The 115,343-nt window shown below is 47.6% G+C and carries 101 protein-coding genes and 2 pseudogenes (1 of these 103 running past the window's edge); 25 read left to right on the top strand and 78 right to left on the bottom strand.

Annotated features, from left to right (window positions below):
- Positions 1-95: 95 nt before the first annotated feature.
- From AC3WQ3_RS16485 to xylA, 8 genes and pseudogenes are all read right to left on the bottom strand, one after another.
- Entirely contained in the window at positions 96-2,477 is a 2,382-nt protein-coding gene (locus AC3WQ3_RS16485; protein ID WP_492472820.1) for a YcdB/YcdC domain-containing protein, read from the bottom strand.
- 222 nt (positions 2,478-2,699) lie between these two features.
- Positions 2,700-3,632 (bottom strand): alpha/beta hydrolase, encoded by a 933-nt coding sequence (locus AC3WQ3_RS16490; RefSeq protein WP_492472821.1) that lies wholly within the window; start codon positions 3,630-3,632, stop codon positions 2,700-2,702.
- 120 nt (positions 3,633-3,752) lie between these two features.
- A complete protein-coding gene (locus AC3WQ3_RS16495; RefSeq protein WP_336783956.1) occupies positions 3,753-4,385 on the bottom strand; it encodes a bifunctional 4-hydroxy-2-oxoglutarate aldolase/2-dehydro-3-deoxy-phosphogluconate aldolase in 633 nt (210 codons plus the stop codon).
- 196 nt (positions 4,386-4,581) lie between these two features.
- On the bottom strand, positions 4,582-5,652 hold the full coding sequence (locus tag AC3WQ3_RS16500) for a glycosyltransferase (RefSeq protein ID WP_354485966.1): 1,071 nt from the start codon (positions 5,650-5,652) through the stop codon (positions 4,582-4,584).
- 441 nt (positions 5,653-6,093) lie between these two features.
- Positions 6,094-6,498 (bottom strand): annotated as a pseudogene (locus tag AC3WQ3_RS16505) (glycosyltransferase family 2 protein); the annotation flags it as partial.
- 44 nt (positions 6,499-6,542) lie between these two features.
- The gene (locus AC3WQ3_RS16510; RefSeq protein ID WP_492472822.1) at positions 6,543-7,259 is read right to left on the bottom strand and encodes a glycosyltransferase; all 717 of its coding nucleotides are present in this window, start codon (positions 7,257-7,259) and stop codon (positions 6,543-6,545) included.
- A gap of 370 nt (positions 7,260-7,629) precedes the next feature.
- Positions 7,630-9,123: a xylulokinase gene (xylB, locus tag AC3WQ3_RS16515; RefSeq protein ID WP_492472823.1), complete on the bottom strand. Its 1,494-nt coding sequence runs from the start codon at positions 9,121-9,123 to the stop codon at positions 7,630-7,632.
- Positions 9,124-9,618: 495 nt separating this feature from the next.
- On the bottom strand, positions 9,619-10,935 hold the full coding sequence (gene xylA / locus AC3WQ3_RS16520; RefSeq protein ID WP_095292400.1) for a xylose isomerase: 1,317 nt from the start codon (positions 10,933-10,935) through the stop codon (positions 9,619-9,621).
- Positions 10,936-11,134: 199 nt separating this feature from the next.
- On the opposite strand from xylA, the gene AC3WQ3_RS16525 reads away from it, so the two are divergent.
- Both AC3WQ3_RS16525 and AC3WQ3_RS16530 read left to right on the top strand, forming a co-directional pair.
- On the top strand, positions 11,135-12,301 hold the full coding sequence (locus AC3WQ3_RS16525) for an ROK family protein (RefSeq protein WP_492472824.1): 1,167 nt from the start codon (positions 11,135-11,137) through the stop codon (positions 12,299-12,301).
- Positions 12,302-12,446: 145 nt separating this feature from the next.
- On the top strand, positions 12,447-12,644 hold the full coding sequence (locus tag AC3WQ3_RS16530) for a hypothetical protein (protein WP_053779005.1): 198 nt from the start codon (positions 12,447-12,449) through the stop codon (positions 12,642-12,644).
- 238 nt (positions 12,645-12,882) lie between these two features.
- Here AC3WQ3_RS16530 and AC3WQ3_RS16535 read toward each other — a convergent pair whose 3' ends face one another.
- Both AC3WQ3_RS16535 and trxB read right to left on the bottom strand, forming a co-directional pair.
- Positions 12,883-13,113, bottom strand: a complete 231-nt coding sequence (locus AC3WQ3_RS16535; RefSeq protein ID WP_095292396.1) for a glutaredoxin family protein — start codon at positions 13,111-13,113, stop codon at positions 12,883-12,885.
- A 67-nt stretch (positions 13,114-13,180) separates the two neighbouring features.
- Positions 13,181-14,122 (bottom strand): thioredoxin-disulfide reductase, encoded by a 942-nt coding sequence (trxB, locus tag AC3WQ3_RS16540; protein WP_095361760.1) that lies wholly within the window; start codon positions 14,120-14,122, stop codon positions 13,181-13,183.
- Positions 14,123-14,378: 256 nt separating this feature from the next.
- Between trxB and AC3WQ3_RS16545 the strand changes: the two genes are divergently transcribed.
- Positions 14,379-15,110, top strand: a complete 732-nt coding sequence (locus AC3WQ3_RS16545) for a ZIP family metal transporter (protein WP_127539829.1) — start codon at positions 14,379-14,381, stop codon at positions 15,108-15,110.
- A gap of 185 nt (positions 15,111-15,295) precedes the next feature.
- Here the strand turns inward: AC3WQ3_RS16545 and AC3WQ3_RS16550 are convergent, their stop codons facing one another.
- From AC3WQ3_RS16550 to AC3WQ3_RS16675, 26 genes are all read right to left on the bottom strand, one after another.
- Positions 15,296-17,245, bottom strand: coding sequence for a heavy metal translocating P-type ATPase (locus AC3WQ3_RS16550; RefSeq protein ID WP_492472825.1), 1,950 nt, complete (start codon positions 17,243-17,245; stop codon positions 15,296-15,298).
- Positions 17,246-17,545: 300 nt separating this feature from the next.
- The gene (locus tag AC3WQ3_RS16555) at positions 17,546-18,853 is read right to left on the bottom strand and encodes a homocysteine synthase (protein ID WP_239304911.1); all 1,308 of its coding nucleotides are present in this window, start codon (positions 18,851-18,853) and stop codon (positions 17,546-17,548) included.
- A 236-nt stretch (positions 18,854-19,089) separates the two neighbouring features.
- Entirely contained in the window at positions 19,090-19,935 is an 846-nt protein-coding gene (locus AC3WQ3_RS16560; protein ID WP_492472826.1) for a sugar phosphate isomerase/epimerase family protein, read from the bottom strand.
- A gap of 36 nt (positions 19,936-19,971) precedes the next feature.
- Positions 19,972-20,724, bottom strand: coding sequence for a 2-dehydro-3-deoxy-D-gluconate 5-dehydrogenase KduD (kduD, locus tag AC3WQ3_RS16565; RefSeq protein ID WP_492472827.1), 753 nt, complete (start codon positions 20,722-20,724; stop codon positions 19,972-19,974).
- A gap of 100 nt (positions 20,725-20,824) precedes the next feature.
- Positions 20,825-21,583 carry a DeoR/GlpR family DNA-binding transcription regulator gene (locus AC3WQ3_RS16570; protein ID WP_127539819.1) on the bottom strand — a complete coding sequence of 253 codons (759 nt, stop codon included), beginning with the start codon at positions 21,581-21,583 and terminating at the stop codon, positions 20,825-20,827.
- A 35-nt stretch (positions 21,584-21,618) separates the two neighbouring features.
- The gene (gene kduI / locus AC3WQ3_RS16575; protein WP_095361811.1) at positions 21,619-22,458 is read right to left on the bottom strand and encodes a 5-dehydro-4-deoxy-D-glucuronate isomerase; all 840 of its coding nucleotides are present in this window, start codon (positions 22,456-22,458) and stop codon (positions 21,619-21,621) included.
- 220 nt (positions 22,459-22,678) lie between these two features.
- Complete coding sequence (gene cyoD / locus AC3WQ3_RS16580; RefSeq protein ID WP_095292387.1) at positions 22,679-23,008, bottom strand: cytochrome o ubiquinol oxidase subunit IV; 330 nt, start codon at positions 23,006-23,008, stop codon at positions 22,679-22,681.
- Positions 23,009-23,623 (bottom strand): cytochrome o ubiquinol oxidase subunit III, encoded by a 615-nt coding sequence (gene cyoC / locus AC3WQ3_RS16585; protein ID WP_095292385.1) that lies wholly within the window; start codon positions 23,621-23,623, stop codon positions 23,009-23,011.
- Positions 23,623-25,593: a cbb3-type cytochrome c oxidase subunit I gene (locus tag AC3WQ3_RS16590; protein WP_095292384.1), complete on the bottom strand. Its 1,971-nt coding sequence runs from the start codon at positions 25,591-25,593 to the stop codon at positions 23,623-23,625. Before AC3WQ3_RS16590 ends, cyoC begins: the two co-directional genes overlap by 1 nt.
- A 21-nt stretch (positions 25,594-25,614) precedes the next feature.
- Positions 25,615-26,574, bottom strand: coding sequence for a ubiquinol oxidase subunit II (gene cyoA, locus AC3WQ3_RS16595; RefSeq protein WP_336783946.1), 960 nt, complete (start codon positions 26,572-26,574; stop codon positions 25,615-25,617).
- A gap of 318 nt (positions 26,575-26,892) precedes the next feature.
- On the bottom strand, positions 26,893-27,156 hold the full coding sequence (locus tag AC3WQ3_RS16600; RefSeq protein WP_095292381.1) for a hypothetical protein: 264 nt from the start codon (positions 27,154-27,156) through the stop codon (positions 26,893-26,895).
- Positions 27,157-27,479: 323 nt separating this feature from the next.
- A complete protein-coding gene (locus AC3WQ3_RS16605; protein WP_127539814.1) occupies positions 27,480-28,826 on the bottom strand; it encodes a GH1 family beta-glucosidase in 1,347 nt (448 codons plus the stop codon).
- A 19-nt stretch (positions 28,827-28,845) separates the two neighbouring features.
- Positions 28,846-31,224 (bottom strand): glycoside hydrolase family 95 protein, encoded by a 2,379-nt coding sequence (locus tag AC3WQ3_RS16610; protein WP_492472828.1) that lies wholly within the window; start codon positions 31,222-31,224, stop codon positions 28,846-28,848.
- 272 nt (positions 31,225-31,496) lie between these two features.
- The gene (locus AC3WQ3_RS16615) at positions 31,497-33,185 is read right to left on the bottom strand and encodes an ABC transporter substrate-binding protein (protein ID WP_336783995.1); all 1,689 of its coding nucleotides are present in this window, start codon (positions 33,183-33,185) and stop codon (positions 31,497-31,499) included.
- 348 nt (positions 33,186-33,533) lie between these two features.
- Complete coding sequence (locus tag AC3WQ3_RS16620; protein ID WP_110821703.1) at positions 33,534-35,228, bottom strand: ABC transporter substrate-binding protein; 1,695 nt, start codon at positions 35,226-35,228, stop codon at positions 33,534-33,536.
- Between the two features lie 381 nt (positions 35,229-35,609).
- Complete coding sequence (locus AC3WQ3_RS16625; RefSeq protein WP_492472829.1) at positions 35,610-37,298, bottom strand: ABC transporter substrate-binding protein; 1,689 nt, start codon at positions 37,296-37,298, stop codon at positions 35,610-35,612.
- Positions 37,299-37,484: 186 nt separating this feature from the next.
- Positions 37,485-38,387, bottom strand: a complete 903-nt coding sequence (locus AC3WQ3_RS16630; RefSeq protein ID WP_336783943.1) for a carbohydrate ABC transporter permease — start codon at positions 38,385-38,387, stop codon at positions 37,485-37,487.
- Positions 38,388-38,402: 15 nt separating this feature from the next.
- Entirely contained in the window at positions 38,403-39,386 is a 984-nt protein-coding gene (locus AC3WQ3_RS16635) for an ABC transporter permease (protein ID WP_336783942.1), read from the bottom strand.
- Between the two features lie 279 nt (positions 39,387-39,665).
- A complete protein-coding gene (locus AC3WQ3_RS16640) occupies positions 39,666-42,548 on the bottom strand; it encodes a glycoside hydrolase family 2 protein (protein ID WP_492472830.1) in 2,883 nt (960 codons plus the stop codon).
- A 190-nt stretch (positions 42,549-42,738) separates the two neighbouring features.
- The gene (locus AC3WQ3_RS16645) at positions 42,739-44,328 is read right to left on the bottom strand and encodes a response regulator (RefSeq protein ID WP_492472831.1); all 1,590 of its coding nucleotides are present in this window, start codon (positions 44,326-44,328) and stop codon (positions 42,739-42,741) included.
- A complete protein-coding gene (locus tag AC3WQ3_RS16650) occupies positions 44,321-46,111 on the bottom strand; it encodes a sensor histidine kinase (protein ID WP_492472832.1) in 1,791 nt (596 codons plus the stop codon). Before AC3WQ3_RS16650 ends, AC3WQ3_RS16645 begins: the two co-directional genes overlap by 8 nt.
- 305 nt (positions 46,112-46,416) lie before the next feature.
- Positions 46,417-46,839 carry an OsmC family protein gene (locus tag AC3WQ3_RS16655; protein ID WP_076311998.1) on the bottom strand — a complete coding sequence of 141 codons (423 nt, stop codon included), beginning with the start codon at positions 46,837-46,839 and terminating at the stop codon, positions 46,417-46,419.
- 200 nt (positions 46,840-47,039) lie between these two features.
- Positions 47,040-47,786: an amino acid ABC transporter ATP-binding protein gene (locus AC3WQ3_RS16660; protein ID WP_095292344.1), complete on the bottom strand. Its 747-nt coding sequence runs from the start codon at positions 47,784-47,786 to the stop codon at positions 47,040-47,042.
- Positions 47,787-47,802: 16 nt separating this feature from the next.
- The gene (locus AC3WQ3_RS16665) at positions 47,803-48,447 is read right to left on the bottom strand and encodes an amino acid ABC transporter permease (protein WP_095361733.1); all 645 of its coding nucleotides are present in this window, start codon (positions 48,445-48,447) and stop codon (positions 47,803-47,805) included.
- 30 nt (positions 48,448-48,477) lie between these two features.
- Positions 48,478-49,338, bottom strand: a complete 861-nt coding sequence (locus AC3WQ3_RS16670) for a substrate-binding periplasmic protein (protein WP_492472879.1) — start codon at positions 49,336-49,338, stop codon at positions 48,478-48,480.
- Positions 49,339-49,437: 99 nt separating this feature from the next.
- On the bottom strand, positions 49,438-50,070 hold the full coding sequence (locus tag AC3WQ3_RS16675; RefSeq protein ID WP_127539797.1) for a TetR/AcrR family transcriptional regulator: 633 nt from the start codon (positions 50,068-50,070) through the stop codon (positions 49,438-49,440).
- Between the two features lie 241 nt (positions 50,071-50,311).
- On the opposite strand from AC3WQ3_RS16675, the gene AC3WQ3_RS16680 reads away from it, so the two are divergent.
- Complete coding sequence (locus tag AC3WQ3_RS16680) at positions 50,312-51,100, top strand: undecaprenyl-diphosphate phosphatase (protein ID WP_236146845.1); 789 nt, start codon at positions 50,312-50,314, stop codon at positions 51,098-51,100.
- A gap of 71 nt (positions 51,101-51,171) precedes the next feature.
- Here AC3WQ3_RS16680 and AC3WQ3_RS16685 read toward each other — a convergent pair whose 3' ends face one another.
- From AC3WQ3_RS16685 to AC3WQ3_RS16705, 5 genes are all read right to left on the bottom strand, one after another.
- Positions 51,172-51,498: a thioredoxin family protein gene (locus tag AC3WQ3_RS16685; protein WP_095292336.1), complete on the bottom strand. Its 327-nt coding sequence runs from the start codon at positions 51,496-51,498 to the stop codon at positions 51,172-51,174.
- Positions 51,499-51,583: 85 nt separating this feature from the next.
- Positions 51,584-52,492: an aldo/keto reductase gene (locus AC3WQ3_RS16690; RefSeq protein WP_492472833.1), complete on the bottom strand. Its 909-nt coding sequence runs from the start codon at positions 52,490-52,492 to the stop codon at positions 51,584-51,586.
- Between the two features lie 149 nt (positions 52,493-52,641).
- Positions 52,642-52,809, bottom strand: a complete 168-nt coding sequence (locus AC3WQ3_RS16695) for a hypothetical protein (protein WP_153980001.1) — start codon at positions 52,807-52,809, stop codon at positions 52,642-52,644.
- Between the two features lie 210 nt (positions 52,810-53,019).
- Positions 53,020-53,763, bottom strand: a complete 744-nt coding sequence (gene gpmA / locus AC3WQ3_RS16700) for a 2,3-diphosphoglycerate-dependent phosphoglycerate mutase (RefSeq protein WP_154896686.1) — start codon at positions 53,761-53,763, stop codon at positions 53,020-53,022.
- Positions 53,764-53,832: 69 nt separating this feature from the next.
- On the bottom strand, positions 53,833-54,417 hold the full coding sequence (locus AC3WQ3_RS16705; RefSeq protein WP_336783937.1) for a DUF420 domain-containing protein: 585 nt from the start codon (positions 54,415-54,417) through the stop codon (positions 53,833-53,835).
- Positions 54,418-54,793: 376 nt separating this feature from the next.
- On the opposite strand from AC3WQ3_RS16705, the gene AC3WQ3_RS16710 reads away from it, so the two are divergent.
- Both AC3WQ3_RS16710 and AC3WQ3_RS16715 read left to right on the top strand, forming a co-directional pair.
- Positions 54,794-55,984, top strand: a complete 1,191-nt coding sequence (locus tag AC3WQ3_RS16710; protein ID WP_336783936.1) for a cation:proton antiporter — start codon at positions 54,794-54,796, stop codon at positions 55,982-55,984.
- A gap of 303 nt (positions 55,985-56,287) precedes the next feature.
- Positions 56,288-56,936 (top strand): annotated as a pseudogene (locus tag AC3WQ3_RS16715) (transcriptional regulator).
- Between the two features lie 301 nt (positions 56,937-57,237).
- On the opposite strand, the gene AC3WQ3_RS16720 reads toward AC3WQ3_RS16715, so the two are convergent.
- The 10 genes from AC3WQ3_RS16720 to AC3WQ3_RS16765 all read right to left on the bottom strand — a co-directional run bounded on the left by AC3WQ3_RS16720 (position 57,238) and on the right by AC3WQ3_RS16765 (position 66,290).
- Entirely contained in the window at positions 57,238-57,723 is a 486-nt protein-coding gene (locus AC3WQ3_RS16720; RefSeq protein ID WP_239304878.1) for a DedA family protein, read from the bottom strand.
- 14 nt (positions 57,724-57,737) lie between these two features.
- On the bottom strand, positions 57,738-58,283 hold the full coding sequence (gene pssA, locus AC3WQ3_RS16725) for a CDP-diacylglycerol--serine O-phosphatidyltransferase (protein WP_183526144.1): 546 nt from the start codon (positions 58,281-58,283) through the stop codon (positions 57,738-57,740).
- 21 nt (positions 58,284-58,304) lie between these two features.
- Positions 58,305-60,062, bottom strand: a complete 1,758-nt coding sequence (locus AC3WQ3_RS16730; RefSeq protein WP_154896683.1) for an ATP-binding protein — start codon at positions 60,060-60,062, stop codon at positions 58,305-58,307.
- A complete protein-coding gene (locus tag AC3WQ3_RS16735; protein WP_095361726.1) occupies positions 60,059-60,739 on the bottom strand; it encodes a response regulator transcription factor in 681 nt (226 codons plus the stop codon). The genes AC3WQ3_RS16730 and AC3WQ3_RS16735 overlap by 4 nt, the downstream gene beginning before the upstream one ends.
- A gap of 238 nt (positions 60,740-60,977) precedes the next feature.
- Entirely contained in the window at positions 60,978-61,790 is an 813-nt protein-coding gene (gene thiD / locus AC3WQ3_RS16740; protein ID WP_492472835.1) for a bifunctional hydroxymethylpyrimidine kinase/phosphomethylpyrimidine kinase, read from the bottom strand.
- A 105-nt stretch (positions 61,791-61,895) separates the two neighbouring features.
- The gene (locus AC3WQ3_RS16745; protein WP_336783935.1) at positions 61,896-62,594 is read right to left on the bottom strand and encodes an ABC transporter permease; all 699 of its coding nucleotides are present in this window, start codon (positions 62,592-62,594) and stop codon (positions 61,896-61,898) included.
- Positions 62,587-63,510 (bottom strand): ABC transporter ATP-binding protein, encoded by a 924-nt coding sequence (locus tag AC3WQ3_RS16750; protein WP_492472836.1) that lies wholly within the window; start codon positions 63,508-63,510, stop codon positions 62,587-62,589. Before AC3WQ3_RS16750 ends, AC3WQ3_RS16745 begins: the two co-directional genes overlap by 8 nt.
- Positions 63,511-63,634: 124 nt before the next feature.
- Positions 63,635-64,564: a sensor histidine kinase gene (locus tag AC3WQ3_RS16755; protein WP_492472880.1), complete on the bottom strand. Its 930-nt coding sequence runs from the start codon at positions 64,562-64,564 to the stop codon at positions 63,635-63,637.
- Positions 64,564-65,277 (bottom strand): response regulator transcription factor, encoded by a 714-nt coding sequence (locus AC3WQ3_RS16760; protein ID WP_492472881.1) that lies wholly within the window; start codon positions 65,275-65,277, stop codon positions 64,564-64,566. Before AC3WQ3_RS16760 ends, AC3WQ3_RS16755 begins: the two co-directional genes overlap by 1 nt.
- Positions 65,278-65,447: 170 nt before the next feature.
- Positions 65,448-66,290: a DegV family protein gene (locus AC3WQ3_RS16765; RefSeq protein WP_492472837.1), complete on the bottom strand. Its 843-nt coding sequence runs from the start codon at positions 66,288-66,290 to the stop codon at positions 65,448-65,450.
- 305 nt (positions 66,291-66,595) lie between these two features.
- Here AC3WQ3_RS16765 and AC3WQ3_RS16770 point away from each other — a divergent pair, with 305 nt between their 5' ends.
- From AC3WQ3_RS16770 to AC3WQ3_RS16785, 4 genes are all read left to right on the top strand, one after another.
- Positions 66,596-67,372, top strand: coding sequence for an ABC transporter permease (locus tag AC3WQ3_RS16770; protein ID WP_492472838.1), 777 nt, complete (start codon positions 66,596-66,598; stop codon positions 67,370-67,372).
- Positions 67,369-68,169 carry an ABC transporter permease gene (locus tag AC3WQ3_RS16775; protein WP_095361720.1) on the top strand — a complete coding sequence of 267 codons (801 nt, stop codon included), beginning with the start codon at positions 67,369-67,371 and terminating at the stop codon, positions 68,167-68,169. Before AC3WQ3_RS16770 ends, AC3WQ3_RS16775 begins: the two co-directional genes overlap by 4 nt.
- A 20-nt stretch (positions 68,170-68,189) precedes the next feature.
- Positions 68,190-69,158, top strand: a complete 969-nt coding sequence (locus AC3WQ3_RS16780) for an ABC transporter ATP-binding protein (protein ID WP_336783991.1) — start codon at positions 68,190-68,192, stop codon at positions 69,156-69,158.
- 94 nt (positions 69,159-69,252) lie between these two features.
- Positions 69,253-69,930: a succinylglutamate desuccinylase/aspartoacylase family protein gene (locus AC3WQ3_RS16785; RefSeq protein ID WP_492472839.1), complete on the top strand. Its 678-nt coding sequence runs from the start codon at positions 69,253-69,255 to the stop codon at positions 69,928-69,930.
- A gap of 49 nt (positions 69,931-69,979) precedes the next feature.
- Here the strand turns inward: AC3WQ3_RS16785 and AC3WQ3_RS16790 are convergent, their stop codons facing one another.
- From AC3WQ3_RS16790 to AC3WQ3_RS16810, 5 genes are all read right to left on the bottom strand, one after another.
- Positions 69,980-70,378, bottom strand: coding sequence for a MerR family transcriptional regulator (locus AC3WQ3_RS16790; protein WP_127539765.1), 399 nt, complete (start codon positions 70,376-70,378; stop codon positions 69,980-69,982).
- An 18-nt stretch (positions 70,379-70,396) separates the two neighbouring features.
- A complete protein-coding gene (locus AC3WQ3_RS16795) occupies positions 70,397-71,842 on the bottom strand; it encodes an alpha/beta hydrolase family protein (protein WP_492472840.1) in 1,446 nt (481 codons plus the stop codon).
- A gap of 230 nt (positions 71,843-72,072) precedes the next feature.
- Positions 72,073-72,534, bottom strand: a complete 462-nt coding sequence (locus tag AC3WQ3_RS16800; protein ID WP_492472841.1) for a FixH family protein — start codon at positions 72,532-72,534, stop codon at positions 72,073-72,075.
- Between the two features lie 17 nt (positions 72,535-72,551).
- Positions 72,552-73,004 carry a disulfide oxidoreductase gene (locus AC3WQ3_RS16805; protein ID WP_336783927.1) on the bottom strand — a complete coding sequence of 151 codons (453 nt, stop codon included), beginning with the start codon at positions 73,002-73,004 and terminating at the stop codon, positions 72,552-72,554.
- A 195-nt stretch (positions 73,005-73,199) separates the two neighbouring features.
- The gene (locus AC3WQ3_RS16810) at positions 73,200-74,840 is read right to left on the bottom strand and encodes a copper amine oxidase N-terminal domain-containing protein (RefSeq protein WP_492472842.1); all 1,641 of its coding nucleotides are present in this window, start codon (positions 74,838-74,840) and stop codon (positions 73,200-73,202) included.
- A 333-nt stretch (positions 74,841-75,173) separates the two neighbouring features.
- Here AC3WQ3_RS16810 and AC3WQ3_RS16815 point away from each other — a divergent pair, with 333 nt between their 5' ends.
- From AC3WQ3_RS16815 to AC3WQ3_RS16825, 3 genes are all read left to right on the top strand, one after another.
- A complete protein-coding gene (locus tag AC3WQ3_RS16815; RefSeq protein ID WP_492472843.1) occupies positions 75,174-75,380 on the top strand; it encodes a hypothetical protein in 207 nt (68 codons plus the stop codon).
- Between the two features lie 487 nt (positions 75,381-75,867).
- Complete coding sequence (locus AC3WQ3_RS16820; protein WP_492472844.1) at positions 75,868-76,974, top strand: stalk domain-containing protein; 1,107 nt, start codon at positions 75,868-75,870, stop codon at positions 76,972-76,974.
- Positions 76,975-77,168: 194 nt separating this feature from the next.
- Positions 77,169-77,444 (top strand): WXG100 family type VII secretion target, encoded by a 276-nt coding sequence (locus tag AC3WQ3_RS16825; protein WP_095292300.1) that lies wholly within the window; start codon positions 77,169-77,171, stop codon positions 77,442-77,444.
- 88 nt (positions 77,445-77,532) lie between these two features.
- On the opposite strand, the gene AC3WQ3_RS16830 is transcribed toward AC3WQ3_RS16825, so the two are convergent.
- From AC3WQ3_RS16830 to AC3WQ3_RS16870, 9 genes are all read right to left on the bottom strand, one after another.
- Entirely contained in the window at positions 77,533-77,799 is a 267-nt protein-coding gene (locus tag AC3WQ3_RS16830) for a DUF4176 domain-containing protein (RefSeq protein WP_127539752.1), read from the bottom strand.
- 17 nt (positions 77,800-77,816) lie between these two features.
- Complete coding sequence (locus AC3WQ3_RS16835) at positions 77,817-78,554, bottom strand: hypothetical protein (protein WP_492472846.1); 738 nt, start codon at positions 78,552-78,554, stop codon at positions 77,817-77,819.
- Positions 78,555-79,517 (bottom strand): hypothetical protein, encoded by a 963-nt coding sequence (locus AC3WQ3_RS16840; protein WP_246058541.1) that lies wholly within the window; start codon positions 79,515-79,517, stop codon positions 78,555-78,557.
- A 38-nt stretch (positions 79,518-79,555) separates the two neighbouring features.
- The gene (locus AC3WQ3_RS16845) at positions 79,556-80,383 is read right to left on the bottom strand and encodes a hypothetical protein (RefSeq protein ID WP_492472847.1); all 828 of its coding nucleotides are present in this window, start codon (positions 80,381-80,383) and stop codon (positions 79,556-79,558) included.
- A gap of 251 nt (positions 80,384-80,634) precedes the next feature.
- Positions 80,635-81,678 (bottom strand): hypothetical protein, encoded by a 1,044-nt coding sequence (locus AC3WQ3_RS16850; RefSeq protein ID WP_492472848.1) that lies wholly within the window; start codon positions 81,676-81,678, stop codon positions 80,635-80,637.
- Between the two features lie 48 nt (positions 81,679-81,726).
- Positions 81,727-83,424 carry a DUF6138 family protein gene (locus AC3WQ3_RS16855; RefSeq protein WP_492472849.1) on the bottom strand — a complete coding sequence of 566 codons (1,698 nt, stop codon included), beginning with the start codon at positions 83,422-83,424 and terminating at the stop codon, positions 81,727-81,729.
- 520 nt (positions 83,425-83,944) lie between these two features.
- The gene (locus AC3WQ3_RS16860) at positions 83,945-85,597 is read right to left on the bottom strand and encodes an extracellular solute-binding protein (RefSeq protein WP_492472850.1); all 1,653 of its coding nucleotides are present in this window, start codon (positions 85,595-85,597) and stop codon (positions 83,945-83,947) included.
- Between the two features lie 141 nt (positions 85,598-85,738).
- Entirely contained in the window at positions 85,739-87,331 is a 1,593-nt protein-coding gene (locus tag AC3WQ3_RS16865) for a response regulator transcription factor (RefSeq protein ID WP_492472851.1), read from the bottom strand.
- Positions 87,306-89,069 carry a sensor histidine kinase gene (locus AC3WQ3_RS16870; protein WP_492472852.1) on the bottom strand — a complete coding sequence of 588 codons (1,764 nt, stop codon included), beginning with the start codon at positions 89,067-89,069 and terminating at the stop codon, positions 87,306-87,308. The genes AC3WQ3_RS16865 and AC3WQ3_RS16870 overlap by 26 nt, the downstream gene beginning before the upstream one ends.
- 248 nt (positions 89,070-89,317) lie before the next feature.
- Here AC3WQ3_RS16870 and AC3WQ3_RS16875 point away from each other — a divergent pair, with 248 nt between their 5' ends.
- Together AC3WQ3_RS16875 and AC3WQ3_RS16880 are read left to right on the top strand one after the other, a co-directional pair.
- Positions 89,318-90,283 carry an ABC transporter permease gene (locus AC3WQ3_RS16875; RefSeq protein ID WP_095361708.1) on the top strand — a complete coding sequence of 322 codons (966 nt, stop codon included), beginning with the start codon at positions 89,318-89,320 and terminating at the stop codon, positions 90,281-90,283.
- Positions 90,284-90,317: 34 nt separating this feature from the next.
- Positions 90,318-91,196, top strand: a complete 879-nt coding sequence (locus tag AC3WQ3_RS16880; protein WP_095292286.1) for a carbohydrate ABC transporter permease — start codon at positions 90,318-90,320, stop codon at positions 91,194-91,196.
- A 26-nt stretch (positions 91,197-91,222) separates the two neighbouring features.
- Here the strand turns inward: AC3WQ3_RS16880 and AC3WQ3_RS16885 are convergent, their stop codons facing one another.
- Both AC3WQ3_RS16885 and AC3WQ3_RS16890 read right to left on the bottom strand, forming a co-directional pair.
- Positions 91,223-91,423 (bottom strand): aspartyl-phosphate phosphatase Spo0E family protein, encoded by a 201-nt coding sequence (locus AC3WQ3_RS16885; RefSeq protein ID WP_127539734.1) that lies wholly within the window; start codon positions 91,421-91,423, stop codon positions 91,223-91,225.
- 209 nt (positions 91,424-91,632) lie between these two features.
- Entirely contained in the window at positions 91,633-91,956 is a 324-nt protein-coding gene (locus AC3WQ3_RS16890; RefSeq protein ID WP_492472853.1) for an ArsR/SmtB family transcription factor, read from the bottom strand.
- A gap of 212 nt (positions 91,957-92,168) precedes the next feature.
- Here AC3WQ3_RS16890 and AC3WQ3_RS16895 point away from each other — a divergent pair, with 212 nt between their 5' ends.
- The gene (locus tag AC3WQ3_RS16895; RefSeq protein WP_127539730.1) at positions 92,169-93,548 is read left to right on the top strand and encodes an MFS transporter; all 1,380 of its coding nucleotides are present in this window, start codon (positions 92,169-92,171) and stop codon (positions 93,546-93,548) included.
- Between the two features lie 126 nt (positions 93,549-93,674).
- On the opposite strand, the gene AC3WQ3_RS16900 is transcribed toward AC3WQ3_RS16895, so the two are convergent.
- From AC3WQ3_RS16900 to AC3WQ3_RS16910, 3 genes are all read right to left on the bottom strand, one after another.
- A complete protein-coding gene (locus AC3WQ3_RS16900; RefSeq protein ID WP_095292280.1) occupies positions 93,675-94,124 on the bottom strand; it encodes a nuclear transport factor 2 family protein in 450 nt (149 codons plus the stop codon).
- 248 nt (positions 94,125-94,372) lie between these two features.
- Positions 94,373-94,777 carry an Rrf2 family transcriptional regulator gene (locus AC3WQ3_RS16905; RefSeq protein ID WP_127539726.1) on the bottom strand — a complete coding sequence of 135 codons (405 nt, stop codon included), beginning with the start codon at positions 94,775-94,777 and terminating at the stop codon, positions 94,373-94,375.
- A gap of 119 nt (positions 94,778-94,896) precedes the next feature.
- Positions 94,897-95,733, bottom strand: a complete 837-nt coding sequence (locus AC3WQ3_RS16910) for an AraC family transcriptional regulator (protein ID WP_492472854.1) — start codon at positions 95,731-95,733, stop codon at positions 94,897-94,899.
- Between the two features lie 118 nt (positions 95,734-95,851).
- On the opposite strand from AC3WQ3_RS16910, the gene AC3WQ3_RS16915 reads away from it, so the two are divergent.
- A complete protein-coding gene (locus AC3WQ3_RS16915) occupies positions 95,852-96,856 on the top strand; it encodes a Gfo/Idh/MocA family protein (RefSeq protein ID WP_492472855.1) in 1,005 nt (334 codons plus the stop codon).
- A gap of 18 nt (positions 96,857-96,874) precedes the next feature.
- Positions 96,875-97,822: an aldo/keto reductase gene (locus AC3WQ3_RS16920; RefSeq protein ID WP_154896661.1), complete on the top strand. Its 948-nt coding sequence runs from the start codon at positions 96,875-96,877 to the stop codon at positions 97,820-97,822.
- 188 nt (positions 97,823-98,010) lie between these two features.
- Here the strand turns inward: AC3WQ3_RS16920 and AC3WQ3_RS16925 are convergent, their stop codons facing one another.
- Positions 98,011-99,030 (bottom strand): Gfo/Idh/MocA family protein, encoded by a 1,020-nt coding sequence (locus AC3WQ3_RS16925; RefSeq protein WP_492472856.1) that lies wholly within the window; start codon positions 99,028-99,030, stop codon positions 98,011-98,013.
- Positions 99,031-99,095: 65 nt separating this feature from the next.
- Complete coding sequence (locus AC3WQ3_RS16930) at positions 99,096-99,872, bottom strand: sugar phosphate isomerase/epimerase family protein (protein WP_492472857.1); 777 nt, start codon at positions 99,870-99,872, stop codon at positions 99,096-99,098.
- A gap of 207 nt (positions 99,873-100,079) precedes the next feature.
- Between AC3WQ3_RS16930 and AC3WQ3_RS16935 the strand changes: the two genes are divergently transcribed.
- From AC3WQ3_RS16935 to AC3WQ3_RS16955, 5 genes are all read left to right on the top strand, one after another.
- Positions 100,080-100,898: an AraC family transcriptional regulator gene (locus tag AC3WQ3_RS16935; protein ID WP_095361747.1), complete on the top strand. Its 819-nt coding sequence runs from the start codon at positions 100,080-100,082 to the stop codon at positions 100,896-100,898.
- A 187-nt stretch (positions 100,899-101,085) separates the two neighbouring features.
- Positions 101,086-101,781, top strand: coding sequence for a response regulator transcription factor (locus AC3WQ3_RS16940; protein WP_492472858.1), 696 nt, complete (start codon positions 101,086-101,088; stop codon positions 101,779-101,781).
- A gap of 23 nt (positions 101,782-101,804) precedes the next feature.
- Positions 101,805-103,244, top strand: coding sequence for a sensor histidine kinase (locus AC3WQ3_RS16945; RefSeq protein ID WP_492472859.1), 1,440 nt, complete (start codon positions 101,805-101,807; stop codon positions 103,242-103,244).
- Positions 103,245-103,363: 119 nt separating this feature from the next.
- Positions 103,364-104,122 carry an ABC transporter ATP-binding protein gene (locus tag AC3WQ3_RS16950; protein WP_492472860.1) on the top strand — a complete coding sequence of 253 codons (759 nt, stop codon included), beginning with the start codon at positions 103,364-103,366 and terminating at the stop codon, positions 104,120-104,122.
- Positions 104,123-104,133: 11 nt separating this feature from the next.
- Entirely contained in the window at positions 104,134-106,527 is a 2,394-nt protein-coding gene (locus tag AC3WQ3_RS16955) for an ABC transporter permease (protein ID WP_492472861.1), read from the top strand.
- A gap of 89 nt (positions 106,528-106,616) precedes the next feature.
- Here AC3WQ3_RS16955 and AC3WQ3_RS16960 read toward each other — a convergent pair whose 3' ends face one another.
- The 6 genes from AC3WQ3_RS16960 to AC3WQ3_RS16985 form a co-directional block, all read right to left on the bottom strand.
- Positions 106,617-107,819: a Ger(x)C family spore germination protein gene (locus tag AC3WQ3_RS16960; protein ID WP_492472862.1), complete on the bottom strand. Its 1,203-nt coding sequence runs from the start codon at positions 107,817-107,819 to the stop codon at positions 106,617-106,619.
- Positions 107,816-108,916 carry a GerAB/ArcD/ProY family transporter gene (locus tag AC3WQ3_RS16965; RefSeq protein ID WP_336783908.1) on the bottom strand — a complete coding sequence of 367 codons (1,101 nt, stop codon included), beginning with the start codon at positions 108,914-108,916 and terminating at the stop codon, positions 107,816-107,818. Before AC3WQ3_RS16965 ends, AC3WQ3_RS16960 begins: the two co-directional genes overlap by 4 nt.
- A gap of 36 nt (positions 108,917-108,952) precedes the next feature.
- A complete protein-coding gene (locus AC3WQ3_RS16970; RefSeq protein WP_492472863.1) occupies positions 108,953-110,668 on the bottom strand; it encodes a spore germination protein in 1,716 nt (571 codons plus the stop codon).
- A 184-nt stretch (positions 110,669-110,852) separates the two neighbouring features.
- Positions 110,853-111,713 (bottom strand): methyl-accepting chemotaxis protein, encoded by an 861-nt coding sequence (locus AC3WQ3_RS16975; protein WP_419720068.1) that lies wholly within the window; start codon positions 111,711-111,713, stop codon positions 110,853-110,855.
- A gap of 389 nt (positions 111,714-112,102) precedes the next feature.
- Positions 112,103-112,660 (bottom strand): VOC family protein, encoded by a 558-nt coding sequence (locus tag AC3WQ3_RS16980; protein ID WP_492472864.1) that lies wholly within the window; start codon positions 112,658-112,660, stop codon positions 112,103-112,105.
- Positions 112,661-112,784: 124 nt separating this feature from the next.
- Entirely contained in the window at positions 112,785-113,618 is an 834-nt protein-coding gene (locus AC3WQ3_RS16985) for a MurR/RpiR family transcriptional regulator (protein ID WP_492472865.1), read from the bottom strand.
- A 201-nt stretch (positions 113,619-113,819) separates the two neighbouring features.
- On the opposite strand from AC3WQ3_RS16985, the gene AC3WQ3_RS16990 reads away from it, so the two are divergent.
- Together AC3WQ3_RS16990 and AC3WQ3_RS16995 are read left to right on the top strand one after the other, a co-directional pair.
- Positions 113,820-114,707 (top strand): DUF8171 family membrane protein, encoded by an 888-nt coding sequence (locus AC3WQ3_RS16990; RefSeq protein WP_492472866.1) that lies wholly within the window; start codon positions 113,820-113,822, stop codon positions 114,705-114,707.
- A protein-coding gene (locus tag AC3WQ3_RS16995) for an ABC transporter ATP-binding protein (RefSeq protein WP_492472867.1) crosses the window boundary here: on the top strand, positions 114,700-115,343 show its 5' end (the start). 1,219 nt of this gene lie beyond the right edge of the window; the window shows 644 of its 1,863 coding nt (coding positions 1-644); its start codon is at positions 114,700-114,702; its stop codon lies beyond the right edge, outside the window. The genes AC3WQ3_RS16990 and AC3WQ3_RS16995 overlap by 8 nt, the downstream gene beginning before the upstream one ends.

The following is a 115,343-nucleotide window of genomic DNA, read 5'->3' on the forward strand; positions in this document are numbered from 1 at the left end:
CTTCCGCAGAAGGTCTCCCTTGTCTTCAGCAAAATAACACATACCCGCTATATCCAGCCTATGACTTACCAGAGCGGGTTATGCAAGAATACCTCTTAATACAGACGACTGCCTGTCATAAATGAATCTGTCTTGCCCTGCAGCTTGGCCAATCGCTCCAGTACCTGTGACGCTTCCGCTACAGTCACTTTGCGTGCTGGCATGAAACGCCCTTCAATGGAAGGAAGCAATCCCAGCTTCATGCTAAGAGATACGGCACCTTTATTGGTAATCGAATTCGCATCTACAAGGTTCGGCAGATCCGATGGCATGGTGTAGAACCCAGCCAGCTTCTCGTAACGAAGTATACGGACAAGTAATACAGCCAGTTCTTCCCGAGTCATCTCATCCTGTGGATTCAGACTGACCTCTGGATCAGCGCCAGCGAGCCAGCGCTGGTCAATTAATGTACGCACTGCCTGATAGTAAGGGCTATCTGGGGTAATGTCCGCATACAGCTTGTCATCCCCGTTCACCGTGTAATAGATGTCAAGATTCGGATTAACAGCTCTCGCGAGATAATTAAACCAATCTCCTCGAGTAATCACCCGATCCGGGAAAACACGTCCCTGCTCGTCAGGAATCAGCACGCTATGCTGGGTCATATTAAGGATGGCCTCTTCAGCCACATGACCAGCAATATCACTAGGTTCAGCTTGAGCTGCCGTGCTGGAAGTGTTGTACATAGACGTCCATTCGCCTGTATTGGCATCAAGTACTTCATAGCTGCCGTAGATCGATTTATCATCCCGTGTAGGCATATACGCAAGATTGATCCCCGACGGAGTGACTTGGCCACTGCTCGTACCATGTCCACCGTAACGGGAATATGCCAGAACCAGCTTGAATTCTTCGAGATAGGCCGCTTTTGCCTCTTCGTAGCTGATCGCCGGCTCCTTGCTGGCAGGCAGCTGCTCAGGCGTTGCAGCAAGATTGGCGTAAAATTCGCTAATCGTCCCATCGTTCAGGACCTGCACCTGTACCTGATCATCCTTAACCGCGATTCCATTCAAGTAACGCTGAAAAATGAACGTACGGGCGTCCTCTACCTCAAGCACGCTGGACAGCTTGAACTGTTCCGTCGCATCCGGCACAAGTGCAATAACCGAATTAATCGCAAGTTTCTCGGCTTGTGTACGGGTTACGGACTTGCCTTCATTTTTCTCATCCGATTTCTCTTGTTCTGCATCCGGACTCATTCGCTGATACAGGCTATAGCTGTAAATTTGCCCGGTGGTGGCATCCACTTGTGCTGAAATGTCCCGCATGAACATATAGGACATATTCGCGTTTCGGTTGCTCCAGCTCAGACTCCAAACCTGATTGTTTGGACTCCAGTAGCTGCCTTTATTTAACTGGCTGTAATCCAGCTTGTATCCTTCCGGAATGTCAAAGCTCTTTTTCACCAGGCTCTCCGCCTGCTGGGCATTCATTCTCTGTCCTTTCGCTGGAACAAAAGCAGCCACACTGCCTTTCAGCGGTTTGTCCTGCTGTACGGTATTCTCGGTAATGACTTTTCCAGTCATAGCGTTGAACCGTTCCAACGTATTCGCCTCAAGTGGAACCATGCTGGAATCCTTCGGCGTATATCCAAGATAATACGGCTGACCTTGTTTTGAAGACAGGCGGTTTTTCGAAATGTAGGCAAGTTCTACATCGAACTGGTCTTCGAATTGCTGCCTTGCCTTCTCTGCAGACACAGCTGGTTTCGATGAAGGATATTGTGCCGCGGTCGTCAATCGTGAATATCCTATTACCAGGCCACTTTGATCCACACTTATGTAAACCGTCTCCGCATCAGATAACAAACCGTCATGCTTCAGTTGGTATGCAAATTGATATTCGGTTCTGCCAAACAACGATTGCTGTCCCGCCGTTTGGTACAGGTCTCCCAATGATGCGTATGCGCCTTCCTTCAAACCAGGGATGGCCTTGTACAAAAAGGCCACAGCCTGCTCTTCCACTTCATCCTTGGTCAGTTTGGCTTCTGATCCAGATAACTGCTTATCCAATAAATCAGATGGCAAATGTACACTCAGTACTTCCCCTGTCCCTGCATGTACAGATGCGCTGAACCCCATGGAATGATTCCCCTCGGTAATCTGAAACCCGATATCCCATGTTTTGTACTCCAGCGGAGGAAATTGGTTGTTCGGATCAAATTGCGACGAGGTGATGGTCGCTTTTTTCAACATCGGAAACAGTTTCAATATATTCTCACTGGCTTGCTTGGAGGAGATTTTAGCCCCCTCAGGCACGTCATTGCTAGTCACGTCTAGTTGTTCATTTTCCCCCGGTGCAGCTTCTGTTACCTGCTCTGCTTGCGCTGCTGACACGCTGCCTGCAAACCCTGGAGTCTGCGATGCCAGAAGCAATGCCGCCATGGCTGCTGAAGCAGCTCTGGCTGTCATCATTTTGAATCGAATCTGAAAACTCAAATCTGGACCTCTCCCTTCAATTTCATACATGGATGCATGCGAAATAACCCTGCATGAATATTGCCAGTCTATTCTATGATACCATAAGCTTCCTTTTTAATCGTCGTTTTCCCAACAATTTTACAGATGAGAATTTTTGCATAATAGTTGGAACAGACCAAAAAACGCCAACCTGGTTGGCGTTTTCACTGTTAACCCGATTGTCATGCAGGCTAACGGTTATTAAGATTTATTAGAGGTTATGTCCGAATTGTGCGGTTGAGCCTGAACCTGAATATGTTTTTTCAAGAACGGAATGACGGTCTCCCAGAAGGCAGGGTCTTCCTCTGAGCAGCTGTGTCCGCCGCTATTCACCCACAGGTGCTCTACAGGCGGATCAGCCTTGGACATGAAGTATTCCAGCTCACTTGGCGGGATAAAATTATCTCCCTTGGAATGCACCATAAGCATCGGCAGCTGCATGCCTTTACGCCGTTCATTGAGCAGCAGGACTGGATCGCGCTGGCGGTACGTTTTCAGTGATTCACCGAGCCTCCAGAACCATATTCGCGGAATCAACTGCGCCAGTGGGAACAACGGCAATCGCCGACGTTTCAGCTCCGAGCTGACGATTACTTCAAACTGGGATGGCATCGAATCCGTGATGACTGCCGACACCGGAATATGTTCCGTTACCGCCATGATCGTTCCCAGACCTCCAAGGGAATGGCCGAGCACACCGATGGCACCCGAATCGATCTCCGGCCGTGAGGTGGTGTAGCGTAGTGCAGAGAGCAGATCGTCACGGAACAGATAGGCAGACGCTGCTTTTACCGGATCACTGGCCCCATGACTCCGAACATCATACATGAAGAGAGCATATCCGGCTTCCCAGATGGGACGTGCGTAACGTAGCACACGTGATCGGTTAGAACCCCAGCCATGGGCGATAATGATTAACGGCCAAGGTTTGGGAACATGGGCGCCAGCCGGAATAAACCATCCATGAACCCGTCCTCCGCCACTCTCGAAGGTGACATCTTCGAATGGCATGGGCGGAGTAATCGTGATGGGGATCTTTTTGGGTGTCTGACTCTTCACCGCTGCCTTCCATAAGCCACCTGCCGTAACGGCAGCAACAGCAATAACTCCACCAATCATCGTTCTGGCTTTCACTGTGCATTTCTCCTCTCCGGCCTCTGTCATACACCTATTCTACACCAACACCATTAACGTTCTGTTAAATAGCTGCATCTTTTATATATACCCAGATATACATATTGTTGATTGAGTTTTTTACTTTTTGACTCTTGCTGCTTCCACAAATGCATGTGTACATGCTGCAATCTGTTCATGATTCCCTGTATCCAGTGCCTCTCTCGGCAAAAGTGCACTGCCAAGTCCTACAGCTGCTGCACCAGCAGCAAAGTAGTCTGTAATATTGTTTAGATTAGCTCCGCCCGTTGCAAGCAGCGGGATATGATTAAGTGGTGCCTTGATCTCTCGTAAATACGGCAATCCCAGACTCGCCATCGGAAATAACTTCACTACACGTGCGCCTGCTTCATAGGCAGCTACAATCTCGGTTGGTGTCATGGCTCCCGGCCAAATTTCCACCCCATGTTCTACAGCATATTCAATAACGGACAGATCGACATTGGGCGATACCAGAAATTGAGCACCTGCAGCAACGGCTTCCTTGGCCATCTGCACATTAAGAACCGTTCCTGCTCCCACATAAGCCTGTCCTTCATGCCGGGTCCGCCAGTCTCCGATAATCTCGTGTGCCCCAGGTGTATTAAGCGTTACTTCCATCAGACGGATTCCTCCGTCAGTCATGCCTTTTCCGGCTGTTATTGCTGCTTCCCGGCTAATGCCGCGAACAATGGCAACCAGCCTCGACTCCAGTAGTACTTCGGTCAAATTCATGCGAGCTTCCCCTTGCTTCATAGATTCGGCAGCCGAAGACAGTATTATTATCACCGCTTTTCCGTTAATTCATATTGTAAAACGAATTTATCCCTGATGAAATACACAACCCAAAAAACCTCTCTTATCAACATGGACGAATGTCTGTAAATAACACCCATTCAACCCATGACTATAAGAGAGGTATCAGCCTGAATCAAGCCTCTTCCAATACACTTTCCTTTTCCAGATCCTTGAAATATTGATCATTATACAGCATGCTGGGGTGTGTAGGATGATACGCCAGAGCAATATCATTGTGCTTCTTCGCCTTGGCACGATTGCCCAGCCGGTCATAACATACGCATAGCTGCAAGTGGGGCATCCATGTCCAGGCTGCTTCGTTCAGCACGACCATCGGATCGGCAGGACGAACAGCTTGGGTCGCCTGTTCATACCAGAATACCGCTTTGCGATAATCTCCTCGGTCCGCGAAATACCCCCCCAGGCGGCAGCAGATCTCTGCTCTCGGCAAATCATAAGCAAACGATCTCAGAAGCGCTGAAACTTCCTGTTCTGAGCGCCCCAATGCCGCTTCGCAATCTGCAATTTTTTGGCAGGCGGCAATCTGATCCTCTACCCAACCAAGACCCGTATTCAAAAACTTCCCGTAGTATGTAATCGCATCTTCATGCTGTCCATGGTCTTTCAGTTCATTACCGAAGTAATAGAGATCCCGGGGAGTAAAATGTTCTCCTGCTTCCTCACGCTTGCGGTAAATCCTCAGGTTGCGGTCAGTGTACTCCTTGTCTTTCTTATGGGTCACCGCAATATCGCTATGCAGCAAATTGCCGCCAACTTCCAGATATTCATGCACTGCACCAATCCAGCGGAAATTCCGATCCCGTCGCACCAGTCGATTCCTTCTCAAACTGTAGGCAACCTTCCCATCTGGAGTGAATGACAGATTATAGTCCATGGTAACGCTGTCTACCGAAGGATCAAGAGAGTGTTTCAAACCAATAAGCTTCTCGCGGTCATTCGGTTCAAACACATCATCAGCATCCAGCCAAAGTATATATTCCGTGGTTGCCTGATCAAAAGCAAAATTGCGTGCAGCTGCAAAATCATCGATCCATTCAAAATCAACGATTCGTTCTGTATATTTGGCCGCAATTTGACGTGTACGATCCGTTGATCCGGTATCCACGATGACGATCTCGTCGGCAATGCCCTTCACCGAATCCAGGCATCTGGCCAGGGAAGCCTCTTCATTTTTCACAATCATACACAGCGTAATACTGATTGCCTCTTCTCCTCGTCTGACCCTGCGATTATACGCAGCAGCACCGGGAAGTTCTGATAATCGATAGATATGATAGGCCGGAAGATGGGTATCCACGTATAAACGAAAACCAAGTGCTTGGGCTCGAATGCAAAAATGACGATCCTCACCCCAGAACGAGACATTCGGAATCTGGTCGAAGGAAACCCCACCTACCAGAGCATTCTTGCGAATAAGCGTACATGCACCAAGCCCACCAACTTCGTAACAGCCTGGCACTCGCAATTGGTTTAGAAAGGCATCGGTTTGCGTGTTCTCATCCAGATTTTCCTTACCCGCTTCGGATTTCCCGCCTTTTCGGTACAAGGCGTACTCATCCTGCAGCCATACCTGCGGCATTTCCCTTGTACCCGGCTGCCAGCGCGTCCAGAAAATATTCGATATAATATCCTTCTGCGTGGAGACAAGCTGTTCCAGCGTGCGGGGATGCAGCACAAGATCGGAATCAATCAGGAAAACAGCATCGTAATGCTGTTCGCGGGCGTATTGCAGGATACGGTTTTTCAATCCAGCTACCCGCCAAATCTGTTCGTCGCGCCAGTAATGACCTCCCTCATCCCTGCTGTATATCCCTTTTCCCTGAGCAGTTCCATCATCGTTATCTAATTCAAATACAGTTCCTTCATGCTGTGATGCAAAATCAAGAAGGATATTGGAAGACGCCTCCTCTTCATTATCGTCTATAAACAAATAGTCCGTCTCCACCGTCGTTCGCTCCAAGAAGCTCAGAGATTCCAAAAATTCACGGAGCACTGCTGCGGTTTGACGAACCGGACTGGCAATCAGCACCTTCTCCTTCGGTTTTACCTTATTCAAGTACAGGCCCCCCTTTCTTATTCCATCCAGGGCAGCAGCCTTGGATCTGTATCCAGAATGGATTCATACTGTTCTCTCCAGCCGTACCTTGCATCCGGATCCAGTGCCTGATAACGCTCGAATTTGCGGATGCGATCCTCCTCGCGAGCCCAGCCGTAATGCTTCACACGAGGCGTATGACACCCATAGGCAAAATGCTGGATCGTAAGAGGGAAACGTCCGCAGTGCTGCGGGGTTTCCTTCCACTCATAAGTCAATCCGGGACGATAACGGACAAGAAATGGACGGTAATATGCATGTGCCTGCCAATATTGATCCTCCCGGTAGTGCGTATTACTCCACATATCAAACAATCTGAAGTAGATCGCGTCCTCGCTACTTCCCAGGAGCTGATTGCGCTGCATGCCAAAGTCAGCCGTCAGAATCTCATCGGCATCCAGATTCAGAATCCATTCGGGTCCAGTAGCTATCGTTGCCTCCCATTGCTGCTTGCGCAGACTCACTTCATCGGCGAACCGGGACGCCCGATTTTCCACCATGACCAGGGGAATCCCTTCAAGCAGCTCTTTGCATAAGGCCACCGTATTATCGGTGCTCCCATCATCTATGATGACCGCACGATCAATCCAAGGCCGGTGCGTTTGCAGCGCCTGTCTAAGATATCGCTGTTCTTCATTGCGTACGATCATGGACAGCGTAATATGTCGTCTTTCGTCTCCCTCACGGTCATTCAAAGCTTCACCCCCGCGTCTGAAGCTGACTTTTATTTTCTCTCAAGGTTTTGCTATCCGATTGCAGCTAAGAAAGGTATATGGGACTGGATTGGAGCATATTTACAGGCTTAAGTATTTATCAGATAAACTTTCATCTTGACCCATCATCGGCCTCACTTTGACGTCTGGCTTGTTGGCTTATGCCCATCCTCTATATTCAATCTATGCATATCCGGGATGGGGTTATGTCTGAGAACTCCGCTCTCGGAACTCACCACTTACTGTGCTCTAGTGCTTTTAGTTCCTGTCTATATTCAACAAAAAAAGCACCCGCTTCCGCGAGTGCTTCGGTTAACCTTTGTTACATATATTGAATGATTCACGTTATGAATTAACGGTACTCTGCCAGACGATCATTCAAGCTGCGTGTCTGACCATATACTTCCTGATACAGTGCAAAGAGTCCATCATATACGGCTACCGTTTCCGGGTTCGGTACATAGGATTTGGCAGGACGAATGAACGCTGCCGCACAATCCTGCAGGGAAGGGAACCAGCCGCAGCCATATGCTGCAAGCATTGCCGCGCCCATTGCCGGGCCCTGCTCACTCTCAAGCTTCACAATCGTGGCGTCAAAGATATCCGCCTGCATTTGCAGCCAGGCTTCATTTTTGGCACCACCTCCGATGGAGATGACCTCATTGACCGTTTTGCCTGCACCACGCAGAATATCGATCGATTCCCGCAGGGAGAACGTAATTCCTTCCATGACTGCACGCCCAAAGTGCTCCAGCTTATGTCCGGCATCCATGCCAATAAAGCTGCCGCGAATGTTCGCATCTGGATGAGGTGTCCGCTCTCCGACGATATAAGGGGTGAACAGCAATCCGTTGCTGCCAGCCGGAATCTGATCAATTCCCTGCAAGAGCATATCAAACGATTTGTCCGCTGCAAACGTATCCTTAAACCAGGACAGACTGTATCCAGCTGCAAGCGTTACCCCCATAATATAGAAGGCATCCTTCTCCCCATGGTTAAAGAAGTGGACTTTGCCTTCGAAATCGAGGTCTTTGCGTTCTTCATAAGAAAGCACAACCCCGGACGTACCGATGCTGCACATCGTTTGTCCTTCACTCAGAATGCCTGCGCCGATTGCCCCGCACGCATTGTCGGCTCCACCTGCAAATACTTTGGTCGCAGCCGCAAGGCCCGTTTGATCTGCGATCTCTGGAAGCAATGTGCCCACTTCTTCAAACGATTCCACGAGACGCGGACAAAGTGAGATCGGCAGTTCAAAAGCTTCCGCAATCTCCTTGCTCCACTCCTTGCCAGCAACGTCCAGCAGCAATGTACCTGCTGCATCCGAATAATCCATGGCATAATCGCCAGTCAGGCGATATCGAACATAGTCCTTCGGCAGCAGGAACAAGGATGCTTGCTGCAGCAGCTCCGGCTCGTTCTCCTGTACCCACAGGATTTTCGGCAGCGTGAAGCCTTCAAGTGCACGGTTCCGGGCGATGCTTAATAGTTTATTGTCCAATACTTTCTCAATGCGGCGGCACTGAGCCGTAGTACGTGTATCGTTCCACAGAATGGCATTGCGCAGTGGTTTCCCCTCCGCATCTACCAGAACAAGTCCATGCATTTGCCCGGAGAAGCTAAGCCCCTCAATTTCAGAAGGCTGTACGCCGGATACTTCCAGCAATTTGCGCAGGGAGACAATAGTCTGTTCTACCCAATCTTCCGGATTCTGCTCACTGTAGCCAGCCTTCGGCTGGTGCAGCGGGTAAGCCTCGGATGCTTCAAATGCCACTTTTCCTTCACGGTTAACCAGCACCGTTTTGACTGCGCTGGTTCCCAGATCGACACCAATTACGTAACTCATGGGTATCCCTCGTTTCTTAACATGATTATATAAAAGAAGCTTTGTTAAGCATGAGGTCACTTCGTGATCAGAAAACCTTCCGATCGCCGTTACCCCCGGATTTCCTTCATTCCCTTTCAAGGGAGAAATCCGGGGATAAATGCGAACGCTTCGCTTCTTCAGGTCCTTTCTGCTCACTTCGTTCTGCATGCATTATCATGGAAAAACATTTATATCAAAACAGTAAAAAAGTACTCGTTCTTATAGCGGAAAGATTGATCCAGTGACCTTGATTAGTCATTGGTTATAAATGAAACGTCATCAATTGAGCATGTAGCAACTTCGTGATCCGAAAACCATTAAAATTCACTCCGTTTGGTATCAAAAAACCGCCCCCGCCTTCCCAGGGGAAAGTCGGGGACGGTCCGAATGTCATGCTGTTCAACGTCCATGGTACAAGCTCGTGCATATATGGACGGTGTCCCTAGCCAAGCTTATACAAGTTGATTCCAGTTATTAGTCAGCCAAGATGTATTGGTTGAGTTTTGCTCTCAGCAATTCTTGACGACCGGATTGGTTTTTGCGTGGGCTTTCGTTGTTCAGTGCGTATTCTGCAAGGGAAGCCAGAGTCGCTTTGCCTGCAACAACCTCAGCACCGATACCTTCTTTGAAGCTGCTGTAACGTTTTTCGATGAAGTCATCGAATACGCGGTCTTCGATCAGTTTTGCAGCTACTTTCAGACCTTTAGCATACGTATCCATACCTGCGATGTGAGCCAGGAACAGATCGTCTGCTTCGAAGGATCCACGGCGTACTTTGGCGTCAAAGTTTACACCACCACGGCCGATACCGCCGTTTTTCAATACTTCGTACATTGTCAATGTTGCATCGTACATATCCACTGGGAACTCATCCGTATCCCAACCGATCAGCATATCGCCTTGGTTGGCATCGAGGGAACCGAGCATGCCGTTTGTACGGGCAACACGGATTTCGTGATCGAATGTGTGACCAGCCAGAGTTGCATGGTTTGCTTCCAGGTTCAGCTTGAAGTGTTTGTCCAAACCGTATTTTTGCAGGAAGGCAATGGAAGTCGCTGCATCATAGTCATATTGGTGTTTCGTTGGCTCTTTCGGTTTAGGCTCGATCAGGAATTGTGCGTCAAAGCCAATTTCCTTCGCGTAGTCTACAGCCATGTGGAACATGCGGGCAATGTTGTCCTGCTCCAGCTGCATGTCTGTGTTCAGCAATGTGTCGTAACCTTCACGGCCGCCCCAGAATACATAGTTTTCAGCGCCCAGACGTTTACCCACTTCCAGACCTTTCTTGATTTGCGCTGCTGCATGTGCGTACACGTCAGCATTGCATGTGGAAGCTGCACCAAACATGAAGCGCGGGTTGGAGAACATGTTCGCCGTGTTCCAGAGCAGTTTTTTGCCGCTGGATTTCATGTGGTCTTCAATCAGGTCAACGATCGTATCGATGTTGCTGTAGAACTCACGCAGGCTGTTGCCTTCTGGTGCGATGTCCACATCGTGGAAACAGAAGAACGGGAGATTCATTTTTTCCAAAAATTCAAAAGCCGCTTCCACGCGTACTTTCGCGAGGTCCAGACCCGAGTATTTATCCCAAGAACGAACAGCTGTCTCTGCACCGAACGGGTCACTGCCGCCTGCAGTTAATGTATGCCAGTAAGCCATGCCGAAACGGAAGTGCTCTTCCATCGTTTTGCCGGCCACAACTTCTTCCGGATTATAATGTTTGAATGAAAAAGGATTGGTGGAGTCTTTGCCTTCAAATGCGATTTTATTAACGGATTCAAAATAGGCCATGTAAAATGCCTCCTCAATAGTTTTAAAGAAATCGTTTACACCGTTATCCTATCACATCGGTTTTACTTTGTCTATTGGTTAAACAAAGTAAAATAAAATTGTTTTTTCCGGGTTTGTTTACGCTATAATAGTCGAATAGCTTGAGAACGGGATGAATGATTGAACCCTTTTATATACAGAATAGGAGTGCCTGATTGTTATGAAAATTACTGGAGACCAGATGCTGGTCAAAAAAATAAACAAGTCCATCGTCCTCGATACGATTCGTCGTCATGCCCCTCTTTCCCGCGCAAGAGTATCCGAAGTTACGGGACTTAACAAAGCAACCGTGTCCAACCTTGTTGCCGATCTCATCAGCGATGAGCTTGTCCAGGAAATTGGTCCGGGTGAATCCAGCGGTGGCCGCAAGCCGCTCATGCTGCTGTTTCGAGGTACGGCTGGATATGCAGTTGGTCTGGAGCTGAGCGTAACTCACCTGAAGGGTGTGCTTACCGATCTGGAGGGCCATATCATAACGGAGTATGCCATCAAACTGGAACAGCATGATGTGCCTTCCGTATTGGAACAGCTGAAACGTGCAGCGGAACATCTGATGCAGTCGGCTCCCCCCTCCCCACATGGTGTAATTGGTATTGGCATTGGGGTACCTGGGATGGTAGATGAGGCTGGAATAGTGCTGTTTGCACCCAACCTGGGTTGGGAGAAGGTCGAGCTTCGCTCCATGCTGGAGGAGATGTTTGAGCTTCCTGTAACGATTGACAACGAGGCCAATGCAGGGGCTCATGGGGAATTGAATTTTGGCAGCGGCATTGGTGTACGTCATCTCATCTATATCAGTGCAGGGATGGGTATCGGATCGGGAATTATGGTAGACGGTGAATTGTACAAAGGTGCCTGGGGCTACGCCGGGGAGACAGGCCACATGTCAATCGAAGCCGAAGGCAGACCCTGCTCCTGTGGCAATCACGGCTGCTGGGAGCTATATGCTTCCGAAAAAGCCTATGAGCACCCCGACCATCAGCTTCATTTGCCGGCTCACACCACCCGCGAGCTCGTAGAATATGCACAGCAAGGTCATGAGGCAGTATTGAACTTATACGAGAACATCGGCCGCAAACTGGGCGTGGGCATCACGAATATCGTTAACAGCTTCAATCCCGAACGCATCATCATTGGCGGACCACTCTCGGAAGCAGGTCCATGGATTGAAACAGCTCTCAAACAAGTCGTCGAAGAACGTACACTGCCCTATCACCGTCGCAGTTTGCAAATCGAATGGGCAGCACTGGGCAGCCGTTCTACCCGTATTGGTGCCGCTTACTCAGCTATTTCCCAGTTTCTGGGTAAAATAAGAGTGTCGGTCTAATAACCGCTGAAAATTGACATCATTTCGCCCCATTTCCTCCCTTTTTGTTAAAGAAATCCAGAGTTATAATGAGAATATGTGATTTTTGTCATGGCGGGATGATTGCCGCTGTGTTAATTCCTATAACGAAACGGAGTGAAAACCCGTGACCTACGTGGATACTTCAGATATCTCGGCGCAAATGTTTGTCACCGTACTCCTGTTCTTGATCGTGCTTGCGCCGCTGTTCAGCCTCGGCATACTTCGATTGTTTCAGAGCAAAAAGAAGGCTGGGTTCATGTATATGCTGTCAGGCGTATTGGTGTATGTTGTTTTTCAGACGTTTATGAGCATCTTTTTTTAGATGAAATACCTGGTTTAAATGACGAAATCCCCTTTCGCAGTGTATCTTGAGTTCATGTTACCATGTGCTCCTGATCACTGACGCAAGGGGATTTTTCTTATCAAAAAATAACGTAATGCCAACAAAAGAAGCCCCAGTCCTATTCAGGACTAAGGCTCCCTTTATATTATATATTCAAACGGCTCGCGCGAACCGGAATAGCTTAATGTAGCTTGATTGAATCCCTGTACTGGGATAATTAAGCGTCCAGTGCTTTTGCGAATTGCGTTTTGTTCATACCCAGGATGCGGTGTTCACCAATAACAGTCAGAGGTACTGCACGTACGCCCATATCCCATACTTGTTGTGCAAACTCGTCACTTGTCTCGATATTGCGCTCTTCATAAGAAATTCCTTTATCAGCCAGGAACGTCTTCACCGCTTTGCAGTTCGGGCAGTTGGTCGATGTGTATACAATTACGTTTTCCATTATTCATTCACCTCATATAGTTTATATATAGTTATAACGTTAATTTACCCAATTTAAACGAGATACCTTACAGTGCGACTGCGCTATGCTCCAGGCTTTCGATGAATTTCTCTGCATCCATTGCAGCCATACATCCGCTGCCTGCCGCTGTAATCGCTTGTTTGTAGCGTGTATCTTGAACGTCTCCACAAGCGAATACGCCTGGAATGTTCGTTTCAGAAGTACCTGGTGTGGTCATAATATACCCATGTTCATCTGTTGTAATCTGTCCACCAAGGAACCCCGTGTTAGGTGTGTGACCGATCGCTACAAATACGCCGCTTGCCGGAAGAATTTCTTCTTCGCCCGTTGCGTTGTTCAACACTTTCAGTCCAGTTACCCCATGATCACCAGCAATGACTTCGATCGGCGTACGGTTCAGAGCCATTTCCACTTTTTCGTTGCTGCGTGCACGATCTTGCATGATTTTGGAACCGCGCAGCTCCTCACGACGGTGAACCAAAGTTACTTTGGAACCGAAACGGGACAGGAAGCTTGCTTCTTCCAGTGCAGAGTCGCCTCCACCGATAACGATGATTTCTTTGTTGCGGAAGAAGAATCCGTCACATGTTGCGCAAGTGCTGACACCGCGGCCCACGTTTGTTTCTTCTCCAGGAATACCAAGGTATTTAGCAGATGCACCAGTAGACAGGATTAAGGTTTCCGATACCAGTTCACCCATGCCCTCAACCTGAATTTTGAAAGGACGCTCACTCATATCGACGTTGTTTACCCAGCCTGTGCGGAATTCAGCGCCAAAACGTTCTGCTTGTTTACGCATGTTATCCATCAGTTCAGGACCCATAATGCCATCAGGGAAACCTGGGAAGTTCTCCACTTCCGTTGTTGTTGTCAGTTGGCCACCAGGTTGTGGTCCTTCGATAACCAGTGGGTTAAGGTTGGCACGAGCCAGATAGATTGCTGCTGTCAGCCCTGCTGGGCCTGTTCCGATAATAATGGATTTATACATGTATAGTTCCTCCCCCGAGTTCTGCAAAAAGGTTGGGCTCACTAGCATCAAAAGCAAATGCCCCTGCATACACTAGATCGATATAAGCCTAAATCATGTCCACAAGACCTGCCCGATATGACAATTGCCCTATGCAGAAATGGAATTCTAATTTATAATCATTCTAATCTGTTGTTCATTATGATCTCTTTTAACTACGGTGTCAATGCTCGGCAGCGATTATGAAGAAGTCTTCATCAGGAGGGAAAATGGAAGCATGAACGATGCACTCATTGGCAGCTTTATCTCAGCCATGTCTACCGGCCTTGGGGCCGTACCTATTCTATTTATGCGAAAAGTAACGCACCGTCTGCGTGATATCTTGCTTGCTTACGCAGCAGGTATTATGACCTCAGCCTCGGTGTACAATCTCATTCCCGAAGCGCTGGGGCAGTCGAACCTTTTCGTACTTGCTCTCGGTATTATGCTCGGCAGCATGGTTTTGCTGGTACTCGAAATGAAGATCCCTCATGTGGATCTGGAGAATCCGGAGAAGATGCCATTTAAAATTGAAGCCAAAGCCTTCATGATTATTGCAGCCATCACCATGCATAACCTGCCTGAAGGCTTATCTGTAGGTGTCAGTTATGCCAGTACCGATGCCAGTCTGGGCAATCTCATTGCCTTTTCGATCGGATTACAGAATGCTCCCGAAGGGTTTCTGGTCGCTCTCTTTCTCGTGAACCAGAACATCGGCCGATTCAAGGCACTTGGGATCGCTACCCTGACAGGAGCCGTCGAAATTATCACGGCCATGATTGGCTACACACTCAGCAGTCTCGTGGCAGGACTCGTGCCATATGGTCTTGCATTTGCAGCAGGTGCGATGATGTTCATCGTATACAAGGAGCTGATTCCTGAAAGTCACGGCGACGGCAATGCACGTGTGGCTACCGTTTCATTTTTGCTAGGACTCATTACGATGATTGGTTTGACTGAACTATTCTAAGCAAAACTTTTCCGAAGATCAACGTACATCCCAAAGAACCTGAGGACAGATCATTCTGCCCTGCAGGTTCTTTTTTTGGTCACAAATGAAGATTACATGAATTTACTGGGAGCCTCTGTAAGGTTAACTGAATACGTCCTATCCGGATGCGTAGAACGATTCCTACGGGTTTATTCTCCGAATCATCAGCGCAGCAGTCTTAGACCATTGAGTATAACCAGAATCGTGCTGCCCTCATGCCCAACAACCCCCAGCGGCAATGCAACACCTTGCAGAAAATTCCCCGCAATCAGTGCCAGAATAACCGTAATGGCAAAAAACATATTCTGCTTCACCGTCCGTTGTGCTCTTCGTGCCTGCTCAATTATCCAGGCAATTTCCTCAATATTATCATTCATGAGCACCACATCAGCAACCTCCAGCGCTGTCCCGCTCCCCGACATTCCCATACCCATGCCCACAGTAGCTGCTGCAAGTGCAGGCGCGTCATTAACACCATCACCAACCATGAGCACCTGTCCGTACTCTTGACGTAATGCCTGTACCTGTTTCACTTTATCTTCGGGAAGCAGATCGGCATAGACGAGACTTACTCCTGTTTCCCGTGCAATCACAGCTGCGGATTTAGCCCGGTCACCTGTCAGCATGGCCACCTTCACGCCCATATTCTCCAGCTTCTTCACTGCTGCTGCGGCTTGTGGACGAACGGTATCCCGCATGGCGATCAGGCCAGCAAAATGGTTATCCGCCATCACGATGGATACCGTTTTGCCTTCACGCTCAAGTCGGGCACGTTCATCGTGCCAGTGTGGATGGGTATTCAAGTGCATTTCATTCGTTTTTCCAATCTTCCAGAGAACACCGTGTACGTACCCTTCAATCCCCCAACCTGTCAGCGTTTGTACCCGTTCGGCCTCTTGAATCACGATACCTTCACGCACTGCCTGATCTACAATGGCACGAGCCAGCGGGTGCATGGACATGTTCTCAATTGCAGCTGCTGCAGACAGCAGTTCGGCGTGACTTATGCCCTCGGCTGTTAATATATCTGTGACTTCGGGAGTACCCATGGTCAATGTTCCTGTTTTATCAAAAGCCACGACCCGGGTCTGAGCCATATTCTCCACATGGGCCCCTCCCTTGAACAGAATGCCCCGACGTGCACTGCTGGACATCGCAGACAGCATGACTGGCATGATGGAGGAAACCAGTGCACAAGGTGAAGCTACAACGAGAAAAACCATCGCTTTATAAAAAGCCTCATTCCAAGTCCAGCCCAGCAGCAGTGGAGCTCCTGCGATAACCATCAGAGTTACACCCACAACCACTCGTGCGTAAATGCCTTCGAATCGCTCAATGAAACGCTGTGAATCCGGTACTTCTGCTTGTGCCTCTTCGACCAGCTTAATAATTTTGCCAAACAGCGAACCTGCAGCTGACTTCGTTACCTCTACATACAAAGCACCTTCTCCATTGAGCGTTCCTGCATAAACCTCGTCACCCTCAGCTTTATCCACCGGCAGGGATTCCCCCGTAATGGAAGCCTGATTAATGAATGAACTCCCGCGATAAACGGTACCGTCGGCCGGGATTAACTCCCCCGGTTTGACCAGCAGCAGGTCACCAGGCTTCAGCTCATCAATGGCGACAAGGTTCATCTGTCCATTCTCGATGCGCAGTGCTGTCTCCGGCTTAAGTGCCATCAGCGATGAAATATCCTTATGACTCCGTTCCGTCGCATAACTTTCCAGCGCACCACTTAACGCAAAAATGAAGATCAGCATCGCGCCTTCATTCCAGTATCCAATAGCTGCAGCACCCAGTGATGCAGCAATCATGAGCAGATTGACATCCAGATCACGGTCCTTGACCAGTGTCTTTATGCCCTCCTTGGCCTTGGTCCATCCTCCGATTGCATAAGAGACGATGTACAGTATGATGGATATTGCATTGAAATAGGGTGAAGTTCCCCATGCAACAAGCATTAATAACCCGCTGCCGAGAGCCGCCTGCATCTCCTTATTCCGGAGCATGGCGCGAAAATTAGGTTTACGTCCACGATTCGGGTTAGGTGACTGAGCGGAGTTCTGTTCTGCTTGTGCCTGGGTGGGTATAGGTTGATGTATCGCTTGCATGTGAATCACAATCCTTTCTTGTTTCGTTGATTTAAGTTGCGCCGTATTGAGAATGAGAGCCATTGTTAATGCCCTAAAAATGACACATGCTGCTGCGGGAATCCCGCAGCAGCATGGTTTTCGAATGAGAATGATAATCATTTTTGCACTTATCCAATTATGTTTACCCAATACAACTTTGAGTATATTATAGGCCTCAGTTTGACGTTTGTAAATGGGCAGTTTCCTAATTGCCTGCTGCTGGAACGCAAAAAAAGCCGCCTGTCCTAAAGGACAGCGGCTTTCGTATAATCCCTTTGGTTACGCTCCAACACTTGCTCCCTGACTCGCCTTGATGGCTTGTTCCAGGTCATACAGGATATCCTGAATATTTTCCGTTCCGACAGACAGACGAATGAGTTCAGGGTTAACACCTGCTGCGGTCTGCTCATCTTCTGTCAGCTGCTGATGGGTTGTGCTAGCCGGGTGAATGATCAGTGACTTGGAATCACCCACATTTGCAAGATGTGAGAACAGCTTCACACTTTCGATCAGCTTACGTCCTGCATCTACACCGCCTTTAATACCAAATGTCAGGATTGCCCCCTGCCCTCTTGGCAGATACTTTTGTGCGAGTTCATAGGAGGCATGACTCGGCAGACCCGCGTAGCTCACCCACAGAACATCCTCGTGCTTCTCCAGATATTCCGCAACAGCCAGTGCATTGCTGCTATGGCGTTCCACACGCAGATGCAATGTTTCCAGTCCTTGCAGCAGCAGCCATGAATTAAATGGCGAGATGGTCGCGCCCAAATCGCGCAGCAGCTGCACACGCGCTTTGATGATATAGGCAATCGGTCCAACCGCTTCGGTATATACCACACCGTGATAACTGGAGTCCGGCTCCGTCAGACCCGGAAATTTGCCGCTCGCTTTCCAGTCAAATTTTCCGCTATCGACAATCACGCCACCAATGGAAGTACCATGACCGCCAATAAACTTCGTCGCCGAGTGAACCACAATATCCGCTCCATGTTCAATCGGACGAAGCAAGTATGGGCTGGGGAACGTGTTATCCACGATCAAAGGAATACCATGCTCATGGGCAATCGCCGCAACCGCTTCAATGTCCAGCACGTTTCCTTGAGGATTACCGATCGTTTCCGCATATAATGCTTTCGTTTTCTCTGTAATGGCCGCCCTGAAATTCTCGGGATCACTGGAATCAACGAACTTCACATCAAGACCCAGCTTCGGCAATGTAGTTGAGAACAAATTATACGTACCACCATACAAGCTCGCCGAGGATACAATTTCATCCCCTGCACCTGCGATATTCAAGAGAGAAAACGTAATGGCAGCCTGCCCGGAAGCTGTAGCCAGTGCCCCGGCTCCTCCCTCCAATGCCGCAATCCGCTGCTCGAACACATCGGTTGTCGGGTTCATTAGACGAGTATAGATGTTGCCAAACTCTTTCAAACCAAACAGATTGGCAGCATGTTCCGTGTCCTTGAAACCATAAGATGTGGTCTGATACAAAGGCACAGCACGTGCATGAGTCGTTGGATCAATCTCCTGGCCTGCATGAATTGCCAATGTTTCAAATGAAAGCTCACGTTCGTTTGACATAAATCTGAATCCTCCCTTGGGTTATACGTTTCAAAGATCCTGATGTCCTCACATGATGGCGTATGTTTTCCATATTCTCTCACAAGATGTCGTGTTTGAAAAGAGTTATTTCCGATTTATCCGATAAGGAATATTTTATATGTATGGTCGACAAGGTTATACCAAAAAACCTTTGCGAGGGCAAAGGTTTCCTGGCTATTTTAATATCGCAGAATGAGCTTATCTTCAGCTCATCTCTACACTCTCACACCATTCCATACTTCACGCAAATGCTTGGCTGCAGGAACTGCCTCTTCGGCGGTTACACCCTCCAGTGAGATATCGATATGTGGCTTATACGTTTTTAACAGTTCGAAAAACAGCGGATAATCCAATATGCCTGCACCGGGTACTGGATTAATCTTCTCACCCTGTGCATTGAAGGCCACATCCTTCGCATGAATGACAATGATTCGCTGGTATAGCGTCTCCATTACATCACGCAGGAAAGCACCCTGGTCTGTAACATGCGCCTGTTTGATCAGATTGCATGGATCAAACAACATGCCCAGATTGGAGGACGGGATCTCTTCAAACAAACGAGTCATATGTTCACGTGTATGAAGTGTGTGGGTAGACACAGGCTCAATGGCCGCATGTACGCCCCACTTTTCCGCTTCCTCCGTGATTTCCTCCAGCGTTTCCCGCAGCACGCTCCATGCTTTTTCTTCATACCCATCTGGATGGGTGGCTTGGTAGGTGTCCAATCCTCCCGTTTCTGTTGCAACCATGCTGCAGCCAAAATCCCGGGCATACCGCAGATGTTCCTTGAAACGCTCGATGTCTGCCCGTCTGCGTTCAGCATTCGGATCGATCGGATTAATATAGCAGCCCAGAACAGCGATCTTGACTCCGCGGCTTGCAAACTGCTCCCCAATTTCATTCGCCAGTCCCGGACTGAGTTTGCCGTTAGACGAGTCAACATCCGATAGGGCTTTTGCAAGTGCCAGCTGAACCGAGTTGAATCCATGCTCTGCGATCGTCTTTGCCAGCTGGGCTGTAGGCTGCTGGCCAAACGTATGTGCCAGAATACCAAGTTTCATGTCACTGCCTCCTTCAATCATTGATAGCAGAGCAGATTAACGAGCCATCCAGCCGCCATCTACATTTAGTACATGACCATTCAAATAATCTGAAGCAGACGATGCAAGAAACACGACCGGCCCTTTCAGATCTTCTGGAGTTCCCCACCGTCCTGCCGGAATACGTGCTGTGATATCCCGATACCGGTTTTCATCCGCGCGAATTTGAGTGGTATTATCCGTCTCCATGTAACCTGGTGCAATACCGTTAATTTGTATACCTTTGCCTGCCCACTCATTGGCGAGAGCTTTGGTCAAGCCCGCAACCCCATGCTTACTTGCTGTATAACCCGGGACGTTAATACCGCCCTGATAGGACAACATGGATGCGATATTGATGATTTTGCCACTACCCCGTTCAATCATATGTCTGCCCGCCAGTTGGCTCAAGAAAAATACCGTGTTCAGGTTAAGCCCGATGACATCGTGCCAGTCCTGCTGTCCGTGGTCAGCCGCAGGTGTACGTCGAATGATCCCCGCATTGTTAACGAGAATATCTATTTTACCTTGGAAAGCTAATGCCTTCTCAAATACTGCCGGCAATTCATCTTCACGACTTAAATCGGCTTCAATGATATATGCTTTGCGCCCGAGCGCTTCGATCGCACCTGCCGTCTCGGATGGTTTTGAATAGGAAACGAGTACCACATCTGCTCCGGCTTCGGCCAGACCAATCGCTATTCCCTGTCCCAAACCACCGGAAGTACCGGTTACAAGCGCAACTTGTCCGCTTAGATCAAATGGATTCATGAATGATTCCTCCGCATGTTATGAGATGCAAACCTATAAGTGATGCCAACCAACTTTTGCATATGCTTAGCGATTCAGAAAAATAAATGCTTCTGTGCGTTTAGCTTTGATAATCGACTTTGACACCGATTTGGTTATACAGTGCAGCGGTCTCTTCACCCAGATGACTGTCACTGATAATACAGTCCAGCTCCGAACAATGCGCGAAGGTCCGCAGCGCAAATTGCCCAAATTTATAGTGGTCCACCACGCCGAAGACCTGCTGGGAGGCGGAGATCATCGCTTTTTTCAGAGGAACCAGATCACCTGTATAGATGGAGAGTCCGAACTCCGGATGTAGTGCAGTGGTAGAGATAAATGCTTTGTGGATATTAAGACTGGAGATAAAAGCCGCCGTGTCGTCTCCCACCAGCATATTACGGACTCTCGCCCCACCAGGCACGACCAGCCGGACCTGCTCCTTCTTGGTTAGCTCAGCAATAATGAAGAGATCATTGGTTACGACAGTGAGCGGCTGATTGTCCAACCGCTTCGCCATCTCGAGTGTGGTGCTCCCTCCGTCCAGCGCAATAATTTCATTGGGACGTATATAAGCGAGCGCACGCTCGGCGATTTCCGTCTTCTCCGAATGATGCTTCTCTGTGGCTCCTCGGCTCGTGAGGATACCATACTGGTCATTCTGAGCCAGCATGGCCCCTCCGTGGACACGTACAAGCAGTCCCATCGCTTCCAGCTTGTCGAGATCCTCCCGAACCGTCTTGCCTGTCACCTGCAGGAGTTCGCTCAGATCATTAACGGTAACTTCCTGGCGCTCCAGCAGAGCCTCCATAATTTTCTCATGTCTTTTTAATGGATTCATACAATCAACTTCCTGTTTCTTTGGAATTTACGCGTTTATTTCAGGTCTTTCATCGCTACGCCGTCCATATCCTCGAACGTTTGGTTCTCACCAGCCATGGCCCAACAGAAGGTATAACTGCTTGTGCCAACGCCGCTGTGAATGGACCAGCTTGGAGAGATGATCGCCTGACGGTCACGTACAACCAGATGCCGGGTCTCGTTCGGCTCGCCCATCATGTGGAACACTACTCCGTCTTCGGGAAGATTCCAATACAAATATACTTCGGAGCGGCGGTTATGGGTATGTGCAGGCATCGTATTCCACATGTTGCCCTTGTCGAGCTCCGTGATGCCCATCACCAGCTGACAGCTCTGAATTCCGCCCTCTCCCTGATGGATGTAGCGATAAATGGTCCGTTCATTCGAACTTTCAATACTGCCCAGATGATTCGGCTGAGCTTGTTCCTGGGTTGCCTTTTGCGTAGGATAAGCGTGATGTGCCGGTGTGGATACAAAGTAGAACTGAGCCGGCTGCTCATTGCCATTACTTTTAAATACGACTTCTTTTACGCCTTTTCCGATATACAGGCATTCTTTGGCACCAATTTCGTAACCCTGTCCATCTGCAGTGACCGTTCCATGTCCTCCAACATTGATGATACCGATTTCACGACGCTCCAGGAAAAAGTCCGTTCCAATGTCCTTCAGGTTCACTTCAAGCGCAATGTCCTTGCTCTGAGGTACCGCAGTTCCTACAATATAACGGTCCACATGAGAATATACAGTAACCAGCTCGTCTGTTGCGAACAATTGCTCCATTAGAAATTCCTCACGCAGGCGAGACGTATCATAATTTTTCACTTCATTGGGGTGTGCAGCATAACGATTTTCCATCATTAATCCATTCCCTTCGTCAATTGAGTGATGTTTGAGATGATTTGATTACAAGGTTCATATAAGTTCATTTTAGTTCATTATGTATCATTTGTGTACCTTTTTTTGAAAATAAACTATTTTAATTAAGCTATATTATGACTTTCCACTTTTGTGAAAACAAAAAAAGAGGATCTCCACCGTCTGCAGTACAGACCGGGAGATCCTCTTTATTCAAATCTTAATGTGCAACGGCATTGTTCAGCATGATCCAGATTGAACCAAGAACGATGGTCAACATGATCAGCAGGCCGAAAATCAAAGCCATGACATTCCAGCGTGGTTTTCCTGTTTCACGAATATGCATGAAGAAGAAGAGTTGAACCACAAACTGAAGTGCGGCCGTTACGAGAATAACAACCATTGTTCCTGTTCTGCCCATCATATCGTTCAGTACAACCACCAATGGGATGATTGTGAGGACGATGGACAGAATGAAGCCGATGACATAGGACTTCATGGAGCCATGCTGCTCGTGAGCATGGGAATCATGTGAGTTATGCTCTGCCATCTACATCACCCCCATCAGATAAACGATCGACAGGAGGAAGATCCAGACGACGTCCAAGAAGTGCCAGTACAAGCTGATTACGTTGATTTTACCGCGAGTAACATCGGTAATACCACGTTTTTTCAATTGGAACATCAATCCGATCATCCAAATCAAACCTAACGATACGTGAAGTCCGTGAGTTCCCACGAGGGTGAAGAATGCGCCGGAAGCAGCACTCGTCGTGTAGCTGAATCCTTCGTGAATCATCTCAACAAACTCGGTTACTTCAAGTGCGATAAAGGCTGCACCGAGAACGGCTGTAACTGCCAGCCAGCTAATCAACTGCTTCACTTTACCTTGGTTCATCGCAAGAACGGCAAGTCCGCTCGTAAATGAACTTGTGAGCAAGATGAATGTCTCGGCGATAACGCCAGGCATTTTGATTAGCTCAGACAATATTGGTCCGCCCGCCGTATTGTCACGCAACACAATAAAGGTTGCGAACAATACGGAGAACAGGATAACGTCGGATATCAGGAAGAACCAGAAACCGAGCAATTTCAATTCTTGTGGATCATGGTGACCATGGTCGTGACCGTGATCGTGACCATGCTTAGCGGCTGCTTGAGCCATTATACCGACCCCCTTAACGACGCTTCGGTACGCTTAATTTCGTCGACCGGAATGTAATAATCCGTATCGTATGAGAATGAACGAGCGATCATGCAGATCCCTACGCCAGCGAGTCCGAGAATCGCCATCCACAGCCATCCGAATACAAAGCCGAAGCCGGCGATGAACCAGAAGACAGACATGATAAACGGAATTGCGGAGTTCTTAGGCATATGAATCGGTTCGAGCGGCTGCTCTGGTGGGTAGATGCCTTTGGCACGACGTTCTTTCTCTTCCCACCACTCATCAATATCATCACCGCGCGGTGTAATGGCAAAGTTGTACTCAGGAGCCGGTGAAGGAATCGACCACTCGAGTGTACGACCATCCCATGGATCGCCGGATGCTTTGAGTGTTTTGTATTTGCGAATACCGTCTGCGATTTGTGCAACCTGGAACAAGAAACCTACACCCATCAGGAATGCCCCGATTGTGGATACGAAGTTCAGTTCCCACCAGCCGGTATCCCAGCCGTAGGTGCTCAGACGACGTGTCATACCCATCAAACCTACAGCGTACTGCGGCATGAAGCAGACATAGAAACCAATATTCCAAGTCCAGAAAGCCCATTTGCCCAGTTTCTCTTCGAGTTGGAAACCGAACATTTTTGGCCACCAGTAGTACAGACCTGCGAAGTATCCGAATACTACACCACCGATCAATACTTGGTGGAAGTGGGCAATCAGGAAGTAACTGTTGTGGAACTGGAAGTCAGCTGGTGCTACGGAAAGCAGAACCCCCGTCATACCACCGACGATAAAGCATGGAATAAATGCGATTGTCCATAACATCGGGGTGGCCATGCGGATCCGTCCGCGATACATCGTGAACAGCCAGTTGAAGATTTTAACCCCTGTCGGAATGGCAATCAACATCGTTGTAACAGCGAAGAATGCATTAACGTCTGCTCCCGAACCCATCGTGAAGAAGTGATGCGCCCATGTGAAGAAGGACAGGAAGCTAATGATCAGCATCGCAAATACCATTGATTTGTAACCAAACAGTTTTTTCTTCGAGAACGTACTTACAATCTCGGAGAACACACCGAATGCCGGCAAGACGACAATGTATACCTCAGGGTGACCCCACATCCAGATCAAGTTGATATACATCATTGGGTTACCACCCAAATCAAGCGTGAAGAAATGCGCCCCGCCGAATCGGTCCAGGAAGAGCAATGCAAGTGTCACAGTCAGGATTGGGAATGCAAACAAGATGATGATACAAGTGGAGAATACCGACCATGTGAACATCGGCATTTTCATCCATTTCATGCCTGGCGCACGCATTTTAATGATGGTAACCAGGAAGTTGATACCGGTAGCCAGGGAACCGATACCCGAGATCTGTATACCCCATATATAGAAGTTCTGTCCTACCCCCGGACTGTGCGACAGCTCCGATAGAGGCGGATAACTCAGCCATCCTGCATCAGGTGATCCACCGATAACGAAGGATAGGTTGAACAGCATTGCTCCCAGGAAGAATAACCAGAAGCTTAAAGCATTCAGGAACGGAAATGCGACGTCCCTTGCCCCTATTTGTAGAGGCACAATTACGTTAAACAAACCGAACATAAATGGCATCGCCATGAACAAGATCATGATGGTACCATGAGTCGTAAAGACTTGGTTATAATGTTCTGGATGTAAGAAATCCATGTTAGGCATAGCTAGCTGAAGACGCATCATCAGCGCATCGACACCACCACGGAACAACATGATGATGGAAGCAATGATATACATAATACCGATCTTTTTATGATCGACGGTTGTTAACCAGTTACGCCAGAGCCAGCCCCATTTTTTGAAATAAGTCAGCACCGCTACGATGGTAATCATCGTAATACCGATGGCCACGTCCGCACCATAAATCAGCGGGTCACCGGTAACGAAAAACTCCGATGCAAACTCCTTAAGTCTCTCTAACATTGGGGGCCTCCTTTCGAATCTTTAGTTAGAACTCTTGTCCACTTTCGTGGACGTATTTTCTTGGGCGCCTGAAGCTTCTTCCGAAGTTCCATGGTTATGAGCGCCTGTACCTTCAATGACATACTTGGTCACGATGTCTTGGAACAATCCTTCAGGGAAGGAAGAATAATAAGCAACATTGCTAGTTCCCGGTTCCGCCAGTGTGTTATACGTCTCTTGCGTCAGCGGTTGGGATTGTTGTTTTACTTCAGCCACCCATTGATCGAATTCTTCATCCGATGTTGCGTTGACATCGAAACGCATTTGGGCGAAATGTTCGCCAGTAAAGTTGGCGCCAGAACCGAAGTAGGTTCCTTCGTGATCTGCTTGCAAATACAAGGTCATCGCCATACCCGACATCGTATAAATTTGTCCACCAAGCTGCGGAATCCAGAACGAGTTCATCGGTGAATCCGCGGTAAGCTCAAATTTCACGGGCCGGTCTGCCGGAATATTCAACGTATTGACCGTTGCAATGCCTTGCTCAGGATACATAAACAACCATTTCCAGTCCAGTGAAGATACTTGAATGGTAATGGGTTCTTTCTCGGAAGCCAGTGGCTTCGAAGGCTCCAAATCATAGGTGTAGCGAACAGTTACGATCGCAAGCAATCCAATGATAACAATTGGAACCGTCCACCAGATAGCCTCAGCTTTGGTACTATGAGCCCAGTTCGGCTCATAAGCAGCTTTATTGTCCGGCTTGTCGCGGTAACGCCAAACGATTACAGCAGACAAAATCAACACAGGCACGATAACGATCGCACAAAGAATTGTCGAAATGACAATCAAATCTCTCTGCGAAGCGCCTATAGGTCCCTTCGGATCCAGAACAACGTACTGCCCGCCTGCCAGCATTGGCCAGACAATCAATGCAATTGTAACCAACGTCAGGACAACCGGAATGATAATCCGGGTAAGCGACCTAGGTTTCTTGTTCATCTTGATCCCCTCTCCTTAAATTCGCTCATACTGAAAAATCAGTATACTACTCTCTTCCTTCTAAAGATATCAGAAATGAGCAACTTTTTTGGTCTTGTTAACAAATTTGTCGATTTTACACCTTAAATGTGTGAATTTTTTCTCACAAATCACTTGCACACTTGATATTTTTCCATTGTAATCATTACACTTCGAGTCACAAAATAAAACCCTTTGCAGTCCCGTTGAACAGTCTCAACGAATCCGCAAAGGGCTTTATTGACTGGATTCCGGGTACTTATCCAGTCTTATTATGAACGAAGGATCGCCAGATTATAATTAATCCGCTCCTTCATCTTCCCGGCGTGTATGAACAAGACCAATTGATTTGGCGATTACATAAATAAACACACTACCTACCAGAAAACCGATGCCGACCATCAAGCCAAGATTACGGTCATTAAATTCATTCAGGTTAATCAAACACATGACCACTCCAGTAATGAGGGCGATCCAGGCCAAAACTGTCATCGTCAACACTGCGCGCCGCATATTCTTATCTTTACGCTCCAATTGGCTTACCATTGCTGTCTTCGATGCCATAGTAAACACTTCCTTTTCCCTTTTTGTAAGTGCTTTCCTTTTACCAATATACCACATCAGTATGATTTTTAGTCAACAAATGTTCAAATTTATTTCGAAATTTGGACACTTTATTTTGTTTTAGGCTGTTGACAAACACTTATTTTATCCTCTTGTTATGTATAACCCAAAAACGGGCTCTTCATAACAGCAATAGGATTTAACCTTTTGAACGCTTTATGAACATGTCTCCTTTCGCTGAAAATCCTCACAAAAAAACGGCGGTTCGGATAAACCGAACCCACCGTCTTGTTTCGAAAGAATATTGTGCAGGATATCTCCCACTAATTACGTGTCTCCAGCCAGTTGTTTTTAATGACATTCTGGTACCAGTAAAAGCTTTCCTTCGGCGTTCTTACCAGTGAACGATAGTCCACATGAACAAGACCGAAACGCATCCGGTACCCTTCTGCCCATTCAAAGTTGTCCATCAGTGACCATGCCATGTATCCCTTCAGGTTAATGCCATCGTTAATGATCCGGTGAATTTGGGCTAAATGCTGTTCGTAATAGGAAATTCGGCGATCATCATTAATTTTCCCATTCTCCAGATCATCATTGATACAAGCACCATTCTCGGTGATATAGACATCAACGTTGCCATACTTTTGCAAATAATGCATGAACTCATACAGCCCACGGGATTCAATCGGCCAGCCAATGTCCGTCTTTGTCAAGCCCATATCTACTTCTTCAGACTGCAGTACCCCTGCCTCCGGATTGAAGCGATTAATGCCCATCGTGTAATAGTTGATCCCCAGCAGGTCAATCGGTTGCGAGATGATCTCCATATCACCTTCCTGGATTGGCACTGTGGCACCCGCTTGGGCAAACCAATCCACCATGAATTGCGGATAGGAACCTTTGTAGATCGGGTCCAGGAACCAGTCTGTGTTGAGTGCAATAGAGCGGTCGCATGCCGCCTGATCTTCCGGTGACTTGCTGTATGGCTCAGCCCAGCATACGTTAGGTGCAATACCGATCTGTCCCGTTGTGCCAAGGCGCCGGAAGGACTGTACCGCTTTACCATGAGCTACAAGCAGTCCATGAGCCACATTAAGGGAGGTCTGAAGGTCTTTGTTCCCCGGGGCATGGATTCCCAGCAGGTTGGACAGGAACGCAATACACCATGGTTCGTTAAACGTCAGCCAGAACTTGATTTTACCCGTGAATTCCTTGAAGATGACCTCTGCATATTTAACAAAGGCATCCACAGTTCTCCGGTTTCCCCAACCTCCGTCATCCTCCAACACTTGAGGCAGATCCCAGTGATAGAGCGTGCAAAAAGGTTCAATACCTGCCTCAAGCAGCTTGTCCACGAATCGGTGGTAAAAGTCCAGACCTTCACGATTGATCTCGCCATCCCCGTCCGGGATAATGCGTGGCCAGGCAATGGAGAATCGGTATGTGTTGATACCCAGCTTCTTCATCAGCTCAATATCTTCCTCATAACGGTGGTAGCTATCGCAAGCTACATCTCCATTATCCCCGTTAAAAACTTTGCCTGGTGTCCGGGCAAATGTATCCCAAATGGATACACCGCGTCCACCTTCCTGTGCTGCTCCTTCTATTTGATAGGAAGCTGTTGCTGTACCCCAGCGAAAATCCTGCGGAAATTGAAAAATGGTCATTGGTTTCTCCCCCGTCTCCTCATGATACGCGGACAGTCTGTCCTGCGGTCATGGATAAAGTAATTACATAATCCCCTTGTGGTGTCAGCTCAGCCTGATGCCGCTCCCCATTTTCACCCTGCAGCGCGTGTGCACTTCGAATGGTTACCGGACCATCCCGCTCAGCCTTGATTGCTGCAGATACCAATTGTCTATCCTTCCACTCCATGGATAGGGTGTAGCCTCCCCGTGCACGCAAACCAGTTACGCTTCCATGTGTCCATTCATCTGGCAGAGCCGGAAGCAAATGTAGTTCATTCAGATGGCTCTGCAGCAGCATCTCTGCAATGCCGGCCGTGCCACCGAAGTTGCCATCAATCTGGAATGGAGGATGATCATCGAATAGATTAGGGTGAGTGGACCGGGCAAGCAGTGTACGTACAAACTGATGCGCCTGGCTACCGTCAAGCAGACGCGCATACAGATTGATTAACCATGCACAGCTCCAACCGGTATGCCCGCCCCCTTGCGATATGCGCCGTTCAAGCGTTACACGTGAAGCTTCCACCAGCTCCGGTGTATCCATCCGATTGATCTGTTCCCCCGGATACAGGCCATACAGATGGGAAACATGACGATGTCCTGGCTCCGATTCAGCGAAATCCTTGAACCATTCCTGCAATTGACCTTCACTGCCAATCTGGAACGGATATAATCTGCTCAGGCTGTCTTCCCATTCCGCAACCAGTGCCTGATCGACCTCAAGAGTCCCCGCTGCCTCAATACATCTGGTAAACAATTCACGAATCAGCGTCATATCCATCGTGGACGCCATCGAAATGCTCCGGGCTTCTCCTTCACCCGTCAGGAACTTGTTCTCCGGTGAGGTTGATGGAGCAGTAACCAGATAGCCATCCGGTCCTTCAATCAGCCAATCCAGACAGAAAAGTGCTGCCTCCTTCATGACCGGATATGCACGCTCTTGGAGGAAACGCTGGTCTCCGGTAAAGAGGTAATGTTCCCACAGATGCGAAGTCAGCCAGACACCACCCATCGGCCAAAATGCCCAACTGGCATCACCGCCTGTAGGTGTTGTCGTTCTCCAAATATCCACATTGTGATGGGCTGTCCACCCGCGAGCACCGTACAATATGCGTGCTGTTCTGCGCCCAGTGTGACTGATGTCCTCCAATAAATCGAATAGTGGCTCATGGCATTCGCTCAGATTACACACCTCAGCTGGCCAATAATTCATTTCCGTATTGATATTGATCGTATAATCACTGTGCCATGGCGGCTCAACCTGATGATTCCATATACCCTGCAGATTGGCGGGCTGTGTGCCTGGACGCGAGCTGGCCATTAATAGATATCTGCCATATTGAAAATAAAGAGCTTCGAGCCCGGGATCTTGTGCTCCACCCTGGTAGGATTGAAGCCGCTCATCGGTAGGCAGCTCTGCGTTAGAAGTAGATCCGAGATCAAGACGGACCCGAGAAAATAAAGAAACGTGATCAGCCTCATGTCGGATACGCAGGCTTTCATGCCCTAATGTCATGGCTTTGGCGATGACATCTCTGCACTCTTGCTCAAGCAATGGTCCATCCTTTACGGGAACAATCTCATAGCTCTCAAAAGCAGTAGCTGCAGCCAGGTAAAATACAACCTGCTTGGCTCCCTGAACATGAAGCTTGCCATCCACCGTCGATATCTTCGCCTCATTTCCGGTCACCGTCACCGCTAAACGAACTGCATACGAGGTCCCCCGGTCTTCTTCATAGATGACCGATTCGGGATGGTCCCGGAAGTAGTTCGACTCCACATGACTCGGACAACGGCTGAACATGGTCACGCCATCTTCGGAAAGCTGAGTTGTATACGGATGCGGGCTATCCAATTGAGCAGTGATGTTAACTGCCCCGTCCCTGTCAGCTGTGAGCGTACATATCATCAGATCATCCGGTGTACTGGTGTACACTTCACGAACATAACGAACGCCTTCGTAGACATAGCTTGTTTTCGCTATACCGGATTCCAGATCAAGTTCACGCTCAAACTCTTCATAATTCAGCGCAAGGAGTCCTTCCTGCCGCAGGATGAAGTGCCCCATCGGCTGGTAAGCTTCCACATCACGGCCCAACATTTCACAGTTAAGCAGTTCTTCAGCTTCACTATATTGTCCAGCCATGATTAGTTCACGGGTGCGCTTCAAGTACCTCTGGCTGCTGTACTGAATGGTGTCGCGTGGATAACCTGACCAGAGGGTGTCTTCGTTTAACTGAATATGCTCTTCCGCTGCACCACCATACACCATACCGCCGAGACGACCGTTCCCAATAGGCAGTGCCTCTTCCCATCGAGTAGCGGGCTGGCGGTACCATAGACGATTGATCTTTGCTTCCTCATTAAATGGGGACATGTAATAACTCCTCTTCATTGGTCATCTATTATTTTAAGGAATAACTAAAACGTTTTCGAATACATCAAAACATATACAATAGGTATGTATTCACTGGATCTCCGTACACCTCAATTTTGTGCTTTAGCAACATTAAGGTGAAAGTGCTTTCAGTAAGAAAAGTATATTGGATTTAGAATTCTTCGTCAACGAAAAACATCACAAGACAAACAAGAAGAGGCCCTTGTTCAGGGCCTCTTCTATACTATGGATGAACCTCCATCCATGCTTGATTATTTTACATCTTTGCCAGTCCAGAGGGATACACGGTCTTTAACCCAAACCGTATATTGTTTCTCCATTTCCACTGCACCTGCTTTATCCAGCTCAGCAAGCATGTCATCATACACTTTATCGAAATTCGCAGGCGTCGTCAGAACTGCTTCTGGAATCCGTTTACGTACGATATCCTGAGTTTTTCTGAACGTTACGTCATAGTCTGTACCTGAAGGCACAGGCATGTTGTATGCCGCTCCCCATTCTTTGAGAGGAAGCTCCTCTTCAGACGGGTAGAACTCTTTCCAGGTTGTAATGCCATAGGCTTTGAGCGTTTCTTTCTCAGCAGGAGTATAACCAGCCACAATCTGCTCAGGGAAGTTGGTTGTGTAATAGTTATCTGTAGAATCCTTCACACCATCACCATATCTTGCACTGAAGATATTGTAGAGACCAATACCGGTTTCTTTACTGAATGCAGAGTTATCGTTGGTTTTACGATCCTGAACTTCGTCAGGGATAACACGTTTACCATTCTCTACATTATAGTGTTGACCTTCAATTCCCCAGTTTCTCAGCACTTGACCTTCGTCCGAAGCGAGCCAGTCCATGAATTTAATGATACGCACTGGGTCTTCCGCTGCAGTTGTGATCCCAATTCCGTAGCCGTCGAATCCCGTTGGCTGGAATGTGTGATCCACAATATCCTCGTTCAGGGATACAGAGAAGTGAGCGTATGTGCTATCATCCTTGCCTGCACCTTTCAGTGCATTTTCAGCTTCTTGATAGTTCCATTCCTGGTCAATCAGACCGAGTACACGGCCGCTGGCAATTTTGGATTTGTATTGGTCGTCTTTTTGAACAAATGTATCTTTGTCGAGCAGTCCTTCATTATACATTTTGTTCAACCAACGGAAATATTCTTTTTCTTCCGGACGTTTGTAGTGCAGCATCGCTTCATACGTCTCCGGGTTGATGTAATATTCACCGTCATCCGGAGCACCTGTTGCTTGGAATGCCGGGTTGGTTACCGTAATCATGATCTTCCAGTCATCCGCATTCAAAGTCAACGGAATCGTTGGTTGTCCATCAATGGTTGGATGTTTCTCATAGTAGGCTTTGAGCACATTCTCGTAATCCTCAAGTGTTTTCACTTCAGGGTAGCCGAGCTCCTTCAACACCTTTTGTTGAATTTCAAAACCGCCTGTTGCGTCAAACGTCATATTATCTACACCCATATTGGTTGGGATCGTGTAGATGGATGGATCTTCCGTGCTGTATTTCAAACGATTCATCTGATCGCCATAGATTTTCTTCAGGTTCGGTGCATGCTCTTCAATCAAATCCGTCAGGTCAATCATCGCACCAGCATCTACAAGCTTAGACAAATTACCTTTTGGGAAAATGATATCAGGATAATCACCGCTGGCAGCCATGAGACCAATCTTTTGATCGCCACCATTGTTTACATCGTATTCTGCTTCAATTGTAACGCCAGTTTGCTTGGTAATTTCCTTACCAACTGCATCTTGCATCTTGTTCCAAGTTGGACTTGCATCAGCACCAAAAAACGTAAATGTAACCGGATCGGTACCGTTTGAATCTTCAGAAGCGCTTTTGCTTCCCGAATTTCCGCAACCAGCAGTAACCAACAGCGCACTTGCGAGCATCAACATTGCAAAAGTCTTAGGTGTATTGCCTTTCATTTTGCCTCTCATTGTCTAGTTCCCCCTATTATTATGAAGGTTTTATCTGTATAACAGGCTAAGCCTGCGAATACCACTTTTGGAGCGCATTTCTGTATGCGCTTCCCATAAGACCAATCCATACTTTTTGTAAGCCTAAAATATATTGTATGGACAAATCACTTTAATGCTTCTAACACTGGTAAAACGTTTTCGAAACCTTCTTTAAAACGCTTACTGAAAGTGCTTACATCAATGATTATATGCTATCCTACCCGTCCCGTCAACAACAAAAAAAGGCCTTTTTACAAGGCCTCTTTCTGCAGAACAAAAGCTTTAAATTATAGGTTGTTTTCTGAAATTTTTCAGTTATTTCACATCTTTACCCGTCCACAGGGCGACACGTTCCTTCACCCATACGGTGTACTGTTTCTCCATCTCTACTGCCCCTGCTTTGTCGAGTTCAGCCAGGAGGCCGTCGTAAACTTGATCGAAGTTTTCAGGCTTCGCCAGAATAGCTTCAGGAATCCGTTTGCGGATGATATCCTGTGTTTTCTGGAATGTTACGTTGTAGTCTGTATCCGATGGAACCGGCATATTGTATGCAGCGCCCCAGTCTTTCAACTTCAGTTCATCTTCAGAAGGGAAGAAATCCTTCCATGTTGTAATACCATATGCTTTCAGCGTTTCCTTCTCAGCTGGAGTGTAACCCGCTTGAATCTGTTCAGGGAAATTGGTTGTGTAGTAATTGTCCGTAGAATCTTTTACCCCGTCGCCATATCTTGCGCTGAAGATGTTGTACAGACCAATACCTGTTTCTTTGGTAAATGCCGAGTTATCGTTGACTTTACGATCCTGAACTTCGTCAGGAATGACACGTTTTCCGTTTTCAACATTATAGTGTTGACCTTCAATTCCCCAGTTTCTCAGCACTTGACCTTCATCTGAAGCAAGCCAATCCATGAATTTGATGATTCGTACCGGATCTTTGGCCGTTGTTGAAATCCCGATTCCGTACCCGTCGAATCCAGTTGGCTGGAATGTGTGATCCACGATATCCTCGTTCAGGGATACAGAGAAGTGAGCATACGTGCTGTCATCTTTGCCCGCTGCTTTGAGGGCATTTTCGGCTTCACCATAGTTCCAGTCCTGGTCAATCAGACCGAGTACGCGGCCGCTGGCAATTTTGGATTTGTATTGGTCGTCTTTTTGAACAAATGTATCTTTGTCGAGCAGTCCTTCATTATACATTTTGTTCAACCAACGGAAATATTCTTTTTCTTCCGGACGTTTGTAGTGCAGCATCGCTTCATACGTTTCCGGGTTGATATAATATTCGCCGTCATCCGGTGCACCTGTTGCCTGGAATGCCGGGTTGGTTACGGTAATCATGATCTTCCAGTCATCCGCGTTCAATGTGAGTGGAATGGTTGGTTGACCGTCAATCGTTGGATGTTTCTCATAGTAGGTTCTTAATACGTTTTCGTAATCCTCAAGCGTTTTTACTTCTGGATATCCAAGCTCTTTCAAAACCTTTTGTTGAATCTCAAATCCGCCGCCGGCATCAAATGAAACGTTATCTACGCCCATGTTCGTCGGAATCGCATAAATGGCCTGATCTTCGAGACTGTATTTCAAACGATTCATCTGATCGCCATAGATTTTTTTCAGGTTTGGTGCATGTTCCTCGATCAGATCGGTAAGGTCAAGCATAGCACCTGCGTCAACAAGCTTCGATAAGTTCCCTTTAGGAAAGATAATATCAGGGTAATCACCGCTGGCAGCCATCAAAGGTATTTTCTGATCCCCGCCATTATTCACATCGTACTCTGCCTCAATCGTAACACCTGTTCGTTTGGTAATCTCTTGGCCGACTGCATCCTTCATATTGTTCCAGTTTGGACTTGCATCTGCACCAAAGAATGTAAACGTGATTGGACTGGTTGTATCCCCTGTATCCTCTGGTGTTTCTGAAGCAGTAGTACCTCCTCCACAGCCTGCCGTAATGGCAAGAGCACTTGCGAGTAGGAGCATTGCGAATGTTTTTGGTGTTTTGCCCTTCATGTGTAATCCCCCTTATGGATAAAATGAAGCTATCTATTGTATAACAGGCTTGCCTGCACATACCGAAAAGTGAATGATCTTGATGTTAATCTTTAGTTTTTATTACTTTAAAAGCGCTTACTAATTGAGTTGATATTTACCTCTTTAAATTAATAAACCTGATATATTCCTTTATTTCAGACTTGAAGGGAAAGCCGTTAAGGTCTGTCATACCAGTGATGTAAGTGCTTTCATACTTGAATAATAATCGCTCCGAAAGTCCTTGTCAATAGTGAATTCGTAAATTTGAAAACGTTTTTTGGAAAACGTTTTAGTACAAAAAGAGGAGCCCAGGTTTCTGGGTTCCTCTCTTCAAAAAAATGAATGATAAACGATAAGCAATTATTGAGCTTCACCATTCCACAATTTAACGCGATTTTGGACAAGCTCAGTGTATTGTTGCTCCATTTTTTCTGCTCCGGCCTTGTTCACTTCTGCAATCATTCCATCGTAGATGCCGTCAAACTGATCCGGGGAACTGAGAATAGCCTCCGGAATTCGTTTACGGATAATATCCTGCGTTTTTTGGAAAATAACGTTGTAATCGGAGTCACCTGGCGTTGGCAAATTGTAAGCCGCTCCCCATGGCTTAACCGCGAACTCATCTTCACTTGGGTACAAGTCCTTCCAGGTTGTAACACCATATGCTTGCAGTGTTTCTTTCTCTGGTTCGGAATAAGCTGCTACGATCTGTTCAGGGAAATTCGTGGTGTAATAGTTATCCGTCGAATCTTTAACCCCGTCTCCGTAGTGACCGGACATATTCGTGTAGAGACCAATCCCCGTCTCTTTTTGGAATACGGCAGCATTGTTGGTCTTTTGGTCCAGAACATCGGCAGGAATGACACGCTTGCCATCCTTCACTTCGTAGTGCTGACCTTCAATTCCCCAGTTCATCAGCACTTGACCTTCTTCAGAAGCCAGGTAATCGAAGAATTTAATCGTACGAACCGGATCCGGATTCGTCGTTGTAATACCTACACCCCAGCCGGATACGAATCCCGTGTCCTGATAGGAATGATCCTTGATGTCCTCAGACAGGGTTACCGGGAAGTGTGAATATGTTGCTTCAGGTTTGCCTGCTGCTTTCAATGCGTTTTCAGCATCGGAGTAGCCCCAATCCTGGTCAATTACACCAAGCACACGTCCACTTGCGATTTTGGATTTATACTGATCCGTTTTTTGTACGAAGCTGTCCTGATCAAGCAATCCCTCGTTGTACATTTTGTTCAACCAACGGAAGTACTCTTTTTCTTCCGGACGCTTGTAGTGAAGCATTGCTTCATACGTTTCCGGATTGATGTAATATTCACCGTCATCCGGTGCACCTGTTGCTAGGAAAGCCGGATTCGTTACCGTGATCATGATTCTCCAGTCATCCGCGTCAAGTGTTAGAGGGATCGTTGGTTGTCCATCAATCGTCGGATGTTTCTCTTTATATGCCTTCAGCACATTTTCGAAATCCTCGAGTGTGCGCACCTCAGGATAGCCAAGCTCTTTCAATACACGGTGCTGAATACCGAACCCGCCACCTGCATCAAAGTACTTTTGGTCTACCGCGTAATACGTTGGCAGCACATAGATGGCCTGATCCTCATTACTGTATTTCAACCGGTCCATGTAATTACCATACAGCTTCTTCAGATTGGGAGCATACTGGTCAATCAGATCGGTCAGATCCAACATTGCTCCTGCATCCACCAGCTTGCTAAGCTCTCCTTTGGGTGACACGATATCGGGATAATCGCCGCTCGCTGCCATTAAGGATATTTTGTCCTGACCACCGCTGACGGCAAATTCACCGTTAAGTGTTACTCCTGTTTTCTCCGTGATAACCTGACCAACCTCATCCTTCATGCCATTCCAGTTTGGACTGGGATCGACGCTAAAAAAGCTGAATGTGAGCGGAGTCGTTTCACCACTTGTGTCTTTAAACGACGTATCGCCGCCAGTTCCTCCACCGCCACAACCTGCGAGCAAAGACATCGCAAGTACAGGAGCCAGTGCCCCTTTCATTTTAAAACTTGCCATAATGGTAATCCTCCCTGTTTCATATGTCTGTCTTATCCGGGACTTTTTTGTCCCTGTCTATAGCTTCATGAATGCCGCTCCGCAGCCCTATACGGTGAGGCGCAAACCAATTGGTTACGCCTCGGGCACCTGATGCTTTTTTTTAGTTTACGGCTGCTCTTTTTGGTAGCTCTATATTGTTGATTATTATGCTTTTACTGCGCCCAGTGTCATACCGCCTACAAAGTACTTTTGCAGGAATGGATATACAACCAGGATTGGAACGGTAACAACGATCGTAATGGCCATCTTGATGGACTCTGGTGAAATCTGCGTCATCTGCTGTGCCATGTCATTGGCATTCCGTCCAGCACCAGAACCTTGCTGTGTACTTTGCAGTACTTTCATCAACTCATACTGGAGTGTTGTGAGATGTGCCTTGGAACCGTTGTACAGATACGTATCAAACCATGCGTTCCATTGGCCTACGGCCAGGAACAATGCAATCGTTGCAAGAACCGGTTTACAGAGTGGAAGGATGATTTTGTAATAAATCTTAAAGTCATTTGCACCGTCCAGTTTCGCCGATTCTTGAAGCGCATACGGCAGTCCGTCAATAAAGGAACGAATAACGAATACGTTGAACGCACTGATCATGCCTGGCAATACATACACCCAGAACGTACCGATCAGGTTCAGGTCACGCATCAGGATGTAGACCGGAATCAGACCCCCGGAGAAATACATCGTAAGTGCAAGTGCAGTGGATACGAATTTTCTCAATTTGAAGTCCGGACGAGCCAGTGTAAAGGCAATCATCGAGGAACTGATCAGACCGAGCAGTGTACCTACAATCGTACGCAGAATGGAAACCTGTAGACCTTGCAGCAGCCCGTCATATTGGAAGATCGTTTTGTAGTTTTCCAGTGTAAATTCCCGCGGCCACAAGTAAATTCCGCCACGTACCGTATCTGTTGAGTTATTCAATGAGATCGCAAGCACGTTCAGGAATGGATACAGCGTCACGATCAGTACCAGCGCCATAGCAATGATATTGAATATATCGAACAGTTTATCGCCCCGTGTAGCATTGAATGATTTGTTCGCCATAGTGTTCCCCCCTCCCTACATGATGCTTTCTTTGGTGAATTTCTTAAACAACCCGTTCGCTGTAAACAGAAGGATGATACTGACAACGGAGTTGAATATACCTATCGCTGTACCGTATGAGAATCGTCCCATGTTCAAACCATAATTGAGCGCGTATAGATCAAGTACTTCTGAGTAGTCGGTCACCAAACTGTTTCCAAGCAAGAACTGCTTCTCAAAACCGATACTGATCAAGTGTCCGATGGACATGATGAATAGTACGGAGATTGTCGTCCGAATACCTGGCAGTGTGATGTGCCACATCTGTCTCCAGCGGTTCGCACCGTCCACTCGGGAAGCTTCGTAAAGTTCCTGATCAATACCAGTAATGGCCGCCAGATAGATGATGGCATTCCAGCCTGTTTCTTTCCACATATCTGAAGCGGTTACAATGTACCAGAACAGGTTCCCCTTCGCCATGAACTGGATTGGCTGATCGATAATATTAAGACCTACCAAAATGTCATTGATAATCCCGCCATCGGTGGAGAGCATCTTGGTAATAATCCCTGCAACCACGACCCAAGATACAAAGTGAGGCAGATATGATACCGTTTGCACCGCACGTTTAAAGAACATGCCTTTGAGCTCATTCAAGAGAATTGCAAAGAAAATCGGCACGACAAAACCGACAATCAGCCCCATCAAGCTCATTGCAAGCGTATTTCGAAGTACCAGATAGAACCGCTCATCGCTAAACAGCTCTACAAAGTGTTTAAAACCAACCCATTCTTGGTCGCTGAACGATCTGGCTGGTTTGAAATTTTGGAAAGCCATCGTCCATCCCCATAGCGGCAGATAGTTAAATACAAAAACCCAAACTACGAATGGCAGTGACATGAGATAGAGATACTTCTGCTGCTTGATGCTATCCCAAATTCCGTTCCGCCGTTTGTTCGTTGGCGGCTTGGGGTTACTGCTTTTTTTCGCGGAAGCGGATTTTTTTGTTAGCGTTTCCATCTCCGTTCCCCCTCCTCTGTTTTATAGATCCATCATAACTGATAGAGCGTTTTCAAAATACCATCTGGATTTTAGAGAAAATCATATAAAAATTAGATATCCCCCCACAGAATTCGACATTATCTGCTCAAAATCAGGTGTTTTAAAGGCTTTCATCTACAATTTACGCCATAAAAAGGTAGATATAATCTAAAATGCTAAATTACGAAAACGTTTTATAGAAATCGTTTACCTTCATTTTTAGAGAATAGAAAAAGGACCTGAATCAGGTCCTCGCAATCATAATGTGAATTGAATGGTCTGCAGCTTGACGATGCCCAGCAACTCGGCCACCGATATCGTGGCTACAGGATCGAATTGATCTCCCAACAAGTACGCGACCATCTCCTGAAACAGGAAGGCAGCTTCAGGACGTTTCATCATGGAAACATTGGTAAAAGGCAAAGACGATACTAGCAGTTTCCCCCGCCCCACTCTGGCCTCAAAAGCATATGCCAATCGTTTCGCTCTGTGAAAATGATCAATGACTTCAAGAGATGGACGTACTCCATGTAACGAATCAAGGCATATCGCAGGAGTACCATTTACCAGGTGGTACCAATGCCAATCCGAAGCCTGATCATGCGGGAAACGGCCCAGCAGAGGTATCTTTTCCTGCAAATTCATTCCCATCGTTGCTCCAGATTGTGTTGCAAACATGAGATAATTCCAGAATACAGGCAGATACTTGGTGTCTACAGCATCATATAGTTCATTCGGTTTAACCTGAAGCCAGACACTGCCACCATTCATAAGATAATCAAGTACATTAGGCGTAAGTGAAGAGATGATCACCAGGTCCATTTGACCTTGGCTAATCAAGTCTTTCCCGTCCAGAGGGTCCACCTGGCGATGATAGGAATCCGGTAAAAATGGTTGCAGCTCATCCACGCAATTCCAGATCCGATGAGATCGGTTGTGAGGATGATAGTGAGGAAACGACCAACCGTACCAGACATTGGCCGCAACAATTTCCGAATGGCCTGATCTGATCTCAGCTTCAATGACAAAGGCAGCAGCCCCATGCTTAGGTGCCTGTATGGCTAGACGCCCAAGCGAAACAACAGAGCCGCAGCTAATATCTCCATGTGCCCACTCACCCTCATCCTCAATGATATGATTACGGATTAGCTTCCAATGGATGGAGGCACCTACAATCGGCTTCTCTCCATAATGAGATATGCTGGCTTCAATATGGACAGGTTCCCCAGCATAGTAAGTCCGCTGTCTACTACCCAGCAAGAGCACAATGCTTTCGTTAAACTGCTTGAATACTGCTGGTTCCACTATCCCCTTGCTCTCCCAGAACACGTCCAGAACTCCCGTGGTCGCATGTCCCTGTCCAGGAAAGTCACGGATATCAAGCAGTTGTATGCCCGCTGCATCTGGTGTGCGGCGAACTCGCTCCATTGCTTCCTTTAACGACCGCAGCAGATGTATGCCACTTGCTTGCTGAAAATCTTCCACATCATCCGCCAGGCCTCTGCGTGCAATGGACTCTTCAATGGACTCCAACCAGCTTGGGCGCAGGACGCCTGTGTACTTTTCTCGCTCCTGAGGGCGTACATACATGGTGAACTGTGCATGTTCATGCCCAACGACCGGATTATTCGTAAGCCGGGTGACATCATGGTAATCCAGCGTTGTATCCGGTACGGCAGACAGCTCGGATTCCAGTGGAGGGTGCCAGTTCAATGACTGAATATAAAAGTCTGCATTTCGGCCTTGAGCCGGCAGCTGCCCAAAGCCTGTATTATCCGTATATAACCGTGTGGGGTCAAGCGAACGAGCGAGTTCTACCAAATCATTCAATTCAGGATGTCCGTTAGGACCAATCAGTTCATTACCCAACGAAAACATGACAAAGGAAGGATGTGTGTGCAAGGAATGTAATAATCCTTTTAATTCCCGGGTTAAAAATAGCATGATCTCTGCCGGTGCCTTCACGTCACGATTCTCAAACCACCGTGACCAATGCGGAAGTTCAGCCTGGACAAGCATGCCTTCTTCATCTGCAGCCTCCCAGAACGGCCGGGGTGCACTCCAGCCATGCAGACGTACATGATTGAATCCGTGAGACTTTGCCGTACGGAACTGCTGTACATAATGCTGCTTGTCCCAGACCGGATAACCCGTTAACGGAAAAATGCAACAATCCACGTATCCGCGCAAAAATACAGGCACACTGTTTAACTCAAGCTTCTTTCTATTCGTTCTGAAGGAACGCATGCCGAATGTCCGTTCCACCCGATCCAGCTCTCCTCCCTCATCCTGCAAGGAGACAACGACCTGATATAACCTCGGAGATCTATCCGACCACAGAGCAATGTCCTTCTCCTGGCCCAGGTCCAGATCCCACTGCTCCGTGCCATAACTTTCTTCGAATTGTTGGTCCTCATTCGGAAGAGACATCGAAGCGATGGTGCGGCTCTGCCTCGAAAGCCAGCTTCCATCAGGGTGCCTAATATCCACATGAATTTGACATGTGCTGGATTTGGTTGACTCGCTAGCGCTTACATCATACCGGATCGTTACGATCCCGTTCTCGGCGTCAGGCTCGATATACAATTGCTTGATCCGGGAAGACGGTAGCCGATCCAGATAGGCTCCACCTGTAATTCCACCCCAAGCTGTAGCTGTGTGGATGGAATGAATATGACTTCCGGCCAAAGGCAGCTTCATCGTATTATCCACGCGCAATTCCAGCTGGTTTTGCCCTCCCGAATCGAGTAGGGATGTAATGTCCCATTCCTGCGCCACAAGCAGACTGTCACGCTGCCCGGCATGATGTCCATTTACCCAGAGATCTGTTGTCCATCTGACTCCCTCAAGTCTCAATACATATTCGCAGTCTGGCTCTGACACTGGAAGATCGACTATCGTCGAGTACCAGGCAGCACCCTCGTATTCACGTATTTTGGTCCATGTATCCATCCTGAGATAATCCGGCTCATTTCCATACCCCTGCTCTTCCCAGGAACCTGGAACCTGAATCGTTCCCCATATGGATTCATCAGAAAGTGGCGGTCTCCCGCCATTGGCAGGGTCTGTTTCGAGACAGAACTTCCAGGTCCCCTTCAGGTCAAACGTATGGCGAACAGCTTGTATATCCGATGGTTTCATCTGATGGTCTCCTTGTCCGGAATTAGATACTTCCAGTTTAAGACGTACATATGGAAGACACCATTGCTTATATAAGGAAGACGATGGACTATGTCATGATGCAAATGAAGACATGAAGCATTTTCGAAAACGTTTTATATCTTAAGAAAAGAAAATTAATATATAAAAAGCAAAGCTATTTTAGCTGCGACTATACGCCGTCAGGCTCTTCAGGCTGATCTTTAGATTGGGATCTGGCATGTTTGTACGCCGAAGGAGACTCTCCCACATACTTCTTGAATTTACCGTGAAAATAATCCACATTGGCATACCCGACTCTTGCGGCAACCTGATGTACCTTTAACCCTTCATCAAGCAGTTCTTTCGCTTTTTCCATACGAACCTTGTCCAGGAATGCGTTGAAATACTCTCCCGTGTGGTTCTTGAACAGCTTGCCCAGATAACTGCTGTTATAGTTGAACACCTCGGCAAGAACCTCCAGCTTGAGATTCTCTCCAGGATTACGCCGAATAAAATCGATCATTTGTTTTAGTGCCGTATCTTTACTGCCACCGCCCATACGTTGAATAAGACGGCTTAGATGGCCTTCTGCCATCGCCTTCAGATCAGATACCGTTAATTGATGATATACTTCGTTGATCAGGACAGAATGTTCCTGCATGATGGACTGCATATGCTGGTTCGAGGCAGCCAGTTTGTTGATAGCCATGGAGAACACCTGAGAGAACGCTGTTTTGATGGCCTGCTCTGTCCGGTGGTAAGGAACAATTCGCTCCTCGATCTCGCCCAGCACCCGAGTTACAGATTCCATGCTGCGTATGTCGAGCGCATAATACAGCTTGTCTGCCAGTTCCGATTCTTCAGGCTCAGCGCTTTCATCTTCGCCGATCATGGAAGCAGCCGTTCCTTCAGCAGCAAGCTCTTCATTCCACAACATAATCCGTTGTTCGGTGAATAGAAAACGTTCTGCCAGCAGTCCATTAGCCTGTTTATAGGATCTGACAATCTCGGAAGTGGTATTGGCCGGTTCGCCTGCTGCTCCGTACATCGTAATGTTCCATTCTCCGAGCAGCCGCTTCAGCTCATCATATAGATGCTCGGCAGATGAAGCCGATGTGATTGGATCCTTGCACAGCAAGGCAAGACCCGAATGATAAGAGAAGACAATTCCCCGATCCTTTTGATCAAAGGCCTCTGCCAGTTTGCGTTTAACTACACCTCCACGCTGCACATCAGGTGCGGTATGCATCTCTAACAGGACAACCTGATATTGCGGCCATTTCAATCCAAGGGCATCCTCTTCGATGGGACCGACGCCTTCCAGATTATCAAATAGAAGCGCCTCGATCTGATGCTCCCGATATGCCGTATCTTCACCTGCATGACGTGCCAGTGTCTCCTGCTCACGTGTAAGCACTGCAGCAATACGCTGAAGCTCACCAATGATCTCCTCTTCATCCACAGGCTTGAGCAAGTACCCATCCACACCGAAGCTGATTGCTTTCTTGGCATAATCAAAATCGGCATACCCACTCAGAATGAGAAAATGTGATCCAGGATGCTGTTTCCGCACCTCTTCGATTACGTCCAGTCCAGTCATGCCCGGCATACGGATATCGATAATGGTCAGATCAGGTTTAAGCTCATCAAATCGAGTAATGGCCTCCCGTCCACTGGCTGCGGTAGCAATCACCTCAAATCCATACTCTGCCCAATTTATGATCGTTGTCAGTCCCTCGCGTATGCTCGGTTCATCATCCACCAAAAATACTTTATACATGCTGTTCCCCTCCTGAAGGTAAGTCAAAAGCAATCTCTGTTCCTTCTCCGTACACACTCGTAATCTGTAATCCGTACGGTTCACCGTATGTCAGCGTTAACCGTTGATGCACGTTGCGCAGCCCAATCCGGCTCTTCTCCTGCTCCTCCGGTCCGCGGATAAATTGCATAACCTTTGTAAGACGCTCCGGTGTAATACCGGCACCATCATCATTGACACGAACCTGAACCACATCATTGACCAGACGAATATCTACATTGACATGGACCGTTCCCTCTTTATTCTCCAATCCATGCACAATGGCGTTTTCCACCAGAGGTTGAACGATCAAAGGCGGAATGTATATTTTCTCTGCTCCGGGATCGATATGAATCTGAAAGGCAAGCCGATCCCCGTAGCGGAATTTCTGTATCTCCAGGTATGAGCTTACCATCTCGAGCTCAGCCTGGAAGGTCGTTTTGCCACTCCCAATTTCAAGGCTTTTGCGCATCAGTTTGCCGAGCAGTCTGACGATATTCGCAATCTCGGCCTCCCCTTTGATATGAGCTTTCATGCGAATGGACTCCAGGGCGTTAAACAAAAAGTGAGGATTAATCTGACTTGCCATCATTTTCAGTTTAATCTCTTTCTGCGCGATTTCCAATTGGTTGTTCTGCTCGGTCGTTTCAACGACCTGAGTCATTAGTTCGTTTATGCTTTTGACCATGTAATTGAATTGTCTCGATAATTGTCCAATTTCATCGTCTCCGTCGATTCGGGATGTCACATTCAGATCCCCAAGGGCCAGCTTGTTCAGATGCTTGCTAAGACGAAGCAGCCTGTTCGAAGTAAGGAATGAAATAATATATACAAGTAAGAGTGCAATGATTAAGACAAGGGAGATAAAGAGCATACCTATCAGACTGATCGTATTGGCATCCTTGACGATATCTTTGGTCTCGAAGACGGAGATCACCTTCAAGCTGTTCATACTCGACACAGGGCGCAGCTCATCGATAACAATATTGGACGGCTCTCCCTGAAAATCAGCTTCCAGTGTTCCTTTGGCCTGATTCTGTAAATCGACGCCAAAATCCAGCTCGTCCAGCGTTTTGCCCACCAGATCCGTATTTTTGGCAGCCACAACATAACCCTGCTCATCCGCAATTAGCGTTTCAAAGGGTTCTTGTCGAAGCAACTCGTTGAGCTCATCCTGATTGATTTCAATCAGCAGTACTCCCTCGGTGCGATATTCAGGAAAAGGCACTTTGCGCACCAGGCTGAGTTTGTGAACCGGATTATCTTCCTTGTCCGGAATGTAGAACCATCCCGTGTTCGTCGATAACAGCGCTTTTTGATACCAATAGCTTTCCTTCGTCTGCTCGTTCAACGGGATGAACTCCAGATTATTAATCAAGGTGGGGTTATCGGAATAAAAACGAATGCCTGCCACCTCACGGTATTGTCGCTTGTATTCCTGAAAATCCTTATAGGCCAAATAAGCAGAGGTCAATTCCATCACGCTGGAATAGCGCTTGTTCACAATCTCCTTCAGTTCGTTGTTGAACATCAGAATATCGGAAATATCCGTCGGCACACGCAGCAATGTGGCTGTCTGGCTCTTGATCTTGTCCACGTTGTTGATGGTCTGCCCGATCGCATTATCCAGTGCCTGCTGCCGGAAATATCCGGTCACGGCAAGACCAATGATCAGAACCGGAATCATGACGACAAGTACATAGGAAATCAGCAGTTTATGCTTCAATTTGAGATTGTTCGATACACGTATAAACCTTCTTAACATATCTGCACCTTCCATTGCCCATATAAGCGCTTACATATAAATGGCAAGATCCATTGGTTCCTGCATTTCCACTTATCATACCATACAACCCGTATAAGCTCTTAAATTTGCAGGTTTGTGATCGCGGCAATTATTCCTTAGATTAGCACACATTCCTGCTCAATTGCAGTGACCAAATGATGTATTTGCCATACAAAAACAATAAAAAGGCCGCCATGGGTATGGCGGCCGGGCTTGCAGATATGCTGCATCGCAAACAGATGGCGATATAAACGCAAGACCCTTTTGCTGAAGCTATTGATCAATTAAGGACGGGGTGTCTCTACCCCATTCAGAATCAGTTTAGGATGAATATCCGCGCTCAATGAAGCCGATACAGCGCAGTATTTTTCTTCAGCCATTTGGATGGCTTTCCAGATACGATAATCCGGGATATCTCCATCGACTTTGAAGATCAGATCAATGGATGTAAAACCTTTGGGCATTCCTTCACTGCGTGTACCCTGAGCTTCAATCTCAATTCCGGTGATTTTGTCCAGGAAGGCATCCAAAATCATCGTAATATCGATTCCCATGCATCCTCCAAGACCTGCAAGCAACAGTTCCATCGGTGTAGCACCCTTGCTGTCGCCACCATAAGCAGCCGTGGCATCCATGCCTACAGCATAGCCAGAGGGTCCTTCGGAAGTAAACGCGCGTTTGCCTTTCCATACGGTTGTTACATTCATGATGTTATCCTTCTTTCTTAGAATAGTTTACGTTCTGCAGATATCCGTTCCAGGTACGGCTCGTTCTTCCGATCGCTGTTGTCTCCAAATGTTTTTGATTTATACTCACAAAGGATAACATTCGGTGACAAAGGCGAACGCTACGCTTCTTCAGAATCGATTCCGTCCCTTTCACTCAGTCTGCTTATCTCTGAGAATTCTCAGAATTCAGTAATTTGCTGCAAAAATCTTCGTGTTCGTTCCTGTTCCGGATGTTCAAAAAATGCCTGTGGACTGGCTTCTTCCACGATCGAACCGTCTGCCATAAATACGATCTTATTGGCCACATTCCGGGCAAACTTCAATTCATGCGTGACCACCAGCATCGTCATGCCTTCCTGTGCCAGCTCCTTCATGACCGAAAGAACCTCGCCTACAAGTTCGGGGTCCAGGGCCGAAGTCGGCTCATCGAACAGCATCACTTTCGGTTCCATGGCAAGTGCACGAGCAATCGCAACCCGCTGCTGTTGTCCCCCTGACAAGCGGGATGGATAAGCATCCTGCTTGTCCGACAATCCTACACGATCCAGCAGAATGCGGCCGCGTTCGGCCGCTTCGTCGCGCTTGATTTTCTTCACGGTCACGAGGCCTTCCATCACATTTCCCAGTACTGTTTTGTGAGGGTACAGGTTGAATTGCTGAAACACCATACCAGTCTGACGGCGAATCTCAAGCACTCGTGAGCGCTGAACTCGCAGCGGATCATTGCTGTCAACGATAATGCCGTTCACTTCGATCTTTCCGCCGGACAGTTCTTCTAGTCCATTCAGACAGCGAAGCAGCGTGCTTTTACCGGAACCACTCGGTCCCAACAGGACTACGATATCTTTTTCATTCACGTGCAGGTCAATATTCGTAAGTACTTCATGATTTCCAAAATGTTTCTTCAGTCCAGTTGTTGTAATCATCGGTTCTCTCCCTCCATCAGTAAGCCCGGGCCAACCGGCGCTCCACTTGTTCCAGAATGGCCGAGAAGCCGATACTCATAATCCAGTACATCACACCGATGGCTAGATAAAACGGCATATTCAACGCATATTGGGATACCAGTAACTGTGCTGAACGCAATAGCTCCGTTACACCGATCGTTGCCACCAGTGATGTTTCCTTCAGCATACCAATAAACGTGTTGCCCATCGGTGGAATGGCAATGCGTACTGCCTGAGGGAATACAATCCGTCTCATCGTCTGAAAAGGAGTCATTCCCGTAGCATAAGCCGCTTCTGTCTGCCCCTTCGGCACAGCCTGAATGGCGCCCCTGAATGTCTCAGACAGGAACGCACCTGCATTCAAACTCAGCCCCAGACAGGCTGCCGTGAGCGATCCCAAGGTTACGCCATAATCGACCAATCCATAATAGATAACGAATAATTGCACCAACAGCGGGGTTCCCCGCATGATGGATACGTAAAACCGTGCGATCATCCGAAGCCATAGCGGGCCTTTCAGTCGGACAACAGCAACAATCACACCGATCAAAAATGCAAAAAACATTGAAATTATGGTCACATAAAGCGTGTAATAAGCCCCCTTCAAAAAGAAGGGGATATTTTCAAATACCAGTTCCATGGATCAAACTTCCCTTCGCCTTGCCGGTCATTATTGCGCAGGCTCTTCACCAAACCATTTTTTGAAAATGGTATTGTACGTGCCATCATCCTTCATGCCTTGAAGAGCTTCGTTCAGCGCTGCAACAAGTTCCGGATTATTTTTTCGAACAGCAATACCGGCTTGGTCACTCTTGATCGGTTCACCTACAGCCTTAATCTTGAATCCGTTGGAATCAATAATGGGTTTAAGCGCGTATAGGTTGTTGATTGTTGCATCAATGCGTCCTGCATCCAGATCTTTAAGCGATGTGATGACATCGTCATACGTCTTAATGGTGAAGTCTCCCACTTTCGGCAGCACTTCATTACGCAGATAAGTTTCATCATTTGTGCCCAGACCTACACCAATCGTTTTCCCTTTGAAATCTTCAAGTTTGGTAATATCGTTATTATCGTTTTTCACAATGATTTTCACTTGGTTTGTGATATAGCCTTCACTGAAATCGAGCGCCTGTTTCCGTTCGTCGGTGATCGTCATCTGGCTGATAATGGCATCAATCTTTTTCGATTGCAGGCTTGGTGTCAGGCCAGAGAATTCCTGGGAGACAAATTCAACCTCTACCCCGAGGCGCTTGGCAACCTCACGTGCGATATCTGCATCAAAACCATCCATCTCCTTGTTGTCATTCAGGAAGTTGTATGGACGGTATGTACCCATCATCCCTACTTTCATGGTGCCCGCTGACTTGATCTGTTCCAGTTCATTACTTGCTTGTGCTCCATTGCTGCTGCCATTATCGGTTGTTTTGCTTCCGCATGCACTTACAACCAGTACAACCATAAGTAGAATTGCCGTAAGCATCCAACCTTTGCGCATCTTTTTGCCGTTACTTGGTGTTCCATTATTCATCATGTTAACTTCCTCTCATTCATGTGGTTAATAGTTGTATCCATTATTCCCTGCTTCTGTCTCAATCATGTAAAAAAAGCCCGCGGTACATGCACATCATCACGTGCCCAGCAAACCGTAAAATTCAAAGCTGGATGCTTCCGCAGCGAGCGATTCAGCTGTCTTAGCCGATATGCCCTCATGCAGCTCCGCAGAGCCAAACAGCCAGCGGGAGATCATGCCTTCGATCATGCTCACCAGTAGAGCAGCCCGTACAGGCACATCCATCGAAGGTGGCAGCATGCCAAGTTCAATGGCACGTTCCATGTTATGGCGGAATGCTGACTCCACAGCACCGCGTGTCTCCTCAACCAGACGACGTACCGATTCTTCGGTCACGATACCTTTCAGCAGCAGCTCCATAAAGTAACGGTTATCTGCGGCAAAAGAGAACAAGCTGATAAACAATCGCTCTGACGCTTTAACCATATCCTCAACCGATCCTGCATCCTTGCGATAACCCTGACCGATCGCTTCAAGCAGTTTCTCTCTGCCTGTTAACACAATCTCTTCAGCGATGGCTTCCTTACTCTTGAAATGCCAATAAAACGTCCCTTGAGCTACACCAGCTTCACGAACAATATCCGATATCTTGGTCTGGTGATACCCATGAGTCGCAAATCGCTGCATCGCAATACGTATAATCTGATCCCGGCGTTCTTCTCCGGGTTCCTTATCATTTACTTTGGACATTTCAATACCCTCCCGATTGATCAGTCAGTCAGTTAATTATATCCTATGGGATAACTAGGTTTTTGTCAATATGGTTTTAAACAATCAATTCAATGCATAAGTTGAAGTTGGACACGTTTCTGATCATAATAGATGATAGCCTTGTTCTGCTGAACAAGCATTGTCAGTCAAGCAGAGCAGACCACCTTCTGCATCTGCATTTCAAGGAGGAAGAGCATTGGACATTTTATCATCCATTATTATGGGCATCATCGAAGGTTTGACTGAGTTTTTGCCCGTGTCCTCAACCGGACACATGATTCTGACCGCCCACTTGCTGGGATTATCGGAGGACAACGAGTCAGTCAAAACGTTTGAAGTGGTTGTTCAGCTCGGTGCTGTACTTGCTGTCGTTGTGCTTTACTGGAACAAATTCATTGATATGTTCCGCTTCACCGGAGGCAAAAGGAGCTACTCCCAACGTCTGAACCTTGTACATATCTTTCTCGCGATGGTACCGGCTGTAGTCATTGGACTTGTTTTCCGCGACTGGATCAAGGCACATCTATTTGGGCCAGAGACCGTATTGTACAGTTTGGTCATTGGCGGGATCTTGATGATTGTAGCTGAGCGCTGGAGCCGCCGCAGTCACCGAATCACAACACATGATGTGGACGATATTACGTATACACAGGCATTTGTCGTGGGACTTTTTCAGATTTTGGCATTGTGGCCAGGTTTCTCACGTTCCGGTTCAACGATCTCTGGTGGATTGTTCGCAGGGGTAAGCCGCGTTGCTGCTGCTGAATTTACCTTCCTGGTGTCCGTTCCCATCATGATTGGAGCCACAGGATACGACCTCTACAAAAGCATCGATCACCTGAACGGTAGCGACTTCCCTATCTTTGCGATTGGATTTATCGCTGCATTTATCGTAGCCATGCTTGCCATTAAGACATTCTTGTCCATTTTGAAAAAACTCAGCCTGACTGTCTTTGCGATTTATCGCTTTGTGCTGGCAGCCGTATTCTTTTTCATTCTGATGATGTAGTTACAGTAAAAAATAATTTTAAAAAGGCGACACGCGTTCCTACCGGAACCGGTGTCGCCTTTTTCATATCCTTATACTTTTGATTCCAGCGTCTCCAGGTATTCAGAGATTTGTGTAGGCGTTTTTGCCCATTTACTGTGCAGGTGGGCAATCTTCTTGCCGTTCTGGAACACGAGCAAACTTGGAATGCCGCGTACCGCATTTTCCTCAGCGAGCGGTTGGAATTCCTCCGCATCCATTGCATAGAAGGTTTTGTCCGAGTGCTGATCGATGACTGCACCAATAAAACGGTCGAGGTTTTTGCAGTCCGGGCACCAGTTTGTATCGAATTTGATGACGGTCAGCCCGTCTGAATTAATGGTATCACGGTATTGTTGTTCACTTTGAATTCTTTCCATATGTCTTCTCTCCCTTGTACAATTCTTAATGGTTGACCTCTATTGTACCTCTAATAGTTACAATTGCAATAGGCAGACTGGATATTCAACGGTGCTGCTTGTACTGATTGGCCGGATAATGCTCCCTTATTTCTTGAATTTCTGCATCTGTAAGGTGTGCAGATGCCGAAGCCTCAATATTGTGGAGCAGCTGTGTTCGGGAGCTTGCTCCCGGGACGACGGCAGCTACCGCCGGATGGGACAAGGCGTATCGAATGGCAGTTTGCGCCATGCTCCGCTCGTCAGTAACGAGGCGGCTCAAGCCTTTACGAATGGCAAGCAGCTGATCCGGCGTATAATCCAGATAACCCTTCTCTACCTTGGAAGCACCGGAATCCGCGAGTACTCCGCTGGCAACAGGTCCGCGGGCAATGACGCTAATCCCTTTTTGTTCAAGCAAAGGCAGTACTTCCTCTTCTGCACGGCGATCCACGACGCTATATTGATTCATAACACTGGCAATGGATGATCTTCTTACATACTCCCGAATGACATTAGGGCGTATGGACGATATGCCATAATACCGAATCAGCCCTTCCTGCTTCAGCTCCTCGAAGGCTTCAATCGTTTCTTCAATTGGATCATCTAATGTACCGCCATGCAGCTGATACAGGTCGATGTAATCCGTTTGGAGTCGTCTGAGGCTGTCATGGACAGCTTGCTTGATATACGCTTTGGACGGATCCCATGACCAGCCCTCTTTCCCTGGCAATCGGCGGTTGCCCACCTTCGTTGCCAAGATTACCTGCTCACGGCGACCCTGAATTGCTTTTCCCACAATTTCCTCATTACGTCCTGCATCATACAGGTCAGCTGTATCGAGCAGATTGACGCCGCGGTCCAGTGCCTCATGAATCAGATTTACAGCGGGCTCCACTTCGGTTCCGAGTGACATGCAGCCCAGTCCAATTTCACCGACGTACAGTTCAGATAAGCCCAGTCGATTTTTCTTCATGCGTACATCCCCTTTCATACGTTCTGCAAGTATCCATTGTATCATTCTTCCTGGCAAAAATCGCATCCGAAGGTGCGATGGGATTAAACAAAGAAAAGCCCGGAACCTGAAGGGCTCCGGGCCTTGCTAGTGTATTCACATCGGTGAGTCTAATTGATGTCTACTCGCTGTACTTTTTTGCTTCCATTTGAAGAATTGGAGCCTTTCATCATGCCGGAAACGGTTGAAAACAGTTTATCTCTGGCCTGCTTGTTCCTCATCAGATAGGTCACGCCTGCACCAATGGCCGTCATTATAATTCCGCTTTTTTTAGACATGTGTTTCTCCTCCTTAAGGGATTGATGTACATCGTGTCTTGCTTGAAATTTACCCTTTGTGAGGAAAACGAAACGGCTATGTCATACCAGTCATATCACCTGGAGACGATGCAGAAAAACCTCCGTGAATGCCAGCCCCTGATGGATATCATAAAAAAAATGACCCCTAAAAATTTAGGAGTCACCTTGATTAGCTCTTTGACTTTGAGATCAATCCGACGGCGGTGCCACATGAGTCATTTCTTCATGTTTGTACGTCGAACCATCCGCAGTCAGGTAAAAGTGTCCGATGGGATGCAAATTCTCATCCAGCTCGTAAACAAGGGGGATGCCGGTAGGAATGTTGAGAGCCATGACATCGGCTTCCGACATCTCATCCAAATGCATAACAAGGGAACGAAGTGTGTTCCCGTGCGCGGAGATCAGTACCCTTTTCCCGGCTGACACCATGGGTTTGATCTCGCTGTTCCAGTACTCCAGCACCCGCTTGGACGTATCCATCAAGTTCTCGGTACGGGGGATGGTACAACCCAGACGCTTGTACTTGTCCACATCCTGCACATAACGATCATCCGTCTCATCCAGCGGCGGCGGAGATACGTTAACAGAACGTCTCCACTCCATAACCTGGTCTTCTCCGTATTTGACTGCAGTCTGCTGTTTATTCAAACCCTGCAGAGCACCGTAATGACGTTCATTAAGCTTCCATGTCTTTGTGATCGGAATCCACATCCGGTCCATCTCATCAAGCGCAATGTCCAGCGTTCGAATGGAACGTTTAAGTACCGAAGCATAAGCATAGTCAAAATCAAAACCCTGTTCCTTTAAGATTTTGCCAGCTTTGCGGGCTTCACCATACCCGTCCTTGGTCAGGTCTACATCAGTCCAGCCCGTGAATCGGTTCTCCACATTCCACATACTCTGTCCATGACGAATTAATACCACTCTGTACATTGCCGTACCTCCTTCCTCAAAATCATTACCCGCATGTGCCGTGAGATATGCCTAAGAACATTCACTACATTAATAGTATGGAGCCATCATCAGGTATACGACTACCCCTGTGGAACTGACATACAGCCAGATCGGCATCGTCCAGCGAGCAATTTTGCGGTGTTTCTTCAATTGGTTTGTCCAGCCCCAGACGAGAGTGAACAAAGCCAGCGGCACAATAATGGCTGCAAGAATACTGTGAGTAATCAAAATAAAGAAATAGATGGAGCGAACAATGCCTTCCCCGCCGTATTTGGACGTTTCCGGGGAGAGATAGTGGAACGACAAATACGTGACAAGAAACAGCAATGTTGTTGTGAACGCAGCAAGAATAAATCGTTTATGCAGCTTCACGTTCTTCTTGATAATAGCAATCAGCGCGGCAAGCAGAAAAATGAAGGTGAAACTGTTAAACACGGCATTAAACCGCGGCAGCACCGTAATATCAAAGGCCACATCCCCTTTGTATCCGATCGAAGGTGCGAAGAACAGCAATAAAATAATGACATTGGCAAGAATGGAAATGGTAATAATGATACCTGCGAAATTTTTATTACTTGTCGGGGCGGCCGAATTGGATTGAATATTTGAATCCCCTTTGTTATGTTTGCCCAAAGCAAAATCCTCCTCATATGCTAACTTCTATGTTCTATGTCATTATATCTCGCGGCCTGCCCCCTGTTAAGTGACAACACTCTGAACAAAAAGCGTCCCACCCCATATAAAATGCCCTTAACAGCTCGTTTTCATCCGAATGTGGCCTGTCACCGGTTTACCCAATACAGACTTTATGGTATAATTAATTTAAATAATCACATACGCGTTGAAATTGGAGGAGCCTGTCACCAAGGGCCCCTCCTTGTCTTTTTATGGCATATTAGGGCACTGTTATTTGCGCCTTTCTATGCCATTTTTTTGTGTCATGACAATGGAATCATGTGCTCTTGGTGAGGAAATCCTATAGACGCTACTGTTGGAGAGGAGTGCACTTATGGAATTTGTTTTGGTACTTGCATTAATTTTGATTTTCACCAAACTAGCTGGGGACCTGTCCGTTAGACTCGGTCAACCATCCGTATTGGGTAAGCTGATTGTAGGTGTTGTTCTTGGACCTGCCATTCTGGGTTGGGTCCAACAAACTGATTTCGTTCATTATATGGCGGAGATTGGTGTACTTCTGTTAATGTTCATTGCCGGTCTTGAGACGGACCTCGAGCAACTGAAGAAAAACTGGAAGGCAGCTTTCGCTGTTGCCGTTGGAGGTATTATTCTTCCATTTATCGGAGGATACGGTTCTGCCATAGCCTTTGGCATGTCTCAGACTCACGCTCTTTTCTTCGGACTTCTGTTCTGTGCTACGTCCGTGAGTATTTCCGTCCAGACACTCAAGGATATGGATCAGCTCAGTTCGCGTGAAGGTACTACAATTCTCGGTGCAGCTGTAGTTGATGACGTTCTGGTTGTTGTACTGCTAGCCGTTATGATGAGCTTGCTCGGAACAGGTGCAGGTGACACGTCAATCAGTCTGCTTATTGGTAAAAAATTATTATTCTTTGTTATTATTATTGCTGCCGGCTGGTTCCTTGTTCCTCGAATCATGAAGTGGATGGCACCTCTCAAAGTTACAGAGACTGTCATTACTACAGGATTAATCATCTGTTTCGGATTTTCCTATTTCGCAGAATGGATGGGCGTTGCGGGGATTATTGGTGCATTTGCCGCTGGTATTGCCATATCCCAAACCACTTTCAAGCATGAAGTTGAAAGTAAAGTTGAGCCCATTGCCTACAGTATCTTTGTGCCTGTATTCTTCGTAAGTATCGGACTAAATGTTACGTTTGACGGTGTAGGTTCCCAAATCTGGTTTATCATTGTTATAAGTTTGATTGCGATTGTGACGAAGCTGCTTGGGGGCGGAGCCGGTGCACGTCTTACCGGATTTGATCGAGTTTCGTCTCTGGCTATCGGTGCAGGAATGATATCTAGGGGAGAAGTTGCACTGATTATTGCTTCAACCGGACTCGCTTCCGGCTTGCTCGATCCTGAATATTTTACCAGCGTTGTCATCATGGTTATCGTAACTACACTCGTTACCCCACCGTTGCTCAAAATAACTTTTGCTCGCAAAAAAGGTGAAAATCGTGTTGAACAAGGTATTGAGAAAGCCCATCTAAACGGATGATATATTTAACGAATGAATCGTAGAAATAGATACGGACACAAAATAGGATGATGTATTGCGTTGGATTAATGACTGCAGTATTTTCCACAGTAGTACTTCGGAATGACCATTTTTTACAATAATGAATATTGAAATAGTCCGGTTTCTAACGTTATACTTGTCTTTAATAAAGAAAATTAGGCCGTGAAGCATGCGCCGTTTTGACACATTTTCACCTTTGATTCAAAAAGGAGGGAAATGTTCAGAGCGGCTTTTTGCATTTTATAATACTTCTTCAACCTACATAAGGAGGAAATGTTTAAAATGGGGATTGAATTTGATCAGGCTTACGAAGAATGGATGAACTCTCTTTTAGAGAAGGAACGTAATCATAGAGTGCGTTCAAGAATAGAAAACGGACTCGAGCTGGAACGCTTGAATTTCTGCGCACGGTCTGGTTTCCCGTTGTGAAGAATTCTAATCATTTGTATCCAGAGTGGGAAGTTCGTGACTTTCATAATGGATACAGGTATCTTGATCTGGCCTACCAGGTAACGGTATTAAGGGAGGGATTGAGATACAAGGATACGGACCTCATGCTCGGGATCTCGATGTACGCCGTTTTAAAGATCTATGTTGGAGGCATTGTTTGCTGACGCTTGACGAATGGACATTTTTACCGATAGCGTACCTTTCCATCAAAGATGAACCGAAACGTTGCCAACAGCTTATACTCACCTTTATCGGAAAATTTATGGCTACAGACACACCCTCATCATTAAGTTGGCTCGAAGCAGAAACACTCCGTTATGCCAGACGAACTCTGCGTGCCTTTACACCTTCTGAACTTGCAGCACACCTGCGAGTTACGGATCAGCATGCCCGCCGAGTGCTTCACAGTTTAACAGAACAACAATTATTGCATGTGGCTAGTGGCAAACAACGGTATCGGACCTACATCTTACGAACGTGAGAAACTCTATTTCATCGAAAATTCTCCACATCCGTTATCAAACGAACTTAAGACACGTTATTTCAAGGAAATAGCACCAATTACGGCTATAACTTCATCTATTCATGAAATAAGGATAATGAGGTTCTTTAGAATTTTTACATTGCCAGTATATCAATTATAGGCACACTCCAGTTCGTTACATTTGCAGCTAGGCGACTCTCGTCGGGGGTGATATAAAACATCTAGAAAAACAAAAAAAGACCACTCCATATACAAGAGGTCTTTATCCTCAACCCGAAACCTGCACAGGTTGTCCCATTTAAGTTAACACACCAACGTAGAAACCGATCGATATAAACACAACGCACCATATGAATGCCCCGATCCCGGAGATCACTACATATTTTCCGATGGCCATGCGGCTAATGCCGGAGAAGCAGCACATCAAATGGCGAATGCCAGGAATAAAGTAGCCGAGGATAATGGACCAGTACCCATACTTCAGGAACCAGCCCTCCACCCTCCCCAGCCGTTTGGGGTTCACCCCTACCCACTTGCCATATTTTACAACGAGGGGTCTGCCCGCCTTCTTGCCAATCGCGTAGCTGAGCAGTCCTCCCGTAAATGCACCACCAAAGCTGACTATGATCGAAACGGAATAGTTCAGGACCGAGATGGAGGCAAGATAACCGACAAAGGTCATCATCACCTCATCTGGAATGGGCATGCCGATGACACCCAGAGCGAGCAATCCGTAGATTGCAAAATATCCATATTGACCAATAAACTCTTTAGCAATTTCCATGACTGACTCGCTCCTTATTTCGGTTCCACGATGTCCTTCTCATGAGGCGCCAACACCTGTTTCAGAGATGGGAATCGAATTTGGCTGACCATTAGACCGGATAATACAACGATAACAAGATAAGCTACACCGTGGGTGAAATAAGGACTCCAGAGCGCAAAAAAGGACATCAGTCCTCCTGCAAACGTAATTGGCATTCCGACAAAACCTACACTTGCTGTCTTCTGACAATTGTAACGAGCGAGGCGCAAGGCGCCGCATACCGGAAACAATGCCGTTAATGCCATGCCAAGCACACTGACCTCGTTCATGGAATTCAGATACAGAATCAGCACCGGGGCTGTTCCGAAGGAAATGACATCAGCCAGGGAATCCAGCGCCTTGCCGAACTCCCCCTCACAATGCAATTTACGCGCGGCAAAGCCGTCAAACAGATCAAAGAACATGGCAACCCAAATCATTGTCACAGCTAGTGCGAACTCGCCATGAATGGCCATGATGACGGCAAGCATGCCCGAAGTTAAATTGCCCAATGTTAAAATGGACGGTAAAGATTTCATAAGACTTGACTCCCTTTCGTACTAAGCATTAGGAAAAATAATATAAAAGCGGACTCCGTCCGGCGTGTTCTCCACTCCATAACTGCATCCGTGCAGATCAAGAATCTGCTTCGCGATAGCCAGGCCCAGGCCCGTTCCTCCCATTTTGCGATTACGTGATCGTTCTACCCGATAAAATCTCTCCCAGATATACTGGCGTTCAGCTTCCGAGATCCCTTCGCCTTTATTCTCGATGGAGATTCTTACCTGCCCTTCCAGCCTGCTGATCTCTATCATTATATCGGTCTGCGGCAGCGCATGACGTATAGCATTCATCATCATGTTATAGATCACTTGCTCCAGCTTGCTTCGATCTCCTTCTACGGTCTGCTCTGTAGTGGAGACAAGCACGATTTCGAGCCCTTTTTCCTTCAGCTGCGGGCCGAGACGCCCGGCAATCTCCTCGATCATGTCTCCAAGGACAACTGCACCAATATTCAGCTTGATCGCCTGAGATTCCAACCGAACGAGATCCAGCATTTCTTCAACCATCGTCTCCATTTTGACCGCTTCATCCGCTATGATCTCAATGTAACGCTCCCGCTTGTTCTCGCTGACTCCATCCTTCAGCCCTTCGGAATACCCCTTGATGATACTGATAGGCGTTTTGAGTTCATGCGATGCATCGGCAAAAAATTCACGCTGCCGCTGTTCAATCCGCTGCTTCATCTCCATATCGGTCCGCATTTGACGATTCGCCTGTCTGAGTTCCTCCAGCGTTTGCCCCAATGTGGTGGACAGAGCATTCAGGCTATCCGACAAACTGCCAATTTCATCATTGCGTTTGATTGGTGATTTCACGGAGAAATCAAGCGTCGACATTTTTTTGGCCACATGGTTCAAGGCCAGTAAGGGTTTTGTGACAATTCTGGACAATAACAAGGAAAGAAACAGAATCAGCACAAAAGCACCCATACCAAAATATGCATAGAACAAACGTGTTGCTTCATTCGCTTCCCTCATCTCCTGCAAAGAAGTCAGGGAAAAAATAAGCTGCTGCTGTGGCCCGTTTTTGTGAACCGGAGCAATGGTAATCACATTCCGAACACCACTCCAGCTATCGGTCCATTCTTCATTAAGCATCTTGCCACTCGCCAAACTGAGCTGGTCCTCCGTTGAGAGAGGGAAGCGGCTGTCCAGTGCCTGCACAAGCAATCCCTGTCTCTGACTCCATGTTCCCAGATTGGGAAGCACCACTTCGGTCAATACGCCAGACCATTCCTGAACCGGTTCAGAGAGCTCCTGAAAATCCTCTGTCCCTCGCGCGGCAGAATTGTTATCCTGGATTTTGAGCGGATAGACCATCGGTTCGTTCAACCCGCTGGCCGGACCAGTGACGGTCAATTCCTGGCCATATTTCAGATGAGTGGCAATCCAGCCCGCGTTCTCACTATTGATGAACAAGGATAGGGAAACCTTCACCTGACTGCCATCCTCGCGGAGCAGGGTAATGTGAAACGGATCGTTGACCAGTTTGCCCGTACTTGTCAAAATCACCAGGTGCGACTGATTCTGACGCATGAACTTCCCGGTTTCCTTGGCCAGTTGTATACTATCCCAATGCCCTCTGGAATACTGCTGCTCGAATTTCGCCAGTTTTTTCTTCATGCTGCTGATCTTCTGATGCTGGTAAAAGTCCGGGAACCAGACCAACTGTGCGGTCACTGATGTTCCATATAAGAGGAGCAGAAAACCAGCCATAACCAGAAATAGCTTCATCGTTACGCCATTACGTCTCATGCCTCAGCCTCGAATCGATATCCCGTGCCAATCACTGTCCGGATACACTTGGCTTCATCCCCTAGTTTGCTGCGCAGCTTCTTGATGTGCGTATCCACAACGCGGGAATCACCATCAAAGTCATATCCCCAGACCCGATTAAGGATCGCATCCCGGGATAGAACGATTCCCTGATTGCGTGCCAGGTAGAGCAGCAGCTCATACTCTTTGGGAGCAAGCTCTACCTCCAGTCCATTCATCTCCAGTCGTCTCGCCCAAGGATCAAGCAATGCGTGACCAAACCGGATCACACCCTGTTCCCTGCTGATCGCACCTTCGACTCGCTTCATTAATGTCTCTGCACGCGCAACCAGCACACGAGGGCTGAACGGCTTCGTTACATAGTCATCGACACCAAGGTTAAATCCATGTATCTTATCATCATCTTCAGACCTTGCGGTCAGCATTATAATAGGTACGGTGGATTGAGACCGAATATGCTCACAGAGCGTCCATCCATCCATTTCAGGCATCAGCACATCGAGAATGACCAGATCCACTTCATGCAGATCCAGCAGTTGGAGTGCTTCAATTCCATGCTCTGCCTCGATTACATTCCATTGTTCTTTTATAAAATAATCGGCCACAATTTCACGAATGCGGCTTTCGTCTTCCACGAGAAGCACTGTTCTCACCATGGCCGACTCTCCTTTTATCTTTCTTCTGTTAACATACCGATTCCATGTGTCGTTCGTGTGTCCATCCATGTTCTGGAATGAACTCCATGTTATATACGATTAATACCCCATATAAGTTACCGAATTCGCAGCAATCCACACAAAAAGGCGGTTGTCAACGAGCCACCTTCGCCCATTGACAACCACCCTTCAGCTGAATCCAAGTTCTCTTTTCCGGTATCGCTTACCGCATCCGCTATTAGCGTTGTTGCTCCAAGCGGTGTGCCGCGTGCAGCGTCGGGCCAACAAAACGATTAAGCGGGAATCCGCCAGCAATCGCTTGAGTAATGAAGGCTTTGCCTTCACGTACAGCCTCTTTTACAGACAAACCGCGCGCCAAACCAGCGGTAATCGCTGCAGAGGTTGTACAACCCGCCCCATGCGTATAACCGGAACCAACAACATCGGCTTCATACCATTCGTAGTTTTTGCCATCATAGAGAAGATCCATCGCTTTACCTGGGGTAATGACGCCTCTGTCCTTGATCAGGACATGCTTCGCCCCATGGTTATGAATTACAGCTGCTGCTGCTTCCATCTGTTCCTTGGAACGGATCGGTCCGCTCTTGGCCAGTTGGGAAGCTTCAAACAGGTTTGGAGTAACCAGGTCAGCACCCGGCAGCAAAAATTCAATCATTGCTTCCGTATTCTCAGGCTGCAGCACCTCATCCGTACCTTTGCAGACCATTACCGGATCGATTACGATCTGTGGCAGACCGCTGCGGCGAACATGCTTCGCTACCAGTTCAATAATATCTACGGAACCCAGCATTCCCGTCTTCATCGCATCAAAACCAATTCCGTCCAGAACGGTACGTAGCTGTGCTTCCACTACATCCAGACCCACAGGGAAAACCTGGTGGTCCCATGTTTCAGGCTCCATCGCCACAACCGTCGTCAGAACGGTCATACCGTACACACCAAGCTCCTGGAATGTTTTCAAATCAGCTTGAATTCCTGCGCCGCCGCTTGTATCTGAGCCGGCTATTGTCAATGTTTTTGGAATCGTCATGGTAGTCGCATTCTCCTTCATGTTTCAGTTGACATTATCCTATCCCTTGTACGAGCGGATGTCAATGGCATCTGAAGCCATACGAAGCATGGTTTTTCGAGCATTTCAGTTCACGTCTTTTGTCTCCAGCCGAACCATGGACAGGGAAGCGATCCAAAGGCCGATAGCGCCCAGAGTTAATGGAATCACAATAATGGAATTGATGGAAACACTCGGTCCATTCACGCCGGAACACACGACGAGGACCAGGAAAATGGATGACACCATGGTTGCCGTGACCGAGTGCTTTCGCATGCCGAAAAACAGCGGGATCAATGCCATCGCAGCAGCAGACAGTGAACTAATCGTATATTTGATCAGCAATTGAAGTGCTTGTTTACCCGTCAGCTCATCAGTAATAAAGGGATAAAAGTGATCTGTTGTCAGCAGGATTGCTCCCATTAGCAAGTTGGTAAACATAATCATGAAAAAGGTAAAGGCAAATACGATAATCAGCTTGGCGGCAATAATTTTGTGACGTTTAATTGGATAGGTGAACATCACATTCATCGTTTTGTTGCTATATTCGCTAATAATCAGCTTCGATAACAAAGCGCCTCCAAAAATAATAAAGGTCGCACGGGCAATTGTATCAATCAACATAAAGGAGAGAGGATACGTGGTGAAGGCATAATCTTCTGCTCCCCAGTCCACCACACCAATCATGATCAGAAATAACAGAATTCCCACATTGGCGATAGCTGCATATCCGAAATTACGAGCAAAACGGTGTTTTCGCATTTCGAGAAAAATAAGTTTAAGCAACGTCCACATCCCCCTTCACCAGGTTTAGAAAGTGTTCCTCCAGCGAATGGGATCGCTTGATAATCGACTCAATCTCAACACCATGCTGAACCAGAATGCCTGTTAATTGGGATGGAGATACACCTGGGTCATAAATGCGAACTGTACGATCATCAACCAATTTATAATTTTTCAACTCAAGCTGATGCTCAATAACATAAGTCGCCTTGCGTCCATCCATCACCTGCAGCTCGATATATTCGCTCTGAGTCCCACGAATGCTTTCCATGGACACTTCCTCGACCAGACGACCGCCACGAATCACCCCTACCGTATCGGCAATTTGCTCAATTTCACCCAGGATATGACTGGAGATCAGGAGAGTAATTCTATATTCCGTACTGAGGCGTTTGAACAGATCACGCATTTCCTTAATTCCAACCGGATCGAGCCCGTTGATGGGTTCATCCAGGATGAGGAGCTCCGGGGTTGTAATCAGTGCACGCGCAATACCCAGCCTTTGCTTCATTCCCAGAGAGAAGTCCCGTACCGGTTTCTTGCTAGTATCCTTCAGACCTACACTCTCCATCATATCGCCGATAACCTTCTTGTTATGAAACCCCATATATTCGCAGTGAAGCTCCAAGTTATCTCTGGCGGACAGTTTATCGTAGAAAAAAGGATATTCAATAATGCTGCCTATTCGCTTAAGCACTTCATACGAGTCAGGGGTAAGTTTCTCCCCGAACATTTCAATCTCCCCTACGGTGGGCTTAACCAGATTGGTCAACATTTTCATGATTGTCGTTTTCCCTGCTCCATTCGGCCCTAAAAATCCGTATATTTCACCTTGCTTAATATTCATATTGACGTTGGATACGACCTCCGTGCCTGCATACGTTTTGGTCACACCAATGGTGCGTGCAATATATGTCATCTCTTCTGTTCTCCTTTACGATCCCTGACGGGTTCTTATATCTGTATTGTAAAGAGAAAAGTCTGCTTTTTTATTAATCAAATCTTACAAAAAACTTAAGTTCCTCCATCCACACAAAAGGCAACTAACGAGATTTAAGAGAGATTTTAAATGAAGTCCGCTCATAGGGTATACTGCGCAGCTCAATGCGTCCTCCCATCCGTTCGATAAGTCGCTTCGTGATGGTGAGGCCAAGCCCACTTCCATGGTAGAGACGGTTACGGGAATCCTCCAGGGTGTACATGCGTTCAAAAACACGGTCTTGTTCTTTTTCCGGAATGCCTTTACCCTTGTCCCAAATCTGCAGCATGACCTCTCCATGATTCGTTGGTTCAAGCAGTAGACCCAATACCTTACCATCCGACCCATATCGCATTGCATTAGTAATCAGATTATCCAGTACCCGGTCGAGTGCATCCTCATTGCCGGTCACGAAGAGATCACTCTCAGGAATGGACAGCTCCACCTGCAGACCCTGATTCGTTAACATTTCATAAAAGGAGAGCATCTTCACCCTGCATAATTCACTAAGATTTATTCGAGTCAAAGCAAGCTCGGTATCCCCTGACTCCAGTTTCGCCAGATCAAAGAAGGAATGGATCAGACGCAGCACCTCCTGCGCTTTATCCTGAATCTTGCTGATCATACCTTCCCGTTCCTGATCGGTTAATGAAGAGCTATGGAGCAGCGTTTCGCTATAACCCATCACTACCGTGAGAGGAGTTTTCAAGTCGTGGGAGATGTTGGAGAGCATATTGCGGATCTCCTTCTCCTGATTGGCATAACGGGCACCGGTTCGGTGTGCGTAATCCAGCAATTCGTTGATATCCCCCAGCAGAAGTCGAATCTGTGCATCGCTGCTAAAGACCAGCAAACGCTCATATGTCCCCTCTTCCAGAATGCCTCCGAGCTTCTGATGAATATACGCCAATTGCCGGCTGCGCTTATTCAGCTTCACAGCGAGTAAAATGACAACCATGAGGAGAGCAACGGTTAAGGTGGCCAACAGGATGATCACTTGGGCTCCACCTCCAGCTTATAACCGATCCCCCACAACGTTTTGATGTACTGCGGATTCGATGGATCTGTCTCGATCTTTTCGCGCAGCCTCCGCATATGTACGTTAATGATATTTTCGTCCCCATAGTACGAATCGTTCCAGACAGAGGCGTAAATCTGTGCCTTCGTAAACACTCTGCCAGGATGCGTAACAAACAGCTTAAGAATGCCAAATTCCTTGGATGTCAGTCTTACAGGGACGCCTTCCCGCTCCACTTCATAGGCTTCCACATCCACCACCAGCCCTCCAATTTCAATCCGTTGATCCTTGGCTGGTGTCGAGGTAACCGCCGGTACCGTATAGTTGGCGCGGCGAATTGCCGCCTTGATTCGCGCGGTCAATTCGATGAGGGAGAACGGCTTGCTCAAATAGTCGTCTGCACCGAAACCAAGCCCCAGTGCTTTGTCTACCTCCCCATCCTTCGCAGATAATATTAATACGGGGACAAGACTGGCAGCTCTGATGGTCTGCAGTACGTCCATGCCGCTTCGCTGGGGCAGCATGAGATCCAGAATGACCAGATCAAACGCAGGCTCCGCTTGTTGAAACTTGTGCTCTGCCTCTAATCCGTCATATGCGTACGTGACGCTGTAGCCCTCTTTCTCCAGATATGGTCCAACCATCTCGCTAATTGAACGATCGTCTTCCACAAGCAGCAAACGGTGAATCGACACGTGATTTCCCCCAACTTCTTTGTTTTCTTTTATTACCTCACAGTTCACCTGAATTGGCAATGCGTGGAATAGCACTCTTTCTAATCTCATCTCAAAAAACAAAAAAGGCAGGGAAGCCATCTGTATTCCAGGTGGCTCCCCTGCCATATCGATCATTGTTCCATCTATGTCGTCTCGCTGCGTATCCAGCACAGACCAATCGTACCTGCACCTGCATGAATACCTACCACAGGGATAAAAGGCATGATTTCCGTTTTCAATCGGGGCAGCAGATCGGCAATTTGCTGCTTGATCGTGATGGCTTCTTCCTGATTATCGGCATGCATGATACACACATGTTTTACTTTCTCCATGTCTACCTTAAGCACCTCTAACATGCGCTGTTTGGCTCGTTTGAAGGTACGAATCTTCTCGTTAACGACGACCTTGCCCTCTTCAAATCGCAAGAGCAGGTGAATTTTCAACAATTGGCTGAGTACTACCTGTGTGCCTGAAACGCGCCCACTGCGGTGAAGATGCTGAAGACTGGCCGGAATGAGGTAAAAGGACATGTTGTCCATCATCTGTTCAATGTGAAGCTTGATTTCAAATACGGAACACCCCTGTTTCTGCATTTCCACGCCTTGCAAAATCATCTCCCGCAGCGGGTAGGCTCCCGCTCTGGAATCAATTGCCGTTATCGATACTCCAGCAATCTCTGCCGCCTGCATTGAAGTATGCAGCGTTCCGCTAAGTGCAGTTGAGCAGTGAATGGTAATAATCTCATCATACTGACCTTTTAGCGATTCATATAGTTCGATAAACTCACCTATAGGCGGCTGAGAGCTGCTTGCCCTTGCAGCCTCTGCGAGCTTCTCATAGAACTGTTCGGACGAAATGTCCTCGGTCTCCCGATAGCATTCCTCTCCAAATACAACGCGCAGCGGTACAATGTATACGTGATTGTGCTCTGCAAACAGCGGATCGAGTGTGCTGGTACTGTCGGTAACCCATGCAATTTTTTTCATTCCAACCTTCTCTCTTGCCGGATTGTTGAAGCTGTATCCTCCATCGTCAGGCACATGCCCGGCGGATTATTTTAAATTTGAATAACACAGATTGTAAACGTTTACGTCATTACTCCTTCATTATAAAGGACCTGGCGAACCGATGTCTTGTGGCGCATTATTGAACAGCCCTGTTTCTTCCGGGATATCCCAAAAAAATGTCTTGCCTGTGAAGGAATAAATTGGTATGCTGTTGTCCTTCTCTCTTTTTCGCCTTGACTGAAGTGAACGGGACCGCCGTTCAATCCACTTATCGGAGGTGTCATATGCTTTATCTCACGCTGGCTTCCAAAGCCTACGCCCGGAATCTGCAATACCGCGGAGCACACATGGTACATAACCTGGCAAGCGCGATGTTCGGTTACATGTATGCCTGCCTCTGGATCGGCATCGGGGCCGATCACGCTCTCGGGGAATACGGGACACAGGGGATGGTCAGTTACATTGCGTTTACACAATCCTCTCTCTGGATCTCGGGTTTTCTCACCAATGGACTCGGAATTCCTCTTACAGTCAGGACAGGGCAGATCGCGCTGGATCTGATGAGACCGGTGCATCTGTTTACTCACCTTATGGCACGCGAATGGGGACAGATTGCCTACCAGTTCGTGTACAAGAGCATTCCAATCTACCTGCTATTCTCTATCGTTTTTTCCCTGCAATGGCCTACGGAGGTCTCAACCCTGTTATTTGCAGCGCTTGGTCTTGCCGGCGCATCCTACTTATCCATCTGCATGAATTACATCATTGGGGTTACTGCCATTTGGACAACCGAATCATCCTGGCTACACTGGGGCAATCATGCCATGATGAATCTACTGGCTGGTTTCTTCATTCCGCTCGAATGGCTGCCTGACTGGCTCGAACGTCTGGCCTGGTTATCACCCTATCCCTTTCTGCTCTATGTTCCTACCCGAACCTATCTCGGTTTTGAAGATGGCTCCTTGCTCTGGGGAACCTTGCTTTGGTGTGTGCTCATGACTCTCATCTGTCTGGTCATCACCCGTGTGATGCGCCGCAAAGTGGAGGTGCAGGGCGGATGAAGCGAACTTCCTGGTACCAACTATATAAAATACTGATTCGAACGAGCATCCGCAGCCGGATGCAGTACAAGTTCAATTTTATATTGGCATCCGTTCTGGCCGCACTGATTCAGATCTCCGAATTTCTCATGGTTGCGCTGGTGCTGCATCAGTTTGGTGCGATTAAGGGCTGGTCTCTGCATGAGATCGGTTATCTGTTCGCAATCATGACGTTATCCAAAACACTTTACCGTACCTTCGGCAATGAGGTTCATCATCTGGAGAAATATTTAGTCGGCGGCGAACTGGATCAACTGTTAACGAGGCCTATGCCCGTATTACTGGCCCTGCTGCCGCAAAATTTCCGCATCATGGTCGGCGAAGTGCTTCAGGGAGGATTTATTCTATGCTGGTCTCTGGCAGGCATGATGCACAGCGGGCAGATCGGCTGGACGGTCATTCCCCTCTCTCTGCTGATTATTCTGACCGGAGCCATCATCCTCTTCTCCATTGGACTGGCTACAGCGACGCTGGGATTCTGGACCACACGCATCGAGGAACTGCAGACAATCACCGAAGATGCAGCCCGTACGGCTGCCCAATATCCGCTAACGTTATATCCCAAGTGGATGTCCGGCATTCTGCTGACGGTCATTCCGGTTGGATTCGTCAACTACATTCCCTCCCTGTATCTACTGCGGGGTCAAGGCGGAGCGTGGGTGCTTGCAGCGATTGCGGCTGTAGCTGCTTTGTGTCTGGCTGCCAGTCTGCGCTTCTGGAAATACGGTATTACCAAATATCAAAGCACGGGAAGCTAAGGAGGAATCTTACCATGAACATGATCACAGCGAGGCAGCTGCAAAAGGAATTCAAAACGCCTGTCGTTCGGGAAGGCCGGTTCTCCGGACTTCGGACGCTATTTTCACGCGAATACGTGTCCAAAGAGGCCGTACGTGACATCAGTTTTGATATTCCACAAGGCGAGTTCGTTGGATACATCGGGCCGAATGGTGCCGGCAAGTCGACCACCATCAAAATGTTGACTGGCATCCTCCACCCGACTTCCGGGGAGGTAAGGTTAGCCGGCATGAACCCGCATCAGGAAAGGCTGCAAACGGTAAGGCGACTGGGGGTAGTGTTTGGTCAACGCAGCCAGCTCTGGTGGGATCTGCCCGTGAAGGATTCGTATGATATTCTGGCTGAAATGTACGGTGTACCTGCTGAACTCAAAAGGAAACGGTTGTCCCAGTTCGCTGAACTGCTGGACCTTGAATCCTTCTGGGCCACGCCAGTCCGTAAACTCTCACTTGGACAACGGATGCGTGCAGATCTGGCAGCTTCCATGCTGCATGATCCGGAACTGCTTTTTCTTGATGAACCTACCATTGGGCTGGATGTGAACGCTAAACGGAATATACGCCAATTTCTGCGGACTTTAAATGAAGAGTTTGGCAAAACCATTTTGCTGACGACGCATGATATGGATGATATCGAACAGTTATGCAGCCGGGTGATGGTTATCAATCACGGCCGGCTCACATATGACGGTACGATCTCCTCTCTGCGGGACACGATTGGTCTGCCCACAATTATACGGGTAACATACAGAGGGGAGTTTCATATCCCAGACGCCATACCTCCGGCCATACAAATTACAGGTGTGGACGGACTGGTCGTTACGGTACAAGTGAACCGGAAAGAATGGAGTACTATGGATATTTTGAAGCTTCTGGAGCAATGGGGCGAAATTATCGATGTGGAGATGCAGGAACCGGATTTCGAAGATATTATCCACCAGGTATACTGATTGGCCCAATTTGGACAGATCTGGATGAGGGCCTGTTCGGATGCCGTTACATGCAAGAAGGACATGACGTACTGTAGTAACGGAGGTGAGGTTCATGCTTGTCACTAAACATGTACTAGCAGCGTCCAGCACATATTCTACTCCCTACTACATGGTGCGTGGTGCAGCGTCTGGCCCCGTGATGATTGTCACTTCCGGCATTCATGGAAATGAAACCGCAAGCATGGCTGCTGCGCAAAAACTCGCCGACGATTGCGCAGCAGGACGACTATCCATTCAGCGGGGTCTTCTCATTATTATTCCAAGAGTGAACCAGAAGGCTTATGACAAAAAAATCAGGGGCAATCCCGATCTGAACAGAACATTTCCCCGCCGCTTATCTGCCAAAGCGAAGCATCCACTTGCTTCTGCCGTCTTTCGTCTGGCTCGTGAATATGGGCCAGACTGGTGGATTGACCTGCACGAAGCCAACGGATTGTCCCAGCTTAGCTCCCGTGTATTGGGGCAAACCTTGATCACCAATCCCGGAAGCCGTGCCGTTCCGGCATGCAGAAGAATTATTGAACACATGAATCGTTCCATCGCCATTCGTGATCGGCATTTCAACCTGAAGCAGCATGAGCTTCCCGGATCTGCCCGGACAGCTGCCGCCAGATTGCTGCAGGCCCGTTCCGTCACCGTTGAAACCTGCTGGAGCCTGAAGCGATCCGTACGGATCAAGTACCAGACGAGAATTGTACACCACTTTTTGCGGGAAGCAGGCTTCATATGAAAGGAGTAACCTCCCAATTCCATCGTGATGTGGAAGGGAGGTTACTCACTTATTCTTCCTTATTGTTACGGAAGGATTGAATGTAGTTATGGATATCCTTTTCCGGTGTCATGAGCAGGGCTTCAAGGAACGTCTGCATACGCTGCAGATTCTCGATGTGACTCTCGATGTCTGTGATTCGTGTACGTACCAGCATCTTCAGCTGCTCACTTTCCATATCCTCCTGGCTAAGCAGCTGCAAGTTTTCCTTTATCTCTTTCAGCGAATATCCAAGCGCTTGTGTGTCTTGAATGAATTTGATTTTAACCAAATAATCCTCAGTATATATTCGATATCCGTTAGATGCCCGGCGGGGAGCAGGCAGTATGCCCATGTTCTCATAGTAACGGATGGCTGCCATGCTTATTCCTGTCCGTTTTGCCAATTCACCTCTCGTCATGGTATCCATGCCTGTCCCACCTTTTTCTTAACGTTGTTTTCCCTGGTCATTGTCTATGTTTGTATACTTGGTATCGTATGCTGCCTCTGGGAATCGGTCTGATCGTCCTTCCAACAGGGTCTGCTTCTCCCCCTTAAGATAACGGTCAAAGAATGCCAGCGTGTATGATCTCGTGATATCCACATTATGCTCTGGCGTCATCCCTCTGGCAAACATTTCGGGCGAGATCAACGAAATATCTGTGAAGCTCTGGTGGAAAAAGCCATCTACTGTCAGGTAATACGTATCGTTCAAGCTATGTGTCATGACATGATTCAAATCCGGTTCAAATTCAGAATAAAACACGTTGTCTTTTTCGGTAGCGTCCGGTTCTAAACTTTTGGCTGTCTCACCTGACATGATATACATAAACGGCTGTTTCAGAGATACCTTGGACACTTCACCCCAGAAACCGCCTTCCAGACTAAGTCCTGCATTAAACCGATCATCCTGAGCCAGAGTCTCCGCTGTGGTTGCCCCGCCGTAAGAGTGACCAAAAATGCCTACACGATCCAGATTCAGCTTGCCTTCGAGCAGCCCGTTCGGATCATGACTATTCCATAATGTAAGTGTATCCAGCACAAAGCTGGCGTCTGCAGCACGAATGCCTACTCCTTGGACATTATACTGGTACAATTCTTCTGACGTATCGAATTCGGGATTAGCTTCATACGCCACGACATGACTGTCCGGAAACGTAACTTGTGCTGATGTGTACGGATGGTCTATCCCCACAACAATGTACCCATGGCTAACCAGTTCTTCAATAGCGGTCATACTTTGGAAACGGGCAGAACGAACCCCTGGCGAGAACAGCAGCACAGGATAATTGCTCTCTGCAGCCGATACCTTTGCACCAGTGACCACATGTGTGGGAATCGTGTCCAGATAGCTAAACACCTGAGGTGGAATACCGAACACGAGGCCGATGGCTTCACCCAGCTCTGCGGGATAATGCTCCAGCGGAAGTCCCTTGGCAGCTTCGTGATCCACTGGATACCAGACATTAATCATAAGTTCTCGCTTGTCTCCTGGCTCAGGCGATTTCGTCTCTTCGCGGGATTCATCCACGAGATGCTGTTGAAATGTTCCTATGGCATAAGGCCCCGTCGGCTCAGGCATTGTAAAAGCCGGAAGTAACCAGGTTAGTGCCACTGAACCTGCACTAAGTACCCATACCATGATAGAAGCCACCGTGGCTTTGATCCATGATCTGTGATTCTTTTGTCGAACAACGATCCTAACCAAAAGAACCAGGACCAGAAGATATGTAGGCAGCATTTGCACTCGAAATTGGTCTATTATACCGTGCAGCGCAGTAAACAAAACCAAAGCAGATATCATAGCCATCCTCATCCCCCGCCTCGGACGAACCAGCATCAATATGGCGACCACAACGGTTACAAGTACTAAAATCCATTCCAATGTTCTCATCGTTCAACCTCCAACATCTCTGTAATACAACAAGGATAAACCTTGAAGCATACTTCAAGGTCAAGGTTAAACTTTTTGATCATATCATAAAGGGGCTAATATGATCTCTTCCAAATCAGGAACTAATAACAGTCATCCATTAGAAAACCCGTCATACGTGGTACAGCGGCCCTGATTGGCTTGTACCTCCGTCTGACGGGTTTTAAAGTTTCAACTGAGCATTCCTTTTTTTAATTTCCCGAAGTGCTCTCTACAGTTACCTTGGTTCTCGGCATCGCATGCATGGCCCCAGCGGTTACATGGACCTGTACGACATATACGCCCGTTTCCTCGAACGCATAGTTGGCCTCGTAAATTCCATCCCCTGTGGATTGGGCAGTAATCGCTCCCTGAGCTTCAAGATCCTCAGGATTCATCATTCCTTGATCTACAGCAGGTGCTGCTGGTTCATCTTTTTCATTCCATACCTGAAATTGCACATGGTCTGCATCATCCACGGGCTGACCTCCCTGCGTCAGTTTAATCTGCAGGGCAACATCATCCTGGATGGATACCTTATCCGGCACAATGAGCTGCACCTTAATCATCTCCAGCGTATCCGTACTCTGGGATTGCTCATCGTTGGAGCAGCCCACAGTCGTAAGGAGCAGAATGATCATTAACGGCATGAACCAACGGACTTGTCCAATCATCCATCATCTGTCCTTTCTTATGAAGAAGCTTTTGGTGTTTTGCCAATTCCCCACAACATTACAATAATGATGATAAACGCAATCAGGGCAAGCAATGGAATCGTGATGAAACCAAACCAGTTCAAATAGTCGGTATAGCAAGGAATTTGCCCACAAGCGACGGAATTGCCAGTAGCCGAATAGATTCGCTGAATCGTAACGTGGTATAACGAGATTCCACCGCCAATGAAACTAAGCGGAAGCACATATTTGGTGATCCCTACATCATCCTTGAAGTAGGCGATCCCAAGCACTATGGTCAGTGGATACATAAAAATTCGCTGGAACCAGCATAGATCACAAGGGATATATCCCTTAATCTCGCTGAAATATAAACTTCCTCCCGTCGCGATGACGGATACGGCCCAAGCAATAAACAGCCGGGTATCCACGTGTCTCGCCGGTCGCTCAGGTTTTGATGATGCACTCATTCATCTGGCCTCCTCTGCATTTTGAAATATCATAATACCTCATTCATGACGCAAGGGCTATTCAAGCCGTTATGTAGGGTGTTACATGATGATCATTATACCAAATATTTGAATAAATTGGTGAAACGCAAAAGAGCTGCCTTGCGGGCAGCTCTCCTGCTTCTTTCTAGTTATTCGTTGGTCGACTTCCTACGATTACATGGATTTGGTCAATGTGATGGAACCGTCCTTTTGAGCCCATTTTACGTCCCAGTTCAACAGCTCAGCAATGAAACGCAGTGGTACTTGGGTACGTCCGTCTTTGTTAACAAACACTGTGGAGCCTACGTTCTTCTTCATACCATTCACTTCCATGACTTTGTTATTCACCCAAAATACGAGGGTATCATCACCAGCCATAACCGTAACTTCCTGGGCTTTTTTATCCCATTTCACCGTTGCACCAATTCCTTCACTCAGGAAGCGAAGTGGAATGTACGTCGTGTTTTTCCAGAGCACGGGTTTAGTGTCCATGTTGGTCGTTTTATCGTTAATTTTCAGCATTTTGCTGTTCAGCTTCATCCAAACAGTGGTCATGTTCGGAGCAGGCGTTGGTGTTGGGGCAGGTGTCATCGGCTCCTGAAACTTGTCATTGTTCTGAGTCACGATCGCATTACCCAAGGCTTGACCTACACCAAACATCACTCTGAAACCTTCACGATTCGTTGTATACGAAGCATCATAATTGCCGGCTGCATATTGGTCGAGAACTTTCTGTACTTGCTCTTCGTGTGTAGTCAGTGCTTCTTGTCCGGCTGCCTTAGGCAGATTGCCTGCTGTTGCCGAATCCAGGAATGCAGCGAATTCTGTGGTGAAACCATCAATACGCTTCTCTACCGCTGCACGAGCTGCTGCGTCATTGTTTTTAACCGCTTTTACATAGTCACTCTGTGCATTAACATGATTGGTTACCCAAATTTTCTCGAAAGCGTCGGCCCCGTCATTACCGTAGATGGAAGCAATGGCTGCTTTGAAATCAGCTGTGTTCCCGGCTTCAGCTGTAACCAGAGCATTCGAGGCTGCTGTGTGTCCATCGTATTCCTCTTGCATTTGCAGGGCAGACAGAGCAAAGTGCTCGGAGGCCAAGTGATTCAGAGCGGATCTTAGATCTGCTGCTTTGGTATCGGCTTTGGTGTTCTCGAACTTTTCAGGCATTTGTGTCGTGATTGCCGTGGAGAGCGCCTTACTCACGTCGAACATCTCCTTGAAACCTTCACGGTACGCCTTGTATGCATCGCTGTAATCTCCGGCTACATATTCATCGAATACCTTTTGCACGAGATCCTCATGTACCTTCAGTGCTTCTTTGGCTGCCGCTTTTGGCAATTTGCCTTCCGTTGCGGTGTTCAGGAATGTGGAGAACTCATCGACAAATCCATTGATGTTATCCTGTGCTTGTTTGATGCCAGCCTGGTTGCCCATTTTGGTTGCTTTCACCAAGTCGTCGGTGTATTTATTATGAGCACGGAAGATGCGTTCGAATTCCTTCGCACCTGCATCACCGTACAGGGAGGCGATGGCCGGCTGCATATCCAGGGCATTTTGGTCGAGTGCTTTGTAAGCTGCGTCTGCATCTTTTGCTCCGTCATATGCTTTAGCCATTGCTGTTACCGCCAGTGCAAAATGTTCCGAAAGTAGGTGATCCAAGTTGGCTCTAAGGTCAGCAGCAGGTGTGTTCACGGATGCCTTCATCGTAGTCATTGGCATCTGTGGTGCGGAAGCAGCCCCTGCGATTCCCGGCATCAAGAGCGTCAAGCTTAGCATGGGTGCGATAAACTTCTTCATTTTCATTTTCATTACGTATTCACTCCTCAATCTAATTTTGTATGCTTTGTTTCCTCGTCGTCGTTTTCAAAGGGTGTAACGCAGGGATCTCCAATCTGGATCACCCCATAGGCAAAAAAAATTCACGGCCTCCGTTTGGGAGAGCCGCGAATCCGCATCACAATTGGTTTTTTTCATAATCATAATCATTTTAATTTTTTGTGATCTATTGTTGAAATTGAGTTATATACACGGTAAGTCATCTGCTTTATTTCCCTTAATCTCACAAATAAAACCTTACATCCCAGGTTATCCTGGGGTACAATAAAGGAGATGAATTATACGCCTTTTGAAGGAGGTTCACTCATGAGTTGGCTGCCTTATCTTTTAATTATTGGTATTGCCTTGTTCGGCGGCATTGCAACCCTGATCATCGGAAATTCCAAAGCCAATCAGACCAGCAACCCCGAATACGACCGCCGAACCAAGCAGAATTTGAGCCGGTTAACCTATGTATACGTTGGTGCCATCGTGCTTGGCATGGGCGGGCTGATCCTTTACCTTGTAAAATAAACGAACTCCCTGGTTCAATTAAGTATGACTTTATATCTGTTCAACATCTCAATCGTTCGTTCTACATATAAGATGGTTGGGGAATCCATTCCCCTCTCCCTGATCACCGCCAAACACCCTCGCAGCATCCATATATGGATCTGTTGATACAGACTCTTCCTGTTCAAAACACCTCATACACATACCCAACTCCAAATCCGAAGCACAATGAATGTCGGTCAAGCTTCCCTCTCTCCTTTCCTATCTCTATTCACATAAATACATTTGCAATGTTTACAAGTTGGAGATAATTCAGAATTATTATGGATAACTTCCGGGTTTAATATAGAGCCATAAGGGACGGCGAGCCCTACAAATGACAATCATAAGTTGATCCTGACATTTTACACGGTAAACGTAGAGTGCAAAAGATGGTACTGCAATCGAAGTGGTAAAGTGTAAATTCGATCAGATCAACTTATACACTGAGCCTAAAGGAGAGATATATATGATGAAAAAAAACCTGAAGAAATCCGCTGCAACGGTGATGGTACTTGGCATGACATTAACAGGAGCAGCTGGTGTATTCGCCGGTACTCAACTGGAGAAAATATCCGCTTATCTTAATCACGGCATCAGCTTCAATGTAGATGGAGCAGCATATACACCAACGGATGGCAATGGGAATAAACTTGCACCGATCACTTACAACAATTCAACTTACCTGCCTGTACGTGCCATTGCGGATGCACTGCATGTTCCTGTATCGTACGACGGCAAAAAAGGTCAGGTTACCATCGGCGAAGCAACGAGCAATCCTTCTGCCCTATCCAATGTAACCTATAGTGCGGCGCAAAAAGAAGCAATTCAAAAAGCATTTGCACAGTTCGATGGTTTTGAAACAGCCTATGCACCTCAGCAAAGTATCCAAGGTGATACATTTAAAAGTGTAGGCGCCGGGGGCGATGGTGTAAGCTTTATCTTCACCCATATGAAAGTAAGTGTATCTCCACGTGATTACTCGGATGGCTATAACAGCAAAGATGTGAAATTGTCCAATGGCGTTACTGCCAAATGGTACACTCCCGATCAAACGGGCATGCTGACATTCCCATTGGATGATCGCTATGTTACGCTCAGCTCACCTGACCATAAGTTGACTCAGGCACAGCTGGCTCAGGTGGCCGTATCTGTCCAAAAGGTAAATAACAACGATCAAGGCATTACCGGGTTTGCCAATGTAAATTACACCAAGGAACAAGCAGCTACCATTCGTAAAGCATTTGCGACATTCGATGGCTTTGAGACGGCTTACGCGCCTCAGCATATGATTGCCGGAGATGCATTCAAAAGTGTGGGTGCCGGCGGTGATGGCGTAAACTTTGTATTCAAAAATATGAATGTGACAGTATCCCCAAAAGACTACTCGTTCAGCTATGATGGCAAGGAAGTCAAACTGTCTAACGGTGTAAATGCCAAGTGGTATACACCGGACAAAACGGATATGCTGACATTCCAACTGGATGATCGCTATGTTACGCTCAGCTCACCAAATAACGCACTGACACACATGCAGCTGGAACAAATGGCCGTGTCCGTGCAAAAACTGAAATAAAACGAATCATACCAAAACACACATCATGCTGTCCCCTTCTAACGGGGCAGATTGGATGTGTGTTTTGTCCTATTCCAGACATATGACTGTTATGAAAATATGGCTTTCGTCCAGCTTCAATTCGCTAAAGATGAGGTTATAATGAATGGTATATGCACAATTAACAGAGGCCTGAACAGACAAGGAGGGAAAACATGAACCAGCGAATAGATCTTTCGCCCGAGGAGCTGCAGCAGCTGGCAGGTGAATTCAGCAAGGCTTCCCAGAATGGCAATGATATTCTGGCACAGCTGAGAACGATGGTAGATCAAGCCGAAGGCCAGTGGGAAGGTGAACGGCAGCGTGAATTCATGCAGCGGATCAACGACAGTATGACATCGATCAGCAATTATCTGCTTGGTTTGCAGGAGACCAGCACCAGCCTGCAGCAGACGGCAACCCGCTTCCGTGAAACGGATCAGTCACGCTAGGACTGATCCGTTATTCGTTAAGGTCGTATTTTAAGTTTGCACATTTCTGCAAAGTTCATATTTATTTTTTTCAAATCAAGCCCATCTTTTATTCATTCAAATTCCCTGCAAATGCTTCTTCTTCCTCATCCACATACCCTCTAAAAATGATCTCTTCAATATCTTCATGATTGAATACATACGTATAATCCGGATTAATATATCCTTCCGGGTACAAACATCCAATGTAATCGAACTGACGAGGCGGTTCTGTCATTAACATCTGCTTGCGTCCATAAATGACGAGCTTTTTGGTGCCTTCCTTCAGCCGGATTACGGAGCCGTTGGGCAGTAAAGTCTCTGTTTCCTTTTCCATATGGTATGTAACCTCCTTCAACTATTCTGCGCTTTATGGGCGGTGGTTTCCTTCGGGGCATGCAGTACCCGGCGCAGCCAGTAATACCGATGCAAATCCATGATAAAGTGAAATACAACAAAAGCCAGCATAATATAGACACACATCAGGACCACCGCAACCGTCTGCTGCGTGACAAAGGCTAATGATAGATTGGCCACCAGATAACCGGCTCCAGTCAGCATGGTCAGCGTCGCGACAGGCATACGTGAGCCTGCACCCGCTTTTGGGCGATGTGGAGACTGCTGCAGCTTACGCAGATGGAACCTGGCATACTGATATAAGGCGAAGCCGTACACTGCAAACGACCCGATCGCATACCAAGGGGTTGTCAGTCCAAGCATTCCATAAGCAAACTTTTGCACGATGATCATGAATCCCAGGGAACAGACGATTCCAAATATGCCGCGGAACAAAACATAATTCAGCTGCAGTCTTCGCGGTGCCACAATCAGGGCTACTGCCCACACATTCATGACTGCCAGAGGAGGCAGCAGAATATAAGCATATAAGGACTGGAACGGAATACTAAAAACCGGGATCAGCAGGAATACATTCAGAAAAAAGAGCACCAGCGTACCTGCACTGAAACGAATCCCATCCGCTGCATATACCGCAAGATAATTCTCAAACGCGTCCGGGTGGTATGAGGTTCCTTCTACCCTTTTAACAGCAGAATGGTTCGTCGATGATGTTGAACGTTTCTGACGTGCCATCTATTTGAACCATCCTGATACGGTAGACCAGGCCTTCTTCGCTCCGTGTTTCACCACGTCTTTCACGGAATCATCCTGCCCGTCGCCATCCAGATCCATGTTCATGGTTACCCCTTCTGCGAGATACGTCAGACCTACGGATACGCCCAAACCAACCGCACCAACGGCCAGTACGGGTGCCGCCGCAGGCAGAATCGCAGCGGTTAGCAGAGTTGCTCCTACTGTCGTTGCCCCACCAACAACAACGTTTCCGATGATATCCCCGGCAATTTTGTCTGTGGATGCGTTCTGGCTGATGTTCTCCTGTGTGTCTGTAAACACATCAATGCCGACACTGGCCCAGCCCAGTTTATCCGTTAATGCTGACCTGACCGCATAACCCGGTTTGATCATTGAGGCGATTTCCTTAATCTGAGGCGTAGCTGTTCCGTTGGCTATTTTGGCTTCAATGTCGCGAACATAATGAATTTTATAATCTCTGGGTCTGCCATTGACTACTGGATTATTTTTGACGGAATCATAGCTTTCACGAACCAAAATTCGCGGGGTATTCCGATCAAGCTGCTGCTTCACCATATAACCATTTCTGACCCGATAACCCAGCTTGGCAACAGCCGCAGCAGCAGTCAATGTCCCTACCGTGCTGCCAGGCCCATCAAATGGTGCGAGTAAATTAATGCCCGTTAGCCCAAATGTACCCCCGGATTGGTCTTCCTGTTCCATTCGCTCACGAGTCGTTTTCACATATGCAGCCAGCTGCTGCATGCTCTGTCCGGCAGTCTGAAAACGCTGCTGGTGCGACTGGTACAGACCGATTATGGTCTGCCGATTCCCTGACTGCCAGGCCGCTCCCTGGATGGAGCGCTGGAGAACACCATCTACCTGCTGCAGCTGTGCAGTGACCTGTTCAATCTGCTGTGCCAGCGAGTTCAGGTACTCGGATTTCATAATAATCTTGGTCAACTGGATCTCCCCCTTTAGCTTACCTACGTTCTATGGGATTAAACTGCAGGCAAAATGGATAACGAACGCGTCGTTAGCAGAAAAAGACTCTGGATCAACTCTTCTTCTGTTATCTTGAAAGCTGTAAATCGTTCTTTTCTTTCATTTTCCTTGTCTTCGATGAATAGCCAATTGCCTGCACAACTACCGATAAAATAAATCGTCTGAGGCTTGTTCTGCATCCCGCGGGTGGATACCTCAAACTGCCCTTGTTTCTCAACGTTAACAAACGCTTGGGTCAGTTCGTGAATTGCTGCCGAATATATATGCAGGTCCTGGCGCAAGGCGTAGGTTACCCTTTCAATCCCGGATTCGTTATCCAGTGTCAGCAACTGCTGCAGTGTATGCTTCTGAATAGGGGTATGGATGGATTCCTCGGCAGAGTCAGGCAATTCAATCCGATTGCCCATAATACGAAGCATGTCCTGCAAGCTTTCGAATGAAGTCAGGGTCACCTGATCCCGTTCAGGATTCCAGAGCCATTCAACGATGGTTGTTCCGGAAATGAAGCCATAGGTCAGAGATGATTCACGCTGTTCTGAGCTTGATGTCTTCAGATGAAGTTTCATCACTGCGCTGCTGAGCTTGCAGCTCTGGAGCAGCTGATGGACTTGCGGATGTATGGTAATGTCATTATCTTCAGATTCAATAACGCCATCCTTGATCAGATCGGTTTTTATTTTTTCAAATGTACGTCTGGCCTGCTCACCCTGTAATGCAGCATCGTTCAGATGGGCGAAGAGCACTTCAGCTTCCGGGATATTCATGATCTGAAACAGAAACAGCGCCTCCCGGCCAGAACAGGTAAACGAAGTATATGTAGGCACAGTCATTCCTCTTTTCCATGATTTATGCATCAAACTCCAATGGAAGAGCCTATCTTTTTATTGTAAAAGGATAGGCATTCAGGCTCAATGCGCCCCCGCTCCTGTTATTGGGACGTTCAACCTGATTATATTTACCCACTACGCTGCGGAAAAGCACAGGGTTGAATCACTTCTGAAATTTGAAATTTGGATGAGAAGCAAAAACAAAAAAGCAGCAAGGACCGAATATTCCCTGCTGCTTCTTATCGTCTTCAGGTCAGATCGGTTAAACGAATAACTCTTCTATAATACATGGAATCCATCCAATCTTCCCAGTCCAGTTCATTGGCATTGCTGTTACGATAATATACAGCAGCGGCAGGCAGATAACCAATTAAAGGGCCCATGCCGCCACAGATCATCTCGCCGCCATCACCGCCTTTGGGCAGCACTTCTCCAGAAGAATCCATCGTCAATTCAACTTTGTACGGATCTCCGGCAAACTGGAGGCCAAAAAAATTCGGCAGCTCCAAATGATACGGCATATCATCCTCTTCAACGAGCGACGGATTCGTCTCGACCGATTCACCCACGATCTCAGTCAGCCCTTCCAAGCGTCCAAAATGCTTCAACTTCATCGTATAATCGAAACTGTCGCCCCAGGGAAATAATGTACGACAGCCACCCCCGTACAAATACTCCCATTCATCCTCGGTGAGCAAACCAAAACCCGCTTCAGCTTGTTCTTCCAGCAAGGCTTCGAGTGTAAGCTCCTCGTTATATCGTTGTATCCGGACTTTCTCACCCTGACGCTCCAGGCGAAACGCCCGATACTGCTCCAATCCCTTCAGATCAGAATGCTTAAATTCCTCCAGCTCTGCCGCAAACTCAGATCCATGTCCTGCGAGTGCTTCTTCTTCGGTAGCTTCAATCCAACCAAGTGATTGTATCTGGCATTCCACCAGCATCGGAGCAATAGCTGCTTCTCTCACAGGTGACATCTGGCTCGTCAGAAAAGAATCCACATCCTCTACGCCATACTCACTTACCGTCTCAGATAGATCTGCCGAAGTCTCCTCATTCATACCATCCTGCCACTGATTCCACCCTAAGGTCACATGGTCTCCAGGCACAAACACAAACTCTCGCCCTGCGTGCAAAAATAACCCCGTTTCAGTTCGCTGACCGAACCGTTCAAACGTTCTTACACCGATGTATTCCATACCCGCCGGACATAAGGCAATCATCCCGTGCAGCAGCTTTTCTTTTTCTTGAACAGATAACCCAGTCCACATACCACGAGTCAATGCTTCCATGGCTCTCCACCTTTCCGGATGCTCTTCCATTCCTTGATGGCTAAGCCCCTATTTACCTGCAGCCTGCAGGAGGTCGAGCAGCAGCTCTTTCCGTTTCCCTTCTGCCTTACGGGCCAGACCAGCAAGCTTCTCCACTTTGCCCCAGATTGGATATATCACACGCTCCACTTCATAGGTTTCCAGACTGCTGATCTGCTGCACCATAAGCGCAAGCTTCTCTTCACTTTCCAGTTCCGGCTGGAGCTTCAGCTTCAAGCCATCCGTCGAACGTCGTAGGGAGGCAACCAATGCAGGTGCAGAGCTAGCGGTTATACCATGCTTTTCGGCAAAGGCAGCAGTGAATTTGTCCTGCACCAATTGGTGTTCGTCGTCCACTTCTCCCATATAAAATTCAACCAAAGGAAAATACGCCTCGTCTGCAAGCCCCAGTCCAAACGTGGCATAGCTGCCTGGCATACAGTTCTTCTCCCCCTCCGTGTCACCGTACCATTCAAATTCTTCAATGGCTTCCCGAGCGTACTCTTCAAGAAGTGGATGCAAGTTCGAATACTCCAGTGCATTCGCAAAGAACCGATGAGTATCCGACTTGGCGAGTCCCTTGATCGGCAAATATTGTTTTGCCTTGGATTTAAGCTTGATCTTATAGCTCTTAGGGAAGCCTTTCTTCAGTAAACGAATAATGAATGCCAGTGCCTGCTCGTAGGCAGATGCTTCCTCCTGACGGATAACGATTGTAATGAGAGAGAACACATCATTGGCTGTGCATTCCACCAGTTCACTTTTCACATGAATGTCTTCCTTGGCATAAGCCCCGCTGCCTTCCGCCATCATTCGAACTGCAAGGTCGCTCCCCAGCTGTTTCGCCAGTTCCAGGAAGGTAAGGCCTGTCGGTTTACTGTAATTGGGCTCAAAACGCAGAATCATGACCGCTGCGTACAGCAGCAGATCGATAGGCTGGGCCTCTTGCTGCCCATGGTTCTCAACTTCTCCATGAGAATCATTCTGTTCCAGAACGGCACCTGGCTTGAGTGCATATTCGTTCGACCTATACTCCGATAACTGAATATCATAATACTGTGGCAAAAATTGATTCTCTGCCCAATCCTTCAATGCACGAATGATATTGCCGCGATGCTCCGCCAGGGCATCCTGACGCCCTTTATTCAATTCCTGAATGCGGTCATATTGAGCCATAATCCAGGCGACATTTGGACTCGGGAACAGCACTGGATCAAGCAAATGACGTGTCAGAAAAAAGGACTCCAGCGGCTTCGTTGGATATGTACCGTTCTCCAGCTTTTGTTCCACATACGTATGAATACGTTCCAGCAGCTGCTCTTTCTTCTCTTCGTTGATATATTCAAATAGCGTCAATTGCAGCTTCCCTTCGGTCGTTGGAAATTTCCCGCGAAAGGTGAAACGATAGTCGATCAGTGGTGTATCTCCCAGCTCATCCAATCTTCTCCGGATCACTTCTGCAAGCTGAAGCTGAATTTCGCTTCGCACCTGCTCTTCCGTAAATGAACCTGCGTTCCTGGATTTCAAGCCATCATCCAACCCGAGATCCAGGCTGTCAACCGTTGTGCGTCCAGGTCTGTAATCCAGTAAAACATCATCCAGGATCCCCATCTGCAGCGTGGTTCGCTTCACTACCTTGTCCAAGTCGCTTCGCTTCTCCTGTTCGTCAAACCATTCATGAATGGCGCCAATCATCTCTTCCATAGCCTGATCATATAGTGTACTCATCTAATTTCCTGCCTTTCGTAATTAAACTCTATCGAATAACAGCTCATGTTCTATTTCTTCAGGATCGCTCCATAGATCTCGCAAGTGAAAATACGTATTGACGTTCGTATAACACCTATTATTTTACTCTCTCAAGCACACCAGGAACAATAAGGCTTATGCACGGTTGTTGGCTAAGAAAATAGATGATCTCTTCCTCTGCACCCATCTGTGCATGCTGTCCTCATACCAAAAAAACACCGGAGTCAGGCGACTTTCCGCCTAAATCCGGTGTATTCACGAAACCCTCACTCTTCTTTTAATACTTTAGTAGTACGACTCCATTCAGACAGTTAAGGTTACACGAAAACGGAGAGTGCAGAACCAATCTGGAGAAGCGAAGCGCTCGCCTTTATCACCGGATTTTATCCTCTAAATAGAGGAATCAAAAAAAATCTGGGGATAACAGCGATCGAAAGATGGTACTGCAATCGGAGTGGCAAAGTGTAACCTCCCTCTTACTGTTGAATCAGTTACCGTATTAATTCACGGTCTTAAACCATTCGTTAACTTCGGCGGTAATATCGTCGCCACCCATCGACTTCCACTTCGTTACAAACGCATCAAATTCCTCAATGCCAACTTGCCCATAGATGATTTTGCTGAACGTATCCTTCTCCAGCTTGTCGAGTGCATCCTTCTTCATCTTCATTGTATCGGTTGGCGCACCCGTGAACTTGTTCTTGATGGCATCATCCTTATGCGCAACGACAACTTGAGCTGCGGCAAATACTTCCGGTTTGTTGGCAATGCTCGTATTTTTCTCAAAAGGTGTTTCAGGCTCCTTGCCTGTCGCGAGTTCTGCGAGCGTATCCATCATCAGGTTTGGAATCCGTGCACCGTCATAGGTAATGGTGTATTTCAGCGGCGATACGCCATCTTTCACTTCAGCTTCGCCCACGACTTTGCCGTCCACGATGTCATAATCATATCCTTGGGCAAACCCATGCTCGAACTCACTGCCCACCTCCGGATTGGCAAAGTTATCAAACAGATAATTCTGATAGGTGAAGAACACCTCCGGGTTAGCCATATCCTTGTTGATCAACACAACCCCGTTGCTGGCCCCGGAACCATGATGATGACTCTCACCCGTCGGGCCGGTTGGCAGAGCGATGGCTTTATAGGTGGCACCGTTCACATTTTTCTTCACGTCATCAATGGGCCAGTTAGGCATCCAGTGCGGACCCACGATGATCCCGGCCTTGCCTGCCGTAAACAGTTCAGCTGCCTTGATCTCATCATATACGCCAGCTTCCTTGGGCAGATAGCCTTTGGAGAGCCAGTCTTTCATTGTAGCCAGACCTTCCTTCACTCCCGGCTGCACCGAGCCGTATTGCAGTGTTCCGTCTTCAGCCTCGTTCCATTGTCCTGGCATCGTGTTATACATGCCGAAGATCCAGCCGGATTCCGTCATCCATGTATTCAGCGCATTCTTCATGCCGACGGTCAAACCATACGTATCCTTCTTGCCATTACCATCCGGGTCCTGATTCGTAAATGCATCCATGACCGCAACCAGCTCATCGAGCGTTTTCGGTTCTTCCAGTCCCAGCTTCTTCAGCCAGTCTTCCCGGATAAACATCACCGGATCGCCGTTGTAGGCATAGTCGAAGATCGGAATGCCGTAACGCTGACCCTCATACATGTAAGGATACCATTCCTCCGGTGCCGATTCGGACGCCTGTTTCCACGTGTCAGATGCATATTTATCAAACAGTGCACCTGCATCAGCGAACTTGCCGGACTCAATCAACTCACGCACCAGGTTGTAGTCCCCACGGATGGAGACGATATCCGGCAGCTCCTCGTTGGCAGACAGAGACAGGCGGAGCTTCGTATAAAAGGCGTCATTAGTCACGGACACAGCCCATGGTGTGGTCAGCTCTATGCCGAGACGCTCCTTGGCCCATTTGGTATGCACATTGCTCTGTGCCGTTTCCCCGTTCTTAAACTTCGTGTCATCGTTCCAAGCCCGCAAGTAGCTCATCTGCACCGCTGGTTCGTACTTCCCGTTCTGCATCGCAAGCGGCGCAGCCGCTTCCTTCGCAGGTTCCTCTTTGGCCCCCGAACTGCATGCTGTAACAGCAACCATGGTTAATGCAAGTACTGCCGTCATCATCTTTTTATACATGAACTAACCCCTCCTCAGGTAACTTTGGATACCCTTTGTGCATCTCGCATCATCCATCCATGCTCATGCACCTTACATGAAAAGGATAGTGCAGCCGGGGAGGCAAACATATATCACAATTTCAATGTTCATATTGATTTGTTAACCGTTCCGAAAATCCTGTGGTGTCAGGCCATAATGCTTGCGAAACACTTGAATGAAGTAAGGGGTATTGTTATAGCCCACTTCCTGGCCGACTTCATAGATCTTCATCCCGGTATGCTTCAGCAGGTGCACGGCACGTTCCATTCTGGAGCGAATAATGTAATCACTGATGCCTTCGCCAGTGGACTGTTTGTACATTTTGGACAAATACACCGGATGCAGATGCACCTGCTCCGCAATGACCTGCAGGGACAGATCTTCTCCCAGATGATGGTCAATCCAGTGCTGTACCTGCCGAATCAAGGTGGACCCGCTCTCTTGACCCGAATCTTGAGTACGCTCTGTCCATTGCTGCATGACGTTCCGGGTCCATGCCTCCAGGCTCCGCAGCGATACACCATAACCATCCTTCAGCAGCTGCTGATATTGTTCTCCAAGCACATCGGATAACTGTTTGCCTTCCCGGTGAGCCATATAAGAGAAGGCTGCCGCCAGATAATGAAAGGCAACGTAGACATGCTCCGGAAATACGCTGCCTGATAGCTCGGCAAAGATCTGATCAATCTTGCGATGTGCATCCTCCATTCTCCCGGCTTCCAGCAGTGTTGTCAGACCAGGTGGTTCATAGAGCGCAGTAAGTGATTTCAAGGAGGCTCCATGCGAGCTGGCTGCGGCATTCAGATGCAGTCCTTTCCCTGCTTCACCCTGCTTCCGCAAGGCACTCACAGCCTGATGATACAGCTGCGGTACCTGCTGCGGGAAACGGCCTGTTTTGCTGACCGATAGCGAGATTGTTGCATTCAAATACTGCTTCACACTGTGTATCAATCGATCACCCAGCCGTCCCATCAGCAGTTCCGGTTCTGACTGTGCCTGTTTCGGACTGGCCATGAACACCAGATCATCATACGCATCATCGGTATGACAGAGATGGTAGCTGCTGCTGAAGATTTCTTCCACTACATTGGATATGGCGTATTTCATTAATCGAAATGCCCTATGCGTTGGCTGTGGGTCATCATAGCGGATCAGCAGCAGCTGCATTTTATCCTGGGGCCGGAAGCCGATCTCCAATTGTTCCAGCTTACCCTCAAGTTCATCTTCGGCAAACTTGCGCCCGAGCAGCACATCCTTCATTAACTCGGCCCTTTTCTCCGGCAAATGCTCCCTTACCGAATACATGGCACGCTGATGCAGCTGCTGTTTCTCTCCTTCCAGCCGGATCTGCACGGAGGCCTGCTGCACGGCTTCGATCAGTTCTTCATCGCGCACCGGTTTAAGCAGATAACTTACCGTTCCGTGTTTAAGGGCCTGTTTTGCATAATCAAAAGACGCATGTCCTGATAAAATAATGCATTTGGTCTGCTCCCACTTTTGCCGAATATGACTAACGAGATCCAGTCCCGACAGGCCCGGCATACGGATATCTGTAATGATGATATGAACTTGATGGGCAGCCATCTGCTGCAGCGCTTCCTTGACCGAATATGCCTTATATACCTGACCGATGCCATATTCCCTCCATGCGATAGAGGAAGCGATGGATTCCACCGCTGAGTGTTCGTCATCCACGACCATTAGATTCATCATGAAATTGTTCCTCCTCCTCAAACCATCGTATTTCCACACTAAGTCCCCCGTAAGGAATCGCTGCAAAATGAAGCCCGGATGAATGCCCATATCGTGTAACCAGACGCTGGTGAACGTTCCAGGTGCCGGTACCGATCTCCTCGCCCATCGGCTCGTTCACTTCCCGTTCCAACTCTTCAATCTCTTCGGATGTCAACGTAACCCCATCGTTATCCACGAACAAACTGTAGCGGTTGAAGGATTTCCCTTGAATTTGCTCTTTGGCCGACATTCCGGTCACCACGATATGGCCACTCCCTTCGCTTGGTTCAATGCCATGAATGACAGCATTCTCCACAATCGGCTGAATGAGCAGCCTTGGAATCTGCTTCTGCATCAGCTCCTGCGGTACAGCAATTTCGTAGGATAACCGATTGGTCCGCATCTGCTGTATGGACAAATAATTGTCGAGCAGCCGAATTTCCTCCTCCACCGTTGTCATGTCATTCTCATCCCGGGTGATATACCGGTAGTAATCTCCCAAACTCAGCGACATCGCAATAACGGCTTCCGAATGACCGAGCTGGGTCATATTTTTAATATAGAACAGGCAGTTGTACAGGAAGTGCGGATTGATCTGTGACTGCAAATGCTTGAGCGTGGCTTCTCTTGAACGAATGCGTTCCTCGTACACCTTTTCGATCAATTCCTGAATTTGTTCCGCCATATGATTGAAGCTCTGGGTCAGATACGCAAATTCATCGCGTGAATGATCCACCGGAATTCGGGTCGACAGCTGGCCTTTGCGAATCTGCTGCAGCCCCTGCATCAGGCGATAGATGGGAATCTGTACCTTGCGGTAGAGCAATAATGCCGCCCCGATGCTCAAGGCCAGCAGCAGGAGTATGGATGTAACAAACATGTTCCGGCTCTTATCCATCGGGTTGAGCAGATCATCCAGTACAACGGGATTCACATAGACGCCATGAAGCTGTTTGGAAGGAACATAACTCACCAGATACTGCTTGCCACCGGCCTCCAGCTGGTGATTCCCCTCGCTGTCCAGCCCGTTCAACGGCATATTTTCCATAATGGCCTGGACCAGATCAGGGTCAGCACTGCGATTTAATAAGGGATCATTGCCTGGCACGTACAGAAAAGGGTCTCCTCCCTGCGCCTCCTTGAAGTCGTCCAGCATGGCAACAATATTCATCGGATCAAAATTAATCTCCATCACGGTCCGAACCCCTGTCGTCGCTGGCTTGGCATTCCACTCGTAATTGTCCGTGAAAAAAAACGTGAATCCTCCCTCATCCAATTGCCACTGGCCAGGCTGGGGATACTTCAGCATGTTCTCATTGAAGACGGTTCGGCTTGCCTTGGTGGATAACACCAGTTCGGCCTGCGGAAGCACAATTGTAATGTCGTTTTTCCAACGGCTGGTGGACTGGTACAACGATAATTTGTCGAGAATGTCGAGATAAATGCTGTTCTTCTCATACTGGCTGGTCGTTTCCGTCATGTAACGGTAATGCAGTATGCTGGGGTCTCTCAGAAGGGTAAGCCCATAGAGCGAGAGCTGCTCAATATTTTTATCTACCTGGGAGCTGAAATAATTGAATTGGTTCAAGCTCGATTGCTGTTTCTCCTCCACGACCATGTCCACGTTCGCCTGGTTGGCATAGGTATAGAGCAGCAAGATGGGCACCAGCAGGCAGATCAGCAGAATGACCGTTTTTGCAAATACAGTGAATTTCATTGTTTCACCCTGTCTCGAGATATAATCGAACGTGTTCGAAGTCCTATTCTATATTGAAAACCCTTTCATATCTATATTGATTTTTGCAAGTGTGGATGTCATCAACAGGTTAACAAATCAACATTCGCCTTGAAATGTTGGTCTATAGCGCACCCTATTCCGTTGCTATAATTCAGTTGCTCCACTTTTTGCAAGAGGCCGAATGCCTCACCATGCGGAGGCTGGACGATACATAAGGAGGGACTCTGATGGCTATGGAACAACCATTAACAACCAACACACCGGTACGGCAGGCGATACGCAATCCACGCAAACGTACCCGCTGGAACTTCAAACGCACATGGCCGCTGCACCTGATGCTGCTGCCTGCTGTACTGCTCACATTGCTGTTCGCCTATGTACCCATGGGCGGCATTATTATTGCTTTTCAGGATTTCAAACCGTGGTTGGGATTCACGGGCTCCAAATGGGTGGGATGGGATAACTTCCGGTTCATGTTCGAGTATCCGGACAGTGTGCAGGTGATCTGGAATACCGTGCTGATTGCTTCCATGAAAATTGTGGCTGGCCTGGTGGCCCCGGTGGTATTCGCCATTTTGCTGAATGAGGTACGAAACTCCACCTTCAAACGGTTCTCACAGACACTTGTGTACCTGCCCCACTTCCTGTCCTGGGTTGTACTAGGCGGTATTCTGCTCGACATGCTGTCCCCAGAGGGCGGACTGGTGAATCAGGTGCTGGCAGCTGCAGGGATTGAACCAATTTTCTTTCTCGGAGATGGTGACTGGTTTCGGGTAACGGTTGTCATCAGTGATGTATGGAAGGAATTCGGATTTGGCACGATCGTATTTCTGGCTGCGCTTGCGGGGATTAATCCGGCTCTCTATGAGGCTTCCGAGGTGGACGGGGCAACACGGCTCAAGCAGACGCTGCACATTACGCTGCCTGCCCTGGTGCCGATGATTATCGTGGTGGGAACGCTGTCCCTTGGCAATATTCTGAATGCAGGATTTGACCAGATTTTCAATCTGTACAACCCGCTCGTGTATGAGAAAGGTGATATTATCGACACGTTTGTGTACCGGATGGGTATCCTGAATGGCAAAATGAGCTTCGCAACAGCGGTCGGACTATTCAAGTCTTTTGTCGCGATGTTCCTAGTCATTACTGCCTACCGGATGGCTTATAAAATCGCCAATTACCGCATTTTCTAAGGGGTTTAGCATACTGCATTAAGGGGGAATCAAGGTGTATCACAAAACGACCGGATACCGGATATTCAATGGCTTCAACCTGTTCTTCATTGCGGCCGTTTCACTGCTGTGTGTGCTGCCGCTCGTTCATATTCTGGCGGTCTCTTTCAGCGGCAAGGCAGCAGCCTCCGCCAATCTGGTCACACTCTGGCCGATTGATTTTACAGTAGACGCCTATACCAAAACGTTTGGTAACAGCAACTTTCTCAGTGCGCTCTGGATCTCGGTTCAGCGTACCGTTCTTGGCACGCTGCTCAGTATGGTGCTGGTCATTCTGACGGCATATCCATTATCAAAAGAAAGTCTTCATTTCAAGGGACGATCGATGTATGCTTGGTTTTTCATCTTCACCATGCTGTTCAGCGGCGGGCTGATCCCTTCTTACATTTTGATTCAAAAGCTGGGGCTAATTAACACGCTGTGGGCACTGATTCTGCCAGGAGCAGTTGCGGTCTGGAACCTGATTCTGATGATGAACTTCTTCCGTAATGTTCCGAAAGAGCTGGAAGAGGCAGCTTTTATTGATGGAGCTAACCATATTACAACCTTGTTCCGGATCTATCTGCCGGTGTCCATGCCCGCGATTGCGACGATCTCGCTATTCACCATGGTGGGCCAATGGAACTCCTGGTTTGACGGGCTCATCTATATGAATGATGCTTCCAAATATCCGCTGGCTACGTTGATGCAGACCATTATCGTACAGCAGGATTTCTCCAACATGAATGTGGATGCCACGCAGCTTCAGAATATGTCTCAACGTACGGTTAATGCTGCTCAGATCTTCATTGGCGCGCTGCCGATCCTGCTCGTGTATCCGTTCCTGCAGCGTTTCTTCGTCAAGGGGATTGTGCTTGGGGCGGTAAAAGAATAGAACGAGCGCGAATTATTGTCGCATCATCACATCCCGGGACTTTTGTCTCGGGGTGTTTTTCCGTTTAGACGAATGGATTTGTTATATTCATTAATTAACTCATCCAGAATCATCGATTGACGAATGACCTCCGGATGCATTAATTCCGCATGTGAATTTGCGATCTGGTAGAGTCTTTGCCGTGCCTTTTCGATACATTCCTGAATGGTTTCCGGATTATGCACCATACTCCCGCCCCCTGTTGTCCTTCAATATCCATCACCCAAAAAAGACCATCTATTATAATATTCGGAACATGGAGGGCTGCGGATTACCCCAAAATTAAAATTTGTATATTTTTTCTTGTACAGGCTGAAATAAGTAGGTGTATTAAAGGAGCTTCCCCCAAGTAGGCATAAAAAAATGCCCCCTCTTCAGCCTGAAGAAAGGACAAGTTTTAGGACTGACGGGTGGACGCCTGAGCAGCGGCCTGCAACAAAGGCTGCATAAGGCCCGGGAATCGTGTTTCCAGATCTTTCAACCTCAATGTAAGAAAATGCTGGGTACCCTGCACCCTCACCCGAATGACGCCAGCTTCCCGCAGCGTGCGAATATGATGGGACATCGTAGACTTCACAACAGGTGCATTAAAATGACTGCAGGGCTGCTCTCCACTCTTGGCTGCTTCCGCAACAATACCAAGACGGATCGGATCACTTAAGGCATACAACACGGAAGAAAGTTCAATATCCTCCAATTGAGGATGATGTAAAATTTTCATAATGTAGTCTCCTTTTTTCAGACTATCCATTGTATTTTAGCACAATTCCATGATATATTTCTAATGTTCGATACCAATCGAACTTTAATTTTTAATTTCGTCAATGGTTCCCCTGCTGTCAGGCACGGGATTCGCTGTATATCTCATTTTGCAAATGTTACATACCGTTTCTGAAATATTGCGAAATTACACATTAGATCAAGGAGGTTTTCATGAATAACACCGCTACCGCATCATCCGGGGAACGAACGACCGGATTACAGGAAGGGTTAATTGTAAGTTTGCTCGGTTTCACGGTCGTTCTCGTCGTCATGAATACGATGATGTTCAACCTGGCCCTGCCCAAAATTGCAGCCGAATTCCAGCTCTCATCTGTTGCTTCTTCGTGGATTGTAACAGGTTATTCCATCGTTTTTGCCATCTCGTCGATTACTTTTTCACGCCTGTCGGACTTTGTACCGATTCGGACCTTATTCACAACTGGACTCACTTTACTTGGTGCAGCATCCGTTCTGGGATTCTTCAGCAATCACTTCATTCTCCTGCTCTGTGCACGCCTGATTCAGGCAGCAGGGGCCGCATCCGTGCCAGGACTTGCCATCGTGCTTATCACGCGTTATGTTCCAAGTGACCGCCGGGGTAAATCCATGGCCGTGATTATGTCTGCGAGTTCCCTCGGTCTTGGACTTGGTCCTGTCATCGGCGGCAGCATTACTCAATTTCTAGGATGGCATGATCTCTTTATCGTTACCGGATTAACGTTATTCCTGATCCCTGTGTTCTTCAAACTGCTTCCAAGTGAAATGCCGCAAAAGGGTTCGTTCGACTTGCTGGGTGCATTGCTTCTCGCGATCGGAACAACGGGCGTTCTTCTGTTCCTCACTTCACGTGAGTGGGTCACTCTTGTCGTGGGCGTCGTAGCACTTCTATTGTTCTGGTTACGGATTCGCCGTGCGGCCGATCCATTTGTTCAGCCAGCCCTGTTCAAAAACAAAAAATATATGATGCTCAGTTCGCTAGGGATCGTATCCTACATTAACAACTTTGCGACCCTGTTTCTTTTGCCGCAAATTCTGGCCCATCTGTACGCCTTGACACCAGCCCAATCCGGACTGGTTATCTTCCCTGGTGCAGTTGTCTCCATGCTGCTGTCCAATCGGATTGGCCGAATGATTGACAGACATGGCAATACACAGCTGCTTAGGTTTGCACCATGGCTGCTGCTCGCTGCCGCGGGATTGTTCGCTCTGTTTGCAGATAACAGCATCTATGCCATTATGGTCATTTATATCCTGCTGAGTGTAGGTTTCTCCGCTCTCACAACGAGCGTTTCCAACGAACTGTCCAATAACCTGACCATGGATCAGGTGGGTGCAGGCATGGGACTGTTCCAACTTAGCCAGTTCTTCAGCGGTGCATTCAGTGTTGCCGTAACCGGCGTAGCTCTCACTGCGATGCAGCAGCTGTCCTTGTCGTCAGCCTACACGAATATTTTCTGGGGCATGACCGTGGTTGCTCTGGCATCCGTGATGTTCTCTTGGGTATACCTGTCCATGCAGTCACGCAAAAAAGCTTCTTCCGCTTCGTCCTAAGTCAAGCTCTTAAGGAGTGACAGACTAAGTTAAGCTAGGATTCTCAATATAAAATAAGCCCCAAGGACATGGAAGATGTTCTTGGGGCTTTTGCTATTCTGATTTACTTTATATCTCTCATGAATACTATTCAAACAGATCCAAACGCAGACGCTTCAGGCTTGTATGCTTGATATACCATTGACCGTCGATCTGAACAAACGTCTCATGGTAGTGTCCAAATCCGTGGAAGGATTTGTTCTCATTGCCTTCGGGGAATGTTACCCAATCCTCCATCGGAGAAATAACCTTGGCTTCGTTCGCGGATACAAATTCAACCTCGGCGCTGTGTACGTGATGCACGGTTACAGCAACATCCACCAGGTCACGGAATACCTGCACGATGGTGTCACGGCCCGTTAATACCGGAATGGGGTTACCTTCCGTACTGAAATCAGCTACTGCATCCGGAGCAAACACATCGCCCAGTGCGTCCCACTGCTTCGTATCAATAAAGCGGCAATAGCGTGCCTTCGTGTTACGGATATTTTCGAGTGCAAGCAATTGTTCCAGTCCTGTGATGGTTGATTGGCTCATCTGTTGTCCCTCCAGAGATGTAATAGGTTTAAAAGATATGTATCTATTAATCTTCCTTATTGTACCATTGCGTTTGTATTAGGCACAACGGCATATTGTATGCTTGGCTTTCACTACGAAAAAAGTCCGAAAGATAGGCTTGTTGCTTCATGCCTCTCCTCGGACTTTTGGATCTACTCGTACCTATATACAAAAGTAAAGTGGTAAGCCGCACTCAGCTAGAAGCTGCTTCGCTCTTCACCCAAACGTCACCTCTGATGCGCCTTCATTTCGGCAGCCAGCTCGGACATTTTCTTATTGCTTAGATAGTTCTCCATCTGTTCCTCGGCATGAATCATGACCTGCTGAATTAGACAGCCCTCGTTATGGTTCTGAGAGCATTCGAACAGGGAAGCCTGCCCTTCAATGGCGTGAATAATCTCCAGAAACGAAGGGTCCGGATTTTTGCGACTCAGACGATAGCCGCCATTGGCTCCGGAAGTGGATTCAATCATGCCCGCCTTAACCAGTTTGGTCAATATTTTGGACAGATAGGTTGGGGATACTTTCTGCAAATCAGCCAGTTGATGAACACTAACCAACTGCTCCGGTTCTGTAATCACAAGGTGAAGCATGGTATGCAAGGCATAGTTGGTTGCTTTTGAATATTTCATGAGGGCACCTCATTGTATGCGGATTTAATTTATCCATAATAGACTTGATTGAGCTCGCTGTCAAACCCCAGAGGATCTGCGATTCCGCGGTTACTTGGAACCTCTATATATAGTAGTTATTAATTGTGATAAAGTCCTCGGTACTCCGTAGGTGTCATGCCCTCGTGCGCCATGAACTGACGGTTGAAATAACTGGCGTTCGGGTATCCCGCCTCCTCGGCAATCTGTCCAATGTTGGCTGTTGGACGTTCGAGCAGCCACTGCTTCGCCATCTGCAGCCGGGAACGGGTTACGAACTCCATTGGTGTCATCTCGACGGCACTCTTGAACAATTTGCAAAAATAATACGAGCTCACACCCGCCAGATCCGCCCAATTCTGAAGTAAAAACGGCTGACATGCCTCCTGCTGCATCTGCGGGAGCAATCCGAGAATACGGTTCTCCGCTTGGCTGGTACGTGTATTTTTCAGAGGCACCGCATGCTGGACAAACTCGGCCAGTACAGCATACGTCAACGTGGACAGCTGTGCCGGGCGCAGCATCCGGTTCTGCTCGGCTTCGTCGAGCAAGGCCAGATGGGCTTCTTCCCAAGGGGCCTGCTGCCGCAGGGTCCACAGCAGATTGCGGTGCAGCCCCCGTTCTATCATGTAGTCATGGAGACGTTCGCCGTAGAAATGAACCCAGCGTACATCCCACGGATCGTCTTCACTGCTGTAATAATGCTGGCGCTGCTGCGGGAAATAAAGTACCGCCTGACCCGCCCGAAGCTCATGGATAATCCCGTCCACTTCCACATACCCCTTACCTGAAGCTACATAGTGAATATTGAAGTTATTAAGTGCACCGGCCTCCCGCAATACGGAATGCTCGGGGTGATCCACATAATGGCCAACGGACTCGGGATAACAAAAATATGGAATATCCTGAAGGGTTAGCAATACAGTCTGTCTCATCATGAATATTTCTCCTTGGCAAGCAATATTGTGTTAATAGATCTCAATATATTATCATTTTCATTCATCGATCTATTCCTTATAATCACAATATACATTCATCCACAGGAGGAAACAACTCATGAATTCAGATCAAAAATTACGCTGGGGCATTCTTGGTAGCGCTAGCATTGCCAAAGGTTCTGTCATTCCTGGTTTGCAGCAATCGGAGTTGAATGAAGTGGCGGCGATCGCAAGCCGGGACGAGGAAAAGGCGAAACAAACCGCTGATCAGCTTGGAATCCCCCAGGCTTACGGCAGCTATGAAGCATTGCTGGAGGACGACTCCATTGACGCTGTTTATATTCCCCTTCCCAACCATCTTCACCGGGAGTGGACGATCCGCGCAGCTGAGGCGGGCAAACATATTCTGTGCGAGAAACCACTCGCATTAACCGAGCAGGAGGCACGCGAAATGGCGCAAGCCTGTGATGATGCCGGAGTACTGCTCGCCGAAGCGTTTATGTACCGGCATCATCCCCGTTACGACCAGATCAGAGATGTCATTGCCAGCGGTGAAATTGGGGAAATTCGCGGTATTCATAGTACATTTTCGTTCAACAATTCCGGTTCCGCAGGCAATGTCCGGTTCAAACGTGAATGGGGCGGCGGTGCTCTTTATGATATTGGCTGTTATTCCATCAGTGCAGCACGGCTGCTGCTCGGCCAGGAACCATCAGCGGTAACGGTCATTGGCATGTTCTCCCCTGAACACGACCATGTCGACATGATGGCCTCGGGATTACTTGAATTCAATGATCACGTCGGCGTCACGTTTGACAGCAGCATGTGGGCAGCATTCCGCAATACGCTGGAGGTGCTTGGATCGGATGGCATAATCGAGGTTCCATCCGCATTTATCAGCAATCCGGACCGCAGCTCGAACTTCTACGTTACAGCGGGCGGTGAACGCAGGGAAGTTGAGGTCCCTCAGGTCAACCACTATTCCCTGCAGGGGGATGATATGGCACGTGCCGTGCTTCAAGGTAAAAATATGCGTTTTGCTTCATCCGATGCGGTGGCCAATATGAAAGTACTTGAAGCTTGCCTTCGTTCTGCAGAGGAACGTACACGAATTACACTATAAGCGAGGATGGTGTGTACAATGGAATTCATTACAATTAATGGTGCAGGAAAACCGATTTCCCGGTTGATCAAAGGTACGGATTATTTTGTGCATGATGCTTACGAAAAAGCTGCCACCAACATGGATGCTTTTCTGGCGATTGGCGGAAATACCGTGGATACGGCTCACATCTATTGCGGCGGACAGAGTGAAGAAGTGCTAGGACGCTACATGCAAGAGCGCGGTAATCGCGATCAGGTCGTCATTCTGACAAAGGGTGCCCACCATGATATGAACGGTCCCCGTGTCAATGCCGACGCCATTCGCAGCGATCTGCTCACCAGCCTGGAACGTCTGCAGACTGATCATGTCGAATTGTATGCATTACACCGGGACGATCCAAACATTCCTGTTGGCATCATTCTTGAAGCACTGAATGAGCACATTGAGTCTGGTAAAATTGGTGCGATCGGTGCCTCCAACTGGACTTGGCAGCGTTTGGAGGAAGCCAACACGTATGCGGCTGCACATGGTCTGAAGGGCTTCACATTCAGCAGCCCGAATCTCAGCCTGGCCAAGGCGAACGAACCGTTCTGGGCTGGCTGTGTATCAGCAGATGCAGAGACGCTGGCATGGCATGAACGGACACAGCTTCCGCTGCTGTCCTGGTCCTCGCAGGCACGCGGCTTCTTCACCGGTCGTTTCACACCTGAGGTACGTGACAATGCTGATCTGGTTCGTGTCTTCTACAGTGACGGCAATTGGGAAAGACTGCGCCGTGCCGGGGAATTGGCCGAAACGAAGAATACGACGGCCATTCAGATCGCATTAGCTTATGTATTGAATCAATCCTTCCCGACCTGCGCACTGATCGGCGCGCAGAATCGCGATGAGCTGTTATCCTGTGACGAAGGCTCACGCCTGACTCTGACTGGTGACGAGATTGCCTGGCTTGATCTTGCGAGTGACGCCAAACCAGTTGTGTAACCGCAAGAGCTGATCAAAAGCGGAAGCGCTTCAAACGCAGTACAGTTTAAGAGACGGCCCTCCCCACTTTCGATGCGGGAGGCCGTCTCTTTTCCTTACTTAAAGTAAATAAAAAGAGGGCACCAACCAGAGAAACGCTGGAGGGTACCCTCACATGAACATATATAATGACCTTGAACGGGTCCGTCTTACAGTTTAACGATCTGACCTGTCTTCTCGGATTCAAAGGCTGCCAGAATGACCTGCAGGGAACGAAGGCCTTCTTCACCGGAGATGCTTGGAGGCGTTTGAGTCACAATGGATTCCACAAATGCGTCAATAACGCCGCTTGGTACCTGCTTCTCATTTGTTGCCATCGCACCAACTTTGTACGTTTCAACCGTACCATTCGTCAGCTCAACGATTACTTCGTCGCCTTCGACCGTACCGATTTTCATAACGCCATTCTCGCACCACAGAACCGTACTGTTGTCTCCTGCTCTGTATTGAGTCCAGCTGGCAACGAGTGTACCAATGGCACCACTCTTCATGCGAAGCAAGCATGTCGCATTGTCATCCACTTCCGTGCCTTCTTTGTGCAGGGTGCTGATGAACCCAGCCACTTCGGACACTTCATCGTTCAGCAAATAGCGGATGAAGTCAGACTTGTGCACGCCGAGATCACCCATGGCGCCCATAATTGCTTCTTCCTTACGGAAGAACCAGCTCTCTGCTCCGTCCACACTCCATGCTTCCGGTCCTGGGTGACCAAAGGAAGTACGGAAGTTCAGCACTTTACCCAGTTTGCCGGAATCCAGGATTTCTTTTGCTTTGACGTGTGGAGGCATCAGGCGTTGGTTGTGTCCAACCATTAGATACACACCGTTTTTCTTGGCAGCTTCAATCATTTGCTCGCCTTCTTCGGTAGTAACAGCCATCGGCTTCTCAACCAGCACGTGCTTGCCTGCATTCGCAGCAGCAATGGCCATGGAGGCATGCAGATAGTTAGGTGTGCATACGCTAACAGCATCAACTGTTTCATTTGCAAGCAGCTCTTCGTAGCTGGAGTATGCTTTGCCGCCGTATGTTTCGGCCATTTTCTCTGCACGCTCCACAACTGGATCGGCAAAAGCGACAAGCTCTACGTTTTCGTTAGCAGCGTATTCTGGAATATGTCTGCGTTCAGCAATGGCTCCACAGCCGAATACAGCAACTTTAATTTTACTCATGGATTAATGTCCCCTTTGACAAGTAGATTCAGCATTTGCTTCATTCAATGATTCGAATTGCTAGATTAAAATTGGTTCAGGTAGTTCTGTTTGAGCCAGTTATAACTGTTGGCTACGCTTTCAAGTGGAGGATTCTGACATACATCCTGTTCCACGATCAGCCATTCCACACCTGCGCTCGTTGATGCTTCAATAACTGCTGGCAGGTCAACCGAACCTTGTCCCAGTTCCAATGTTTTCATCTGACCCTGCTCGTCTTTGCTGAAGTCCTTCAGATGCAGAAGCGGCAGACGGCCTGCATATTGATTAATATACTCGATCGGATTTTGTCCCGCAAATTGGACCCAACATACGTCCATTTCCACTTGTACAGCCTCTGGCGTCGTTTCAGCGAACATGGCATCAAAGGCATTTTTGTCGCCAACTTGGCCATGGAATTCGAAGTCATGGTTGTGATAACCAAAGATCAAGCCTTGTTTCGCTGCTTCCGCACCATATTGCTGCAGTTCAGCGAACAGCTTGGTCCAGCCTTCAGCATTGTCAGGACGATCTTCAGGCATGAGGTAAGGACAGATCATATATTGAGCCCCAATCGTTTTGAGGTAATCAATTTGTTTTTGCAAATCTTCGCGCATCGCGTTCAGGGAAACGTGGCTGCTGAATCCTTTGAGGCCCAGCTCATCCAGCAATGCTTTCATCTCTTCGGCAGGAATGTCACCATAACCAGCGAATTCCACACCTTCATAACCAAGCTCTGCTACCTTGCGCAATGTGCCACGGAAATCTGCTGCAGTTTCATCACGGAGGGTGAACAATTGCAAACCAATATTAAGTTTTTTCATGAATGATACACCTCTGCTCTCAAATTTGCTTTCATTGCTCTATCTGGTATCATCCTACCGCAAAACAGGCTAGAATGAACATATACAATATCGTCAGAACATGAACTATTTGACTGATTTTTTATTCCAGTATTTTGCATCACGATGATTTCACCTATAAAAGTGCATGCAGGATACCTATATTGGAGGATTGCATCTTTGGAACCGTTGAAGACTTCAGTACTGATCTGTGACTACTCTTATCACTACAAGGCATTTAACCACAACATGAAGGGCGAGCTTCAGACCTACCTGTTCCGTCTGCAAACCGAAGGCTCTTGCAAGGTATATGTGCAGGATGAAGAATTTACGATGACGAGCGGGGATTTGCTGCTGTTGAAACCAGGAGATGACTATCATCTCGTGGTCGCAGAACCGCATAAGGAAGGACGATTGTCCAGCGGAGATTATTATTTGTTCTGTGAAGGTTCCTGGATTGATCAGTGGTGGAAGCGAATTCAGCGCCCTACCGTAAACCGCATTGGACTGGATGACAAGCTGGTCAGCCTGTGGCGCAATATTTTGCTGGAGCAGCGCCGGGGACCTCTTGAAGAAAATGAGGAGTTAAAAGACGCCCTATTACGCGGACTCTGTCTGTACATCGACCGTGCGATTAGCGAAAGTCTCCAGACGGATCGAAGCGTGTCCTCCACCCTGAAGCTAAAGCGTTTCATTGAGGAACATGCTACCGTTACGTTCAAACTTGAGGAGGCTGCCCGTTACGCTGGTCTTAGTCTGTCACGCGCTGTACGGCTGTTCAAGGAACACTACGGCAAAACCATGATTCAGTACGCTATTGAAATTCGTCTGAATGTCGCACTGGAACGCATGAAGTACAGTGAGATGACACTGGAGCATATCGCCGAGACGTGTGGATTCGCCAGCTATTCCTATTTCCACCGGGTGTTCCGTGCTCACTTCGGCATGTCCCCTCTGGAATATCTGAAATCCCAGTCCCACCCGTCTTTTGATATGGAGCATGTGTAACATTCCTGGAATCTCGAACCCATGACGACCTATAAACAGGTCACGTTCATGGGTTCTTTGAACTTTTTACTGCTCCAAATTTATTCATGACTCCTCCCACATAACCCTGTATAGTTAAAATCATAGTCATTTACAGATTCAACCATCATTAACGAAATTTCCATTACCCTTTATTGGAGCGATACCTATGCCTCATTCACGTAGAATACTCATTATTGAAGACGAGCAGGACATTTCACGCATAGTAAGAGACTATCTGAACAAAAACCAATATGACGCGGCAGTTGCAGCGACTGGACAAGATGGATTGCAACTGATGGACATGCTGCAGCCGGACTATATTATCCTGGATATCATGCTTCCGGATATGGATGGTATTGAGGTATGCCGTGAGATAAGACGAAGAAACAATATTCCGATCCTCATTCTAAGTGCAAGAGGAAGTGATACCGACAAGGTGCTTGGTTTGGGCTTTGGGGCAGATGATTATATGACCAAACCCTTCTCCCTGAGTGAGCTGCTTGCGCGAATCAATGCCCATTTCAGGCGGTATGACAGTCTTGCATCCGAGCGTGAGGAGGAACATCTTCTTCGTCTGTCCAACCTGGTGATCGACAAGAAAGCGTACAAGGTTACGCTAAGCGGAGATGAAGTTTCACTTTCTGCGAAGGAATTCGAACTGCTGTACTACCTGGCGAGCCATAAGAATCAGGTGTTCTCCAAATCACAATTGCTGGACGCAGTTTGGGGATATGATGCTTACGGGGATGAAAATACGGTCACTGTATATATTCGAAGATTGAGAGAGAAAATTGAAGCCACCCCCTCCGAGCCTGTTGTTCTGAAGACAGTCTGGGGAGTCGGCTACAAATTCAACCACTAAGAAGATGGGAGACCACAATCTCGATGTTGTTACTCCAATGGTCCAAACGCTGGCTGATCACCGTACTCATTCTGCTTATTTCTCTCCTTGGATGCAGCCTGACACTTGCCGTGGATCGGTCAGGTCATCATACAGAGGAGTCCAACTTGTCCATTCATCTGGTCCGGCTCAGCATCAACCCGGTGATGCTTGCTTTGGAGCAGAATCTTCATCAACTCACCAGCCCGGAGGTTCAGGAAAACGTTCGTGCCCTCGCCGAAGAGCAAGGCATCCAGTTATCCTATGTCGGCCTGGACGGTACGATTCTATTTTCTTCAAATCCGTCCTCTCAAGGAGAACATATCCATCTGGCATCCGCCTTGCATTATGATCTGAGTCATGCGGGACATGCCAGCAATGGAGAGGATGTGGTGGACATGGCTTTTCCGGTCCTCCATGCTGCAGATGGAATTCAGATCGGAAACGCCATCTTTACCATCCCTAAAGCCATGGTTACTGTCCAGCCTTCATCCATCCTGCCTTATCTGGTTGCAGGCATATCCATCATAATCACACTTATTCTCGGCATTCTTCTGTTAACCATGCATCGCAAAATACATAAACGATTACTGTCACCGGTACATATGCTCCAGCAACATGCTGAATCAATTCTTAAGGGAAAGTACGATAAGCTAATTCATTATAAACATGCAAACGAAGTAGGCGAATTATATGCCATGTTCGATCTGATGCGCACCGAAATCAAGCATTTGAGTGAACAACGTACGAAGCAAGAACAGGCGCAGAAGGAACTCATCACCAATATTTCGCATGATATCAAAACACCCATTACCACGGTTAAAGCGTATATTGAGGCCATTATGGAAGGAATATGCGCAGATGAGGAAACCCTGATGGAGTATATGCGAATCATGCAGACCCACACGGACAAAACCGCCCAATTGGTTGAAGATTTATTACTTCATGCACTGCAGGAACTGGGTCAGATATCCGTAGAGCCGCGTGAAGTTTATAGTGGTCCCACGTTCGAAGCCATGCTTGGATCATTCGGACATGCTGTGCATCTGAAAGGCCTAACGTATGAAACGCCTGAATCCGTTCCGAATGTGTTAATCCGCATGGACACCACAAGGATCGAACAAGTGCTGGCCAATCTTATATCCAATGCACTGAAGCACACCCATCCCGGGGATGCCATTCGTGTTTATACCGAGCTGAGAGCCGATCAGTTCATTGTGACAATCATGGACACTGGTCCCGGAATACGGGCACAGGATATGCCTTTTGTATTTGAACGTTATTTCCGGGGGCAGGCGTCTCCTGTATCCAGACACGTGCAAGAGGGTACAGGCCTTGGCTTATCCATCTGCAAAAATATTGTTGAAGCACATGGGGGACGCATATCCTTTTCAAGCAAAGAGGGGCAAGGAACCAGCTTTCAATTTAGCCTGCCGGTCTGCTGACTCGTCCCAATCCATTCAGGCTGGCATCCTGCCTGTAAGACTTTATTCATAATTTGATAAGACTTCCTCAACATCCCCCCTCTAAAATAAAACGTATACCGCCTTGGGGAGTGATTTTCTTGAGCAAAACAACGATTATTCGTGCACATAATCTATGCAAAACATACAGCGCAGGCCCGGAACAATACCATGCCATACGCAATATTGATCTGGATATATACCAAGGGGATTTTACCGTCATCATGGGTAACTCGGGTTCGGGCAAATCCACCCTGCTCTATCTGCTGAGTGGTCTGGACCATGTGACTGCTGGTGAAGTCTATTTTCAGGAACAACGCATCGATGCTTACAGCGAACGGGAAATGTCTGATTTTCGCACTCGCCGGATTGGTTATATCTATCAGAATATTAATCTCGTACCGGATCTCTCCATACGAGAGAATATTGCACTGCCGGGTTACATCGCCGGAACCAAAAAGAATGAAATTCAGCTAAGGGCAGCCCAATTGATGAAATCCTTGGATATTGACAGTCTGAGCAGCCGTCTTCCCTCCCAGACTTCAGGAGGCCAGCAGCAGCGAGCCGCCATTGCACGGGCTTTAATCAATACTCCTGACGTCCTTTTCGCTGATGAACCGACTGGAAGTCTGAATGTGGAGCATGGTAAGGCTGTTCTCGACATCCTGACAGACATTCATCAAAAAGGGCAATCCGTTGTCATGGTCACTCACGATATCAAGGCAGCCTGCCGTGCCGATCGTCTCATATTAATCCGGGACGGTAAGGTTGGTGGCATTCTCGAATTCGAACCCTATAACGAGCATCAGGTTCATGACCGTGAGGACATGATTTTTGCCTTTGTATCGGGGAAGGAATAACGATGGCTGTCATGTTGAAACTTAGCCTCTCCTATCTAGGCAGAAGCAAAATACAAAACTCGTTTATCGCTCTGCTCATTCTTCTATCCACGCTGCTGTTGTCTACAGCTGTCATGATTCTGGCCAACACAGGTAATCAGTTTAGAGAAATGCATACCCGCACCAATGGATCTCATCAGATTTTGACTTTTGATAAAGGCCTGAATGATCCAAAGGCTGTTCACTCCTGGTGGGCTTCGCAGAACGGCGTTGAAGTGTCTGAATTGCTTACGTATCGAACGGTATCGGGCATCTCGTTTCATGGAACGGATATTCCTAACATTTACCTTTACATGATAAATACCCCGTCAACGCCGCGGGTTGTGGATGAGCTTATTTTTTCAAGTGGAACACCGGAAGTGGTTCCCGCGCCAGGTTCGGTCTGGATTCCCACTTCCATGGCCAATGCCTACGGTGTCTCGGCAGGAGATACTATTGGTTTCAAAACGGGGAGCACTACCATCGAATTGAAAGTATCCGGTATTGTAGTCGATGTCCCCTATGGGGCACCCTTCACCAATACAGCACGAGTCTGGATGAACCCTTCCGATTATTCGGAGCATGTTCACTCTCTTCCGGGAAACGATAATTATATGCTGGGTATCCACTTCGACGATTATAGTGCCAATTTAAGCTATTGGGAACGGTATTCGCTCGAGGCAGGCAGTCCGTTTCTGGAAACCAAGATGGAGTTTGAGGGCATCTCTTCTTTCTATCTGATCATTAATCAAATCATCGGATTCATTATGATTTTCCTAGGAGTTGTCATGCTTGCCATCGCTCTGATTACGATCGGATTTACAATTTCGGATGCCATCCTGGCCAACTATAAAACAATCGGCATTCTGAAATCACTCGGACTGACCTCGGCAAAAACGATCGGTACTTATGTCATCCAATATTTCTTGCTTTCCTGTATAGCCATCCTTCCGGGACTTGGGCTCAGTATATGGATATCCAAATTCATCATCAATATCTCCGTGTCTTCTCTTCGCGTGGGAAATCGTGACATCTCGGTCGAGGGGATAGGCTCAGCCATGCTTATGAGCGTATTCCTGTTCACCATGATCCTTTTGTTCGTTGTGATGTATGCCAAAAAAGCGCGGAGTATTCAGCCGGTTCAGGCCATCCGTTATGGAATGTCGGAGCTGGACAATACCCGGATGGCACAGAAAATGAACTCTCCGCTAACCAGTCTCTTCGGGTTCACGCGCCTGCCTGTAGGTGCAGTTATCGGAGTTCGCCATGTCACCAAAAACATCAAAAGTTCTATTCTAATGCTATTGCTGACAACAACAGCCTCTTCCGTACTGGTTTTGGGATTTGTTCTGTTAAGCAGTATCACCGGAATTGCTCAGACCGCTGCCCAGTGGGGTTATGACAATGCCAACATCGCCGCTGTCGTTGTTAATAAAAGCACCTTTCCCAAAGAGGATTTCAATCAATGGTTACAAGAGGATGCAAGAATCAAAAATGCAGGCTGGCAAGGAAACATTACTGGTGTAGTTAGCCCAGACTCTTCAGGGGATGATAAGCGGCAATCCACCAGTGTAGCTCTGAGTGTACTGGATGGAAGTTATCAGGATCTTGGATTTGAGACATTAGAGGGAAATAACCCACAGCAGGAGAATGAAATCGCTATCGGCGTGGGTGTAGCTGAATCCTTAAACAAAAAGCCGGGTGACTTCCTGGCCCTTTATATTGAAGGGGAGAAGCGCACATTTCTCATCACAGGAATATATCAAGCTATTGCCAATATGTCTATCTCAGGACGAATTACGATAGAGGCCATGAATACAATTCGTCCGAATTACAGTGATTTTGATGCTGTATTCATTAATTTGAATGATCCGCTGGAAGCAGAACAGGTAACAGAGGAACTAAACAATGAATTTAAAGATTCCGCTTCTGTTGTCACCCAAAAGACTTTACTTGATTCAGTCTATGCTGAAGCGGCTGACATTTTAATTTATCCCATGAGCCTGATTGGGCTGCTGTTTATCCTGGTCACATTTGTTATTATTTTCAGTACCTGCCGGATTAGTATCCGCAAAGAAAGCAGAACGTACGGGATATACAAATCGCTTGGATTAACCTCGCGTCGCATTCGGCTGTCTATTGCCATGGGAATATCGCTCCTATCCGCGATGGGCGCCCTGCTGGGAATCCTGGTTGGCATGTATGTGCTGCCTGTTCTTCTTGAAATGATCCTTGCTGACTATGGTATAGTACATCTTCCTCTTATTCTAAATGGGGTTGGAATTGTTCTATTCGCTTGCATCGGCATGATTGCAGCAGCTCTCGGCTCCTGGTTCTCCTCCCGTGTCATTCAGGACACATCGCCACGTATGTTGGTAATTGAATAACTTGGACAAGGGCATGTAAAACAGCCTTCTCAGATCCTTCACGGGTTTGAAAAGGCTTTATGGCATGTTCAGAATTACTCCTTCAGATCTTACTCAGTCGAAGACCCCTGATTTTTGATTTTGATTTTAATATCGTAGGTAATCGGGATTTGACTGAATGTCTTATCCCAATCCGGTTTAACTTTTTTCCATACTTTTGGATATTTGATGCGCAGTTGCTCGCCAAACCCGCCAACATCCACCTTGTACTTGTGCTGCATTTTATCCAAAGCCTGTTTCACCTGCTGTTCAGCGATTTTTTTGAAATCGTTCTCCAGTTTATGAATGTAATCTTCATCCCCTGGTATTTCGGGAACGGCCCAATCTTCCATAAACCAGCCTTCTGATTCCACCTTGACATGAAACGAGATATCATCTCCACGGACGATAGGAATAATTTTGCCTTTGGTATGCTTAATCTCATATACGATCGTACTCCCGGTTCGAGCCTCATATGTTTTTAATACGCCTCCCTTAGGCCTTTCCTGGATCCAGGATAGCCCTTCGAGATCGACTTGGCTTAATGTACCTATATGGCGCTTGGTCTTTGCATCATATATCCCGGCGCCTGAAAATTTATGTTCTCCTTTGTAGGAGATGACGTTCTGCAGAAGAAAGCTCTGGCCTGACTGCATGGTTGCATCCAGCTTGGCCAGTGACACGGCGGGCATGATTTTATTCGACAAGTATGAATTGTCAACAAGACCTGTCAGGTAAAATGCCGGAATTTCACTAGGATCATTGGAATGCAATGCATCAATGGCTTTCTCATCACTTACCACAACCAGACAACTTGGACGGATATCATTATCACGCAATACAAAGTCAAGCAATTGTTCCAAGCTGTATTTCCGTGAAATTTCTTGCGAAACCACGATCACTTTCAAGTGATGTCCGATAAGGGGACGATCTCTTCTGAGTGCAAACTGACGGAATATTTCTAATAGCGAATCCCCCGTTAATTGTTCGTTAAAATAGGATTTACCTGCTGCTGGAGAAGCTTGCTGGCTATTTGATTTGGAAGCATCCTTAGGTACAATCTGCACTGTGGCGGTTATGTTGTTTTCTTTGGGATAATGACCACCGTGAGCATTTACATCCTTTTCAAATTCCGTTTGCTCGGCTACATCTATTCCCAGAGCCACATAGACGCCCAAGTCCTCGATCTCTTTGCTGCTCCAGCAGCCTGTTTGCGTAAATAACATGCATAGCGATACCGAAAACAATATTAGTTTCTTCCAAGGCATCTTCATTTCTTCTGGCCTCCTTTTTTGCGAACAAAACTTAACAGCAACAACAGTGCTGGAAGGATGGCAAACAGAAAAACGGAAACTTTCCCCACAAAGTCACCCAGTGCGAAAGTCTGGTTGACGTCGTTCGGAAGAAAGGCAATAAAATAGATAAGGGCAACCAATATAAACATGGCTCCCAGTATTTCCTTTCGTTTGAACAACTGGGCACTTCCTACGGAAGCACCATACAGTGTGACGGTGAATGTCGAGAAAATTTGCATAATCCAAATGACCAGCAGTAACGATTCAAACCGTTCAAATATCAATCCCTGAATCTCAAAACTTCGCATCAAATCAAGGGTTGGCCAGGTCCGGGTCTTCATGCCATTAATGGACAAGCTGCCCACCACCATAATGACTGTAACCAGATAGATCACTGTAGGAATAGCTGTCCCCCAAATAACGGACTTAAATCCTTTCTCTGGACTCTTCATATAAGCCATGATGACAAACATGATCTCATAGCCTGTATAGGCCAAGAGCGACGGCTTCAATCCTTTGATAACCGGCATAAATCCCTCACCTAGTACCGGTCTCAGGTTATTAATTTCAAAGACTTTGCTGCTAAGCAGGATGGCTATGACAAAGATAACAATAGTGATAGGTAAAATAATCTCGAATAATCGGACGATTGCATTCAATCCGCCCGATATCAGATAGATTCCGATCCACATAAACCCCATCACAATCGCCCAAGTTGGCGTACGCTCAAGAAGGTATAAATTGGTCACTTCCGCCAGCACCCTGACTTCGAATGCAGAGATAATAAGAAAATACAGGATGATTGCCATACTGATTACCATGGCAATCCACTTACCGGTAATCTCTGGGACAAACTGAAACACCGTTTTCCCTGGAAATCTCCGGCACAGCGTAACCATGATGAAACCAATGAGCGTAATGATTACACCCGAGATGATAATGGAAATCCACACATCCGGTGTATCTACGGCCTCCACCGTAGTCCGCGGCAAGGTCAGAATACCTGCTCCCAGCATGTAGTTAATGATCATGATCGCTGCCTGCGTAGTCGTAATGGGTGTGTAGGAAGGCTTCATCGGTTTCACCTCTTCATCAGTTTCATAGCCTTGTCCTCATTTCTTGCGGTCCTGATCTTTCGGTTTCATCATGTAAGGGCGTTTCCTCATCATGCTCATCGGGGCCCTAATCAGAAAGTCCTTCCAGTCTGATAATCTATAAGGAACACTCGGGCTGACATATGGAACGCCAAAGCTTTGTAACCGTGAAAGATGACTGCAGAGTAACAGGATAAACAAAACCACTCCGTACAAGCCAAGAATAGCTGCACTAAACATGCCTATAAAACGCAGAATCCGCAGTGTTATACCTGCGCTGTACGTCGGAATGGAGAATGACGAGATTGCCGTAACGGCAACGACAATAACAAGGAACGGACTGACGATCCCTGCCTGTACGGCAGCATCCCCGATAATGAGACCGCCGACGATCCCCATCGCTGGTCCAATCGGTTTCGGCAGACGTATGCCGGCTTCACGCAATATCTCAATCGCCGTTTCCATGATGAGCGCTTCAATAATGGAGGGAAACGGTACTCCTTTTCGCGTCTCAATAATGGTCAAAGCCAGTTTGGTCGGAATCAGACCGGGATGAAAAGAAATAAACGAAATATATAAGGCAGGCGCAAGAAGGGCAATCATGGCTGCCAGAAAACGAAGCATGCGGAGAAATGTACCCGGAATCCATCGCTCATAGTAGTCTTCAGGAGATTGCAGCAGCATGCTGAATGTTGTCGGCACAATCAATGCGAAGGGTGTACCATCCAGCAATATGGCAACACGTCCTTCAAGCAAGGCACTGATCACCCGGTCCGGTCTCTCGGTATTTTGCACTTGTTGAAAAGGACTCAGTTGATCATCCTCAATAAGCTGCTCTATATAACCGGATTCCAGCATGGCGTCCACGTCCAGCCTCTCGATGCGCTTTTTTACTTCAGCTACAATATCCGCGTTCGCAATGTCCTCAATATAAGCAATTACCAAATCCTTTTTGATCCGTGTACCTACTTCATATTTTTTTATGAACAGGCTCTGGTTACTGCCATATCGGCGGAGTACCCCCGTATTATCACTGAGACTTTCCGTAAAACCAATTCGCGGACCACGGAGCAGGGCTTCAGACAACGGCTCCTCAACGCTGCGTGTTTTTCCTTTCGCTGACCCAATCAGGAGAGCTCCAGGCATCCCTTCAATAATCAGAGCATTTTTCCCGGAGAGCACAGCCAGAGCAAGTTCCTGAAGTGATTCGGTTTCCTCTACCTGACTGACAGGCAGCAAATGATTTTTTAGATATCCCTTAAGCAGGTGAGCATGTTCCGGATGTAAGAAAGCCTCCTGTTTCAGCTCAGGTACACCTCTCAACATAAGGGGAGTAATCAAGTGTTCGTCGACCAAATTCTGGTCAACCAACCCATCAACATACATGACAGCTGCAGGCGTATCTGTACCATAGATGAAAAATTCCCGAATATGTACGTCGGCATTCTGGCCAAACGTTTCTCTTGAACTGATCAAATCTGTAGTGTAGTGTCCCGTAAGCTTGATGTTCGCATACGCGCCGGTTTCACTACCCTGTGCCTGGTTAACACCATTCGATGAGGAATCACCTGAGTCTTGCTTTTGCTGTGAATCGGCTTTGGTGAATGCTCCCTTTTTGATGGAAGAACTCAGCCATCGGGCTGTTTTTAATATGACAAGCGGAATAGCCACGACCAAAAAAGCCTGCAGCCATATTCCCCAACCGGGGACAAACGATAAAATTGTAGACCACATCGCCTCTCACCCCAACATTTCTCTATGCTGCAAACCTGAACCTACATGTATTTCTGAGTATTCTTTCCCTGAAGGCTCACAATAATTCCCGTTTTTTTAGCATCATAAAAAGCAGGCCCCTTGTTTCGGGAGCCTGCTTCGTTATTGTCATTGTTTAAATTGATTTATAAAAGAGAGTTACATCTTAGACGATCTTGGTAACTTGCTGCGCCTTGGCATCGAGCAGCTGTGCAGATTCCGCAATCGTTGTAAAATCTTTCAAAGCCACTTCAATCTGCTGCTGACTTTGCTGCGCATACCCTTCGACTTTTTGTCCACCGCTGGATATGTTCTTAATCTCCTTTGTTATGCCTTTCACACTATCGCGGATTTCATTAATGGAATCGGTCACCATGGCAGACAACTTTCTGACTTCCTTCGCCACAACATCGAAGCCGCGCCCGTACTCACCTGCATGTGCAGCTTCGATGGCCGCATTCAGTGCGAGCAGCTGTGTCTGCGATGCAATCTGCTGAATGGTTTTGACAACACCTTGGATCGAGCCTGCTTGCTCCTGCAAATCAGCTAAAGTAGCCCGGTTATGAGCCGAAACCTCTGAAATTTCTGTGATGCTGGACAGCAGCTCACGACTGCGTTCAATCCCAATATCCGCATGCTCGTTCATCTCATGTGACATCGTTTTCAATTCATGGACTACGGCCGAGATGTTTTTCTGACGGTTTGTAATGTTGGTGGCAATTTTGGAGACGCCCAGAATTCTCTCGTTATTCTCATCGTAGACAGGCATATATGTTGCTTCAAGCCATACGGAGTTGCCACTGGCATCCTTACGCTCGATCTTGTCCTGGAAGCTTACGCCGTTAAAGATACTGTTCCAGAACAACTCATAATCCATGCTGTTAGCGAAATCAGCAAAACATAATTGCCGATGATGCATCCCGTACATTTCATCTACCTGATATCCCATCGTACGAGCAAATGTCTCATTGACATAAGTCACCCGCCGATCCAGATCGAAACGAATGATCGCCAGACTTTTTTCCATGGCCTTAATGACCAGCGCGTCGGTGACAACGTCTTTTTTCTTGTCCAACTCTACTATAGGCACCTGATTTCCCCCATAACCTTATTCTTATCGCTTATTTTTTCGTAGATTATCCCTGTGCAAAATTCAAAAATGGAATTCCGTTTTCTCCAATTTTTATGTATTCACGTGATCGTTCTGAACGCTTCTACTATTGATACCCCAATTGAGGACATTTGGATCACTTATCTTTGATTTTTCAAAAAAAATTTTGCATAATCTTATTTTGGTAAACTTAATGGACTAAGCCTCATTTTATTATCAACGTGTCAACACGTAAATGGACAAATACGCACAAAAAAAGGACCGTTTCATCCGAAACAGTCCTCACAAGGAGCGAGCTCAGCACATCAATATGAAGGGCCTTCCCAGTCTCTAATCACTCCTTCCTGCCTTGGGTGTCCAACGTTGATCCTCACTATCATGGGGATAATCGATGCCGGCCGGGTAGAGATCAGCTCAATCAACATGCCCCACGGTGCACGTCCATATACAAATTGATTGCCTTCCCCGCCTTCGATTGGGCCGGACAAAGCACTGGGCTCGGAGAGAAGCTCTCCTCCTGCCTCTGTGAATCGTTTCACCGCGTTCTCCATCTGATCCACATATAAGGCTACATGCTGCACAACGAAGTCTGATGCCCTGGCAGGATCATTCTGCTCGGTATTTCCAAACTGAAATAGTTCAATACTGGCGCTCTCCCCGACAGATAACATTCGAATATGAGTGGCCTTGGCTCCAGGTGGAAGCCCCAGCTTCCGTTCTGCTTCAGTACCTTCCTGCGGGGGATCCTGAGGCGTAATGTTGTCATATACAAGTCTGGCGCCGAATGCCTGCTGAAGAAAAACAGTCGCTTGTTCCACATCCGGCACAGTAATCCCTATATGATCGATTCCTCTTGTTGTCATACGATCTCCTCATTCCATATGTAATTCAACATGCTCGTGAGCAAGAGTAGTTGCTCTTACTATGTTTTTACACCATAAGAGGACCGATATAACAACGTCAGATTACCCACGGCTATACCATGAGTTATCCGCGAGGCAGCTTATCCGCATACTTACTGCGCAGTTCAGCAAGCCTCTCCAGCTTGGATAACGCCAGCTCCTTCTGCAATAACCCAACAGCGAGCACCAGCTGTTCCATAAGGAGCAGTGGAGTAACCATGGAATGGAACTCCCCGAGCTCACCGCGGCTCACATAGAAAGACAATTCCGTTGCCAGTCCGTATAACAAATCCTCCCGGTCTGTCACAAGTACGGCCTTGCTGTTTACTTCCTTGGCATAATCCAGAATAACCTCTGCTTCAGGCAGCAGACGGGTAAAGCTCATCAGTAAGACCATATCCTCCTGCTGCATGTGCATCAGGGATTCCAGCAATTCATGTCCGCTTCCAGCCAGATGGATAACGGTTAATCCAAATCTCGATAAACGGAATGACAGAAGATCTGCCAAACCGGCTGAGGGCCCAGGCGCATAGATATATACTCTTCTTGCCTCAGCAAGAATGGAAGCGGCATGCTCCAGATCTCCCTGCTTCATATGTAAAAACGTCTCCTGCAAATGGGATACCGAGGCTTCCAGCAACTGCACAGGCAAGCTGCTCGTGTCCATGCGGGAGATTGTTTTATTTAATTTGAGTGCAGGTGTCGTGTCCTCAGAGGTGCGCAGCCGGATTTTGAATGCTTTGGCATTGTCATACCCAACGGCACGCCAGAAGCGGGAAACGGTGGCTATACTGACTCCGAGCCTGTCGGCAATTTCCTGCTCCGTCATGAATAATATCTCTTCAGGGTTGCGCTCAACAAAATCGGCAATTTTCAGATGACCAGGTGATAGCTGTTCTTTTTGGGCAAATAAATTCATTCCGGATTCACTCCTTTTCTCGCTCTGCCATCAGTATACCAGCTGGCCTGTGATCAAGTGGTTTATCTGTGTAATAAATTTTTCATTTATTTTTATATCTGTAATAAATATTACAATCGATTTACAAATCTCCCCTTTAGCGTTAATACTCTGCCCCTAGACTGTGGCTATGATCAACCACATTCAGGGAGGTATGTATCGATGAAGAAGATGACTGAGCGTTATACGCTGACGTCTTCACAGAAAATGATGGTGTTTGTGCTTTCCATGTCACTGTACGGCTTGTCCAACATGTTTACAGAGCTCATTCCGAAGCTTCAGCTGGGACCGATTGAATTGTCCGTTGAGTATTTTGCTTTTATTCCGCTGACGCTCTGCATCCTGTTCCATCCCATGATTGCCGCTCTCGGTGCTGCTCTTGGTGAAGTCATCTTCGGTGAGCTGATGCTGGGCCAATTCGGCGGACTCGGCGAACTGGAGAAATTCATTACCTTTTCCTTCGCCATGTATGTTGCGGGCCGGATGGTCAGTGATCCCCGCAATCGCAGGCAGGTCGGCGTCGCTGCCATGACCGGAGTCATCATTCATCAATTCCTTAGTTCATTGGTCGATATCGGAAAAGTATGGATTGGCGTGGAAGAACTCGAAGCCGTTCCCGGACTTGCCGAGAGTGTTGTGCTGATTGAAGGTGTTGGATTCCTGAACGACGTATTATTCTCGGGTATCCTGTTCGCTCTGCTGCCTACGCTGTACCTTGTTCCTCTTCTCTATGGCAAAATCGAACCACTGCTCGGTATTAAACCTCGTAATCCTGGCATGAAATATGAAGGTATCGGCTTCTTCCGTCCGAAGCTGTTTCTGATCGGTCTGCTGCTGTTAGCAATCGCTTTTGGCGCGGAATCCCTGTCCGAGATGGACATCAACTTCGCCGTTTGGGAAACGGACTATGCAGATCAATACGGCTCAGCCTCGATTTGGATTAGTATCGGTGCTGCTGCATTCATCGCGGTCGTAACACTTTGGATCATGCGCGCAAAACGAAGCAAAAACAAAGCCATTTCAGGTACGGAGAATCGCCCTTATGCCTAATATACATTCTTCCCACCCTGCTTCTTCACCCGATACTGTTATTGCCATTCATGATGTTACGTTCACCTATCCCGGTTCGGAAGAACCTGTTCTGAACGGAGCCTCCCTGGAGCTCTCCCGCGGAAGCTTCACTGCGATTATCGGAGGCAACGGATGTGGCAAGTCAACGATGTGCAAATTGTTTAACGGCCTGATTCCCCAGTTCTATACCGGTGACTTTACGGGTGAAGTGCATGTACTAGGAGTCTCGGCGGCTGGGCAAAGTGTTGCAGATCTGTCCAGAAAAATTGGGTATGTCTATCAAGATTTTGATAATCAGCTGGTACGCCCAACCGTGCTCGATGAAGCTTGCTTTGCTCCACTGAATTACGGACTAGCCAATTATAAGGAGCTGGGTGAACGTGCGCTGACGATGTGTGGACTGGACTCCATCCACAATCGGTACATCTGGGAATTGAGCGGCGGACAGAAGCACCTGCTTGCACTTGCCGGGGCACTGTCGATGGACCCTGACATACTTATCGTGGATGAACCCGTTTCCCAGCTGGATCCACAGCATGCCAGACTCATCTACGAATGCTTGTCCCGTTTGAATAAGGAGCACGGGAAGACCATTATTGTCATCGAGCATCATAC

Source organism: Paenibacillus sp. FW104-T2 (assembly GCF_058789975.1).

Coding starts and splice junctions, on each gene's coding strand:
- AC3WQ3_RS16735 (WP_095361726.1), bottom strand. CDS start 60,739: ATGGTGAGAACAGTGCTTCTCGTGGAAGACGAAAGCCGCATTCGTGAA.
- AC3WQ3_RS16750 (WP_492472836.1), bottom strand. CDS start 63,510: ATGACATATATTGCACGCACCATTGGTGTGACCAAAACGTATGCAGGC.
- AC3WQ3_RS16685 (WP_095292336.1), bottom strand. CDS start 51,498: ATGGAAAGAATTCAAAGTGAACAACAATACCGTGATACCATTAATTCA.
- AC3WQ3_RS16590 (WP_095292384.1), bottom strand. CDS start 25,593: ATGTTAGAGAGACTTAAGGAGTTTGCATCGGAGTTTTTCGTTACCGGT.
- AC3WQ3_RS16640 (WP_492472830.1), bottom strand. CDS start 42,548: ATGAAACCATCGGATATACAAGCTGTTCGCCATACGTTTGACCTGAAG.
- AC3WQ3_RS16650 (WP_492472832.1), bottom strand. CDS start 46,111: ATGTTAAGAAGGTTTATACGTGTATCGAACAATCTCAAATTGAAGCAT.
- cyoC (WP_095292385.1), bottom strand. CDS start 23,623: ATGGCTCAAGCAGCCGCTAAGCATGGTCACGATCACGGTCACGACCAT.
- AC3WQ3_RS16815 (WP_492472843.1), top strand. CDS start 75,174: ATGAGTTGGCTGCCTTATCTTTTAATTATTGGTATTGCCTTGTTCGGC.
- AC3WQ3_RS16495 (WP_336783956.1), bottom strand. CDS start 4,385: ATGAATTTGACCGAAGTACTACTGGAGTCGAGGCTGGTTGCCATTGTT.
- AC3WQ3_RS16955 (WP_492472861.1), top strand. CDS start 104,134: ATGTTGAAACTTAGCCTCTCCTATCTAGGCAGAAGCAAAATACAAAAC.
- AC3WQ3_RS16920 (WP_154896661.1), top strand. CDS start 96,875: ATGGAATTCATTACAATTAATGGTGCAGGAAAACCGATTTCCCGGTTG.
- AC3WQ3_RS16805 (WP_336783927.1), bottom strand. CDS start 73,004: ATGAGTGCATCATCAAAACCTGAGCGACCGGCGAGACACGTGGATACC.
- AC3WQ3_RS16525 (WP_492472824.1), top strand. CDS start 11,135: ATGAAAATTACTGGAGACCAGATGCTGGTCAAAAAAATAAACAAGTCC.
- AC3WQ3_RS16785 (WP_492472839.1), top strand. CDS start 69,253: ATGCTTGTCACTAAACATGTACTAGCAGCGTCCAGCACATATTCTACT.
- AC3WQ3_RS16765 (WP_492472837.1), bottom strand. CDS start 66,290: ATGAAAAAAATTGCATGGGTTACCGACAGTACCAGCACACTCGATCCG.
- AC3WQ3_RS16500 (WP_354485966.1), bottom strand. CDS start 5,652: ATGATTGTGAAAAATGAAGAGGCTTCCCTGGCCAGATGCCTGGATTCG.
- AC3WQ3_RS16710 (WP_336783936.1), top strand. CDS start 54,794: ATGGAATTTGTTTTGGTACTTGCATTAATTTTGATTTTCACCAAACTA.
- AC3WQ3_RS16830 (WP_127539752.1), bottom strand. CDS start 77,799: ATGGAAAAGGAAACAGAGACTTTACTGCCCAACGGCTCCGTAATCCGG.
- AC3WQ3_RS16620 (WP_110821703.1), bottom strand. CDS start 35,228: ATGAAGGGCAAAACACCAAAAACATTCGCAATGCTCCTACTCGCAAGT.
- AC3WQ3_RS16800 (WP_492472841.1), bottom strand. CDS start 72,534: ATGATTGGACAAGTCCGTTGGTTCATGCCGTTAATGATCATTCTGCTC.
- AC3WQ3_RS16655 (WP_076311998.1), bottom strand. CDS start 46,839: ATGAATGTAACAACCGTATGGAAAGGCAAACGCGCGTTTACTTCCGAA.
- AC3WQ3_RS16730 (WP_154896683.1), bottom strand. CDS start 60,062: ATGAGACGTAATGGCGTAACGATGAAGCTATTTCTGGTTATGGCTGGT.
- AC3WQ3_RS16570 (WP_127539819.1), bottom strand. CDS start 21,583: ATGAATCCATTAAAAAGACATGAGAAAATTATGGAGGCTCTGCTGGAG.
- AC3WQ3_RS16795 (WP_492472840.1), bottom strand. CDS start 71,842: ATGAGAACATTGGAATGGATTTTAGTACTTGTAACCGTTGTGGTCGCC.
- AC3WQ3_RS16555 (WP_239304911.1), bottom strand. CDS start 18,853: ATGTCAAACGAACGTGAGCTTTCATTTGAAACATTGGCAATTCATGCA.
- AC3WQ3_RS16605 (WP_127539814.1), bottom strand. CDS start 28,826: ATGACCATTTTTCAATTTCCGCAGGATTTTCGCTGGGGTACAGCAACA.
- AC3WQ3_RS16835 (WP_492472846.1), bottom strand. CDS start 78,554: ATGGCACGTCAGAAACGTTCAACATCATCGACGAACCATTCTGCTGTT.
- AC3WQ3_RS16905 (WP_127539726.1), bottom strand. CDS start 94,777: ATGAAATATTCAAAAGCAACCAACTATGCCTTGCATACCATGCTTCAC.
- AC3WQ3_RS16820 (WP_492472844.1), top strand. CDS start 75,868: ATGATGAAAAAAAACCTGAAGAAATCCGCTGCAACGGTGATGGTACTT.
- gpmA (WP_154896686.1), bottom strand. CDS start 53,763: ATGTACAGAGTGGTATTAATTCGTCATGGACAGAGTATGTGGAATGTG.
- xylB (WP_492472823.1), bottom strand. CDS start 9,123: ATGAGTTACGTAATTGGTGTCGATCTGGGAACCAGCGCAGTCAAAACG.
- AC3WQ3_RS16870 (WP_492472852.1), bottom strand. CDS start 89,069: ATGAAATTCACTGTATTTGCAAAAACGGTCATTCTGCTGATCTGCCTG.
- AC3WQ3_RS16895 (WP_127539730.1), top strand. CDS start 92,169: ATGAATAACACCGCTACCGCATCATCCGGGGAACGAACGACCGGATTA.
- AC3WQ3_RS16690 (WP_492472833.1), bottom strand. CDS start 52,492: ATGAAGAAAAATCGACTGGGCTTATCTGAACTGTACGTCGGTGAAATT.
- AC3WQ3_RS16615 (WP_336783995.1), bottom strand. CDS start 33,185: ATGAAAGGCAATACACCTAAGACTTTTGCAATGTTGATGCTCGCAAGT.
- AC3WQ3_RS16635 (WP_336783942.1), bottom strand. CDS start 39,386: ATGGAAACGCTAACAAAAAAATCCGCTTCCGCGAAAAAAAGCAGTAAC.
- AC3WQ3_RS16720 (WP_239304878.1), bottom strand. CDS start 57,723: ATGGAAATTGCTAAAGAGTTTATTGGTCAATATGGATATTTTGCAATC.
- AC3WQ3_RS16645 (WP_492472831.1), bottom strand. CDS start 44,328: ATGTATAAAGTATTTTTGGTGGATGATGAACCGAGCATACGCGAGGGA.
- AC3WQ3_RS16550 (WP_492472825.1), bottom strand. CDS start 17,245: ATGCAAGCGATACATCAACCTATACCCACCCAGGCACAAGCAGAACAG.
- AC3WQ3_RS16770 (WP_492472838.1), top strand. CDS start 66,596: ATGCTTTATCTCACGCTGGCTTCCAAAGCCTACGCCCGGAATCTGCAA.
- AC3WQ3_RS16790 (WP_127539765.1), bottom strand. CDS start 70,378: ATGGATACCATGACGAGAGGTGAATTGGCAAAACGGACAGGAATAAGC.
- AC3WQ3_RS16890 (WP_492472853.1), bottom strand. CDS start 91,956: ATGAAAATTTTACATCATCCTCAATTGGAGGATATTGAACTTTCTTCC.
- AC3WQ3_RS16665 (WP_095361733.1), bottom strand. CDS start 48,447: ATGGAACTGGTATTTGAAAATATCCCCTTCTTTTTGAAGGGGGCTTAT.
- AC3WQ3_RS16660 (WP_095292344.1), bottom strand. CDS start 47,786: ATGATTACAACAACTGGACTGAAGAAACATTTTGGAAATCATGAAGTA.
- kduD (WP_492472827.1), bottom strand. CDS start 20,724: ATGAATCCATTTGATCTAAGCGGACAAGTTGCGCTTGTAACCGGTACT.
- AC3WQ3_RS16860 (WP_492472850.1), bottom strand. CDS start 85,597: ATGTATAAAAAGATGATGACGGCAGTACTTGCATTAACCATGGTTGCT.
- AC3WQ3_RS16900 (WP_095292280.1), bottom strand. CDS start 94,124: ATGAGCCAATCAACCATCACAGGACTGGAACAATTGCTTGCACTCGAA.
- AC3WQ3_RS16910 (WP_492472854.1), bottom strand. CDS start 95,733: ATGATGAGACAGACTGTATTGCTAACCCTTCAGGATATTCCATATTTT.
- AC3WQ3_RS16610 (WP_492472828.1), bottom strand. CDS start 31,224: ATGTCCCCATTTAATGAGGAAGCAAAGATCAATCGTCTATGGTACCGC.
- kduI (WP_095361811.1), bottom strand. CDS start 22,458: ATGGAAAATCGTTATGCTGCACACCCCAATGAAGTGAAAAATTATGAT.
- AC3WQ3_RS16775 (WP_095361720.1), top strand. CDS start 67,369: ATGAAGCGAACTTCCTGGTACCAACTATATAAAATACTGATTCGAACG.
- trxB (WP_095361760.1), bottom strand. CDS start 14,122: ATGTATAAATCCATTATTATCGGAACAGGCCCAGCAGGGCTGACAGCA.
- AC3WQ3_RS16670 (WP_492472879.1), bottom strand. CDS start 49,338: ATGAATAATGGAACACCAAGTAACGGCAAAAAGATGCGCAAAGGTTGG.
- xylA (WP_095292400.1), bottom strand. CDS start 10,935: ATGGCCTATTTTGAATCCGTTAATAAAATCGCATTTGAAGGCAAAGAC.
- AC3WQ3_RS16560 (WP_492472826.1), bottom strand. CDS start 19,935: ATGAAACTTGGTATTCTGGCACATACGTTTGGCCAGCAGCCTACAGCC.
- pssA (WP_183526144.1), bottom strand. CDS start 58,283: ATGAAATCTTTACCGTCCATTTTAACATTGGGCAATTTAACTTCGGGC.
- AC3WQ3_RS16865 (WP_492472851.1), bottom strand. CDS start 87,331: ATGATGAATCTAATGGTCGTGGATGACGAACACTCAGCGGTGGAATCC.
- AC3WQ3_RS16545 (WP_127539829.1), top strand. CDS start 14,379: ATGAACGATGCACTCATTGGCAGCTTTATCTCAGCCATGTCTACCGGC.
- AC3WQ3_RS16625 (WP_492472829.1), bottom strand. CDS start 37,298: ATGGCAAGTTTTAAAATGAAAGGGGCACTGGCTCCTGTACTTGCGATG.
- AC3WQ3_RS16990 (WP_492472866.1), top strand. CDS start 113,820: ATGAAGAAGATGACTGAGCGTTATACGCTGACGTCTTCACAGAAAATG.
- AC3WQ3_RS16940 (WP_492472858.1), top strand. CDS start 101,086: ATGCCTCATTCACGTAGAATACTCATTATTGAAGACGAGCAGGACATT.
- AC3WQ3_RS16970 (WP_492472863.1), bottom strand. CDS start 110,668: ATGTGGTCTACAATTTTATCGTTTGTCCCCGGTTGGGGAATATGGCTG.
- AC3WQ3_RS16695 (WP_153980001.1), bottom strand. CDS start 52,809: ATGTCTAAAAAAAGCGGAATTATAATGACGGCCATTGGTGCAGGCGTG.
- AC3WQ3_RS16925 (WP_492472856.1), bottom strand. CDS start 99,030: ATGAGTAAAATTAAAGTTGCTGTATTCGGCTGTGGAGCCATTGCTGAA.
- cyoA (WP_336783946.1), bottom strand. CDS start 26,574: ATGAACAAGAAACCTAGGTCGCTTACCCGGATTATCATTCCGGTTGTC.
- AC3WQ3_RS16535 (WP_095292396.1), bottom strand. CDS start 13,113: ATGGAAAACGTAATTGTATACACATCGACCAACTGCCCGAACTGCAAA.
- AC3WQ3_RS16965 (WP_336783908.1), bottom strand. CDS start 108,916: ATGAAGCCTTCCTACACACCCATTACGACTACGCAGGCAGCGATCATG.
- AC3WQ3_RS16875 (WP_095361708.1), top strand. CDS start 89,318: ATGGCTATGGAACAACCATTAACAACCAACACACCGGTACGGCAGGCG.
- AC3WQ3_RS16600 (WP_095292381.1), bottom strand. CDS start 27,156: ATGGCATCGAAGACAGCAATGGTAAGCCAATTGGAGCGTAAAGATAAG.
- AC3WQ3_RS16960 (WP_492472862.1), bottom strand. CDS start 107,819: ATGAAGATGCCTTGGAAGAAACTAATATTGTTTTCGGTATCGCTATGC.
- AC3WQ3_RS16930 (WP_492472857.1), bottom strand. CDS start 99,872: ATGAAAAAACTTAATATTGGTTTGCAATTGTTCACCCTCCGTGATGAA.
- AC3WQ3_RS16945 (WP_492472859.1), top strand. CDS start 101,805: ATGTTGTTACTCCAATGGTCCAAACGCTGGCTGATCACCGTACTCATT.
- AC3WQ3_RS16885 (WP_127539734.1), bottom strand. CDS start 91,423: ATGGTGCATAATCCGGAAACCATTCAGGAATGTATCGAAAAGGCACGG.
- AC3WQ3_RS16855 (WP_492472849.1), bottom strand. CDS start 83,424: ATGAGTACACTATATGATCAGGCTATGGAAGAGATGATTGGCGCCATT.
- thiD (WP_492472835.1), bottom strand. CDS start 61,790: ATGACGATTCCAAAAACATTGACAATAGCCGGCTCAGATACAAGCGGC.
- AC3WQ3_RS16850 (WP_492472848.1), bottom strand. CDS start 81,678: ATGGAAGCATTGACTCGTGGTATGTGGACTGGGTTATCTGTTCAAGAA.
- AC3WQ3_RS16630 (WP_336783943.1), bottom strand. CDS start 38,387: ATGGCGAACAAATCATTCAATGCTACACGGGGCGATAAACTGTTCGAT.
- AC3WQ3_RS16985 (WP_492472865.1), bottom strand. CDS start 113,618: ATGAATTTATTTGCCCAAAAAGAACAGCTATCACCTGGTCATCTGAAA.
- AC3WQ3_RS16675 (WP_127539797.1), bottom strand. CDS start 50,070: ATGTCCAAAGTAAATGATAAGGAACCCGGAGAAGAACGCCGGGATCAG.
- AC3WQ3_RS16825 (WP_095292300.1), top strand. CDS start 77,169: ATGAACCAGCGAATAGATCTTTCGCCCGAGGAGCTGCAGCAGCTGGCA.
- AC3WQ3_RS16810 (WP_492472842.1), bottom strand. CDS start 74,840: ATGAAAATGAAAATGAAGAAGTTTATCGCACCCATGCTAAGCTTGACG.
- AC3WQ3_RS16975 (WP_419720068.1), bottom strand. CDS start 111,713: ATGGAAAAAAGTCTGGCGATCATTCGTTTCGATCTGGATCGGCGGGTG.
- AC3WQ3_RS16915 (WP_492472855.1), top strand. CDS start 95,852: ATGAATTCAGATCAAAAATTACGCTGGGGCATTCTTGGTAGCGCTAGC.
- cyoD (WP_095292387.1), bottom strand. CDS start 23,008: ATGGCAGAGCATAACTCACATGATTCCCATGCTCACGAGCAGCATGGC.
- AC3WQ3_RS16980 (WP_492472864.1), bottom strand. CDS start 112,660: ATGACAACAAGAGGAATCGATCATATAGGGATTACTGTGCCGGATGTG.
- AC3WQ3_RS16680 (WP_236146845.1), top strand. CDS start 50,312: ATGGGCATCATCGAAGGTTTGACTGAGTTTTTGCCCGTGTCCTCAACC.
- AC3WQ3_RS16780 (WP_336783991.1), top strand. CDS start 68,190: ATGATCACAGCGAGGCAGCTGCAAAAGGAATTCAAAACGCCTGTCGTT.